This is a genomic window from Burkholderia sp. MSMB1072 (assembly GCF_001524725.1).
Taxonomy (GTDB): domain Bacteria; phylum Pseudomonadota; class Gammaproteobacteria; order Burkholderiales; family Burkholderiaceae; genus Burkholderia.
This window is the reverse complement of sequence record NZ_LOYC01000041.1, coordinates 1-94,781: the sequence shown is the minus strand read 5'-3', so window position 1 is coordinate 94,781 and position 94,781 is coordinate 1. Positions and strand designations below refer to the sequence as shown.

The following is a 94,781-nucleotide window of genomic DNA, read 5'->3' as shown; positions in this document are numbered from 1 at the left end:
TTGATCGTCTTCGCCTGCTCGTCGGTGAGCAGCGAAGCGTCGAACCTGTCCCACGGAATGTCCTTCTCCATGTCCCAACGGACGGCTTCGAGCGACCTGTAAAGTTCCGGATAAAGCATGGTGTTCATGATGGTCCCACCCCTGTTCTGCGCAATGCGACTTCTCTAAACGTGACTGTTGCCGCGCAAGCGCGCCACGCGCTTTTTGCAGCCAAGACTGTAATTTTACGCGGGAAACCGGCCCGCCGGACGCCGATTCCTTGTCCGGCGGCCAGGCGGCCGCGTTGCCGCCATGGAGCATGCCGCCACCCCGCTCAATTCGGACGGGGCCGGACGCGCATGCCTGAGTGGGGGCCGGCGCTGGCCGGCTCGATGGCGCACCCCGTCCCCTGCCCCACGCGGGTTCCCCGAAAGGTCCCGTGCGGATGCCGAATCGGCGGGCTGCTCGATATGGTATATACGGCGGCGGCCATGATAGCACGCGTGCATGACGGTTCCGAGACGCCGGCCCGGTCGCGTGCCGCCAGCCGCGGTGCGGCGATCGGTCGCGGCCCACCGTCGCGAAAACACAACCTTACAGTGCGCCTGCGCGTGTCAGACCCGCATTTCGCCGGTCGCGAGGCCGTCTTCCGGCGGCGTGCCGGCCGCCGGCGCGCTGCTGCCGTCCGCGTGCGCGATCCAGTCGGCGAGCGTCTCCCGCTGCGCCCGGCCATCGCGGTAGCCGAGCTCGATCAGCTCGCGCGTGAACGCCTCCTCGAACAGCAGGTAGCTGGCGAACGACGCGCCGGCCGGCTGGCTGCCGCCGATCGCGCCGAGCAGCCCGCGCATCGTCGCCGGCATCTGCTTCAGGTGCTTCGCGGCAATCAGCTCGATGCGCTCGGACGGCGCGATCGCGAGCACGTCGACGTGCCGCCAGCCGCTGTCGACTTCGACCTGGTGCGGCAGGTGCTCGATCATCCGGTTGATGTGCTCGATCCGTTCGATGTCCGAGCCGATCGAGTCGAGGAACACGCTCGCGAGCACCTGCTGGCCGATCTGCGCGAGCGTCGGGTAGCCGCGTGCCCGGCCCGCGCCGTTCGCGGCCGGAATCTCGGGCCGCGGATCGGCCGCGCCGATGACGACGATCCGGTGCGCGCCGAAGTGGATCGCCGGCGACAGCGGCGCGATCTGCCGGATCGAGCCGTCGCCGAAGTACTCGATCTGCCCGTCGAGCACGAGCGGCACGGCCGGGAACACGAACGGAATGGCCGACGACGCGAGCAGGTGCGACGCCGACAGGTCGACGAGCCGCGCGGTGCGTTGCGCGCGCCGCCACGCCTGGATCGGCTCGGCGGCCTGGTAGAACGTGAGGTGCCGGCCGCTCGAATAGCTGAGCGCGGTGATCGCGAGCGCGTGCAGCAGGCGCGCCTCGAGCATCTGCTCGATCCGGTGAAAGCTCAGCTCGCGCTGCAGCAGGTGCGCGAGCGGCGTGTTGTCGAGCAGCCCGCGCGGCGAGCGGCGAGCCGCCCAGCCGAACGTCATCGTCGCGAGCCAGCGCGCGCCGGCGGCCGCGATGCCGAGCCAGTCGGTGCGGTACACGTATTCGGCGCGCAGCGGCTCCCAGAATTCGAGCAGGCGCCGCACGCCATGGGAAAAGTCGTCCGCGTGGCTGGCGATCGACGTCGCGTTGATCGCGCCGGCCGACGAGCCGCACACGACCGCGAACGGCAGCGTGTGCCGCCGCGGATCGGCCTCGCGCGCGATCTCGGCCAGCGCCTTGAGCACGCCGACCTGGTATGCGGCGCGCGCGCCGCCTCCCATCAGAACGAGCGCGAGTCGCATGATCGCCCTGCTACCTGCGCCGCATCACGTCGAGCGCTTCGGCGGACGCGTTTCGGGCGACGAAGCGGCCGCCGCGCGGGCCGCGGCCGAACCGGACGGCTTCGCACGCTTCGCGGCGGGCTTGCGCGGCGCAGCCGCGGCCGGCTTCGCGGCCGGTTCCGGCGCGGCAGCGGCCTGCGGCGGCGCGGCGCCCGGCGCGGCAGGCTGCATGCCCGGCTGCGCCATCGCGAGGCTCGCGAGCTGGTTGAATTGCGTTTGCAGCAGATTCCACCAGCCGGCCGGGTCGAACGGCTGCTGCGCGGGGTCGCCCGCCGGCGCATCCGGGGCGGACGCTGCGGCGGCCGATGCTGCGGCGGCCGATGCCGCAGGGTCGGGCGCGGGCGCGGCCTCGCCCGCGGACGCGGTTTTCGCGGCCTGCGCGGCGGCCACAGCCGCTTCCTCGGCCGCCGACATCGAGCTTTGCGCGAACGCACCGAACGCGCGCAGCGTCGCGAGCGTCGCGCGCTGCACCTCGAGCGCCTGGATCGCCGACTGCAGCATCCCGAGATTGAGCTTGAGCCACTGCTCGACCGCACGCAGGTCGGTGATCCGCTTGTCGAGCTCCTCGACGTTCGTGAGCGGCGACATCATGTCGGACATGCTCGACAGCGACGGCGGCAGCCCGTGCGCGGCGCCCGGAAACGGCGCCATCCCGCCGAACGGCGACATCCGGATCATGTCCCACATCCGGTCCATCATGTCGGCGGGCTGGAACCCGGCAAAACCGGCGAAAGGGTTGGCGCCGGAGGCATCGGTCGTCATACGGGCATCCTGGTTGACTGGGGGAGCGAGGCGGCCGCCGTGCGTCGCGCAGCCGCGCGTGGTTCGATCATAGCGCGCACGTCAGAACGGCGCGTCGCCGGGAAACGCGGGCGGGCGCCGCTCGCGCAGCGAACGGATGCCTTCCTGCACGTCGGGCCCCGAAAAACCCATGAATTCGAGCGCGAGCGACGTATCGAAGGTCGGCCCGGCGGTGCGCAGCCAGTTGTTCAGCGCGTACTTGGTCCAGCGGATCGCCGACTGCGACCCGTGCGCGAGCCGCTCGGCCACTTCGTACGCCTTCGGCAGCAGGTCGGCCGGCTCGACCGCGAGCGAGACCAGCCCGATCCGCTCGGCCTCCTCGCCGCTCACGGGCTCGCACAGCATCAGGTAGTACTTCGCCTTCGCCATCCCGCACAGCAGCGGCCACACGATCGCCGCGTGGTCGCCGGCCGCGACGCCGAGCCGCGTGTGGCCGTCGATGATGCGCGCGTCCTTCGCGGCGATCGAGATGTCGGCCAGCAGCCCGGCGACGAGCCCCGCGCCGACGGCCGGGCCATGCATCGCCGACACGATCGGCTTGCTGCAGTTGATCACGTTGTAGACGAGGTCGCGCGCCTCGCGCCATACGCGGGCGCGCACGTCGAAATCGTTCGCCATGTCCTCGACGAGCGCGAGATCGCCGCCCGCCGAAAAGCCCTTGCCTTCGCCGCGGATCACCGCGACGCGCGTGTCGGGATCGCGATCGACGTCGCGCCAGATGTCGGCGAGCTCGCGATGCATGCGTGCGTTCGCGGTCGCGAGGCCGCTGCGGTTCGCGCCCTCGCCGCTCATCACGATGTCGAGCACGCCATGGTCGCGGCGCGTCACCTTCAGTGCTTCGTAACCGCCGTACGCGGCAAGATCGGCCATCTGCTGCTCCTTGTTCGACGTGCTCGAACGCTTGAATCGAGTGTAGCCAAGCCCGCGCGGTCAAACATCGGGCGAAACCCGGCGCGCGGGCCAAAGCCGGGTTTCGCCGCTGCGTGGCGTGCGCCGCGCGGCTTATGCCGCGCCGTCGGGCGGGGCGACCGACTGCTCGATCGCGCCGAAGATCGACTTGCCGGCCGCGTCGAACATCTCGATGCGCACGGTATCGCCGTAGCGCATGAATTCGGTCTGCGGCGCGCCGTGCTCGATCGTCTCGAGGCAGCGCTTCTCGGCGATGCAGCAGTAGCCGCGCTTCGCGTCCTTGTTCGATACCGTCCCGGAGCCGACGATCGAGCCGGCACGCAGGTTGCGCGTTTTCGCCGCGTGCGCGATCAGCTGGCCGAAGTGGAACACCATGTCGGTGCCGGCGTCGGGCTGGCCGACCTTCTTGCCGTTCCAGTGGACGATCATCGGGCGGTGCACGCGGCCGGCGCGCCACTCGTCGCCGAGCTCGTCGGGCGTGACGGCGACCGGCGCGAACGCGGTGGCCGGCTTGCTCTGGAAGAAGCCGAAGCCCTTCGCGAGTTCGGCCGGAATCAGGTTGCGCAGCGACACGTCGTTTGCGAGCGTGACGAGCCGCACGGCTTTCAGCGCGTCGTCGGGCGACGCGCTCATCGGCACGTCGCCGGTGATCACCGCGACTTCCGCCTCGAAATCGATGCCCCATTCCTCGGACGGGCACACGACGTCGTCGCGCGGCCCCAGGAAATCGTCGCTGCCGCCCTGGTACATCAGCGGATCGGTCCAGAACTCGGGCGGCATCTCGGCACCGCGCGCGCGGCGCACCAGCTCGACGTGGTTCACGTACGCGGAGCCGTCGGCCCACTGGAACGCGCGCGGCAGCGGCGCCATGCAGTTGGCCGGATCGAACGCGAACGCATTGCGCGCGCGGCCGTGGTTCAGCGCGTCGTACAGGTCGCGCAGTTGCGGCGCATAGAACGCCCAGTCGTCGAGGACGCGCTGCAGCGTCGGCGCGATCGCATCGGCAATCGCCGCGGTGTGCAGGTCGCGCGACACGACGATCAGCTGGCCGTCGCGCGTGCCGTCCTTCAGCGAAGCAAGTTTCATAGGGGATTGGCCGTTTTAGTGACGATGGAGGGAATCTATTTTACGATGGTGAATCCATGCGGCGCGCCATGATGGCGCACGCCGTTTTCGCCCCGTTTCCTGTCGCATTTTCGCGCACCCGTTGCCCATGCCCGCCAGCCCACTTCCCGACGACGATCTCGCCGACTCCGATACCGACGATGCCACCTCCGGCGAACACGGCGAGAAGGTCCGTTCCGGCATCCAGTCGATCGAGGTCGGCTTCCGCCTGCTCGACGTGCTGACGAGCGAGCCGCGCGCGATGATGCTGCGCGATCTCGCGCAGCGCGCGGGCATGAGCCCGGCGAAGGCGCACCGCTATCTGGTCAGCTTCTCGCGGCTCGGCGTCGTGTCGCAGGATCCCGTCTCGGGCCGCTACGAGCTGGGCGGCTTCGCGTTGCAGATGGGCCTCGCGCGGCTCGCGCGCGTCGACGGCGTGAAGCTCGCGCGGATCGCGCTGACCGAATTCCGCGACCGTCTCGACCAGACGGTCGGCATCGCGGTATGGGGCAACCAGGGGCCGACGATCGTGCACTGGATGGAATCGAGCCATCCGGCGAAGGCGTCGCTGAAGCTCGGCGACGTGATGCCGCTGCTCGGCTCCGCGACGGGGCTGCTGTTCGCCGCGTACCTGCCGCGCAGCAAGACCGCCGCGATGCTCGAGCGCGAACTCGCCGATACGCGCCGCTCGCCGCACCACGGCGGCCCGCGCACGCTCGACGAAGTCGATGCGGTGCTCGCCGACGTGCGCGCGCACCAGGCCGCGCGCGTCGAAGGGATGCTGCTGCCGACGATCCACGCGTTCTGCATGCCGGTGTTCGACGCGGTCGGCGAACTCGCGCTCGCAATCGTCGCGCTCGGCCAGGAAGGCTCGTTCGACATCGCGTGGGGCGGCGAGATCGACACCGCGCTGCGCGCCTGCGCACGGAAACTGTCTTACGAACTCGGCTATAGTCCCGACGCACGCGACGCCTGACGCATCGGTTCACGCCACGTCACGCATCGCGAACGCGCGGCGCATCCGACGGTCCGATTCCTGTGGCGCGCGCCGCGCGCCCGACGTCAAGCAAGCGCCCCGATCCCGTTCCGATGCCCATGCAGCCTGCCGACCTTCGCCCGAGTCACGCCCTGCCCCGCCGCTGGCCGCGCGTGGCCGTCGCGCTCGTCGCCGTGCTGGCGCTGCATGCGCTCGCCGGGTTCTGGCTGATGCGCAACCGCGAATCGTTCACGCCGCCGCCGCCCGCCGACATCCCCGTGCAGATCGAATTGCTGAAACCGCAGCCGATCGAGCGCCGGCCGGAGCCGCCGGAGCCGAAGCCGGTCGAACGCCCGGCCGCGCCCAAGGCCGCCGCGCCGCAGGCGGCCCCGCCGAAACCCGCGCCGTCGCAGGAGCCGGTCCTCACGTCGACGCAGACGGCCGAGCACGGCGAACCGCCGGCTGCCGCCGCATCCGCCGCGAGCGGCGCATCGGGGCCCCCGGGCGCGTCGAGCACACACGCCGCCTCGTCCGCCAGCGCCAGCGCCGGCGCCGCGACACCGGGCCCCGCGACGAGCGGCGTGAAGTTCGCCGTGCCGCCGTCCGGCGACCTGCAGTACGACACGTTCTACAACGGCATGCAGAACATGATCGGCACGATCCACTGGCGCACCGACGGGCACACCTACGATCTGTCGGTATCGATGCCCGTGCCGTTCGTCGGCCCGTTCGCCTATCGCAGCGAAGGCCGCATCGACGCATTCGGCGTCGCGCCCGACCGTTACGTCGAGAAGCGCGGCAAGCGGCCGGAAGACATCGCGATCTTCAACCGCGAGATCCGGCAGGTCGTGTTCACGCGCACGCCGAACAACGCGCCGCTGCCCGACGGCGTGCAGGACCGCTTCAGCATGCTGATGCAGTTGTCGGGACTCGTGCGCGGCAATCCCGCCGCCTACAAACCGGGCGTCACGCAGCAATTCTTCGTGATCGACAACAACAGCGGCGAGACCTGGCCGATCACCGTGATCGGCGACGAACAGGTGCAGACACAGGCCGGCATCATCGCCGCGCGGCACTTCATGCGCTTGCCGCGCCGCGCCGGCGACACGCGCCGCATCGACATGTGGCTCGCGCCGTCGCTCGGCTGGCTGCCCGCGCGGCTCGTGCAGAGCGAGCCGAACGGTGCGCAGATCGAACTGCTGTGGCACGGCCGCCTCGCCGCACCGAACGTGCCTGCCGATACCGCACCGCCAGGCGGCGCAACGAACGCGCCCGCCGCCGCACCGGCCGCCGATGCATCGGCCGCGCCGCCCGCGCAAACTGCACCGCCCGCGACGATGCAACCGCCTGCCTCATCGGCTGTCACACAGTGAACGCGCACGAATCGGCAATTTCGACCGACTACAGATTTCCGGAAAATGGCCGATGACACTCTTTAACAACTATTTCAGTCCACCGGCTCACAATGAGAAACGTTTGATAGACATCGGCTTCTAACCGATACACCCCACGCAAACGGGAGAACGGGGTGTGCAGCGCAAGCCCCTTGAAACCGGCAAGGCTCGCCCCACCTAGGGGACAACAAGGCCAGATGCCACTGCGAAGAGGAGTGCCGCCATGCAAATGATCTACAACAGCCCCAACTACTGCGTCGTCGAATTTGCGCCGCAGGCCGGCCATCACCTGATGAATGCCGGCGGATACGAAATCGTCGACAAGAACGCGCAGCGCGAAATCTTCATCGACGGCGAACTTGCCGAGCGATTCCGCGCGCACGTGAAGCAGCTGATCGAGGATGAACCGTCGCTCGACGAAGTCGACGAATTCCTCGGACAATTCGACAGCCTGATGATGATGCCCGTCGTGCTGCACTGACGACTCGCGGCCCGGCGCGTCACGCGGCCGGGCCATTCGCCGCGCACCCGCGCGGCGCCGCGTGCACTCCGATCCTGCCCCCGTCCGGTTCGCCGGCGGGGGCTTTCATTTGACGGGCCGTCCGGCCGGCGCGGCAAGGGTCGGCACCCCCTTGACGCACCGGCTACAATGACGGTTTTCCGTCTTCGCCGGTCTTCCGCCCATGTCTGCGACTCCTCTCGCCGCTTCCGTCCCGCTCGACGCGCCCTATACGCGCGGCGCCGCCCTGCCCGCGCTGCTGAAATCGCGCATCCTGATCCTCGACGGCGCGATGGGCACGATGATCCAGCGCTACAAGCTCGACGAGGCCGCGTATCGCGGCGAGCGCTTCAAGGATTTCCCCCGCGACATCAAGGGCAACAACGAGCTGCTGTCGCTCACGCAGCCGCAGATCATCCGCGAGATCCACGACCAGTACTTCGCAGCCGGCGCCGACATCGTCGAAACCAACACGTTCGGCGCGACGACCGTCGCGCAGGCCGACTACGGGATGGAAGAGCTCGTCGTCGAGATGAACGTCGAATCCGCGAAGCTCGCACGCGAATCGGCCGCGAAATACGCGACGCCGGACAAGCCGCGCTTCGTCGCCGGCGCGATCGGGCCGACGCCGAAGACGGCCAGCATCTCGCCGGACGTCAACGATCCGGGCGCGCGCAACGTCACGTTCGACGAACTGCGCACGTCGTACTACCAGCAGGCGAAGGCGCTGCTCGACGGCGGCGTCGACCTGTTCCTCGTCGAGACGATCTTCGACACGCTGAACGCCAAGGCCGCGCTGTTCGCGCTCGACGAGCTGTTCGAAGACACCGGCGAGCGCCTGCCGATCATGATCTCGGGTACCGTCACCGATGCGTCCGGCCGAATCCTGTCGGGCCAGACGGTAGAAGCGTTCTGGAATTCGCTGCGTCACGCGAAGCCGCTCACGTTCGGCCTGAACTGCGCGCTCGGCGCGGCGCTGATGCGCCCGTACATCGCCGAGCTCGCGAAGCTGTGCGACACCTACGTGTCGTGCTACCCGAACGCGGGCCTGCCGAACCCGATGAGCGACACCGGTTTCGACGAAACCCCCGACGTCACGTCGGGCCTGCTGAAGGAATTCGCGCAGGCCGGGCTCGTGAACCTCGCGGGCGGCTGCTGCGGCACGACGCCCGAGCACATCGCCGAGATCGCGAAGGCGCTCGCCGGCGTGAAGCCGCGCCGCTGGCCGAACCAGTACAGCGACAACGCCTGACCCGACCGCCCCACGTCCTTCATCACCAGAATCCGCACCGCCATGACCGATCACATGATGCGCCTTGCCGGCCTCGAGCCGTTCAACGTCACGCCCGGGACGCTCTTCATCAACGTCGGCGAACGCACCAACGTCACCGGCTCGAAGGCGTTCGCACGGATGATCCTCAACGGCCAGTTCGACGAGGCGCTCGCCGTCGCGCGCCAGCAGGTCGAGAACGGCGCGCAGGTGATCGACGTCAACATGGACGAGGCGATGCTCGATTCGAAGGCGGCGATGGTGCGCTTCCTGAACCTGATCGCGTCGGAGCCCGACATCGCGCGCGTGCCGATCATGATCGACTCGTCGAAGTGGGACGTGATCGAAGCCGGCCTCAAGTGCGTGCAGGGCAAGGCGATCGTGAACTCGATCTCGCTGAAGGAGGGCGAGGATGCGTTCCGCCACCACGCGAACCTGATCCGCCGCTACGGCGCGGCCGCGGTCGTGATGGCATTCGACGAAACCGGCCAGGCCGACACCTACGAACGCAAGACCGAGATCTGCAAGCGCTCGTACGACTTCCTCGTGAACGAAGTCGGCTTCCCGCCGGAAGACATCATCTTCGACCCGAACATCTTCGCGGTCGCGACCGGCATCGACGAGCACAACAACTACGCGGTCGACTTCATCGAGGCGACCCGCTGGATCAAGCAGAACCTGCCGTACGCGAAGGTGAGCGGCGGCGTGTCGAACGTGTCGTTCTCGTTCCGCGGCAACGACCCGGTGCGCGAGGCGATCCACACCGTGTTCCTGTATCACGCGATCCAGGCCGGGATGGACATGGGGATCGTGAACGCGGGCCAGCTCGGCGTGTACGCGGATCTCGATCCCGAACTGCGCGAGCGCGTCGAGGACGTGATCCTGAACCGCCGGCCGGATTCGACCGACCGCCTGCTCGAGATCGCCGACAAGTTCAAGACCGGCGCCGCGAAGAAGGAAGAAAACCTCGAATGGCGCAACCAGCCGGTCGAGAAGCGGCTCGCGCATGCGCTCGTGCACGGGATCACGAACTTCATCGTCGAGGACACCGAAGAAGCGCGCGCGAAGATCGCCGCCGCCGGCGGTCGCCCGATCAACGTGATCGAAGGGCCGCTGATGGACGGGATGAACGTCGTCGGCGACCTGTTCGGCCAGGGCAAGATGTTCCTGCCGCAGGTCGTGAAGTCGGCGCGCGTGATGAAGCAGGCGGTCGCGCACCTGATCCCGTTCATCGAGGAAGAAAAGCGCCTGCTCGCGGAAGCCGGCGGCGACGTGCGCGCGAAGGGCAAGATCGTCATCGCGACCGTGAAGGGCGACGTGCACGACATCGGCAAGAACATCGTGTCGGTCGTGCTCCAGTGCAACAACTTCGAAGTGGTCAACATGGGCGTGATGGTCCCGTGCAACGAGATCCTCGCGAAGGCGAAGGTCGAAGGCGCGGACATCATCGGGCTGTCGGGCCTCATCACGCCGAGCCTCGAGGAAATGGCGTACGTCGCGTCCGAAATGCAGCGCGACGACTACTTCCGCGTGAAGAAGATCCCGCTCCTGATCGGCGGCGCCACGACGTCGCGCGTGCACACGGCCGTGAAGATCGCGCCGCACTACGAAGGCCCGGTCGTCTACGTGCCGGATGCGTCGCGCTCGGTGTCGGTCGCGTCGAACCTGCTGTCCGACGAAGGCGCCGCGAAATACCTCGACGAGCTGAAGTCCGACTACGAACGCATCCGCGACCAGCACGCGAATCGCAAGGCGCAGCCGATGGTCACGCTCGAGCAGGCGCGCGCGAACAAGACCAAGGTCGACTGGGCCGGCTACCAGCCGGTGAAGCCGAAGTTCATCGGCCGCCGCGTGTTCAGGAATTACGACCTGAACGAGCTCGCGAACTACATCGACTGGGGCCCGTTCTTCCAGACCTGGGACCTCGCGGGGCCGTACCCGGCGATCCTGAACGACGAAATCGTCGGCGAATCGGCCCGGCGCGTGTTTTCGGACGCGAAGTCGATGCTCGCGCGCCTGATCCAGGGCCGCTGGCTGACCGCGAACGGCGTGATCGCGCTGTTGCCGGCGAACACGGTGAACGACGACGACATCGAGATCTACAGCGACGAGTCGCGCTCGGAAGTGCTGCTCACGTGGCGCAACCTGCGCCAGCAGAGCGTGCGCCCGGTGGTCGACGGCGTGATGCGGCCGAACCGCTCGCTCGCCGATTTCATCGCGCCGAAGGAATCGGGCGTCGCCGACTACATCGGGATGTTCGCGGTGACGGCCGGCCTCGGCGTCGACGCGAAGGAAAAGCAGTTCGAAGCCGACCACGACGATTACAGCGCGATCATGCTGAAGGCGCTCGCCGACCGTTTCGCGGAAGCGTTCGCCGAAGCGATGCACGCACGCGTGCGGCGCGAGCTGTGGGGTTACGCAAGCGGCGAGACGCTCGACAACGACGCGCTGATCGCCGAGAAGTACGCGGGCATCCGCCCCGCGCCCGGCTACCCGGCCTGCCCCGATCACCTCGTGAAACGCGACATGTTCGACGTGCTGCACGCGGACGAGATCGGCATGAGCGTGACGGATTCGCTGGCGATGCTGCCGGCGGCGAGCGTGTCGGGCTTCTACCTCGCGCATCCGGACAGCCGCTATTTCTCGGTCGGCAAAATCGGGCAGGATCAGCTCGAGGACTACGCGCAGCGCATGGCGCTGTCGCTCGACGACGCGCGCCGCGCGCTCGCGCCGCAGCTCTGATCGATGCAAACGGGAGGCTCGGCCTCCCTTTGATCAGACAAAAGAAAAAGCCCGCTCGAAAGCGGGCTTTTTCGTGTCTGGCGAACCTGTCGACCCGCCAAGCAAGGAAGCTCAGAAGCCCCAGTGCACGTCGGCCTCGCCGGCCTTCGCCTCGCGCAGCATCGCCAGGAACGGCGCGACGCGCTGGGCCAGGCTCGGCGGCACTTCGTGGTGCGCGTGGTCGGCTTCGTCCTCGTGGAAATGGCCGGCGTGCTCGGCACGCTCCTGCTTCGCCTGCGCGACCGCGCCTTCCAGCTTGGCGATCGCGTGGTCCAGTTCGTCGTGCGTGATCACACCGCGCTCGCCCAGCTGCTTGCCGACGAGACCCAGCACATACACGGCGAAATCCTTCAGCACGTCGAGATCCTGTGCCGCCTTGCTCTTGAACGTAATCATGACAATTCCCTTTTCATCTTGTTGTGCCTGCGCGGCGCGGTTGGGGAACGCCGCCAGACCGGCGTCCGGCCTCGCGGACGCGGGCCGCCTGAGCGGCATATTAGCACCTGTTAAAATTCTGCGATCCCTGAAACGCGCGCTTAAAAAGCGCGCCGGCGGCCCGGCGTTTCCGGCCGCCACCAACGAAGCCTTCTACCAGCATGCTGCCAGCACACAAACAGACCCTCGAAGCCCTGCTCGCGGATAGCGTCAAGCAGGTCGCACACGCGCTGAAAGGCGCCGACGCGGCATTCGTCGCCCCGGCCATCACGCTGGAGCGCCCGAAGGTCGCCGCGCACGGCGACGTCGCGTGCAACGTCGCGATGCAGCTCGCGAAGCCGCTCGGCACGAACCCGCGCCAGCTCGCCGAACAGATCGTCGCCGCACTCACCGCGCAGCCGGCCGCGCAAGGCCTCGTCGAAGCCGCCGAGATCGCCGGCCCCGGCTTCATCAACCTGCGCCTGTCGGCCGCCGCGAAGCAGGCGGTGATCGCCGCCGTGTTCGACCAGGGCCGCGCGTTCGGCACGTCGGATCGCGAGAAAGGCAAGCAGGTGCTGCTCGAATTCGTGTCGGCCAACCCGACCGGCCCGCTGCACGTCGGCCACGGCCGCCAGGCCGCGCTCGGCGACGTGCTCGCGAACGTGATCGCGAGCCAGGGCTACGCGGTGCACCGCGAGTTCTACTACAACGACGCGGGCGTGCAGATCGGCAACCTGGCGATCTCGACGCAGGCGCGTGCCCGCGGCCTGAAGCCGGGTGATGCGGGCTGGCCGGAAGCCGCGTACAACGGCGAATACATCGCCGACATCGCGCGCGACTACCTGAACGGCGAAACGGTCGCCGCATCGGACGGCGAGCCGGTCAAGGGCGCGGGCGACGTCGAGGATCTCGACGCGATCCGCAAGTTCGCGGTCACGTACCTGCGTCGCGAGCAGGACATGGACCTGCAGGCGTTCGGCGTGAAGTTCGACCAGTACTACCTCGAATCGTCGCTGTACAGCGAAGGCCGCGTCGAGAAGACGGTCGACGCGTTGATCAAGGCCGGCATGACCTACGAGCAGGACGGCGCGCTGTGGCTGCGCACGACCGACGAAGGCGACGACAAGGATCGCGTGATGCGCAAGTCGGACGGCACGTACACGTACTTCGTGCCGGACGTCGCGTATCACGTGACGAAGTGGGAGCGCGGCTTCACGAAGGTGATCAACATCCAGGGTTCGGACCACCACGGCACGATCGCGCGCGTGCGCGCCGGCCTGCAGGGGCTGCACATCGGGATCCCGAAGGGCTATCCCGACTACGTGCTGCACAAGATGGTCACCGTGATGCGCGACGGCCAGGAAGTGAAGATCTCGAAGCGCGCGGGTAGCTACGTGACGGTGCGCGACCTGATCGAATGGTCGGGCGGCGCGGCGGCGGGCCAGGAAGCGGCGCCCGACCTGATCGACGAGGCGACCATCACGCGCGGCCGCGACGCGGTGCGTTTCTTCCTGATCTCGCGCAAGGCCGATACCGAGTTCGTGTTCGACATCGACCTCGCGCTGAAACAGAACGACGAGAACCCGGTCTATTACGTCCAGTACGCGCACGCGCGGATCTGCTCGGTGCTCAACGAACTGAAGTCGCGCTACAACGTCGACGTCGCGCAACTGCCGGGCGCCGACCTGTCGCAGCTGACCAGCGCGCAAGCAGCATCGCTGATGCAGAAGCTGGCCGAGTACCCGGACATGCTCACGCATGCGGCGAACGAGCTCGCGCCGCACGCGGTCGCGTTCTACCTGCGCGATCTCGCTGGCGAATTCCACTCGTTCTACAATGCGGAGCGCGTGCTGGTCGACGACGAAGCGCCGCGCAACGCGCGCGCCGCGCTGCTTGCTGCGACCCGGCAGGTGCTCGAGAACGGCCTGGCGGTGCTCGGCGTATCCGCGCCCGTCAAGATGTAAGGATGTCAGCGCGGCCCCGAACCGGGCCGCGAATGGCCGCGGCAGCGCCCGTCGCCGGATGCCCGTCGCCGGATGCCCGTCGCAGCCTTTTCACGATTCTTTTTGCAGGTGACTCAAGCAATGGCACAACCACGCCGCACTTCGAAACAATCGAAACAAGCCGGAGGAACATTTCTTGGAATCGTGCTGGGCCTGATCGTCGGCCTCGCGATCGCCGTGGTGGTGGCACTCTACATCACGCGTTCGCCGTCGCCGTTCGTGTCGAAGGTCGCGCCGCCGCCGGCCGACAACGGCGCGAGCCAGCCGCAGCAGTTCGACCCGAACCGCGCGCTGCAGGGCAAGACGCCCGGCCAGCCGGTGCCGCAGGCCGCGCAGCCCGCACCGCCGAACACCGCGCCCGGCCAGGCCGCGAACCAGACCCAGGGCGGCCTGCTGCCCGAGCCGCAGATCGTCGAAGTGCCGCCGTCGGGTAACACGAACGGCGCCACCGGCTCGAGCAACACCACCGCATCGAACACGCCGTCGTCGGGCAACGGCGTCGCCGTCGCACCGAAGCCGGCCGACACCACGCCGCCGCCGAAGAAGGCGCAGCAACAGCAGCAAGGCGGCGAGGACGACCTCGCACGCTTCGCCGCGCAGAAGCAGGCGCAGCAAGCCGCCGCGCAAAAGCAGCAGCAACAGCAGCAGGCCGCGAACACGCCGAAGCCGACGTCGTCGGCCACGGCCGCGGCGGCAGCGAAGCCGCCGACCGCGAACGACGCGAACACCGGCTACTTCCTGCAGGTCGGTGCGTACAAGACGGAAGGCGATGCCGAGCAGCAGCGTGCGCGCCTCGGCTTCCAGGGTTTCGAATCGAAGGTGTCGAAGCGCGACGTCAGCGGCGTGACCTATTTCCGCGTGCGCGTCGGCCCGTTCTCGAAGTTCGAGGATATGAACTCGGCCCGTCAGCGCCTGTCCGATGCAGGTGTCGATACGGCGGTGATCCGCTTCACGAAGCAGTAAGCAGCCGGCCGCACCCACGCAGAACCCGTTACGTTTCGTAACCCGAGCAACCGATTCGACGTCCACAACATGAAAAAACTGCTTAGCACGCTCCTTCTGTCCCTCGGCCTGGCTGCCGGCCTGGCCCATGCGACGCCCGCCGCCCCGGTGTCCGGCAAGGACTTCGAGGTGATGAAGTCGCCGCAGCCGGTGTCCGCGCCGGCCGGCAAGGTCGAGGTGATCGAGTTCTTCTGGTACGGCTGCCCGCACTGCTACGAATTCGAGCCGACGATCGAGGCCTGGGTGAAGAAACAGGGCAACAACATCGACTTCAAGCGCGTGCCGGTCGCGTTCCGTGACGATTTCCTCCCGCACTCGAAGCTGTTCTATGCGGTGTCCGCACTCGGCATCTCCGAGAAGGTCACGCCGGCGATCTTCAACGCGATCCACAAGCAGAAGAACTACCTGCTGACGCCGCAGGCGCAGGCCGACTTCCTGGCCACGCAGGGCGTCGACAAGAAGAAGTTCATGGACGCGTACAACTCGTTCAGCGTGCAGGGCGAGGTGAACCAGTCGGCCAAGCTGCTGAAGGACTACGCGATCGACGGCGTGCCGACGGTCGTCGTGCAGGGCAAGTACAAGACGGGCCCCGCTTACACGAACAGCATCCCGGGTACCGCGCAGGTGCTCGACTTCCTCGTGAAGCAGGTCCAGGACAAGAAGCTCTGATCCCCGCCCGCGCGCCGGCATGACTACTCCGCTGAAGGTCTTCATCACCGGCGCGTCGAGCGGCCTCGGCCTCGCGATGGCCGAGGAATACGCCCGCCAGAGCGCCACGCTCGCGCTCGTCGCGCGACGCACCGATGCACTCGATGCGTTCGCGCGGCGTTTCCCGAAGCTGTCCGTCTCCGTCTATTCCGCCGACGTGCGCGACGCCGATGCGCTCGCAACGGCCGCCGCGTCGTTCATCGCCGCGCACGGCTGCCCCGACGTCGTGATCGCGAATGCGGGCATCAGCCAGGGCGCCGTCACCGGCCAGGGCGATCTCGCGGCGTTCCGCGACGTGATGGACATCAACTACTACGGGATGGTCGCGACGTTCGAGCCGTTCGTCGGCCCGATGACGGCCGCGCGCCACGGCACGCTGGTCGGCGTCGCGAGCGTCGCCGGCGTGCGCGGACTGCCCGGCTCCGGCGCGTACAGCGCGTCGAAATCGGCCGCGATCAAGTATCTCGAGGCATTGCGCGTCGAGCTGCGCCCGGCCGGCGTAGGCGTCGTGACGATCGCGCCCGGCTACATTCGCACGCCGATGACCGCGCACAACCCGTACCGGATGCCGTTCCTGATGGACGCCGACCGCTTCGCCGCGCGCGCCGCACGCGCGATCGCCCGGCAGCACGCATTCCGCGTGATTCCGTGGCAGATGGGTGTCGTCGCGAAGGTGCTGCACGTGCTGCCGCGCTGGCTGTACGATCGCCTGTTCGAAAAGGCGCCGCGCAAGCCGAAGGCCGGCGCGCACTGACGATCCGCCGAAGCGGCGTGCGACGTACGCCGGGCCGTCTCGCCGCGCCGACGCGTCGACGCGCCGGTTTGCGACACCTTCCACGGCATCTTCACCGCGTTCGCCGCATGCTTCGGCGCGCCGGCCCGCCTCTGCGTCGCCCCGCTCTCCCGCCCCGTCCGCCGCCTCGCCCCGCCCGCCGCTTCCGCCGCACCTTTCGCTGCATCGACACCCGTTCCGTCGCGAACGCAGCCGTTTTTCGGTCAATTCGCCGCGTTCCGGCGCCTTTTTTCACGCGTCGCGCGCTTTGACGGTATGCTATTCGCCAGCCGCGCCGGCCCTGCCTGCTTTCGGGCCGCGCCCGCCTCCGTCATCCAGCGAAAAACACGAGCCACGTGGGAGATCCTATGCACGTCAAGCTGTTCGCCGCGGCCGCCGTCGCCGCCGCCCTTGCCGCCCCCGGCCTCGCCGCCGCCAAGCCGCTCACCGTCTGCACGGAATCGAGCCCGGACGGCTTCGACGTCGTGCAGTACAACTCGCTCGTCACGACCAACGCATCGGCCGACGTGATCTTCAACACGCTCGTGTCCTACGACGAAGCCGTGAAGAAGGTGGTGCCCGCGCTCGCCGACAAATGGGAAGCCAGCGCCGACGGCCTCACGTACACGTTCCACCTGCGCCCGAACGTGGCGTTCCAGACCACCGACTATTTCAAGCCGGGCCGCCCACTGAACGCGGACGACGTCGTGTTCACATTCAGCCGGATGCTCGACGATGCGAACCCGTGGCACAAGGTGGCCGGCGCGAGCGGCTTCCCGCACGCGCAGTCGATGGGCCTCGTGAAGCTCGTGAAGTCGGTCGCGAAGGTCGACGACAGCACGGTGAAGTTCGTGCTGAACGAACCGAACGCGACGTTCGTGCCGATCCTGACGATGGGCTTCGCGTCGATCTACTCGGCCGAATACGCCGACCAGTTGCTGAAGGCCGGCAAGCAGGCCGACCTGAACGCGAAGCCGGTCGGCACCGGCCCGTTCGTGCTGAAGAGCTACACGAAGGACGCGCTGATCCGCTACGACGCGAATCCGACGTACTGGGGCACGAAGCCGAAGGTCGACCGGCTGATCTACGCGATCACGCCCGACCCGTCGGTGCGCCTGCAGAAGGTGAAGGCCGGCGAATGCCAGATCGCGCTGTCGCCGAAGCCGCAGGACGTGCTCGCCGCGAAGGGCGAAAGCGCGCTGAAGGTCGTGCAGACGCCCGCGTTCATGACCGCGTTCGTCGCGCTGAACACGCAGAAGAAGCCGCTCGACAACGACAAGGTGCGCGAGGCGCTGAATCTCGCGTTCGACCGCGCGAACTACCTGAAGGTCGTGTTCGACAATACCGCGACGGCCGCGAACAACCCGTATCCGCCGAACACGTGGAGCTACGCGAAGGACGTCGCGCCGTATGCGTACGATCCCGCGAAGGCGAAACAGTTGCTCGCGCAGGCCGGCTTCCCGAACGGTTTCTCGACGACCATCTGGACGCGCCCGACCGGCAGCGTGCTGAACCCGAACCCGAAGGTCGGCGCGGAACTGCTGCAGGCCGACCTCGCGAAGATCGGCGTGAAGGCCGAGGTCAAGGTGATCGAATGGGGCGAGCTGATCAAGCAGGCGAAGCTCGGCCAGCATGACATGCTGTTCATGGGCTGGGCCGGCGACAACGGCGATCCGGACAACTATCTGTCGCCGCTGTTCAGTTGCAACGCGGTGAAGTCGGGCATCAACTTCGCGCGCTTCTGCGATGCGCAGCTCGACAAGCTGATCGCCGACGGCAAGTCGACCGCCGACCAGGCCAAGCGCGCGAAGCTGTACGAAAGCGCGCAGAAGATCATCCACGACCAGGCGCTGTGGATCCCTCTCGGCTACCCGACCGCGGCCGCGCTCACGCGCACGAACGTGAGCGGCTATCGCGTGAGTCCGTTCGGGCGGCAGAACTTCACGACGGTCGCCGTGCAGTAACCGCGCGTGGCGCGCAGGCGACGGCGCGTGCGCCGCTCGCTTGCGGCCCGCGCGCCGCGCTTGCTACACTGCGCGCCTGTTCCTCCTGCCGGACGCCAGCCAAAGTGAACAATTAAGCCTTCCCGAAATGTTTTCGGCGCCCGTGCCACGCACGCCGCGCGCGAAGGTCTTCACGCATTTTTGGAGGTGCTGATGGCTGCAGCCACGCCCACCGGCGCGCTCGTCGCGCTTCATCACGTTTCCTTCCGCTTCGACGACGGCGTCACGCTGTTCGATTCGCTCGACCTTTCCATCGACCGCACGCCGACCGGCATCGTCGGCCGCAACGGCGTCGGCAAGAGCCTGCTCGCGCAACTGATCGCGGGCCGCCGCGCGCCGAGCGCGGGTGCCGTCGAACGGCATACGCAGGTTGCCTACGTCGCGCAGCAGCACGACCACGACGACACGGCGGCCGCCCCGCGCACCGTCGCGCAGATCGCCGCGCTCGATGCGCCGCTCGGTGCGCTCGCGCGTCTCGCCAACGGCCATGCGGCGCCGCACGACTTCGACCTGATCGGCGATCGCTGGGATCTCGCGGCGCGGCTGCGCACCGCGCTCGACGCGGCCGGCCTGCACGGCGTCCACGCCGACACGCCTGCGCATACGCTGAGCGGCGGCCAGCTCGCACGCGTCGCGCTGATCGGCGCGCTGCTGTCGGACGCGGGCCTGCTCGTGCTCGACGAACCGACCAACCATCTCGACGCACCGGGACGCGCGTGGCTGCGCGCGGCGCTCGACGGCTGGCGCGGCGGGGTCGTCGTCGTGAGCCACGACCGCGCGCTGCTCGCCGGCGTGCAACGCATCGTCGAGCTGACGCCGCACGGCGCGCGCTCGTACGGCGGCAACTACGTGCTCTACCGCGCGCAGCGCGATGCGGAACAGGAAGCCGCGCAAGCGGCGCTCGACCATGCGTGCACCGAGCGCGATCGCGTGCGGCGCAGGCTCGAACAGGAACACGACACGATCCAGCGTCACGCGGCCGCGTCGCTGCGCGGCGCGAAGACGGCCAACCTGTCGTCGATGGCGAAACAGCGCCGCAAGGGTGCGGCGCGCAGCATCATGGGACAGGTCCGGCGCCAACAGGACGATTTCAAGGCAACGCTCGACGAACGCGTGCAGCAGGCGGCCGCGCGGGTCGACGCCGCCGCGCCCGTGCTGGTGTCGCTGCCGGGCACCGAGGTCAGCGCACGCCGCCAGCTGTTCACGCTCGAACGCGCGCAACTGCCGTGGCGCGTCGCGGGCGACGCCGGCGAGATCACGTGGTCGGCGAGCGGCGCGGTGCGCATCGCACTGACTGGCCCGAACGGCTGCGGCAAGTCGACGTTGCTGAGGATGCTCGCGGGCGAGCTCGCGCCGCGCGCCGGCACCTGCACGACGCACGTGAGCGCCGCGTATCTCGATCAGCGGCTCGCGCTGCTGGACCTGGAGCGCTCGATCGTCGAACAGTTGAGCCTGCTCGATACGCCGCTTGCCGAAGGCGACCTGCGCAGCCGCCTCGCGCTGCTGCAACTCGACGCGACGCGGGCGACGCAACCGGCGTGGCAACTGAGCGGCGGCGAACGGCTGAAGGCCGCGCTCGCATGCGCGTTGTGGCGCGGCACGCCCGCGCAACTGCTGCTGCTCGACGAGCCGACCAATCACCTCGATCTCGAATCGGTGCGCGCGATCGAAGCGGCGCTGGCCGGCTTCCCGGGTGCGATCGTGGTCGCGTCGCACGACGCCGCGTTTCTCGCGGCGCTCGAACCGACGCACACGATGCAGTGGCAGCGTGACGGGTGGCGCTACGAACCCGTCGCGTAAGGACAACGAAGCAGTCTCAGCCGGCGGTGCGGAACCGCAGCACCCCGTCGTCGCCCTGTTCGCGCACGAGTTCGCCCGCGAGCCACAGCAGGTTCAGGTGTGCGAGCGCCTCGCCGAGCGCGAACGTCATCTGGTGGATGTCGAGCTCGCGGCGGCGGAACATGATCGGCACGATGTCGGCCGCGCTGCGCGGCTGCTCCGCGCATGCGACGCGCACTTCGGCCAGGCGCGCATCGTGATGTTCGCGCAGTTGCGCGATGCGCGTGCGCACGCCGCGAAACGGCTTGCCGTGCGACGGCAGCACGAGCGTGTTGGGCGCCATCGTCTCGTAGCGGCCGAGCGACTCGAGATACAACGCGAGCGGGTTCGCTTCCGGCTCGAGATCGAACACCGACACGTTCGTCGAGATGCGCGGCAGCACCATGTCGCCGGAAATCAGCACGCCGTCCGCTTCGCAGTGGAGCGCGCAATGTTCAGGCGAATGGCCGAAGCCGGTGACGACGCGCCACGTACGCGCGCCGATCGCGACCGCGTCGCCTTCGCGCAGGCGCCGGTAGCGTGGCGGCACGGCCGGCACGAGATCCGCGTAATAGCTGCGGCGGTTGCGCAACTTGTCGAGCGCGGCCGGATCGGTCAACCCGTGGCGCGCGAAGTGATCGGCGGCGGCCGCGCCGCCCGCGTTCGAGCCGTTACCGGCCGCCATCAGGCAGCCGAACATGTATTCGCCGAGCGTCATCCACAGCCGCACGTTCCAGCGGCCCTTGTCGCCGCCTTCGCACAGCCAGTTCGCGAGGCCGAAGTGATCGGGGTGGCAGTGCGTGACGAGTACGCGCAGCACCGGCAGGCCGTCGAGATGCGTGTCGAAGATCTGCTCCCAGTGCGTGCGGATCGCGTCCGACGCGATCCCGCAATCGACGATCGTCCAGCCGGCCTGCCCGTCGATCTCGTCGCGCAGCAGCCAGAGATTGATGTGATCGAGCGAGAACGGCAGCGGCATGCGCAGCCAGCGCACTCCCGGCGCGACCTCGAACGTGTCGCCCGGGGCGGGCAGCGTATCGGCGAAGGGGTAGTCGAGTTGGTGTTCCAGGGCGTTCATCGGTGGGGCGTCTCGTCGTTATCGGTGCGAATGCGTGCCGGCGGCAGGGCGCGGCGGGCGGTGCGTCGATTCTATCGCCGTCGCGCGAAACAGGTGCCCGACGAGCGCCGGCCCGCCGGAAAAAAGTTCGTGTCAGAATCGGTTCCGTACCCGTATCTTTACGCGAAGATGCATCGAACGGCGCTCAACGGCGATCAACACGCCGATTGACGGCCATTCGCGCGTCACCGCGAAAGTCATTGAAACGCCGACTTGGGCGCTAAAATGGCGAGTGCTTACAGCCCCTTGAACGAGCCTGCACGCGATGAATCACTTCCCCAAACTGCTGTCGTCGCAGATCGGTTTCGACGTCGCGCAGACGATGCTCGAATACTTCGATCGCCATTACCGGATCTTCCGCGAAGCGGCGGTCGATGCGAAGACGCTGTTCGAGCGCGGCGACTGGCACGGGCTGCAGCGGCTCGCGCGCGAGCGGATCACGTCGTACGACGATCGCGTGAAGGAATGCGTCGAGGTGCTGGAAGACGAGTACGACGCGGAGAACATCGACGACGAAGTGTGGCAGCAGATCAAGCTGCACTACATCGGGCTGCTCACGTCGCATCGCCAGCCCGAGTGCGCGGAAACCTTCTTCAATTCGGTGTGCTGCAAGATCCTGCACCGCTCGTATTTCAACAACGATTTCATCTTCGTGCGCCCGGCGATCTCGACCGAGTACCTGGAGAACGACGAGCCGGCCGCGAAGCCGACCTACCGCGCGTACTACCCGGGCACCGACGGGCTTGCGATCACGCTCGAGCGCATCGTCACGAACTTCCAGCTCGAGCCGGCGTTCGAGGATCTCGCGCGCGACATCGGCTGCGTGATGCAGGCGATCGACGACGAATTCGGCCACTTCGACGAAGCGCCGAATTTCCAGATCCACGTGCTGTCGTCGCTGTTCTTCCGCAACAAGAGCGCGTACATCGTCGGCCGCATCATCAACGCCGACCGCGTACTGCCGTTCGCCGTGCCGATCCGCCACGTGCGCCCGGGCCTGCTCGCGCTCGACACCGTGCTGCTGCGCCGCGACCTGCTGCAGATCATCTTCAGCTTCTCGCATTCGTACTTCCTCGTCGACATGGGCGTGCCGTCCGCGTACGTGGATTTCCTCTGCACGATCATGCCGGGCAAGCCGAAGGCCGAGATCTACACGTCGGTCGGGCTGCAGAAGCAGGGCAAGAACCTGTTCTACCGCGACCTGCTGCACCACCTGTCGCATTCGAGCGACCGCTTCATCGTCGCGCCCGGGATCAAGGGCCTCGTGATGCTCGTGTTCACGCTGCCGTCGTTCCCGTACGTGTTCAAGATCATCAAGGATCACTTCCCGCCGCCGAAGGACACGACGCGCGCGCAGATCATGGAGAAGTACCAGCTCGTGAAGCGCCACGATCGCCTCGGGCGGATGGCCGACACGCTCGAGTATTCGAGCGTCGCGCTGCCGCTCGCGCGGCTCGATCACGCTCTCGTGCGCGAACTCGAGAAGGAAGTGCCGTCGCTGCTCGAATACGAGGACGACAAGCTCGTGATCAAGCACCTGTACATCGAGCGCCGGATGACGCCGCTCAACCTGTACCTGCAGAACGGCACCGACGCGGACGTCGAGCATGGCGTGAAGGAATACGGCAACGCGGTGAAGGAGCTGATGAAGGCCAACATCTTTCCGGGCGACATGCTGTACAAGAACTTCGGCGTCACGCGCCACGGCCGCGTCGTGTTCTACGACTACGACGAGATCGAGTACCTGACCGACTGCAACGTGCGGCGCGTGCCGCCGCCGCGCAACGAGGAAGACGAGCTGTCCGGCGAACCGTGGTATACCGTCGGCCCGCACGACATCTTTCCGGAGACCTACGGGCCGTTCCTGCTCGGCGACCCGCGCGTGCGCGGCGTCTTCATGAAGCATCACGCGGACTTTTTCGATCCCGCGCTGTGGCAGGCGAGCAAGGACAAGCTGATGCAGGGCGAGTTGCCCGATTTTTATCCGTACGACGCGGCGCTGCGCTTTTGCGTGCGCTACCCCGCGCGCTTCGGCGCGACGGACCGGAACGACGGCGAAGGCAACGCGCAGCGCGCCGCCTGATGCCGGCAACACCGCAATCATTATCGACCCGATTTCCGCCAACGGAATCCACACCGATGACTACCCAAGACAATCCGCTTTCACATCTGTTCGACAACAACGATGCCTGGGTCAAGCGCCAGCTCGCCGACGATCCCGATTTCTTCGCACGGCTCGCCGACCAGCAGGCGCCGGAATATCTGTGGATCGGCTGCTCGGATTCGCGCGTGCCGGCCAACCAGATCATCGGCCTGCCGCCGGGCGAAGTGTTCGTCCACCGCAACATCGCGAACGTCGTCGTGCACAGCGACCTGAACTGCCTGTCGGTGATCCAGTTCGCGGTCGACATCCTGCGCGTGAAGCACATCATGGTCGTCGGCCACTACGGCTGCTCGGGCGTGAACGCGGCGCTGCACAACCGCCGTGTCGGCCTCGCGGACAACTGGCTGCACCACGTGCAGGACGTGCGCGAGCGCCATGCGGCGCTGCTCGACGAATGGCCGGTCGGCGAAGCGCGGTACCGCCGCCTGATCGAGCTGAATTCGATCGAACAGGTCGTCAACGTGTGCCGCACGACGATCGTCAACGACGCATGGGCGCGGGGCCAGTCGCTGACCGTGCACGGGCTCGTGTACGGCGTGCACGACGGCCGGATGCGCAACCTCGGGATGTCCGTGTCGAACTTCGATGCGCTCGACGAAACCTACCGGCGCTGCGTGGCGGCGCTGACCGCACGCGGCCAGCATGCGCCCGACAACGACATGGTCGCGGCGGACGCCGCGCAGCTCGACGGCGTCGCGCAGGCAGTCGCCGCCACGCTCAAGCCGTGCGACGACGCGCAGTAACGCGCAACGACGGGCCGGCCGTCTGGCGGCGGCTACCGCGCGGGCGCGGCACGCGTCGAACGGATCTGACACCGGCGCTGCCACGGCGGCGCCAACCCAAGGAGCGACGGGCATGAAAACCGTATTGATCGTCGGTGCATCGCGCGGCCTCGGCCGCGAATTCGTCCGGCAATACCGGCGCGACGGCTGGAACGTGATCGCCACCGCGCGCGACGCGGCGTCGCTCGACGCGTTGCGCGCGCTCGGCGCGCAGCCGCATGCGCTCGACATCGCGCAGCCCGAGCAGATCGCGGCGCTCGGCTGGAAGCTCGATGGCGAGCGGCTCGATGCGGCCGTGCTCGTGTCGGGCGTGTACGGGCCGCGCACCGAAGGCGTCGAGACGATCACCGCCGAGGATTTCGACGCGGTGATGCATACGAACGTGCGCGGGCCGATGCAGTTGCTGCCGATCCTGCTGCCGCTCGTCGAGGACGCGCGCGGCGTGCTGGCCGTCGTGTCGAGCCGGATGGGTAGCATCGCGGAGGCGACCGGCACGACGGGCTGGCTGTACCGCGCGAGCAAGGCCGCGCTGAACGACGCGCTGCGCATCGCGTCGCTGCAGACGCGCCATGCCGCGTGCATTTCGCTGCATCCCGGCTGGGTGCGCACCGACATGGGCGGTGCGCAAGCCGCGATCGACCCGGAAACGAGCGTGACCGGCATGCGTCGCGTCATCGCCGAATCCGCTTCGGACCTGTCTCAGGCGAACGGCCGGTTCTTCCAGTACGACGGCATCGAGCTCAGTTGGTGAGCGGCGCCGGCAACCGGGCGTTGTCAACCGAGCGTTGTTAATTCACATTCCGCATGATTTTGAACCGACCTGATGCATGCCCGTGCGGCGGCGCGTCGCCCGCGCACGCCGGCAAAGCGCCGGCGCCCCGCTATGCGGCCTGCTGCGGCCGCTTCATCGATGGCGGCGAAGCCGCCCCGACCGCTCTCGAATTGATGCGTTCGCGGTACAGCGCGTACGTGCTGAGGGCGACCGCTTATCTGCGCGCGACATGGGCCGCGCGCACCTGCCCGCCCGATCTCGACACCGACCCGGACGCACCGGACGCGCCGCGCTGGCTGGGCCTCGCGGTCAAACGCCACGTGCCGCTCGACGACCGGCATGCGGAGGTCGAATTCGTGGCCCGCTACAAGGTCGGCGGACGCGCGTACCGGCTCCACGAGACGAGCCGCTTCGAGCGCGACGAGCAGGGATTCTGGCGCTATGTCGACGGCGAAGTAAGTGAACGCTGACAAATAGTTGCCCTGTCAGACGCCGGGTAATTCCCGCATTGCACAACCCGATTTTGTCGGGCTACGATGGCCTCGAATTGGTCATGTTGCATGGCAGGGCTTACGGATGGCGTTCAGCAAGGTATTGGTGGGATGGATGGCGGCCTGTGCGCTGTCGGCCGCTCAGGCCGGTACGCTGCCGAGCGCCAATACGGGTGCAGGCGCCAGCGGGTCGCTCGCCCACGCGGAGCACTTCGACTACGCCGACTCGAACCTGCCGCAGGTCGCTGCCGACCTCAACGAACAGATCCTCCGCATTCCGGCCGACGCGTCGGGCGCCGTCACGCTCGAGGCGACGCTTTTCAAGCCGAACGGCCCCGGCCCGTTCCCGCTCGTCGTCTTCAACCACGGTAAAAATACCGGCGATCTCCATCTGCAGCCGCGCAGCCGGCCGCTCGCGTTCGCGCGCGAATTCGTGCGCCGCGGCTATGCGGTGATCGCGCCGAATCGCCAGGGCTTCGCCGGTTCGGACGGCACGTATCGGCAGGAAGGCTGCAACGTCGGCAAGAATGGCCTCGCGCAGGCCGCCGACGTCGATGCGACGGTGCGCTACATGTCGCGCCAGCCGTACGTCGATGCGTCGCGCATCGTCGTCGCCGGCACGTCGCACGGCGGCCTCGTGTCGATCGCATACGGCACCGAAGCCGCAGCGGGCGTGCGCGGCATCATCAACTTCTCCGGCGGGCTGCGCCAGGACCTGTGCGATGGCTGGCAGCGCAACCTCGTCGACGCGTTCGACCAGTACGGCGCGCATACCGCCGTGCGGTCGCTGTGGCTGTACGGCGACAACGATTCGGTGTGGACGCCCGCGCTCGTCGCGCAAATGCACGACGCATACGTGTCGCACGGCACGCAGGCCCAGTTCATCGATTTCGGCCGCTACAAGGACGACGCGCACCGGCTGATCGTCGATCGCGACGGCGTGCCCGTGTGGTGGCCGGCCGTGCACGCGTTCCTCGCCGAACTGAACCTGCCGACCGCGGTGCGCTATGCCGTCGCGGATCCGCACGAACCGAAGGCCACCGGCTATGCGTCGATCGATGCGGTCAACGCGGTGCCCTACGTCGACGAAGCGGGCCGCGAAGGCTATCGCCGCTTCCTGAACCAGCATCCGAGCCGCGCGTTCGCGGTGTCGTCGGAAGGCGCGTGGTCATGGGCCGAAGGCGGCGACGATCCGATGGCGCTGGCGCTCGACAACTGCGCGAAGCAAGGGGCAGGCGCGTGCCGGCTGTATGCGGTCAACGACCGCGTCGTGTGGAGCGACAACGCGACGCAGACGGCCGACAACGGCGACGATCACACCCGCGACGTCGATACGCGCGCACTGGCTTCGCGCTGACGCGCGGCTGCCGTCCTCCCTTCGCGTTCCGCCCATCAAGGTCGTCGCGGCGCGCCACCACCGGCTCGTTCACACACTGCGTCACGCTCGTTTTTACGAGCGATCGACGTGAATTCGCCCCGGATTTTTCGTCCCGTCGTCAGCCCTTGCGCCGCCCCGTCGATCAGGCAAATCCGCGAAACGAGATCGCCCCTTGACGCCTCCCACGCGTCCCACGCCGCACCATCATCGTTCCCCTTATTTCACCGCTACGCCGCCCCCCGCCCTGCGATTTTTTTTCGTCGGGGGGTGTCACTCGAACGTCGTCATCTGCGCGCATTTCGCCCGATCCGCCGCGTTCCGTCCCGAGCCCCGCCGAACTGCGCCGAACTCCCGCCCCGCAAGGCTTTGCGGCGTTTGTAACCGCTAGTGCAACGTCCGGCGGAACACGCTAATCTCTGCGCGTTTCGTGTTCCGCCGCGCGACATCCCGTCGATGCCGCGCGGCCGTTTTACCCCCCGGAGTCGCCTTGAGTACGCCAGCCACCGACGACTGGGTCGCGCGCAGCCTGCGCGCGGTCTGGCATCCCTGCACCCAGATGAAGCATCACGAGCGCCTGCCGCTCGTCCCCGTCGCGCGCGGCGCGGGCGTGTGGCTGTACGACCGCGACGGCCGCCGCTACTTCGACGCGATCAGCTCGTGGTGGGTCAACCTGTTCGGCCATGCGAACCCGGACATCAACGCGGCGCTGAAGGACCAGCTCGACACGCTCGAGCACGCGATGCTCGCCGGCTGCACGCACGAACCGGCGATCGAACTCGCCGAACGGCTGCATGCGCTCACCGCGCGCACGCTCGGCCATGCGTTCTTCGCGTCGGACGGCGCGTCGGCCGTCGAAATCGCGCTGAAGATGAGCTTCCACGCGTGGCGCAACCGCGGCCGCGCGAACAAGCAGGAATTCGTCTGCGTCGCGAACAGCTATCACGGCGAGACGATCGGCGCGCTCGGCGTGACCGACGTCGCGCTGTTCAAGGATGCGTACGATCCGCTGATCCGCCACGCGCACGTCGTCGCGTCGCCCGATGCGCGCGGCGCGCTGCCGGGCGAGACGGCCGCCGACGTCGCGGGCCGCGCGCTCGCGGACGTGCGGCGGCTGTTCGTCGAACGCGGCGACCGGATCGCCGCGCTGATCGTCGAGCCGCTCGTGCAGTGCGCGGCCGGCATGGCGATGCACGATCCGTCGTACGTGCGCGGGCTGCGCGCGCTGTGCGACGAATTCGGCGTGCACCTGATCGCCGACGAGATCGCGGTCGGCTGCGGCCGCACGGGCACCTTCTTCGCGTGCGAGCAGGCCGGCGTCTGGCCCGATTTCATGTGCCTGTCGAAAGGCATCAGCGGCGGCTACCTGCCGCTGTCGCTCGTGCTCACGCGCGACGACGTGTTCGCGGCGTTCTACGACGACGACACGACGCGCGGCTTCCTGCACTCGCATTCGTACACGGGCAACCCGCTCGCGTGCCGCGCGGCCGTTGCAACGCTCGATCTGTTCGCGCGCGACGACGTGCTCGCGAGCAACGCCCGCAAATCGGCGACGCTGCGCGCGGCGCTCACGCCGCTCGACGCGCATCCGCACGTGCGCCACCTGCGCGAGCGCGGCACGCTGTTCGCGTTCGACGTCGCGCTCGACGGCGATGCGGCACGCAGCTTCTCGCGACGCTTCTTCGAACAGGCGCTCGCGCACGAACTGCTGCTGCGCCCGATCGGCACGACCGTGTACCTGATGCCGCCGTACGTGATGAGCGACGACGACATCGCGTGGCTCGCGCAACACACGCGCGACACGCTCGACGCCACGCTGGAGGACCTCGGCCGATGAGCCTGCTCGACACCCTGCAACGCGGCCTCGCCGATCTCGACGCCCAAGGGCTACGCCGCGTGCGCCGCATCGCCGATACCGCGTGCGACGCGCGCATGACCGTGAACGGCCGCGAGATCGTCGGCTTCGCGAGCAACGACTACCTCGGCCTCGCCGCGCATCCGGCGCTCGTCGCCGCGTTCGCGCAAGGCGCGCAGCGCTACGGCTCCGGCAGCGGCGGCTCGCACCTGCTCGGCGGGCATTCGCGCGCGCATGCCCGGCTCGAGGACGAACTCGCCGGTTTCGCGGGCGGCTTCTCCGATGCGCCGCGCGCGCTGTACTTCAGCACCGGCTACATGGCGAATCTCGCCGCGATGACGGCGCTCGCCGGCAAGGGTGCGACGATCTTTTCCGACGCACTGAACCACGCATCGCTGATCGACGGCATGCGGCTGTCGCGCGCGAACGTGCAGGTCTATCCGCACGCCGATACGGCCGCGCTCGCCGCGCTGCTCGACGCGCCGGACGCCGAAACGAAGCTGATCGTCAGCGATACCGTGTTCAGCATGGACGGCGACGTCGCGCCGCTCGCCGAACTCGTCGCGCTGGCCGAACGCCACCGCGCGTGGCTCGTCGTCGACGACGCGCACGGCTTCGGCGTGCTCGGCCCGCAGGGTCGCGGCGCGCTCGCGGCCGCCGCGCTGCGTTCGCCGCATCTCGTGTACGTCGGCACGCTCGGCAAGGCGGCCGGCGTCGCCGGCGCGTTCGTGATCGCGCATGAAACCGTGATCGAATGGCTGATCCAGCGCGCACGCAGCTACATCTTCACGACCGCCGCGCCGCCGGCCGTCGCGCATGCGGTCTCGGCGAGCCTGAAGCTGATCGCGGGCGACGAAGGCGACGCGCGCCGCGCGCACCTCGCCGCGCTGATCGAACGCGCGCGCGCACTGCTGCGCAACACGCGCTGGCAGCCGGTCGATTCGCACACGGCCGTGCAGCCGCTCGTGATCGGCAGCAACGACGCGACGCTCGCCGCGATGCGCGCGCTCGACGCGCACGGCCTGTGGGTGCCTGCGATCCGGCCGCCGACGGTGCCGGCCGGCACGTCGCGGCTGCGCGTGTCGCTGTCGGCCGCGCATTCGTTCGACGATCTCGCGCGGCTCGAAGCCGCGTTGATCGAAGCCAGCGAGGCAGCCGCATGACCGCCGCCCCGCTTTCCGTCTTCGTCACCGGCACCGACACCGAAATCGGCAAGACCTTCGTGTCCGCCGCGATGCTGCACGGCTTCGCGCGGCACGGCCTGCGCGCGGCCGCGCTGAAGCCGGTCGCGGCCGGCGCGTACGAACGCGACGGCGTGTGGCGCAACGAGGATGCCGATCAGCTCGACGCCGCCGCGAACGTCGCGCTGCCGCCCGAGCTGCGCACGCCGTTTCTGCTGAAGGCGCCCGCCGCGCCGCACATCGTCGCCGCGCAGGAAGGCGTGACGCTCGACCTCGACACGATCGTCGCGTGCCATCGCGAAGCGCTGACGCGCGCGGACGTCGTCGTCGTCGAAGGCGTCGGCGGCTTTCGCGTGCCGCTGAACGACACGCAGGACACCGCCGATCTCGCGGTCGCGCTCGGCCTGCCCGTCGTGCTCGTCGTCGGCGTCCGGCTCGGCTGCATCAGCCATGCGCTGCTGACGGCCGACGCGATTCGCGCACGCGGCCTCACGCTCGCGGGCTGGGTCGCGAACCACGTCGACCCGGCCATGTCGTTCGCCGACGAGAACGTCGCGACGATCCGCGACTGGCTAGCACGCGAGCACCGCGCGCCGCTCGTCGGCCGCATCGCGCACATGACGCCGGCCGCCCCCGAATCCGCCGCGGCGATGCTCGACATCGCCGCGCTCGTCGAGTCGCTGCGCGCCGCGCGGCATTGACCCGACCGATCCCCCCATCCCGCCCAGGACAGGAAAACGAAATGACCCAAGCCCAGACCGCCGCCGTGCAACCAGACTCGATTCCCGTCGCTGCACCGGCCCCGCAACGCTGGCGCGTCGCCGACGTCGTCGCGCTGTTCGAGTTGCCGTTCAACGACCTGATGTTCCGCGCGCAGCAGGTGCATCGCGAGCACTTCGACGCGAACGCGGTGCAGTTGTCGACGCTGCTGTCGATCAAGACGGGCGGCTGCGAGGAAGATTGCGGCTACTGCTCGCAGTCGTCGCATCACGATACGGGCCTGAAGGCCGAGAAGCTGATGGACGTCGACGCGGTGCTCGACGCCGCGCGCGCGGCGAAGGCAAACGGCGCGAGCCGCTTCTGCATGGGCGCCGCATGGCGCAACCCGAAGGAGCGCCACATGCCGGCGCTGACCGAAATGGTGCGCGGCGTGAAGGAACTCGGCCTCGAAACCTGCATGACGCTCGGCATGCTCGAGGACGAGCAGGCGCAGCAGCTCGCCGACGCGGGCCTCGACTACTACAACCACAACCTCGACACGTCGCCGGAGTTCTACGGTCAGGTGATCTCGACGCGCACCTACCAGGATCGTCTCGACACGCTCGATCGCGTGCGCGACGCGGGCATCAACGTGTGCTGCGGCGGCATCATCGGGATGGGCGAATCGCGCCGCGAGCGCGCGGGCCTGATCTCGCAGCTCGCGAACCTGAACCCGTATCCGGAATCGGTGCCGATCAACAACCTCGTCGCGATCGAAGGCACGCCGCTCGAAGGCACCGCGCCGCTCGATCCGTTCGAGTTCGTGCGCACGATTGCGGTCGCGCGCATCACGATGCCGAAGGCGGTCGTGCGCCTGTCGGCCGGCCGCGAGCAGCTCGACGACGCGATGCAGGCGATGTGCTTCCTCGCCGGTGCGAACTCGATGTTCTACGGCGACCAGCTGCTGACGACGAGCAACCCGCAGACGCAGCGCGATCGCGCGCTGTTCGAGCGCCTCGGGATTCGCGCGAGCCAGGCCGATGCGCTGGCGGAAAACGCGTAAGCGGCAGTTTCATTGCTGCGACGAAAGCCGGGACGTGTCCCGGCTTTTTTTGTCAACGAACGTCACGGGCTGTGTGCATCGCCATCGCCTCCGCACTAATATTTCCCCCGTTCGCCGTAGCGATCGCGCGCGGGGCGACACACGGCCCGTCGGGCCGACATCCAATCACACTCGGGGGAAACAGGAATGAACAAAATCGCCGTCGCCGTGCTCGGCTTCGTCGCGGCTACCGCGCACGCCGCAGAACCGAAATGTTCAACGCAGACGCTGAACGGACACACCAGCGAGCTGTGCGTGACGAGCGTACCGTTCCAGCACGACTACTACACGCTGAAGGTCGATCGCGCACTGATCTTCACGTTGCCGGACGATTACGTCGAAGACGTCGCGCTGACGCACACGATTCCACAGGACGCGGCGATCGAGTTCCCGCTGTCGCGGCAAGGCACGCCGACGGTGAAGATCTCGGGCGGCTGCGCGCCGGTCAGCGAGACGCGCGACGGCACGGCGCTCGAGGTCGGCCGCCGCTGTTCGTTCAAATGGGGAAGCGTCGACATTCTGAAGGATCTGACGATCCGCTACGACTGACGAGCACGCACGCGTGTTGTCAACGCGGCACGCGCGCCACGTCGTCGAGCGCTGCGCGCGCCCTCGCGACGAGCCGCTCGTCGACCGGTGCCAGCACCTCGCCGCGCGGCCGCACGCCCGAGCCGAAGTGCACCGCGCGCACGCCCGTCGTACGGACGAAATCGCCGACCGCATCGACGGTCAGCCCCGAGCCGGCCAGCACCGTGCACGTCGAGCCTTCCGCGTGCCGCACCATCCGCGCGATCGTCGCGGCCGCATCGAGCACCGACGGATGACCGCCCGACGTCAGCACCGACGTGACGGCCGGCACGCGCAGCAGCGCGTCGAATGCGGCGTTCAGGTCGCGCGCGACGTCGAATGCGCGGTGGAACGTCAGGTCGCGGCCGTCCGCGGCGGCCGCGATGCGCGCGAGCGCGTCGAGATCGATGTCGCCGCGCGCATCGAGCGCGCCGAACACGATGCCGTTCGCGCCGGCAGCGACAGCTGCGCGTACGTCGCGCTCGATCACGCGCAGATCGTCGGCGTCGTAGACGAACGAACGGCTGTGCGGCCGCACGATCACGTTCACCGGAATCGGCACGGCGGCCACGACGGCTTCGATCAGGCCGACGCTCGGCGTCAGCCCGCCTTCGCCGATCGCGGTCACGAGTTCGAGCCGGTCGGCACCCGCGCGGGCGGCGGTCTTCGCATCGCCGACGGTCGTGGCGATCACTTCGAGGAGCACGGAAGAAGCAGCGGTTCGGATCATCGGCGGCTCGCGTATCGTCAGGACAATGCGCGCATCGTAGCGGAGCGGCGCGACCCGCGCCAGCGGGCAGGCCGCCGCCCGCGTCAGCCGCGCCGCACGAGCCAGGCGCCAGCCAGGCCGGACAACGCCGTCACCGCGAAACCGGGCATGAACCGGAACATCCGCACGCTGACGTGCAGCCCCTGCTGCCGCATCACGTCGACGAACTCAGGCGACATCAGCATCGCCACCCAACCGATCATCCCGAGCGCGGTGGTCGCGGTCGCGACGAGCAACGCGATGCCCACGCCGCGCGCACGCGGCCGAAATGCGCCGGCGAACGCGCCCACGGCAAGGAGCACGGCCGACACCGCGAACAGCACGGCGCCGAATACGATCATGAAGCCCGGATGGCCGATCCTGATGAACGCCATCGTCTGCGCGCAGAGCACGCACATGCCAGCGATCGCGAACAGTGCGATCGCCAGTGCGTTACGCAGAACCTTCATGCGAGCGCCTGCCGGAAATACGCGGTCGCCGGGCGCCGGAACAGCAGGTAGACGAACAGCGCGAACAGCAGCACGCCGGGAATCATCGCGACGAACATCGTCGACGGCATGTTGACGAGCGAGAACGCGAAGCCGAACCCGGACGTCGCCAAGTACGCGTTGCGCGACCACTCGCGGCCCTTGAGGATCGCGACGCCGATCGCGACGTTCGCCGCTTCGACGATCACGCTGACGCCGAGCGTCGCCCAGACGGGCAGCAGATAGTGCGACATCAGCGCCTGCGCAGCCGGCGCGCGGATCGAGAACGGCGTATAGATGCACGCGATCGCATTGGTCACGATCAGGATCCACGCGAGGATCGTCAGCGAAATCGGTCTTTTCATTTGTTTTCCTGTTGTTATCCGCCGTCATGGTGCCCCCGGGACGGCGCGATCGCGGCCACGGCGGCCGCGATCGCGCCATTGTCGAGGAAGCACGCGTCGAGCGCAACGATGGTGCGGCGCCGGCGCGTCCGGATCGTGACAATCGCCGCATGCGCGGCGCTCGGCGCTAACCGGCCGGCGCCTCCTCGTCGCTCCAGTCGATATCGCCGCACAGCACACGCTGCGCATCGCCGACGCGCACGGCCACCGACAGCGTCACGCACGGCTGCGCCTCGTTGATCGACAGGTACGGCCGCGTGACCTGCACGCGCCCCGGTTCGGCGATCGCCGAGCGGAAATACGGCCGGCGCAGCCAGTTCGCGCCCTGCGCGTCCGCCAGCGGCGAAAAGCGCGCCTCGGCCAGCGCGCGATCGGCGCGCAGCACGACGTTGCGGCCCGACTGCCGGCCCTGCGCGTCGAGCAGGAAACAGCGCGCGGCCGCGTCGAGCGCGAGGAAGTTCCAGCACACCTCGTCGAGCGGCTCGCCGGCCTCGAGGCGTTCGGCCGCCCGTTCGAACGCACGCAGGTACGGGGCGAGCCGCTGCGTGTCGCGCCGCTCGCGCGCTTCGGTCTGCTGACGAAAGCGCTCGGTCAGCTCGCCGATGCAGCCGGTCGCGGCCGCGCTGTCGGGCAGCCCCGGCGCGGGCCGGCCGAAGTAGTAGCCCTGCACGAAATCGGCCTCGCACGACAGCGCGATCTGCGCTTCGTGCTCGGTCTCGATCCCTTCGACGAGCACCAGCTTGCCGGCCTCGTGCAACAGCGTCACGAGCCCGTGCAGGATCGCGGTAAGCCCCGTCCGGTGCGCCGCGTGCGACAGCATGATCCGGTCGAGCTTCACGATGTCCGGGTTCAGTTGCCAGATCCGCTCGAGGTTCGAGTGGCCTGCGCCGAAATCGTCGAGCGCGATCAGGAAGCCGTGCGTGCGGAATTCGCGCACGGCCTCCGCGAGCCGCTCGATGTCGTCCGCGCGCTGTTCGAGCACTTCGAGCACGACGCGTCGCGGCGGCATGCCGAGCCGCTTCAGGTTCGCGAGCAGCGCGGCCGCCTGGAACGGATCCGTGAGCACGCCCGGGTGGACGTTGAGAAACAGCCACTCGCGCTCCGCGCCGAGCAGCGCGAAGTTCTCCAGATGCAGCGCCTGCGCGAGCCGGTCGAGCTGCAGCAGTTCGCCGCGGCGCGCGGCTTCGCCGAACACGTCGAGCGGCGACACGGCGCGGTCGAGCGCATCGTGCGCGCGCAGCAACGCCTCGTAGCCGACCGCACGCTGGTGCGACAGGCTGAATATCGGCTGGAATACGGTCGTGAGCGTCAGGTCGCGGTGCTGCGTCGCGAGCCGTTCGAAGCCGGAGCTCATCTCCCGCTCGAACCGGTACGGCGACGCGGTGGCCGGACGCTCCTGTTGCACGATCGTCATGCCCTTCTCCTGGTGATGCAGTCGAACGCGGCGTCCGGCGAAACGGACGACGAACGGGACGGCGCGCGCAATGTCATGGTTGGACCCTCGGTTGCCCGGCTCGGGCCGGGCGGCTGCCTACCTTCAAGCAAGCTCCGTGCAAGGTGCGCGAACCCCATGCGCCGCACGGCCGCGCGGGGCCGCCGCACCATCGTGGCGCACCGCCGACGCACCATTTCCGTGCGCACGCACCGGCCGCTCGAGCGCATCCGTCACGTCGGCACGCTACACTCCGTACGACCGTTTCATTCTGCCTATCCGCCGTATCGATGGAAATCGTCTTCACAGTCCTCATCCTGCTGCTGACCGTCGCGCTGTCCGGCGCCGTCACGCGCCTCCTGCCGTTGCAACTGCCGCTGCCGCTGATGCAGATCGCGTTCGGCGCGATGCTCGCGTGGCCGAAGCTGAACCTGCACGTCACGTTCGACCCCGAAATCTTCATGCTGCTGTTCATTCCGCCGCTGCTGTTCGCGGACGGCTGGCGAATTCCCAAGCGCGAGCTTTACCTGCAGCGCCGCGCGATCCTGATGCTCGCGTTCGGGCTCGTGTTCATGACGGTACTCGCAGTCGGCTACTTCGCGCATTGGCTGATTCCCGAGTTGCCGCTGCCGATCGCGTTCGCGCTCGCGGCGGTGCTGTCGCCGACCGATGCGGTCGCGCTGTCCGGCATCGCAGGCAAGGGGCGCATTCCGCCGCAACTGATGCACATCCTCGAAGGCGAGGCGTTGATGAACGACGCGTCGGGCCTCGTCGCGCTGAAGTTCGCGATCGCGGCCGCGCTGACCGGCGTGTTCTCGCTGCGCGCCGCATCGGTCACGTTCGTGATCGTCGCGGCCGGCGGGCTCGCGACGGGTGCGATCGTGTCGTGGGTGTTCAGCGCGCTGTCGACGCGCTTCCTGAATGCCGAGCAGGAAGGCGACCCGGCCCCCGGCATCGTGATGACGCTGCTGGTGCCGTTCGCGGCCTACCTGTTCGCCGAGCACCTCGACCTGTCGGGCGTGCTCGCGGCCGTGTCGGCCGGGATGATGATGAACTACACGAGCTTTTCGCGCAAAAGCACCGTCGCGTCGCGCGTGCGCGCCGAAAGCACGTGGGCAATGATCGAGTTCGTGTTCAACGGCATGGTGTTCATCATGCTCGGGCTGCAGTTGCCGCACATCATCGGCCGCGCACTCGTCGATGCGCACCATACGAGCGACGCGCTGGTCGGCCGCATGATCTTCAACGTATGCGCGATGATGCTCGCGCTGTACGCGATCCGCTTCCTGTGGGTGTGGCTGCTGCGCTGGTTCGCGAGCCGCCGCGCCGCGCGCCATGGCCTCGCCGGCACGATGGCCGGCGTGCGCACGATCGCGGTGATGACGGTCGGCGGCGTGCGCGGCGCGGTCACGCTCGCCGGTGTGCTGTCGATCCCGGTCGCGCTGTCCGACGGCGTGCCGCTGCCGGGCCGCGACACCGCGGTCTTCATCGCGTCGGCCGTGATCCTGGGCTCGCTGATCGTCGCGGTGATCGGCCTGCCGCTGCTGCTGCGCGGCGTGCGCTCGACGCGCAACCCGCTCGGCGACGAGGAGCGCATTGCACGCTCGGCCGCTGCGCAGGCCGCGATCCGCGCGGTCGATTCGTCGCACGACGCGATCTCGGCCGATCTCGACGAATCGGGCGCGGCACGCTGCGCGGACATCTCCGCACGCGTGATGGACCAGTACCGCCGCCGGCTGGCCGCGCTGGCCGAGGACGGCCCCACGCCGCGCGCGCAAGCGCAGCAGGCCGAAACGATGGAGCTGCAGATGCGGATCGCGGCCGTGCGTGCGGAACGCTCGGCGCTGTATCGGCTGCGCAGCGACAGCAAGATTTCCGACGAGACGCTGACGAAGCTGCTTCGCGAGATCGACCTGTCCGAAACCGCGCTGTCGACGCGCAAGAAAGGCATTCTTTGAGCGACCGGCCCCGGCCTGCGCGCCGCCGCCCGCGGGCATGAAAAAACGGCGACGCATCGGCGTCGCCGTTCTCACCTCCGCTCGCGATCGCGTTACTTCGCGACGACGACCGGGATCCCCTTCAGCATCCCCGCGCCTTTCATCTCGTCGAGCGCGTGCTGCACGGCCGCGCTCGTCGCTGCGTCGATGCCGAGCTGCAATGCGAGCTCGCGTTCCGCGCGCTTCACGCCGGCGAGGTTGCGCACCTTCACGTGGCCGAAGCCGCGCACGCGGGCGTGCAGGTCGGCCAGTTGCACGACCTGCGCCGCATTGCCGGCCGTCATCGCGGCGAACGCACGCGCGAGCGTGGTTTCGTAGTCGTCGGCCAGCGCGTGCTCCATCCTGCGCTCGACCGTGCGGCCGAACGGATCGAGCCACGTGCCGCGCAGGCTGCGCACGCGCGCCAGCATGCCGAGCACCGGCCACATCCACTGGCCGAACACGCGCTTCCTCGGCGCGGCGCCGTCGCTGCCGGCCTTCGCGACCGTCGGCGGCGCCAGGTTGAACTTCACGCGGTACGCGTGGCCCGGCACGCCTTCGAACTGCGCTTCGAGCGCCGTGCGGAACGCGTCGTCCGTGTACAGCCGCGCGACTTCGTATTCGTCCTTCACCGCGAGCAGCCGGTAGAACGTCGTCGCGACCGCGCGCGTGAGCGCGTCGTCGCCCTTCGCGCGCGCCGCGTTCACCAGCGCACGGTAACGCTCGACGTAGCGCGCGCCGCCGTATGCGTCGAGGCGCGCTTCGCGATCGGCGATCAGCTCCGCGAGCGTCTCCGGCGCGGCGTGGGCGACCACCGCATGCCGCGCGTTCCACAACGCGTCGAGGCCCGCCGCGTCGCCGGCCGCCATCCGGCCGATCGAGAACGCGAGCTTGTTCATCGGCACCGCGACGTTGTTCAGCTCGATCGCGCGCATCATCGCGGCGAGCGACACCGGCACGAGGCCGAGCTGCCATGCGAAGCCGAGCATCAGGATGTTCGCGCCGATCGAGTCGCCGAGGAACTTCGCGGCGAGCGCCTGCGCGTCGCAGCTCGACAGGTAGCCGTCGCCGGCAGCGTGGCGCATCTTCTCGAGCAGCGCATCCGCGTGCAGGTTCGCGTCGGGATTCTGCACGAACGACGCATTCGGGATCCGGTGCGTGTTGACGACGATCCGCGAACGCGCGTGACGCACCGTCTGCAGCGCTTCGGCGCTCGCGCCGACGACCATGTCGCATGCGAGCAGCACGTCGGCCTGCTGCGTGTCGATGCGCACCTGGTTCAGCCACCGGTCGCTCGATGCGATCCGCACGAACGACAGCACCGAGCCGCCCTTCTGCGCGAAGCCCATGAAGTCGAGCACCGAGGCGCTCTTGCCTTCGAGGTGCGCGGCCATGCTGATCAGCGCGCCGACCGTCACGACGCCCGTGCCGCCGACGCCCGTCACGAGCATGTCGAACGGCGCCGCGTCGAGATGCGTCGCCGGCACCGGCAGCGCGTCGACGCGCGCGGCGAGCGCCGCTTCGTCGAATGCGGCGCCGGCCGCCTTCTTCAGCGCCGCGCCTTCGACCGTCACGAAGCTCGGGCAGAAGCCGTTCACGCACGAATAGTCCTTGTTGCACGACGACTGGTCGATGCGGCGCTTGCGGCCGAGCGGCGTTTCGAGCGGCTCGACCGACAGGCAGTTCGACTGCACGCCGCAATCGCCGCAGCCTTCGCACACCGCGTCGTTGATGAACAGGCGCTTGTCCGGGTCGGGGAATTCGCCTTTCTTGCGGCGGCGGCGCTTCTCGGCCGCGCAGGTCTGGTCGTAGATCAGCACGGTGACGCCCGGCGTCTCGCGCAATTCGCGCTGCACCGCGTCGAGTTCGCTGCGGTGATGGAACGTCGTGCCGGCCGGGAACTGCCCGTGATGGCCGTCGTACTTCTCCGGTTCGTCGGACACCACGACGAAGCGCGACACGCCTTCGGCCTCGACCTGCCGCGCGATCTGCGGCACCGAGATGCTGCCGTCGACCGGCTGGCCGCCCGTCATCGCGACCGCGTCGTTGTAGAGGATCTTGTACGTGATGTTCGCTTTCGCGGCGACCGCCTGGCGGATCGCGAGAATGCCCGAGTGAAAGTAGGTGCCGTCGCCGAGGTTCTGGAACACGTGCTTCGTGTTGGTGAACATCGCGTGCGCGGCCCAGTCGACGCCCTCGCCGCCCATCTGGATCAGCCCCGTGGTGTCGCGCTCCATCCACGACGCCATGAAGTGGCAGCCGATGCCGGCCTGCGCGATCGAGCCTTCCGGCACCTTCGTCGACGTGTTGTGCGGGCAGCCCGAGCAGAAGTACGGCGTGCGCTTCACCGCATCGGCCTCGTTCGACAGGATCTGCGGCGCGACGAGATCGACGACCCGTTCGCGGCGGTCGAGTGCCGGCTTGTGCCGTGCGAGCCAGTCGGCGAACACCGGCAGGATGCGCGACGGACGCAGCTCGCCGAGCTCGGAGAGCAGGCACGCGCCGGCCGCGTCATGCTTGCCGAGCACGCGCGGGCGCGCGCCTTCGGTGCGGTTGTACAGGTAGTCCTTGATCTGCTGCTCGACGACCGGCCCCTTCTCCTCGATCACCAGCACTTCGGCGAGCCCGTCGACGAAGGTCTCGACGCGCGTCATCTCGAGCGGATACGACAGGCCGACCTTGTAGATCCGCACGCCGGCCGCGTCGAGATCGGCGATCGTCAGGTCGAGGCGGCGCAGCGCTTCCATCAGGTCGAGGTGCGCCTTGCCGCAGGTGACGATCCCGACGTTCGCGTGCGCGCTCGGCGCGATCCACTTGTCGATGCTGTTGGCGCGCGCGAAATGGCGAACCGCGTCGAGCTTCGCCGCGAGGCGCGCCTCGATCGTGAGGCTCGGCAGGTCGGGCCAGCGGTTGTGCAGGCCGCCCGCGGGCGGCGTGAACCCTGCCGGTGCCGGCCAGCGCGTCTGCAACGCATCGAGGTCGACGGTCGAGCCCGACTCGACCGTTTCCGAGATCGCCTTGAAGCCGACCCACGCGCCCGAGTAGCGCGACAGCGCCCAGCCGTACAGGCCGAATTCGAGCATGTCGGCGATGTTCGACGGGTTCACGACCGGCATGTGCCACGCCATCATCGCGAAGTCGCTCTGGTGCGGCATCGACGACGACACGCAGCCATGGTCGTCGCCCGCGACGACCAGCACGCCGCCGTGCGGCGACGAACCGTACGCGTTGCCGTGCTTCAGCGCGTCGCCCGCGCGATCGACACCCGGGCCCTTGCCGTACCACATCGCATACACGCCCTCGACCGTGCGCTCCGGGTCGGCCTCGACCCGCTGCGTGCCGAGCACCGCCGTGCCGCCGAGTTCCTCGTTGATCGCGGGCAGGAAGCGCACGCCGCTCGCGTCGAGCAGTTTCTTCGCCTTCCACAGCTGCTGGTCGACCATGCCGAGCGGCGAGCCGCGGTAGCCGCTGACGAAGCCGGCCGTGTTCAGGCCCTGCTCGACGTCGGCCGCGCGCTGCATCAGCAGCAGGCGAATCAGCGCCTGCGTGCCGGTCAGGAAGATCCGGCCGCGCGTCGCGGTCAGGTTGTCGGTCAGGCGGTAGTCGGACAGGGCAGGCGTGCCGTCGACGGGCAGGCGGGCGGTCATGGGGGGAGTCTCCGGATTGTGCTGTTCTGGGCCGTGCGCGGCGGGGCGTCGGATGACGCGGGGCGCCGGCAGCGAATGGCTCTATTTTTTCGCGCGCAGCCGAGAATGTTTTTCCTCATCTTGCTCGGAGCGGCGTGCGGCGAGAAAAACTGCGCAGCTTTCTGCCGATATTTGAGAGAGTTTTCGCGCGGGCAGCGGGAGCGCGGTGGGTGATGCGTCGGGGGCGGTCGACGCTCGGGCGGAAAAGCCGGCGCAGGTCGCAAGGGTCGCCGCCCGACCGGCGATCGGCGCTCGAACCTCGACCGGCAAGGGTTTCGGCGGCATCGGCCGTCATCCTCACCATTGAAATGCACAGCGTTCCGAGTGGCCGGAAGCGACGGATGTCCACACCGCCGCCCCTTCGGCCGATCGGGCTCGCGCGCTCACCGTTCGATTGCACAGCATTTCGAGTGGCATCGGGGCCGGGATGTCCACATCCGGAATCGACATGCGGGACGCCCGGGCAGCGGCGCTCACCGTTGAAATTCACAGCTTGGCGAGTGGGTCGCGGCGATGGATATCCACATCGGAAATCGCGGGGTTTCGTCGGTCCTCTGCTTGCGCTCACCGCTCGAATACACAGCGTCGAGAGTGGGTTTGGAGGGCGAATATCCTCGCCGGAACCCGCATGCCGCGCGATTGCCGGCTCGCACTCACCTTTGAAATACACAGGGGTTCGACTGGCTGCAGTGGCAGTTGTCCACGTCCAGGTCTACGTTGCCTCCTGGCCATCCGGGCACCCTCACCGTTGAAAACCACAGCGCTTCGAGTGATTGACCGGGCCTGATGCCCTCGCTTGAACACGCAGGCCGTGCGATTGCCGGCTCATTCTCACCATTGATATACACAGGGGCTCGACTGGCTGCCGTAGCAGTTGTCCACGTGCGGATCTGCGTTGCCTGCTGGCCATCCGGGCACTCTCACCGTTGAAAACCACAGCGCTTCGAGTGATTGACCGGGCCCGATGTCCTCGCCTGAACACGCAGGCCATACGATTGCCGACTCACTCTCACCATTGATATACACAGGGGCTCAACTGGCTGCGGTGGCGGTTGTCCACGTCCGGATCTGCGTTGCCTCCTGGCCATCCGGACACCCTCATCGTTGAAAACCACAGCGCTTCGAGTGATTGACCGGGCCTGATGCCCTCGCCTGAACACGCAGGCCATACGATTGCCGACTCACTCTCACCATTGATATACACAGGGGCTCAACTGGCTGCGGTGGCGGTTGTCCACGTGTGGATCTGCGTTGCCTCCTGGCCATCCGGGCACTCTCACCGTTGAAAACCACAGCGCTTCGAGTGATTGACCGGACCGGATGCCCTCGCCTGAACACGCAGGCCATACGATTGCCGACTCACTCTCACCATTGATATACACAGGGGCTCAACTGGCTGCGGTGGTGGTTGTCCACGTGTGGATCTGCGTTGCCTCCTGGCCATCCGGGCACCCTCACCGTTGAAAACCACAGTGCTTCGAGTGATGGAGTGGGCCGGATATCCACATGGATGAGCGTTCTCCGATCGATAACCGCCGCGCGTCTCGAAGGACGCCGACGAGCGGCGGTCCATACTGGAAGCGACTCATCACGCGATCAGGCACCGATGCTCACCGTCGAGATACACAGTGCCGCGAGTCGTTCCGGCGGACGGATATCCACACGGAAATGCGCGTAGCCGTTGCTCGCGATCTGGCGCCTCGGCCTGACGGGAACATCGCTTCGCGTGGCGTCGTCGGTCGAACAGCCGCATCCTGAAGGGCGGCGCGCCGGTCGCGAACTCACGCTCACCATTGAATTGCACAGCGCGCAGAGTCGTTGAAGAAGGCGGACAAGCGCGTCGAAATCCGCGCGTTGCGAACCACGCACCGGCGCTCACCGTTAGAATGCACAGCCGTTCGATTGGGGGCCGGAGCCGGATATCGACGTCGCCCTGCCCGCATGCTTGGGGGCGCGCACGCGCGCCATCGGCTAGAATGCGCGTCGCCCTGCACCGCGACAATGGCCCGAAACCCGCACCGGTGCGGGCGCGCAGCCGGATCGGTCGCGGCGCTCACCATTAAATTTCACAGCATTTCGCTTCGTCAGGACGCGAGTTGTCCACAACCCGCTTCATGTCTCACGCAGCATCCGGTCATCCTCACCTGTGAAAACCACAGGGCGTCGAGTCGTTTCGACGCGCGGATATCCACAACCGCGGGCGCGACCGGATCTTCATCTGCCGATCGACGGACGCCTTGGCGCACGAAATCCCGGAAAAGCCGAAAAGGCTTGTCCGGACGGCCTCCGCGGCACACTCACCGTTCGATTGCACAGCGTTTCGAGTGGCTTTGGCGGCGTGTTGTCCACATCCCGCCGACGATGCTTCGTCGCGCCGGCACGCCCGGGCGACGTTATTCCGCGATCGACCGGATGACCTTCGCCGGATTGCCGCCGACCAGCGTATTCGGCGGCACGTCCCGGGTGACGACGGCCGCGGCTGCGACGACCGCGTTTTCGCCGATCGTCACGCCGCCGATGACCGTCGCACCCGCGCCGATCCACACGTTCCGCCCGATCACGATCGGCTTCGCGACCACGCAGTCGCGTCGCCGCGACGGCTCGACCGGATGACCGGACGTGATGAGGTTGACGTTCGGGCCGATCATCACGTCGTCGCCGATCTCGAGTCCGCCCAGGTCGTAGAACGTGCAGTTCTGGTTGACGAACACGTTGCGCCCGAGCTTCATGCCCGCGCCGCCCGTCGCATGGAACGGCGGGATCAGCACGAAATCGTCGTCCACCTGCGTGCCGATCAGTTCGCCGAACAATGCGCGCACGTCCGCCGCATCGTCGAACGTCAGGCGGTTGAGCCGCGCGGTGATCGCCATCGCCCGTTTGATCTCGGCCACCATGGCCGCCGATTCGGGTGTCCTGCGCGGAATGATGGTGGTGCGATCGTCGTTTGCCATGCGTGACGGGTCTCCAGTAGGTGCGGGGTTGCGCGATGCGTTGACGATCGCGGACGAACGGCCGATTGCGTTGCCGCGTGCGCGGAGGCTGCGGGCGGGCCCGGCACATTGTAGTGATGCCGCTTTTTCGCCGGGGTTTTCTGGGTCTTCTGTAAATAACTAGTTTTTTTATAACCAGTTATTTACAGAACCCCTGTCACATAAGGGTTTCATCGCGTCTTCCGCCGGCTTCACCGCATGCAGCCGACCCGCGCGCCCCTGTCCCAACCACCCGGGCTCGGGTACGCTTGAGGCTCCCCCGGCTCGACACCTGCACCCAAACGCGGAGGCGCGATGAAGCTCTACTACTGGCCGAAGACCCGGGCATTCCGGGCGCTGTGGATGCTCGAGGAAATCGGTGTGGTGTACGAACTCGTGCCGGTCGATCTGCGCTCGCACGAACAGGGCAGCGATGCGTTCGTGCAGGTCAACCCGATGGCCAAGCTGCCCGCGCTCGACGACGGCAGCGCCCCGTTCGCCGAATCGGGCGCCGTGCTGCTCTATCTCGCCGATCGCTGCCCGGGCGCCGGGCTCGGCATCGCCCCCGACGATCCGCTGCGCGGCCGTTTCCTCCAGTGGATGTTCTTCACGCCGACCTGCCTCGAACCGGCGATGGCCGAGAAATTCACCGGCGCGTCGGGCAATCCGGTTGCGTTCGGCTGGGGCAACATCACCCGCGTGCAGCGCGCCCTCGCACAAGCGCTCGCCCACAGTCGCTGGCTCGTCGGCGAGCGCTTCACCGCGGCCGACCTGCTGCTCGCCAGCACGCTGAAGATCGCGTTCGACGCGCATCTGCTGCCGCACGAAGGCGTGCTCGGCGACTACGTCGCGCGCGCCGAGGACCGCGACGCGTTCCGCCGCGCGGTCGAGATCGAACGGCGCGAAGCGGCGCGTCTGCTGCACGGGTGAGGCGCAACGGGGGCGGCCCCCGTCGCCCTCGATCACGTCTGCGCGGCCGGCCCCGGCGCCGACGCGTCCGCGTCGATCACCACGCCCGGCGAACCGCGCTCGTCGGTATCGACGTCGATCGGCACGACGTCGTGAAAATGCGTGTAATCGATGTGCGTGATGCCGTCCTCGTCGTGCATCAGGTCGACATAGCGGTGGCGCCAGCGGATCTCGCCATGCGCCCATGCATGACGCGCCTGCATGACCTGCGCGGTGGTCTCGTCCGAGCCCTCGATCGTGATCAGCAATTGCGCGTCGCGCGCGGCGAGCGATTCGGGCGTCTCGCCGAACAGCGCGCTCGACTCGTCGATCACGTGCATCAGGTTCCAGCCGAGCAGGAAGATCGGATGCTCGTTGCGCACGAGCGGCAGGTCGTGAATCTTGCGCAGCGAATAGCCCTCGTGCGTGCCTTCGACGCGCATCAGCCGCAGTTTCGCCTGCGCCTCGGCAATCACGTTCTGGCGGGCATTCGCTGCGCGCACCATCAGCGTCATCCGGCCGTTCAGCGGCCGCACGATCGCGTAGCGCGCGAACAGGATCTTCGCCTGCGGCCGCGAAAACCGCGCGAACACGAGCCCCGTGGCCAGCGCGATGCCCGACATCCCGACGAAGATCTCGAACGTCGCGACGAGGTGCGCATAAACCGTCTGCGGATGCATGTCGCCGTAGCCGACGGTCGCGAGCGTCTCGACGCTGAAGAAGAACGCGCCGCCGAAGCCGGCCGGCGACTGGTTCGCGATCGGCGCATGGCCCAGCAGGTAGAGCGCCGCGAAACCGCCGTTGAGCAGCAGGAACAGCACCGCGAGCGACAGGAAGAACACGGGCCAGCTCACCGTCAGCGCGCGGTGATAGAAATCGCGCCAGCCGAGCGGCGGCATCCCGTACGCGATCACCGGGCGGGTGCCCGACCAGATCTTGCGGCCACGGCCGCGGGAGGCTGGGGAGGACGAATCGACGTTCATCGCGCGGCGCAGGTTGCAGGGAGGCGATGAGCGTAGCACGCGCGGCAGCGGCGGGGAATGCGGGGCGGTTCGGAACGGCAAACCGCCCCGCAGCCGCAAAAAAAGCCGGCCGCGCGAGCGGCCGGCTGCATCGTCATGCGGGCTCGCGCGTGGCGCCCGCCGCAATCACTTCCGGTCGACGATCACCTGGTCGAACGTGCCGCCGTCGGCGAAATGGGTCTTCTGCGCGTTCGCCCAGCTGCCGAAGACCTGCTCGACGCTGAATGTCTTCAGCGGCTTGAACTCGGCCGCATGCTTCTTCAGCACGGCCGCGTCGCGCGGGCGCAGATGGTGCTGCGCGATGATCTCCTGCGCTTGCGGCGTGTACAGGTAGTCGAGATACGCCTGCGCGACCTTGCGCGTGCCTTTCTTGTCGACCACCTTGTCGACGACGGCGACGGGCGGCTCCGCGAGGATGCTCGCCGACGGATACACCGCGTCGAACTGCCCGCCCGACGCGCCCGTGTCCATCAGCGCGACCTCGTTCTCGAACGTGACGAGCACGTCGCCGATGCCGCGCTGCGTGAACGTCGTCGTCGCGCCGCGACCGCCCGAATCGAGCACCGGCACGTTGCGGAAGATCGCCTTCTCGAAGTCGAGCGCCTGCTGGTCGGTCGCACCCTTCTGCTTCTGGAAGCCCCAGGCGGCGAGATACGCATAGCGGCCGTTGCCCGACGTCTTCGGGTTCGCGATGATCACCTGGACGCCCGGCTTCGCGAGATCGCCCCAGTCCTTGATCGCCTTCGGGTTGCCCTTGCGCACGAGGAACACCATCGTCGTCGAATACGGCGAGCTGTTGTCCGGGAAGCGCGCGCGCCAGTCCTTCGGCAGCAGTTGGCCGCGCTCGGCGAGCAGGTCGATGTCGTTCGGCTGGTTCATCGTCACGACGTCGGCCTGCAGCCCCTGCAGCACCGACAGCGCCTGCGCGCTCGACGCGCCGTGCGACTGCTTGATCGTGACCGTCTCGCCGGTCTTCTGCTTGTAGGCGGCGGCAAAGCTCGCGTTGATGTCCTTGTACAGCTCGCGCGTCACGTCGTACGACACGTTCAGGATCGACGTGTCCGCATGCGCGGCCGCCGCCGCCACGACCAGCGCCGCCGCCGCGCCCGTGTGCAGCCAGCGGCCGATCCCCTTGATGCTTGCCATCGTGATATGCCCCGTTTCCAGTGGTGGTGAATGTGCGTGACCGCACGCGTACGCGCCGTCATCGAAACGTAAGCGGGCATTCTAGCGGCCGGGCGCAGCGCGCCTTCCAATCAGTCGTGGAAAGCAAATCTCGAATCCTGCTAAACGACGGCCGGGGCTCGCGCACCCTGCCGCCGCGGTGTTAAGATCGCCGCTCAGCCCACTCACGGTTCATCCATGTCCGCTACCCTGCGCTCGCCCTCGATCCTCGCCGCCGTCGCGGCAGGCGCGCGCGCGGCCGGGCTGAAACTGAAAAAACGACTCCTCGACTGACGGGGACGTCGCGTCCCGTCAGGCGAATGCCGGACGGGATGCCCGCAGGTCGTTTCATTCTCCTTGCACGCACGCCTCGCTCCGGCCCCCGCCGGCGGAACGGTTCCTTCCCACTCCGTTTCCACCATGAGGCTTTGCATGAACACACGTTTCGAAGGTATCTGGCTGCCGATCGTCACGCCGTTCCACCACGACGAGGTCGATCACGCGGCGCTCGCGCGGCTCGCACGCCGTTATGCGGCCGCCGGCATCGCGGGCTTCGTCGCGGGCGCGACGACCGGCGAAGGCGTGCTGCTCGACGCGCGCGAACAGGACGCGGTATTCGCGACGCTGCGCGACGCGGCGCCCGCGCTGCCGATCGTCGTCGGGCTGACCGCGAGCGCGACGCATTTCGCGACCGCCCGCGCGCGGGAGCTCGCGGCGCTGCGCCCCGACGGGCTGCTCGTCACGCCGCCCGTCTACGTGCGGCCGACGCAGGACGGCATCCGCCGCCATGTCGAGGCGATCGTCGACGCGGCCGACCTGCCCGTGCTCGTCTACAACATCCCGTACCGCACCGGCGTGAACGTCGAACTGGACACGCTGCAGGCGCTCGCGCGCGATCCGCGCGTCGCGGGCATCAAGGAATGCGGCGGCACGCTCGACCGGATGAGCCGGCTCGTGCACGACACGCCGCTCGCGATCCTGTCCGGCGACGACAACCAGAACTTCGCGGCGATGTGCGCGGGGGCGCACGGCGCGATCGCGAGCAGCGCGCACGTGCTGCCCGAATGGCATGTGCGGATTCATGCGTGGCTGCGCGACGGGCGGCTCGCCGACGCGCGGCGCCTGTCGGTCGCGCTGCAGCCGCTCGTCGCGGCGCTGTTCGCGGAACCGAACCCGGCGCCGGTGAAGGCCGTGCTCGCCGCGCAAGGGTGGTGCGAGGACGGGTTGCGGCTGCCGTTCGTGCCGGCGAGCGACGGGTTGCGGGAGAGGCTGGGCAGGCTCCGTGCGGAACTCGAGGAAATCGGACCGCACGCTGCGGCTGTATGAACGGCCCGTCATGCATCGGGGGCCGGCGACCGCCGGCTTCCCGCCTGCCAGATTGTTTCAGACTGTCAGAACCACAGACATGCCGTACCGGGCGAGATGCCCATCGGCAGTGACGAGCTGCAGGGGTTCATGCTGGGCCTGCGCAACGAGCAGCCGATCGAACGGGGCGCGATGATGGCTCGGCAAGCTGCGTACGGCTGCCCCGTGTACGGCCCGGACCGGCAGTTCGCGGAACCCGCTCGCCCGAAGCACGCGAACTAGCCGATCCACGTCGACATCGAGCTTCCCCAAGCCGGCCTTGATCGCGGCTTCCCAGATACTCGCGCTGCTGACGAACCGCTCGTCGGCATCCGCGATCAGCCTGCGTGCTCGGGCGCTGAGCTTCGGGTCATCGGTCACGCTCCACAAGAAGATGTGCGTATCGAGCAGCAACCGCATCAGCGCCCTTCAAAAGCTGCCAGCAAGTCGTCGGGCAGCGGTGCGTCGAAGTCGTCCGCAATCCGAACCTGACCTTGCAGGAGACCGAACCGAACGGGCCGCTTGACGGATACGGACCGATCCCCGGATGCTGGCGGGTTCGAGATCGCGGTTTCCTCGCCGGAAATCGGAACGTCGACTTGTTGCGATGGATTGGCCGTGGTGCCGGGGATATTTGCGCGTTGCATGATGACCTCCGCTTTGGATGCCACCACTGTAGTCAAGTCCGTCCGAACGATCCATTCAGCCGGATGGGGGATGCCTGCCGGATCTCGGCGGCTCGTCACGCCGCGAGCGCTACGCCGCCCTCCTCCGTCGCCCCCCGCACCGCCTGCGTCACGATCCGCGCGAGCCGGTCGACCGTCGGGGTCGCCGACGACGTGCGCCGCAGCAGGATCAGCGGCAAGCTCGGCAGCGCCGGCAACCCGCACGACGCGGCATCGAGCACGCGCACCGACGCCGGCAGCCCGTAATGCGAGCGCACCGTCAGCCCGAGCCCCGCCGCCGCGGCCGCCCATAGCCCGGCCAGGCTCGGCGTCGTGAACGCGACGCGCCACGGCACGCCGGCACGATCGAGCGCATCGGTCGCCGCGCCGAAGAAGCGGCACGGCCGGTCGAACACGACGAGCGGCAACGGCTCGCCCGTCGCCCGCACGGCGCGGCCGCCGGGCTCGCCGGCGCCGCCCGCACCACCCGCGCCCCCATCGCCATTCGGCACACCGAAACCACCGCCCGCCGCCGCGCCGATCCATTGCATCGGCACCTGCGCGATCGCTTCGCTGTCGATCCCCGCCCGCGACACGAGCGCCGCCGACGCCGGATCGCCCCACACGAGCGCCAGATCGAGCTGGTTCGCATCGAGCCGGTCGAGCAGATCGGCGTTGCGCGCCACGCGCGCCTCGATCTTCACCTTCGGATGCGCACGCGCGAACCGCCCGAGCACGTCCGGCAGGATCGCCTCGCCGAAATCCTCCTGCAGCCCGACCCGTACCCAACCGTCGAGATTCACGCCGCGCACGGCCGCGGCCGCCTCGTCGTTCAGCTCGATCATCCGCCGCGCGTAGCGCAGCATCGCGTCGCCGGCATCGGTCAGCGCGAGCCCGCGCCCGGCTTTCACGAACAGCGGCGTGCCGGCCTGCTCCTCGAGCTTGCGGATCTGCGCGCTCACCGCCGACGACGAGCGCGCGACGCGATCCGCCGCCTTCGCGAAACTGCCGAGATCCACGCCTGCGACGAGGCTGCGCAGCGCCGCGACGTCGAAGTTGGGCCGCGCCAGCGCGGCATCGGCCGCCGCGAGCGGCTCGCCGCCGTCGCGCGGAATGTCTTGTCCGGGCATCTCGATCATCCTGTTTTATCGAACGATTCATCAAAAACTTTCCGATTTTCAGGATGAATGTAGGCGGCCAAACTGTGCACGTCAACCTCGAACCGGGCCTGCCGTCATGGATACCTCGTGCATCGCTTCTCCTTCTTCGCCTGCCCGCGACGTGCGCGGGCCGGCCCATCGCTGGCGCGTGCTGGCCGCCGGCGTCGCCGCCAACATGAGCTTTTCGGCCGCCGCGGCCGGCATTCCGACCACGGCCGTGTGGATGCGCGCCGCCTACCATCTCGACAACGGCGCACTCGGCCTCGTGCTCGGTGCGCTCGGCTTCGGCGTCGCGCTGTCCGAGCTGCCGTGGGGGATCGCCGCCGACCGCTTCGGCGACCGCCGCGTGCTGCTGGCCGGGCTCGTCGCGACGGCCGCGATGCTCGCGCTGATGATGTGCACGATCGTCCCGACCGCGCAAGCGGCGCCGCCGCTGATGCGCGTCGTCGCGGCCATGGGCTGCGTCGGCCTGCTCGGCGGCAGCGTGAACGGTTCGAGCGGGCGCGCGGTGATGCGCTGGTTCGGCGAGCGGGAGCGCGGGCTCGCGATGAGCATCCGCCAGACGGCCGTGCCGCTCGGCGGCGGCCTCGGCGCGGCGCTGCTGCCGTCGCTTGCATCGCACGCCGGCTTCGCCGCGGTGTTCGGCGCGCTGATGCTGCTGTGCGCGGGATCGGCCGCGCTCACGTGGCGCTGGCTGCACGAGCCGCCCGCCGAGCCGGCCGCGGCGTACCTCGCCACGCATCGCGCCGCCCGACGGCCGCAGGTCGCCGGCCACGCGCGCAACCCGCTCGCGAGCGGCCCCGTGTGGCGCATCGTGCTCGGCATCGGCCTGCTGTGCGCGCCGCAATTTGCGGTGCTCACGTTCGCGACGGTGTTCCTGCACGACTTCGGCCGGCTCGGCCTTGCCGGCATCAGCACGGCGATGGTCGCGCTGCAGCTTGGCGCGATGGCGATGCGCGTCTGGAGCGGCCGCCATACCGACCGGCACGGCAATCGGCGCGCGTACCTGCGCGGTTCCGTGCTCGTCGCGGCCGGGTCGTTCGCGCTGCTCGCGGCGGCGACGGCCGGCAGCCCGCATGTGCCGCTCGCCGCGATCGTCGCGATTCTCGTGTTCGCCGGCATCTGCGTGTCGGCATGGCACGGCGTCGCGTACACGGAGCTGGCGACGCTCGCGGGCGCGAACCATGCGGGCACCGCGCTCGGGATGGCGAACACGATCGTCTATCTCGGGCTGTTCGCGACGCCGCTCGCGATTCCGCCGCTGCTCGCCGCGAGTTCGTGGAGCATGGTGTGGCTCGCGGCGGCGTTGATCGCGGGCGCGACCTATCCGCTGTTTGCGCGATGACGGGCGCGCGCGGCGCCCGACCGGGCGGAGCGCGGGCCGCCGTCGCACGGCGCGGTCAGAACTTGTACACGGCCGACAGCATCGCCGAACGGCCGTCGCCGAGCTCGACCGCCGACGACCGCGATTCGCTGCCCGACACCTGCCGCACGCGTTCGACGTAAGCACGATCGAACAGATTGTCGACGTTCAGCTGGAGGCGCAGCCGGCGGCTCACGTCGTAACTCGCCATCAGGTTGTGCACCCAGTACGCGCCGAGCTTGCCGTCGCCCTGCGACGTCACGTTGCGCCGGCCGACGAAGTGCGAGCCGTAGCCGAGCGTCCAGCCCGCCGGCAGCCGATAGGTCGTCCATACGTTGAACGCGTGCCGCGGCGTGTTGCCGAGCGCCTGCCCGTCGCGCCGCGGCGACGACGGCGAGCTGAGCGTCACGCTCGCCAGGTACGTGTAGTTCGCGAACACGTCCCAGCGCGGCGTCACCTTGCCGGCGGCGCCGAGTTCGACGCCGCGCACGCGTTGCCGGCCCGCGAGCGCATAGCTGCCGTCGGCCATTCGTTCGCGCGCGTTCTTCTTTTCGGTCTGGAACAACGCGCCGTTCAGCGCGATGCCCGCGAGCCCTTCCCATTTCGCGCCGAGTTCGACGCTCTCGTTTTTCTCGGGCGCGAGCGCGCCGGTCGCCGCGCTCACGCCGGAGCCGGTGGTCACGAGGAATTCGGCGGACGGGTTGAACGACGTGCCGTACGCGAAATACGCACGACCGTTGTCGGTCGGCTTGAACACGAGCCCCGCGCGCGTGCTCAGATGCCGATCGGCGGTATCCGCGCGCTCGGTGGGCTTGCCGGCCGCGGTGCCTTCCGACCAGCCATCGATCCAGTCGTGCCGCAGCCCGACGTCGATGTCCCAATAGCGGCCGACCGAGATCGTGTCGAACGCGTACAGCGCCTTCACGACCAGCGCGGTGTCGTTGCGCGCACTGTCCTGGCGCCGCGCCGGGCCACGCCACACGCCGGGCGGCGCGGCGAGCGCGAAGCCGTCGGCCGGGTAGAAGCGGTTGAGCCCGTACGAATAGGTCGTGCGGCCGTACGTCTCGCGCGAGATCTCGAAGCCCGTGACCAGCGTATGCCCGATGCCGAACGTCGAGAACGCGCTGGTGACGTTCGTCTGGTTCGCCCACATCGCGGTCGACGCATCGCGGCCATAGCCTTGCGGCCCGGCCGGCTTGTAGCGCCCCGGCGGCAGGCCCTGCAGGTTCACGTGCGACGCCGAAATCACCGTGTCGCGATTCAGGTGCGCATAGCGGCTCAGGTTCTGCACCTTCAGGCCGGACGACACGTCGTGTTCGGCCTTCACGGTGAACGTATCCGACGCGATGCGTTCGCGGTCGAGATTGCGCCAGCCGAAATAGCGCTCGCGCGACACGCCGGCCAGCACCTGGCCGTCGTGCGCAGGCAGCCCGTAGTCGGGCAGGTTGTTGTCGTACTGGTGGAAATAGCCGAGCGTGACGCGCGTCGGCGTGCCGAGACCGAACGCGAGCGACGGCGCGATGCCCCAGCGCCGCTTGCGGATGTCGTCGCGGCCGGGCACGTCGTTGACGTGCGCCATCGCATTCAGGCGGAACGCCGCGCGGCCGTCGGCGCCGGGCAGCGGCCGGTTCGCATCGAGCGTCACGCGGCGGTAGTCGGACGTGCCGAGCATCGTGCCGGCCTCGGTGAACGTGCCGGCCTTCGGTGTCTTGCTGACCAGATTCACCGAGCCGCCCGTCGTGCCGGCGCCGCCGAATACCGAATTCGGCCCCTTGATCACCTCGACCGCCTCGACGTTGAACAGGTCGCTGCGATTGTTCTGCGCGCTGTCGCGCAGCCCGTCGAGCTGCATGTTCGCGTTCGCGCCGAAACCGCGGATATTGAACATGTCGCCCGACCCGCCGCCGCCCTCGCCCGCGTTGAACGTGATGCCGGCGACGTTCGACAGCGCTTCGCGCAAGCTCAGCGCCTGCTGTTCGTCGAGCACCGCGCGCGGCACCACGGTGATCGTCTGCGGCACGTCGAGCAGCGGCGTCGCATACTTGGCGGAACCCGATCGGTCGACGCGCGAACCGGCGTCGCGCGCGCCGTGCACGACGATCGGGTCCAGTTGCGGCGCGTGGCGCGGCTCGCCTTCCTCCGCGCATGCCGGCGCGACCGCACAGGTCATCATCGCGAACGCGACGGATGCGGTCGCGCGCCGCGGCGGCGTCGCGCTCGACTGGATGCAACGGCTCATGTTCACTCCACTTTATTGATGAGAATGATTCTCATTCAATAGAATTGGATGCGACATGGCAATTGGACACGTCCGAACTTCGTCGTCCGAACGAACTGCCGAACGAAACGGCCGGGCCACCGGCCGGCCGCGCACCGCCGAGTCAAATCGCCTCGCGCGCCAGCGCACGCCGCGCGGCCGGCCGTTCGGCCTCGCGCTGCGCATGGGCGGTCCATGCGGGATGCCGCGTCATGTCGAGCCCGATCGCGATGCCCCAGCGATACAGCACGAGCAGGAACGGATCGACGATCGAATGGCCGCCTGGCTCGGCCCACGTGCGCCCGTCGGCCAGCGCCGCTTCGATCGATACGTTCGCCGCGTCGATCGTGCTGCGCCCGTGCGCGCTGACCGCGCCGTGCAGCGCCGGATCGCCGATGAAACGCCCCGGCCGCCACAACGCGCCGTACCCGACGCCGTGCACCCAGCCGACCAGCCACGCGAGCCATTCGTGGCACCGCGCTTCGCGCAGCGGATCGTCGAGCGGCAGCAGGCGTGCGTTCGGATGCGCACGCGCCAGATACGTGAGGATCGCCGGCGTTTCGGTCAGCACGCGCGGCTCGCCCGGAATCGCGAGCACGGGCACGCGCGCCTTCGGATTGATCGCGAGATAGTCCGCGGTCAGGTTCTGCTGCTCGCGGACCGACACGATCTCGACGTCGAACGGCGCGCCGGTTTCTTCCAGCGCGATGTGGGCGGCGAGCGAGCAGGCGCCCGGCGAAAGATAAAGACGATATGCGTTCATGGTGGCGTTGCCCGTCGGGCCTGTGGAAGACGCAACGAGTGTAGGAACGCGCGGGCCGCCGCCGCAAACGATGAATTGTCGTGCTCGGGCATTAGTGATACTAATGCGCGATGCGACGCATCCACCTCCCTCCGCTACAGACGCTGCGCGCGTTCGAAGCCGCCGTGCGGCTGCAGAGCTTCACGCGCGCGGCCGACGAACTCGCGCTCACGCAGGGCGCGGTCAGCCAGCACATCCGCACGCTCGAAGCGCAGCTCGGCTATCCGCTTTTCACGCGTGAGCGCAACGGCGCGACGCCGACGCACGCCGCGCATGCCCTCGCGCTGCAGGTGCGCCAGGGCCTGAGCGTGCTCGAACGCGCGTTCGAGCCGACGCTGGCGGTGCGCCGCCGCCCGCGCACCTGCGACGTGACGCTGAACGTGAGCGTGCTGCCGAGCGTCGCCGAGCGCTGGCTCGCGCCGCGCCTGCCGCGCTTCGCGGCCGCGCATCCGCACATCTCGATCTCGCTGCATCCGGACGTGGCGCTCGCGCCGCTGCGCAAGCGCGACCGCATCGACGTCGCGCTGCGCTACGGGCCCGGCACGTGGCCCGGCGTCGTCGCCGAGAAGCTGATGAACGAGACGATCTTTCCGGTCGCGAGCCCGGCGTATCGCAATCGCGACGGCGTCGTGCCGCGCACGCCGGCCGACCTCGTGCGCGCGACGCTGCTGCGCCATCCCGCGCAGCCGTGGGAACCGTGGTTCCAGGCCGCGCGGCTCGACCTCACCGAATCCGCGCGCGCGCCGCGCTTCACCGATGCGAACGCGCTGATCGATGCGGCGCGGCAAGGCCGCGGCGTCGCGCTCGCGCGGCGCTCGCTGATCGAGCCCGAACTCGCGGACGGCACGCTCGTGCGCGTGTCGACGGTGCGCATCACCGACGTGTACGCGCACTACGTCGTGTGGCGCCCCGGCCATCCTCGCGAAGCGGCGATCCGCACCTGGCTCGACTGGCTGCGCAGCGAAGTGCGGCGCAGGACGCCGCGGCGCTGACGCCGCCTGCCGGCACGCTCATGCGCGCGTCGGCGGCACGACCTTGTCGAGCGTGATCGGCAGATCCCGCACCCGCACGCCGGTCGCGTGATAGACCGCGTTGGCGATCGCGGCCGGCACGCCGGTGATGCCGATCTCGCCGATGCCGCGAATGCCGAGCGGATTGAAGTGCGTGTCGCTTTCGTCGACGAAACTCACGTCGAGCTCGCCGATGTCCGCGTTCACGGGGACGTGATATTCGGCGAGATTCGCGTTCGTGAAGCGGCCGTGCCGCACGTCGAGATGCGAGCCCTCCTCGAGCGCGGTGCCGAACCCCCACACCATTCCGCCGATCAACTGGCTGCGCGCCGTCTTCGCGTTGAGCACGCCGCCGACGCTGTAGACGCCGACGATGCGCGGTACGCGAAGCGTGCCGAGCGCGGCATCGACGTGCACTTCGGCAAACACCGCGCCGAACGAATGGGACGCATAGCGCGACTTCTCGTCGCCCGGCTTCGTCGTCGCCTGCGCGTCGATCGGCCGGCCGCCGGCGCGCGCGATCACCGCCGCCGCCGGATCGCGCCGCGCCGGGTCGCCGCGCTGCACGACCCAGCCGTCGTCGACCGTCACGTCGTCGGCCGCGGCGCCGTGCAGCGGCGACCCGGGATCGGCGATCGCCAGCGCAATCAGCTTGGCGCGCGCCTGCAACGCGGCCTCGCGCACGGCCGGCGCCACGCTCGCCGCCGACTGCGAGCCGCCCGACACCGGCGCGCGCGGCAGGCTGGAATCGCCGAGCACGAAGCGCACGCTCTGCGGCGCGAAGCCGAGCGCGTCGGCCGCGACCTGCGTCATCACCGTGTAGGTGCCGGTGCCGATGTCCTGCGTGCCCGACGCGACTTCGGCCGTGCCGTCCGGCAAGATGCGCGCGCTCGCCGACGCCTCGCTGCGGTTGGCCGGATACGTGGCGGCCGCCATCCCGAGGCCGATCAGCGTGTGGCCGTCTCGCATCGTGCGCGGCGCGCCGGTGCGGCGCGACCAGCCGAAGCGCCGCGCGCCGACCTCGTAGCACTCGCGCAGCTTGTTGCTCGACCACGGCTTGCCGTCCTGCGGATCGACCTGCGCGTAATTCGCGAGCCGCAGCGCGACCGGGTCCATGCCGAGCCGCCACGCGAGCTCGTCCATCGCCGATTCCAGCGCGAACGAGCCGGACGCCTCGCCGGGCGCGCGCATGAACGTCGGCGTGCCGACGTTCAGCGACACGATCCGGTGCGTGGTCGCCTGGTTCGGCACCGCGTACATGATCCGCGCAGGCATCCCGCACATTTCCGTCCAGTCCTCGAACGTCGACGTCGTGACGATCGAGTCGTGACGCATCGCCGTCAACGTTCCGTCCCGGCGTGCGGCCAGCACGACGCGCTGCTCGGTGAACGGCCGTCCGCCGACCGGGCCGAACATCTGCGGCCGCGTGAGCGCAAGGCGAACCGGGCGCCCCACCTGCTTCGCGGCCATCGCGCACAACGACACGTGCGACCACGACGAACCCTTGCAGCCGAAGCCGCCGCCGAGGAACGGCGAAATCACGCGCACCTGTTCCGGCGCAATGCCGAACACGGCGGCCACCGCCGTGCTCGCGCCCGACACGCCCTGCGTCGCATCGTGCAGCGTGAGCGTCGGGCCGTCCCAGTGCGCCATCGTCGCGTGCGGCTCGATCGGGTTGTGGTGCTGCATCGGCGTCGTATAGGTTGCGTCGATGCGCACCGCGCCTTCGCGCAGGCCGGCATCGACGTCGCCGCGCTGCGTGTCCATCGGGCGCCCCTGCTGCTTCGGCGGCACGCGTGCGCCGCGCTTCGCATGCGCGAAATCGAGCGCGGCATCGGTCGCGCGATAGTGCACCCGCACGGCATTCGCGGCGTCGGTCGCCTGCTCGAGCGTTTCGGCGACGACGACCGCCACGGGTTCGTTGCTGTAGCGCACCGTGTCGTCCTGCAGCAACGTGAGCCGGCGCCCGGCGGGCGGCGACAGCGGCGGCCGGCCGCCGTTGGGCAGCCGCATCGCGTTCTCGTGCGTGATCACGAGCAGCACGCCCGGCATCGCGCGGGCGCGGGCCGTGTCGATCGACTCGATCCGCCCGGATGCGATCGTGCTCGTCACGAGCACCGCGTGCGCGAGCCGCGCATCGGGGAATTCGGCCGCGTAATGCGCGCCGCCCGTCACCTTGAGCACGCCGTCGACACGGTCGAGCGGCTGTCCGGTCAGCGTGTTCATGCCACACCTCCCGTCGTTCCGGCCGCGGTGGTCACCGCGCGCACGATCGCGCGCTGCGCGAGCGCGACCTTGAAGCCGTTGCCGTCGAGCGGCCGTGCGTCGCGCAGGGCGAGCGCGGCCGCTTCATTCAGCGCGGCATCGGTCAACGCATGGCCAGCGAGACGCTGCTCCGCTTGCGTCGCACGCAGCGGCTTGTGCGCGACGCCGCCGAGCGCGATCCGCGCATCGACGACGCGCGGGCCGTCCATCCGCAGGGCCGCCGCGACCGACACCAGCGCGAACGCGTAGCTCGCGCGGTCGCGCACCTTCAGATAGTGCGCATGGTCGGCAAAGCGCGGCGGCGGCAAGTCCACCGCGGTGATCAGCTCGCCCGGTTCGAGCGTCGTGTCGAGATCGGGACGATCGCCCGGCAACCGGTGAAACGACGTGAACGGAATCTGCCGTTCGCCACGCGGGCCGCTCACCTGCACGATGGCGTCGAGCGCGGCGAGCGCGACGCTCATGTCCGACGGGTTCACCGCCACGCACTGCGGGCTCGCGCCGAGGATCGCGTGCATCCGGTTATGGCCGCCAATCGCCGCGCAGCCGCTGCCCGGCTCGCGCTTGTTGCACTGCGCGAACGCGGGATCGTAGAAATACGGGCAGCGCGTGCGCTGCATCAGGTTGCCGCCGACGGTCGCCATGTTGCGCAATTGCACGGACGCGCCGGCGAGCAGCGCCTGCGACAGCAGCGGATAGTCGGCGCGGATGCGCGGATGATCGGCCGCATCGCTGTTGCGCACGAGCGCACCGATGCGCACCCCGCCGCCGGGCAGCGCATCGACCGTGTCGAGGCCCGCGATGCGCGTAATGTCGATGAGCGCGACGGGCCGCGCGACGCCGCCCTTCATCAGGTCCAGCAGGTTCGTGCCGCCGCCGATGAACGTCGCGCCGGGCCGTTGCGCCGCGCGCACGGCGCCGGCGACGTCGGTCGCGCGTTCGTAGGAGATCGCTTCCATTGCGCTGCCCTCCGTCGGCTAGCCGTGCGCCGCATGCGCGGCGCGCACGGCGGCGACGATGTTCGGGTACGCGCCGCAGCGGCACAGGTTGCCGCTCATGCGCTCGCGGATCTCGTCGTCCGACAGGCGCGCGGGCGGGCGCCGCACGTCGTCGGTGGCGGCGCTGCCGGCGCCCGCCGCGAACTCGTCGAGCAGCGCGGTCGCCGAGCAGAGCTGGCCGGACGTGCAGTAGCCGCACTGGAACGCATCGTATTCGACGAACGCGCGCTGCACCGGGCTCAGCACGCCGTCGCGCGCCAGCCCTTCGACGGTCGTGATCCGCTCGCCTTCGTGCATCACCGCGAGCGTCAGGCATGCGTTGATCCGCCGCCCGTCGACGAGCACCGTGCACGCACCGCACTGCCCGCGATCGCAGCCCTTTTTCGTGCCCGTGAGCCCGGCGTATTCGCGCAGTGCGTCGAGCAGCGTGACGCGCGGTTCGAGCTGCAGCGTGTACGCCCGCCCGTTGATGTCGAGATGTACGGGCTGCGCGGGCACCGTATCGCGGCGGGGCGCAGCCGGTGCGGATGCCGCGCGCGGCGGCTGCGAGTGAACGTGCGAGGCGGCGCCGACGGTCGCTGCCGCCGCCGCGGATTGCAGGAAGCGCCGTCGTGCGGCGCTGGAAGGCGTATCGTGCGGCAACGGCGGCACCGCCGAATGACCGGGCCCGAGCGGCGACGGGGCCGCATCGCGCGCCGGTTCGGCAGGCGGAGAATCGGATCGATCGCTGGACATGGCTTCTGCTCGCTCCATGGTTGACGGACGCAGACGTGCCGCCCGTGCCCGGATGGCAGCGCGGTCGGCATGCGCATCGGCAAAGAGCAATTCCGGTGCCGCGAACCCGCGGAGCGCCGCGCCGATGCACGGCGCCGGCGCCGGTCCGCGGCGCGCACGCACGACGGCCGCGCCGTGTCGCGGATGAGCGCGCTTTCATGACGCCACGCTGGCGCGCGGCTGGCCGTTCGCTGACGAAGCGGCAATAACGCCCGGTTTTTTGGGCGTGAGCGGCCGCACGTCGCTCGCAAGTTGCCGGGAGCATGCGCGATGCCATGCATGACGCCCGCGTCGCCGTGGCCGGGTCGCGGCAACGCGCACCGTGTAAATGCGCGCAGCATCCGCCGCTGCTGGAAAATTCCGCCACGCGTGCCGGCGGATCGCAGCGAAGGCATTCGGTCAGCCTGACGAAAACATCTCGCGTTCGCGCCCGACCGCAAACGATTCACCGAAACGTCGCATCGCGGCGGCATACTCGAAAACGTTTCCCGATCAGTCTGCCAGGAGAGAAGTCATGCGTCGCGTTTCCGTCGCCGTCGTTCTGTGTGCCGCCGTTTTCGTCGCCGCGTGCAGCGACGACGCAGCGCACGACGCCAACGCGACCGACGCCGCGCCGCCGGCCGGTGCATCGAGCGGCGCTGCCAGCGCGTTCAACAGCGACGCGCCCGCGAACGCCGCCGCATCCGACGCCGCGCCGCTCGCGCCGCCCGTCGTGCACTATCCGCCCGATGACGACGACGATGCGAAGTCCGCCACGAACGCGGCCGCGTCGGGCGCCGCCGCGTCGTCGCCGGGTTGATCCCGCCATCGCGCGATATGAGTCGGTACCGCTCAGGGAGAGCCGCTGGCCCGCGCGGCGAGCCGCCATCGGCGTGACGTCACGGTGGGCGACGGCGCGAACGGCACGCGCACTGCACGTTGTCGCGCCGCTTCGCGGGCCCGTCGGGCACGGCCGGCCGAGCGCTTCGAAGCCGGCCGCCGTCGGCCGCGTCCGCGCGTCGTCGCAAGCACAACGGCACGGCGTGCGCCGCGCCACCCGCCCGTCAGACCGCGTGCACGAGCGCGCGCTCGACGAGCGCGGCCTCGAAGCCGTCGTCCGCGTCGCGAAAGCGCAGCGGCGCCGCGCAATGCACCAGCGTGTCGACGAAGTATTTCGCACGCGGCCACGGCCCGAAGCCGGCCGCCGTGTTGATGTGCCCGGCATCGCCGAGGTTCACGAACGCGCTGCCCAGGCGCTGCGCGAGCGCGCGCGCGTCGGCGAGCGGCATCCACGGGTCGGTCTCGCTGCCGATCACGATCGACGGCACGGCGAGCCGGCGCGCGTCGAACGGCCCGGCAAACGTGAATTTCTTCGGGCTGGCCGGCGCGACGAACAGCACGCCTGCCACATCGCCCACATGCGGCCACTGCGCGAGCGCATGCGCGGCCGCGAGGCAGCCGAAGCTGTGCGCGGCGAGCACGAACGGGCCGCGCTCGCGATCGAGCAGCGCGCGCACAGATTGCGCCCAGCCCGCGAGATCGGGCGCATCCCAGTCGTGCTGCTCGACGCGCAACGAGCGCGGGAACTGCCGCTCGAGCCACGTCTGCCAGTGAGCGCCTTCACTGCCGTGCAGGCCCGGAACGGTGACGAGCCGCGGCGGCCACGCCGATTTGCTGCATGCGCGCATGATTGCCCTCGCTTGCTTGAAGACGAGGTTCGATTGTGGCGTCGGGTGCGCGTCGGCCGAACCAATATTTTGTGCTTTGCTTTTGCGCGCGGCGGCGACCGGCGGCGGCCCGGCGACGGCGTGACCGGCGCAGGTCCCGCACGACGGCGCAATGTGCCGCGAAACCGTAGAATGTGGGCTTCCCGTCAGCTTCACATGGAACCGGCCTGGGCGCGCGACGCGCCGGCCGTCGTCAGGAGACACCCGATGTCCGCTACGTCCGCCGGCGCGCCGCGCCCGGCTTCGCTCGCCATTCCCGTGACGCGCCTCGCCGGCGTGCGCGCGCTCGCGCAATGAAGATCCTGTTCCATTCGCCGCATCAGGATGCGGGCGCATGGCGCGACGAGATCGCGCGTGCGCTGCCCGAAGCCGAACTGCGCGCCTGGCAGCCGGGCGATACGGCCGCCGCCGACTACGCGCTCGTGTGGCGTGCGCCGCGCGAGTTCTTCGCGCCGCGCGACGGCCTGCGCGCGATCTTCAACCTCGGCGCGGGCGTCGATGCGCTGCTCGCGCTCGACCGCGCGCATCCGGGCACGCTGCCAGCGCACGTGCCGTTGGTGCGGCTCGAAGACTCGGGCATGGCGCAGCAGATGGTCGAATACGTGACGCACGCGGTGCTGCGCTACCTTCGCCGTTTCGACGAATACGACCTGCAGCAGCGCGAACGCCGCTGGCAGCCGCTCGAACCGCATGCGCGCGCGAGCTTCACCGTCGCGGTCCTCGGCCTCGGCGTGCTCGGCGCCGAGGTCGCCCGCGCGCTCGCCGCGCTCGGCTTGCCGGTGCGCGGCTACAGCCGCAGCGCGAAGCAGCTCGACGGCGTCACGACCTTCGCCGGCGACGGCGCGTTCGACGCGTGCATCGGCGGTGCGAAGGTGCTCGTGAACCTGTTGCCGAGCACGCGCGACACCGACGGCATCCTGTCGGCGCGCGCGTTCGCGCGGCTCGCGCGCGGCGCGTACGTCGTCAATGTCGCACGCGGCGCGCATCTCGTCGAAGCCGACCTGCTCGACGCGCTCGCGAGCGGCCAGGTCGCCGCGGCCACGCTCGACGTGTTCCAGCACGAACCGCTGCCGGCCGACCATCCGTTCTGGCACGCGCCGCGCATCACGATCACGCCGCACAGCTCGGCCGAGACGCTGCGCGCGGAAGCGGTCGAGCAGATCGCCCGCAAGATCCGCGCGTTCGAGCGCGGCGCGCCCGTGAGCGGCATCGTCGACTACGCGCGCGGCTATTGAATTCCGCACAAAGAGCAACCAGGAGACAACCATGACGCTCCCCACCGCCGTCAAGATCGTCGAAGTCGGCCCGCGCGACGGGCTGCAGAACGAGAAGACCTTCGTGCCGACCGACGTGAAGATCGCGCTCGTCGACCGGCTGTCGCGCGCCGGCTTCCGCAACGTCGAGGCCGCGTCGTTCGTGTCGCCGAAATGGGTGCCGCAGATGGCCGACGGCGCCGACGTGATGGCCGGCATCGAGCGCCGCGCGGGCACCGTGTACTCGGTGCTCACGCCGAACCTGAAGGGCTTCGAGAACGCGCTCGCCGCACGCGCGGACGAAGTCGTGATCTTCGGCGCGGCGAGCGAGGCGTTCTCGCAGCGGAACATCAACTGCAGCATCGCCGAGAGCATCGCGCGCTTCGAGCCCGTCGCGAAGGCCGCGAAGGACGCGGGCCTGCGGCTGCGCGGCAGCGTGTCGTGCGCGCTCGGCTGCCCGTACCAGGGCGAGGTGCCGATCGCGTCGGTCGTCGACGTCGTCGAGCGCTTCGCGGCGCTCGGCTGCGACGAGATCGACATCGCCGACACGATCGGCGTCGGCACGCCGAAGCGCACGCGCGAAGTGCTCGCGGCGGTCACGCGCGTGTTCCCGCGCGAACGCCTGTCGGGCCACTTCCACGACACCTACGGCCAGGCGCTCGCGAACATCTACGCGGCGCTGTTCGAAGGGATCGAGATCTTCCACGCGTCGGTCGCGGGCCTCGGCGGCTGCCCGTACGCGAAGGGCGCGACCGGCAACGTCGCGACCGAGGACGTGCTGTACCTGATGCAGGGCCTCGGCATCGATACCGGCATCGATCTCGCGCAGGTCGTCGCGGCCGGCGATTTCATCTCGAACGCGATCGGCCGCGCGAACGTGTCGCGCGCCGGTCGTGCATTGCTCGCCAAGGCGCAGAGCGCGGCCGACGCCGCGAACTGCGTCTGATCACCTCGTTCCACGGATTCCTCGACATGACGACACCCGCTTCATTCGATTCCCTCCCCGATTCCGCGCGACGCGTCGCGCTGCTGCTGCGCGAGCGCGGCCACGCGAAAGGCATCGTGATGCTCGCCGAAACCGGCAAGACGTCGGCCGAGGCCGCGGCCGGGCTCGGCTGCTCGGTCGCGCAGATCGCGAAGTCGATCCTGTTTCGCCGGCAGGCCGACGGCGCGCCCGTGCTGGTCGTCGCGAGCGGCGTCAACCGCGTGGACGAAAGGAAGGTCGCCGCGCAGGTCGGGCCGGTCGGCCGTGCGGACGCGAAGTTCGTGCGCGACAACACCGGCTATGCGATCGGCGGCGTGTGCCCGATCGGCCATCTGGTCGAACCCGTCACGCTGATCGACGCCGACCTGCTCGCGCTCGACAGCCTGTGGGCCGCCGCCGGCCATCCGCACGCGGTGTTCAACCTGTCGCCGCACGAACTCGTGTCGCTGACGGGCGCGCCGGTCGCGGACGTCGCGTTGCGGGAGCCCGCATGAGCGACGCGACGATGCCGGCCGCCACGGTCGCGTCGCCGTGCACCGACGTCTGCCGGATCGATCCGCGCACCGACTGGTGCGCGGGCTGCCTGCGCACGCGCGGCGAGATCAAGGAATGGCGTACGTCGGACGACGATGCGAGGCGCGCGCTGCTCGCGCGGCTGGACGCGCGACGGCGCCTGATCGCGGGCAGCGAGACATAAAAAAAAAGCCGTTCAGCCTCACGGGCGAACGGCATCGAGATCGGAATCCTGTGAACGTGATCAACGTCACAGCCCGCATCATACGAGCGACGCGACCGCATCGCATCGGGTGTTTCCCTACAACTTCTTACAGCGTTTTTCGCGGCCGCGCGCGACGCTCGCGTGACGCCATTCGCGCGCAATCTCCGTTCCCGACACGTGCGTTCGACCGAACGCGGCGCGGGCGCGCAACCGCGCCGAATCGTATGACCGTTTCAGTTGCCGACCGCCGCGCGACGCGTGGGCACGATGCGCCAGCCGAGGTTCACACCGGCCGCCGCGAGCAGGATCAGCAGCGCGCCGAACACCTGTGTCCACGCGAGCGTCTGTCCGAACGCGACGCGATCGACGGCGATCGCGACGACCGGATAGACGAACGACAGCGCGCCCGTCATCGCGGTCGGCAGCTTCTGGACCGCGCCGTACAGCAGCACGTATATCAGCCCCGTGTTGACGATGCCCAGCACGATCAGGTCGGCCCATTGCCCGGCCGTCGCCGGCAAGGTGTCGAAGTGCGCGAACGGCGCGAGCAGCAGGATGCCGAGGCCGACCTGCAGCAGCGCGAGGAGATGCGGCGGCGTGCCCTTCAGGTGCTTCGTGATGATCGACGAGATCGCATACAGGAACGCGGCGCCGAGCGACAGCGCGACGCCTGCCAGATACTCGCCGGGCACCGCGAGCACGGCCGGTTCGACGCGCACCACGAACACGAGCCCGGCGAACGCAAGCGTGAGCCATGCGACCGTCGACGCGGTGATCCGCTCGCGGAACACGATGGCACCGAGTGCGACGAGCATGAACGGTTGGGTGTTGTAGACGGCCGTCGCCATCGAGATCGACGCGCGCGAATAGGCGGCGAACAGCAGCAGCCAGTTCGCGACGATCGCGAGGCTGCCGAGCGTCGTGAGCACGAGCATCCGCGGCGAGAACAGCGAGCGGCGCAGGAAGCCGAACGCCGCGCAGACGATCGCGAGCGTCGCGGCGCCGAACACGCAGCGGAAGAACACGACATTGGTCAGCGGCTGCTGCGACGACATCACGAGCCAGCCGATCGTGCCAGACATCAGCATCGCGACGATCATCTCGGCGGCGCCGCGGCGAATTTCATTCGAGGCCATCAGGAACTCCGTTGAAGAGCGGGGATGAGTTCGATTCTAGAAACTTGCTTTCGCCGCGACCATGGCTAAACTGAAGTGAATCAGCCGATTCACCTTCGAAAGCAAAGCGATCATGCCAAAACGCCTTTCCCCGCCCGTCGTCGCGGCGCTCGACGCGACCGACCGCGCGATCCTCGCCGCGCTGGCCGACGACGCACGCATCGCGACCAGCGAACTCGCGCGGCAGATCGGGCTGTCGGCGCCCGCGACCGCCGACCGCGTGCGGCGGCTCGAGGCGCAGGGCGTGATCGCCGCGTTCACCGTCGAGCTCGACCCGCGCGCGCTCGGCTACACGCTGCAGGCGATCGTCCGCGTGAAGCCGCTGCCGGGCCAGTTGCACCTGGTCGAGGAGTTGCTGCGGCGGATTCCCGAATTCGTCGAATGCGACAAGGTCACCGGCGACGATTGCTTCATCTGCCGGCTCTACCTGCGCACGATCGAGCACCTCGACGACATCCTGTCGAAGGTGACGGAACGCGCGGAGACGAGCACCGCGATCGTGAAATCGACACCCGTGCCGCGACGCCTGCCGCCGCTCGTCGAAGACGACCACGCGCATCGCTGAGCCGCAGGCGCCCCGTCCCGTCAGCCGCAGGCGACCCACCTCGCCAACCGCAGGCGGCGCAGTCAACCATCCTCGGACGGCACACGCCGCCGCCCGCACCGTCACGCGGCCGGCTCGCGCGCATCGAAGAACGCGAGCAGTTCGTCGATCAGCGCGCCAGGCGCTTCTTCAGGAATGTAGTGCCCGCAGTCGAGCGCGCGGCCGCTGACGTCGCGCGCGACGCGCCGCCACTCGTCGAGCGGATCGAAGCAGCGGCCGACGACGCCGTGCTCGCCCCACAGCACGCGCAGCGGACACGCGACCTTGTTGCCGCGTTCGAGATCCGCACGGTCGTGCTCGAGATCGATCGTCGCCGACGCGCGGTAGTCCTCGCACATCGCATGCACGGCGCCGGGCTGCGCGAGCGCCGCCCGGTACGCGTCGAGCGCCTCCGGTGCGAACGGCGCGAGCCCGGCCGACCGGTTGCCCATCACGCGCTCGATATACGCATCGGTGTGCGCGCCGATCAGCGTCTCGGGCAGCGGCTCGGGCTGGATCAGGAAGAACCAGTGGAAATATGCGGTCGCGAACGCGCGATCGGTTTTCTCGTACATCGCGAGCGTCGGCGCGATGTCGAGCAGCATCATCCGCTCGACGGCATCCGCATGATCGAGCGCGAGCCGGTGCGCGACCCGTGCGCCGCGATCGTGCGCGCACACGTGGAAATGCGCGAAGCCGAAATGCCGCATCACGGCGACCTGGTCTGCCGCCATCGCCCGTTTCGAATACGGCGCGTGCCGCGCGTCGCTCGGCGGCCGGCCCGATGCGCCGTAGCCGCGCAGGTCGGTGGCGATCACCGTGAAGTGATTCGCGAGCGTCGCGGCAACGCGATGCCAGATCATGTGGGTCTGCGGATGTCCGTGCAGCAACAGCAGCGGCGGACCCGCGCCTCCTTTGACACCGAAAATGTCGGTGTCCTGCACCGTCACGCGAAACGGTGCAAACGCCTCAAACGACATGGTTTGTTTCTCGTTGGTTTGTTATGGCGGCTATTTTAGAAGCGCCGGCGCGTCTTCACAGCGGCGTCGCCATCCGAAACCGTAGAAAGAGAACACTCACTCGATTGCCCGCACACTGCGGCATTTGGTAAGCTCGCGTAGAATCGCACGACCGTTCGTATTAATATGAACTTCCGGTCGCGCAACTACACTCGAATACCGTTCGACCGCAACGCCCCCGGAGACTGGAGACATCACATGGCATTGCCCACCGTCCTGCAGAACCTGACGCTGCCCGTCATCGCGTCGCCGATGTTCATCGTCAGCTACCCCGAACTCGTGCTCGCGCAATGCAAGGCGGGCATCGTCGGTTCGTTCCCCGCGCTCAATGCGCGTCCGGCCGAACTGCTCGACGAGTGGCTCACGCAGATCCAGTCGGAACTCGCCGACCACAAGGCGAAGCACCCCGATGCGGTGATCGGCCCGATCGCGGTCAACCAGATCGTCCACCAGTCGAACGCGCGGCTCGAGCACGACGTGCGCGTATGCGTCGAGCACAAGGTGCCGATCTTCATCACGAGCCTGCGCGCGCCGGCGCGCGAGATTGTCGACGCGGTGCACGGCTACGGCGGCATCGTGCTGCACGACGTGATCAACCTGCGCCACGCGCAGAAGGCGCTCGAAGCCGGCGTCGACGGGCTGATCCTCGTTGCGGCCGGCGCGGGCGGCCACGCGGGCACGACGTCGCCGTTCGCGCTGGTCGGCGAAGTGCGCAAGATCTTCGACGGCCCGATCGTGCTGTCGGGCTCGATCGCGAACGGCGGCTCGATCCTCGCCGCGCAGGCGATGGGCGCCGACCTCGCATACATGGGCACGCGTTTCATCGCGACGCAGGAAGCGCACGCGATCGACGACTACAAGCACGCGATCCTGAACGCGAAATCGTCGGACATCATCTACACGAACCTCTTCACGGGCGTGCACGGCAACTACATTCGCGAGAGCATCGAGAAGGCCGGCCTCGATCCGGACGCGCTGCCGGAATCCGACAAGACCAAGATGAATTTCGGCAGCGACAAGACGAAGGCGTGGAAGGACATCTGGGGCGCCGGCCAGGGTGTCGGCCTGATGGACGATCTGCCGAGCGTGGGCGCGCTCGTCGAGCGGCTCAAGCGCGAGTACGACGACGCGAAGGCGCGGCTCGGCATCCCGCGCTGACGGATGCGGCGGCCGTCTCGGCCGCCGTCGGCGCGAGCGCGTCGAACCAAGCAAAAAGCGCGAACCGCAACGGTTCGCGCTTTTTTCATTGTCCCGCTGCGGCGGACGATGCGGCTCAGACCGCGCGCTTCATCCGCGTGATCGGCAGCACGCGCAGGCTCGATTCGATCGACGGGCACAGCGACTGCCCTTCGAAGCGCGCGGCCAGGAAATCGACGAACGAGCGCACTTTCGCGGAGACGTGACGACGGCTCGCGTACACCGCATAGATCGGCGCCTCGTGCGGCGGCACCGAATCGAGCAGCACCGGCACGAGCCGGCCCGCTTCGATGTCGTCGCCGACCACTTCGGTGCCGAGCAGCGCGATGCCCGCGCCGGCGAGCACGGCCGCGCGCAGCCCTTCGAGATGGTTCACGATCAGGTTGCCGTTCAGGCTCACGCGCGACGCGGCGGCCGCGTCGATCATCAGCGAATCGAGCATCGTCGAATTCGAATCGCGCCGCAGGTAGTTGTGGTTCGCGAGATCGGCGATCGTCTGCGGCGTGCCGCGCTTGTCGAGATAGTCGGGCGACGCGACCAGCAGGATGTGCGCGGTCGCGATCTGCCGCGCGACCAGCGACGACGATTTCAATCCGTTCGGCGCCGCGCGCACCGCGACGTCGTAGCCTTCCTCGATCAGGTCGACCACGCGATCGGACAGCGTCATGTCGACGGTCACGTCCGGGAAGCGCCCCGCGTAATCGGTGACGGCCTGCATCACGTGCCGCAGCCCGAACGCGGACAGCGACGTCACGCGCAGCCTGCCCTGCGGCACCACGCTCGCGGCGCCGACGGCCTGGCCGGCTTCGTCGAGTTCGGACAGCGCCTGCACGAGGCGCTCGTAGTATTCGCGCCCCGCCTCGGTCGGCGCGACGCGTCGTGTCGTGCGATGCAGCAGCCGCGCGCCGAGCTGCTGCTCGAGGTGCATCACGTGCTTGCTCGCCATCGCCGCCGACATCTGCATGCGCTCCGCCGCGCCGACGAAGCTGCCCACTTCGACGACGTAGCGAAACACATTCATGCTGACGAGGGTATCCATCGAACTAGCTCGCAATCCCGGAGGAATCAACCAATTACGAGATAGGGTAACAAAGGCGAGGAAACAGAAAGGTCAAGAAAGGCAAAACGGCGCCGCGGGTGGCGGCGCCGTTTCGGGCGGGAAAACATGCATCCGGCACGCGCGTTCGACGCGCGCGGCCGGCGCACCGATCGCGCGGGTGCGTCAGAACTTCGCGCGGATGCCGGCGCCGAACGTGTTGCCGGTCGACAGGCCGCTGATGTGGTCGTTCATGTACGCCGCGTAGACGTCGGTGCGCTTGGACAGCGGATAGTCGTAGCCGACGGCCCAGGTCTGGCGCGTCTGGTCGAGGCCGCCGGCGTCGCGCGAGTACGCATACGACGCCATCGCGTTGCCCACGCCGATCGGCACCGACACGCCGCCCTGCGCGGTGTTCACGTGCCAGCTGCCCGCGACCTGATCGTTCTTCGTATACATGTACTGGCCGAACAGCTTCACGAGCTTCAGGTCGTAGGTCGCGCCGACCAGCGCGATACCCTGGCTCTTCATGCCGGTCACGAGCGCGCTCAGATCCTGCGGGCCGTTGTTGAAGTTCACGTACTGATACATCGCGGTCGCCGCGAACGGGCCGTTCGCGTAGTTGAACTGCGCGCTCCACTTCTTCGAACGGTTGTCGCCGGCCTGGTTGCCGAGCGCGTACATCGCGCCGAAATTCAGGCCACCGAACGAAGGCGACGTATAACCCACCGCGTTGTTCCAGCCCGAATCGCCGACCGCACCCTGGTCGCTCGGATAGGTCGGGAACGTGCCGAGGCCGAGGAACACGTGGTACACCATCGGCGAGAAGGTGTACGAGTCGTAGAACGGGTTGAACAGGATCGTCGAGAGGAACAGGTGCGTCGTCAGGCGGCCTGCCGTCACCGTGCCGTACGGCGAGCTGATGCCGACGTACGCGTTGCGCGCGAAGAACGTGTCGCCCTGGAAGCGGCCGTACTGGCCGTTCTGCGCCCGGAAGAAGCTCTCCAGCGTGAAGATCGCCTTGTAGCCGCTGCCCAGATCCTCGGCGCCGTGCAGGCCCCAGTACGAGGTCGACATCCCGCCGCCCGACACGTTCCATGCGCGATCGCCGCCCGGAAACTTGGTGGCGCCGACCCACTCGTCGACCTGGCCGTAGAGCGAGACGCTCGACTGCGCATGGACGGGTGCGGCGGCCGCCACGCAGGCGGCTGCGGCGATCAGCTTGACGGACGTGCGCGATGCACGGCGGGCGAATGCTTTCATGGGATCTCCAGGGTTTTGTCGAATAGTCGATGAGTGGCGCGAGCGTTGTTGTTTGGAGCCGAGTGCTTGCGTCGTATGGGGCGCAGCCATCTTTACGGATCATTCGTCCGGCCAAAATTGCGCACACTTATTGCGGGTATAGCGCCAGCATTAACTTCGCGGAATGTGTCCATGGCCGGAGGCACGCGGCGGCCCGGCGCGAACGCGGCCGCACGGGCGGGCGGCCGCGTGGCGTGCGCGTACCGGGCGCGAAAGATAGCGCAATGCGGCGGGAAAATCAGCGGAAATGTGCGCGCGACTGTGGCGAATTCGCATCAGCCGGCAACGGGACGAGCGCCGGAGCGCTCAGTTTCGGTAGAACGAAGAGAAAGAAGGCGAGTGCGCGGACTCTTCCTGCGAGCGGGGCGGCGGCATCGGGCGGCCACCGCGCTCCTCGTTGTAGCGGGCGACGTCGGCGCGGATCGAGCCGGCCCGCAGCGGGACGTTGCCGCCGCCCGGCGGGCGCGGCATCTGGCGGACTTCGGCGCTGATCGGCCGATACGGGCTTTGCGCGGCGTAATGGCCGTACGACGGCGTCGGGCGCAGCCCCCAGCGGGAACCGGACGCGCTCACACCGCCGGGACGCACGCCGGCAGGCGCAGGCACGCGACGCCAGACCGGGTCGCCGCCGGCGCCGCGGGCCGGTTGACCGTACGCACGCATGTCACCGCCGCCGAAACCGTGGCCGCCGAACCCGTGACCGCCGTGGGGCGGCTGGGCCAGCGCGAGCGGCATCAGCAGTGCGCCGAGCACGCCTGCCACCCATCGTCCGATCTTCCGTTTCACCCGTTCCGTCATCGTTCCGTGCCCATCGACGCCCGCCGTCGGCTCCTTTCGGCCGACCCAAGGCTTTCAGCAGTAATTTATGAGCGGGCGGAAAGTGTGTCGAGCCAAAAAGTGTTATGTCGCCGGCATCGGTGTAACACCATGTTACTGCTAGGTTTTTTCGCTTCGGCGCACGATCGCGACAGCACATTCTTCTGCGGTTTCAGGCTCGATCGGGCAGATGCGACGGCCGCCATCTCATGCGGACGATTCATCAATCGATTCGCACAATGAATTTGTGTAGTGAATCGCCAGCCGCGACAATGACGCCATCCGCGCGCGCGACGCGCGCCTTCGCCATTTCCGAATCGAGTTTCCCGATGGCCCGTCCCCGTTTTCTTCCCGACAACTTCACGCTCGCGCTCGTGGGCACCGTCGTGCTCGCGAGCCTGCTGCCCTGCCGCGGCCCGGCCGCCCATGCGTTCAACTGGGCGACCAACGTCGCCGTCGGCCTGCTGTTTTTCCTGCACGGCGCGAAACTGTCGCGCGAAGCCGTCGTCGCGGGCGCGACGCACTGGCGGCTGCACGCGCTCGTGCTGCTCAGCACGTTCGCGCTGTTCCCGCTGCTCGGCCTCGCGCTGAAACCCGTGCTGCAGCCGCTCGTCACGCCAACGCTGTATGCGGGCGTGCTGTTCCTGTGCACGCTGCCGTCGACGGTCCAGTCGTCGATCGCATTCACGTCGATCGCGAAGGGCAACGTGCCGGCCGCCGTGTGCGCGGCATCGGCGTCGAGCCTGCTCGGGATCTTCGTCACGCCGGCGCTCGTCGGGCTGATGATCACGTCGCAGTCGGCCGCGGCCGCGTCGCCGTGGAGCACCGTCGGCAGCATCGTGATGCAGTTGCTCGTGCCGTTCATCGCCGGCCAGTTGCTGCGGCCCGTGATCGGCGGCTGGATCGACCGCAATCGCGGCGTGCTGCGCTTCGTCGACCAGGGCTCGATCCTGCTGGTCGTCTACGTCGCGTTCAGCGAGGCGGTCAACGAGGGGCTGTGGCACCAGATTCCGCCGCGCGCGCTCGGCGGCCTCGTCGTCGTCAACCTCGTGCTGCTCGCGATCGCACTGCTGCTGACCGCGTTCGTCAGCAAGCGGCTCGGCTTCAACCGCGCCGACCAGATCACGATCATTTTCTGCGGATCGAAGAAGAGCCTCGCGGCCGGCGTGCCGATGGCGAAGGTGATCTTCTCGGCGAACGCGGTCGGCGCGATCGTGCTGCCGCTGATGCTGTTCCACCAGATCCAGCTGATGGCGTGCGCGGCGCTCGCGCAGCGCTGGGGCGCCCGCGACACGCGCGGCGAGGACGAGGGCGACGCGACAGCCGCGTCCGGCGCGCTGAGCACGAGCAAACGCTGACGCGTCCGGGGGGCGCGATGGCCGCTGCTGGCAGCTTTCCGCCTCTCGCCTCTCGCCTCTCGCCTCTCGCCTCTCGCCTCTCGCCTCTCGCCTCTCGCCTCTCTCCTCTCGCTTCCCGCTTCCCGCTTCCCGCTTCCCGCTTCCCGCTTCCCGCTTTCCGCTTTCCGCTTCCCGCTTTCCGCCCCAACCAGCCCCGGCCGGGCGCGATGCACCGGCAACGCCCATCGCGTCACGAAATCTTCATTCAATTCTCCGCAAGCGCTGCCGTTAAGCTGGGCGTCCCGTCGATTCGGCTGCCCTCGCCCATGCCCGCGCTCCACTCCGATCCCGCTGTCGCCCGCACCACGCGCCTGATCGCGGATCGCGCGCTCGCCGCCGTTTTCCAGCCGATCGTCGATCTCGGCTCGGGGACGGTCGTCGGTTACGAAGGGCTGATCCGCGGGCCCCGTGGCACCGACCTCGAGCCGCCCGCCGCCCTGTTCGCGCAGGCCGCGCGCGAAGGCGAAACCATCGCGCTCGAACGGGCCGCCGCGCTCACCTGCCTCGACGCGTTCGCGGCGCTCGGCTGCGACGGCAAGCTGTTCCTCAATTTCAGCGCGGGCACGATTCTCACGCTCGCCAGCGAACGCGAGCGCGCACGCCAGTTCCTCGGTCGCGCACGGGTCGGCGCCGAGCGCATCGTGATCGAGCTCACCGAGCAGAACGCGATTCCCGACGTCGCGCACATCGGGCCGGCCGTCGCTTCGCTGCGCGACGCCGGCATCCAGTTCGCGCTCGACGACTACGGCACCGCGAACGCGAGCATGAACCTGTGGCTGCGCCTGCACCCGGACGTCGTGAAGATCGACCGCTTCTTCATCCACGACATCGCGCGCGACCCGCTCAAGTTCGAAGCCGTGAAGGCGATGCAGCACTTCGCGCACGCGAGCGGCGCGAAGCTGATCGCGGAAGGCATCGAGAACGAATGCGACCTGATCGTCGTGCGCGACATGGGCATCTGCTGCGTGCAGGGCTTCCTGCTCGGCCGGCCGGACGCGCAGCCGTCGCGGGTGGTCGCGCCGGCCGCGCGCGATGCGATCCGCGCGCCGCACATCGCGGTGTTTCCCGGCGTGACGCGCGCGGTGCGGCCGGCCGGCACGATCGCCGGGAAAATGCTCGTGCCCGCCCCGGCGCTGCCGCGCGACGCGACCAGCAACGACGTGCTCGACCTGTTCAACCGGATGCCCGACCTGCACGCGGTCGCGCTCGTCGAGCGCGGGCGGCCCGTCGCGCTCGTGAATCGCCGCGGCTTCATCGACCGTTTCGCACTGCCGTATCACCGCGAGGTATTCGGGAAGAAGCCGTGCCTGCAGTTCGCGAACGATACGCCGCTGATGATCGACAACGCGACCACGTTCGAGCAACTCGCGATGCTGCTCGCGAGCCACGACCAGCGCTATCTCGCCGACGGCTTCGTGATCACCGAACACGGCCGCTATGTCGGGCTCGGCACCGGCGAAAGCCTCGTGCGCGCCGTGACCGAGATGCGCATCGAGGCCGCTCGCTACGCAAATCCGCTGACGTTCCTGCCCGGCAACATCCCGATCAGCGCGCACATCGACCGGCTGCTCCAGCGCGACGCCGGCTTTCACGCATGCTACGTCGATCTGAACCAGTTCAAGCCGTTCAACGACCAGTACGGCTACTGGCAGGGCGACGAAGTGCTGAAGTTCGCCGCGACGGTGCTGGCCGGCGTGTGCGATCCGCAGCGCGATTTTCTCGGCCACGTCGGCGGCGACGATTTCCTCGTGCTGTTTCAGCGCGACGACTGGCGCGAGCGCGCCGCCGACGCGATCGCGCGCTTCAACGACGGTGCGCAGCTCTTCTACACGCAGGCCGACCGGCTAGCGGGCGGGCTGCGCGGCGAGGACCGCCACGGCAACCCGGCGTTCTTCGGCTTCGTGACGATGGCGATCGGCGCGGTCGGCGTGCCGGCCGGCGCGCACGGCGCGAAACGTTACGGCAGCGACGAGATCGCGTCGGTCGCAGCGCTCGCGAAGCGGCGGGCCAAGCAACAGCCGGACGGGCTCGCGGTCGTCGACCTCGATGCCGGCCGCGCGGCGTTGCGCCATCGCGGCGAACCGCCGGCCATGGCGATGGCGACGGGCTGAACGGCGAACGGTCGACGGGTACGCACTGGTTGCGCACGGAAAGCGCCCGCGCACCAGGCGACCCGCCCGATGCCCGTCCCGCGCAAGGTCGGGCTGTGGCGCCACGGCTTGCCGCCGTCGCACGCGACGGCCGCGGCACGCCGCACCCTCACGCCGGTCCGCGGCACGCGCCCGCGGCCGCGGCCGCCGCTTTTTCCTGCACTCGGGCTGCACCGCCCGACACCCACACGCCCACCTTGCCTTTTTCTCGTTTTGTTTAGTATTTTTAGTAACGGCGTTTTCGCAGATTAGTGCCTAAACAGCCGTTATTCGCGGGTATTCCCCGGTTATCCGGCCCGAATTCCGCGATAATTTTTACTATACAATCGCTTCCACCCTAAACAAACCAGACCCCGAACGATGGGTACGACCATTCGCGATGTGGCGCGGGCGGCAGAGGTTTCGATCGGCACCGTCTCGCGCGCGCTGAAAAACCAGCCCGGCCTGTCCGAAGCCACGCGTGCACGCATCGTCGAGATCGCGCGGCAGCTCGGCTACGATTCCGCGCAGTTGCGGCCGCGCATCCGCCGGCTCACCTTCCTGCTGCACCGCCAGCACAACCGCTTTCCCGCGAGCCCGTTCTTCTCGCACGTGCTGCACGGCGTCGAGGACGCCTGCCGCGAGCGCGGCATCGTGCCGACGCTGCTCACGGTCGGCCCGAACGACGACGTGCTGCGCCAGATGCGCCCGCACGCACCCGACGCGATCGCGGTCGCCGGCTTCATCGAGCCCGAGACGATCGAGGCGCTCGCCGCCACCGGCCGGCCGCTCGTGCTGATCGACCTGTGGGCGCCCGGGTTGCGCTCGGTCAATATCGACAACGCGACGGGCGCGGCGCTCGCGATGCGCCACCTGCTCGCCACCGGCCGCTCGCGGATCGCCTTCATCGGCGGCTCGGCCGCGCACTACAGCATCGCGCAACGCGCGATCGGCTATCGGCGCGCGTTCTTCGAAGCCGGGCGACTGTTCGACCCCGCCTACGAAGTGACGATCGACGCGGGGCTCGACCCCGACACGGGCGCCGCGCGTGCGATGGAGCAACTGCTCGACGCGCCCCGCCCGCGCCCGGAAGCCGTGTTCGCGTACAACGACGCGGCGGCGCTGGCCGCGCAGCGCGTGTGCCTCGCGCGCGGCCTGCGGATTCCGGACGACATCGCGATCGTCGGCTTCGACGACATCCCGGCCGCCGCACACGCGAGCCCGCCGCTCACGACGCTCGCGGTCGACAAGGAAGCGCTCGGCCGCCGCGGCGTCGAACTGCTGCTCGCCGAAGCGCCCGAGCGCACCGAGATTTCCCTGCCCGTCGAGCTGATCGTGCGGGCCAGCAGCCAGCCCGCCGGCTCCCCGGCACTCGATACCGCCACGGTCCAAGAATCATGAACATGCCCCCGGTCCAATCCCGCGCCGCCGCGCCGGTCAGCCACGCGCAAGCGGCACCGTTCGTCGCGAGCTTCCGCGACCCGTCGTTCCTGCTGTCGCACGTCGAGGACACGCTGCGCTTCTACGCGGCCCACGCATTCGACCCGACGGGCGGCTTCCACCATTACTTCCGCGACGACGGCAGCGTCTACAACCGCACGTCGCGCCACCTCGTCAGCAGTTGCCGGTTCGTCTTCAACTACGCGATGGCGTATCGCCATTTCGGCGACCCGCGCCACCTCGACTACGCGCGCCACGGGCTGCGCTTCCTGCGCGACGCGCACTGGGACGACGCGCTGCAGGGTTACGACTGGGAGCTCGACTGGCGCGACGGCGCGAAGCACGCGACGCTCGACGGCACGCGCCACTGCTACGGGCTCGCGTTCGTGCTGCTCGCGGCCGCGCACGCGACGATGGCCGGCATCGACGAAGCGCGAGCGCTGATCGCCGCAACCTACGAACTCGCCGAGCACCGCTTCTGGGATGCGGCCGCGGGCCTGTATGCGGACGACGCGACGCCGAACTGGCACGTGTCGTCGTATCGCGGCCAGAACGCGAACATGCACATGACGGAAGCGCTGCTCGCCGCCTACGAGGCGACCGGCCACCTCACGTACCTCGATCGCGCGGAAAAGCTCGCCTCCCACATCACGCAACGCCAGGCCGCGCTGTCGGGCGGGCTCGTGTGGGAGCACTACCATGCGGACTGGTCGATCGACTGGGACTACAACAAGGAAGACAGCTCGAACATCTTCCGTCCGTGGGGCTTCCAGCCCGGGCATCAGACCGAATGGGCGAAACTGCTGCTGATCCTCGAGCGGCACCGCCCGCTCGACTGGCTCGCGCCGCGCGCGGCCGAACTGTTCGATGCGGCGCTCACGCACGCGTGGGATGCCGATCACGGCGGCCTCTGCTACGGCTTCGGCCCGGACTTCACGATCTGCGACCACAACAAGTATTTCTGGGTGCAGGCGGAAACCTTCGCGGCGGCGGCGATGCTCGGCGCGCGCACCGGCAGCGAGCGCTTCTGGGACTGGTACGACGAGATCTGGCGCTACAGCTGGGCGCATTTCGTCGATCACCGCTACGGTGCGTGGTACCGGATCCTCACCTGCGACAACCGCAAGTACAGCGACGAGAAGAGTCCGGCCGGCAAGACCGACTATCACACGATGGGCGCATGCTACGACGTGCTCGCGACCCTCGCGCGCATGCAACGCAGCGAGCCGACGCAATGAGCGGCGGCACGTTTCCGGCTTTCGTGTCGGCGGGCGACATCCTGACCGACATGGTGCGCGCAGGCGACGCGCAGTGGACGTCGGTGCCGGGCGGCGCCGGCTGGAACGTCGCGCGCGCGGTCGCCCGGCTCGGCGTGCCGAGCGCGCTCGCCGGCTCGATCGGCGAGGACTGCTTCTCCGACGTGCTGTGGCGCACGAGCGAAGCGGCCGGGCTCGACCTGCGCTTCCTGCAGCGCGTCGCGCGGCCGCCGCTGCTCGCGATCGTCCACGAGACGCGCCCACCCGCGTACTTCTTCATCGGCGAAGCGAGCGCCGACCTCGCGTTCGATCCCGCCCGGCTGCCGGCCGGCTGGACCGATCACGTGAAATGGGCGCATTTCGGTTGCATCAGCCTCGTGCGCGAGCCGCTCGCGGGCACGCTGGCCGCGCTCGCGGCCGACCTGCATGCGCGCGGCGTGAAAATCAGCTTCGATCCGAACGTGCGCAACCTGATGACGGCCGCATACCGGCCGACCCTGGAGAAGATGGCTGCGCTTGCCGACCTGATCAAGGTGTCCGACGAAGACCTGCGTCACCTGTTCGGCGGCGACGGCCCCGACGCGATCGCGGCGGTGCGCGCGCTGAACCCGCGGGCGGCCGTGCTCGTCACGCGCGGCGCGCAGGCGGCGACGCTCCATGCGGACGGCGACGTGTACGAGGCCAGCCCGCCGCGCGTCGAGGTGGCCGACACCGTCGGCGCCGGCGACGCGTCGATCGGCGGCCTGCTGTTCAGCCTGATGGCCGCGCCGCAGCGCAGCTGGCGCGAGCATCTCGCGTTCGCACTGGCGGCCGGCGCCGCCGCGTGCCGGCACACGGGCGCGCATGCGCCGACGCTCGACGAGGTCGTCGCGCTGCTGGAACGGTGACGGGCAGGGGCGGTGCGGTGATCGGTCGCCGATAAGCGGCGCTGTACATGCTGCGCCGCAGTGCTACGATGAAGTGTCCTATTGCGGGAGAGGCACGATGGACACGAACACGTTCACCAAAGGCATCTACACGGCCAAGGCGCATACGCACCGCGCCGACAACGGCCAGTTCCAGGGCTACGTGATCCTCGCGCGGGACGACGGCGACGAGACGGAGAACATGCGCTACGACGTCCACACGACGAGTTCGAGCGAGGAAGAAGCGTTCGAGGAGGCGAAGGCGCTCGCGCACCGGATCCTCGGCGAAATTGAACTGTAATGCGCGAACTGTAACGCGCGAACCGCAATGCGCGCCGTCACGCGCGCGCCGTCATCGATCGTTCCTCGTGCGCGCGTCGCGGCCCGGCCGCGACGCGCCGCCGCCTTCGGCTCAGAGCAGCCGCGCCACCATCGACACCAGCATCGTCAGCACCAGCGTCGACATGAACGGGAACGGATAGCGCCGCCCGCCGAGCGTCAGCGTGACGTCGCCCGGCATCCGCCCGATGCCGAGCTTGCCGAGCCACGGCCAGCAGCGCGTCAGGATCATCACCGCCACGAACGACGCCATCAGCCAGCGCAGCATCTGCGGCTCCGGTCAGAGCGCGTGCGAGCGGTCGCCGCGCGCGAACGCGTCGAGCGTGCCGTCGATCCCGCGTGAAAACGCGATCACCTTGAACAGCTCGCCCATCTCGGCCTCCGAGATCAGTTTCTGCACCGCGTTCGCGGCCGGCAGGAACGCGCGGACATCGGACGGGTCGATCGCGGCCAGCGCGTCGGTGATGCCTGCGTTCAACAGGAAGCGCGCCTGCGACGTGTAGCCGAGCAGATCGGCGCCGGTCGCGACGCCCGCGTCGTAGATGCCGGTGAATTCGACGTGCGCGGTAATGTCCTGCAGGCCCGGGTACGCGAACGGGTCGTCGTGCGCGTGGTGGCGGTAGTGGCACATCAGCGTGCCGCGGTCGCGCTGCGGGTGGTAGTACTCGTGCGCGGGAAAACCGTAGTCGAGCAGCAGCACCGCGCCGCGCGCGAGCATCGTGCAGACGGTGCGCGTGAACGCGAGCGCCGCCTCATGCGTTTCGGTCACGTAGCCATCGCCGACGTCGAGCGCCGCGAGCGCCGCCGGCAGGCCGGCTGCGCCGACCGGCCGGTCGTCGAACACGAACGCCTGCCGCGCGTCGAGCGCGACGCCGCGCTCGCGCCATGCGCCGTCCGCCTTCGCGAACAGCCGCACCGGCATCGCGTCGAGCACTTCGTTGCCGACCACGACGCCGTCGAACCGCTCGGGCAGCGCGTCGAGCCAGCGCACCTTCGCGGCCAGCGCCGGCACCGCGGCTTCGATCGTCTCGCGCTGCCGTTCGCGCAACTCGCCGGACAGGTCGACGATCAGATATTCGTCGAGTTCGACGCCCGGCGCGTCGAGCGCCGCGAGCAGCCCGGCCGCGAGCTTGCCGGTGCCGGCGCCGAATTCCATCACGCGGCGCGTGCCGCTCGCCGCGAGCGCCTCGGCCACCGGTTGCGCGAGCGTCTGCGCGAACAGCGGCGACAACTCGGGGGCGGTGACGAAATCGCTGCCGTCGTCGGCGCGGCGCCCGAACTTGCGCGCGCCGCCGCTGTAATAGCCGAGCCCCGGCGCATACAGCGCACGCTCCATGAAGCGGTCGAACGGCAGCCAGCCGCCGGCCGCCGCGATCTCGTCGCGCAGTTGCGCGGCAAGGGTTTCGGACTGCGCGAGCGCGTCGGGGCCGGGAGCAGGTAAACTAGCGGGTTCGTGAGCTTTCGGGTTCATCCCGGCATTGTAAATGACCGTTTCAGCCGATACGTCGACCCCACGCGTGGTGCTCGTCACGGGCGCCCTGGGCAGCACGGCCGACGCCGCGTCGATCGGCCGCGCGCTCGCGACGGGTTTCGCACGCCGCGGCTGGGACGTCGCGCTGCAGCGCAGCCACGGCGCGCCGCGCGCGGCCGCCGACGCGCTCGTCGCCGAAGTCGCGGCGCTGGGCCGCCGCGCGGCCGTGCTCGACGCCGATCCGGCCCTGGAAGCCGATGCCGCGGCCCTCGTCGCCGCATGCGGCGACGCGCTCGGCCGGCCCGCGTGCGCGGTGTTCGTCAGCGCCAGCGCAGGCGCCGACGACGCGCACACGGTCGACGCCGCGTCGCTCGCCGCCGCGCTCGCGCGCAACGTGACGGCGCCGCTCGCGCTGGCCCGCGCGCTCGCCGATGCGACGCCCGACGCCGCGCGCGAGCACGAAGCGCTGCGCGCGTGCGCGATCCACGTACTGGATCAGGCCCTGTTTCACCCGGCACCGGCGCAGTTGTCGCACGCGCTGATGCAGGCCGCCTTGAACCGCGCGACGTCGGCGCTCGCGCTGGCGCTCGCGCCGAAGGTGCGGGTCGCGGCGCTCGTGCGCAGCCACGCGCCGCACGCGGACGACATCGCGGCGGCCGCCTGCTATCTCGCGAGTGCGCCCGGCGTGACGGGCGCGACGCTGACCGTCGACGGCGGCGAGCACCTGGTGCCGCCCGCCGCCGGCCCGAATGAATGAACCGCGCGGGCGCGGCGTGACCGCCGCCGCCCGCGCCGCTTTGCGTGCGCGCACGCCAATTTGACTGGGACGACCATGTTTTCCGCTCTCCTGCACCCCCGCCTCGCGGATTGCCGCAGGCTCTACCTGCGCGACTACGAGGTGCACATCAACATCGGGGCCTTCGAACACGAGAAGCGCGGCGAGCAGCGCGTCGTCATCAACGTCGACCTGTTCGTGCCGCTCGCGCAGTCGACGCCCGTCGACGACCGGCTGCACGAAGTCGTCGACTACGATCTGATGAAGCAGAGCGTCGCGCAATGCCTCGCGCGCGGCCACATCCACCTGCAGGAAACGCTGTGCGACTCGATCGCCGCGCACCTGCTGGCGCACGATGCCGTGCGCGCGGTACGCGTCCGTACCGAGAAACCGGACGCCTATCCGGACTGCGACGCCGTCGGCGTCGAAGTCTTTCGCATCAAGGACGAGGAGCGCGCATGAACGCCCCCCACATGAACGACACGGCGGCCGACGCCGCCACGCTGGACGAAGCCGCCGCCCCGGCCGGCCGCCAGGCGCTGACGCGCCGCGAGCAGAAGGAAGCGTACGAGAACAACAAGCTGTTCAAGCGGATCGTGCGCCAGGTCGGCCAGGCGATCGGCGACTACAACATGATCGAGCCGGGCGACAAGGTGATGGTGTGCCTGTCGGGCGGCAAGGACAGCTACGCGATGCTCGACGTGCTGCTGCGCCTGCGCGAGCGCGCACCGATCGACTTCGACATCGTCGCGGTGAACCTCGACCAGAAGCAGCCGGGCTTCCCCGAGCACGTGCTGCCCGAATACCTGAAACAGGTCGGCGTGCCGTTCCACATCGAGAACCAGGACACCTACAGCATCGTCAAGCGGCTCGTGCCGGAAGGCAAGACGACCTGCTCGCTGTGCTCGCGGCTGCGCCGCGGCATCCTGTACCGCGTGGCCGGCGAGCTCGGCGCGACCAAGATCGCGCTCGGCCATCACCGCGACGACATCGTGCAGACGCTCCTGCTCAACATGTTCTACGGCGGCAAGCTGAAGGGGATGCCGCCGAAGCTGCAGTCGGACGACGGCAAGAACATCGTGATCCGCCCGCTCGCGTACGTGAAGGAAACCGATCTCGAGAAATACGCGGAGCTGCGCGAATTCCCGATCATCCCGTGCAACCTGTGCGGCAGCCAGCCGAACCTGAAGCGCGCGGAAATGAAGGCGCTGATCCGCGAATGGGACAAGCGCTTCCCGGGGCGCGTCGACAACATGTTCAACGCGCTCGCGAAGGTCGTGCCGTCGCACCTGATGGACACGACGCTGTACCCGTTCCAGTCGCTGCGCGCGACGGGCGAAGCCGACCCGCAAGGCGACATCGCGTTCGACGAGGAGCCGTGCGCGTCGGGCGACGACTCGGCCGCGCCGGGCGCCGCGCAACCGATCTCGATCGTCCAGTTCGACGACCTGTAAGCAGGGCCCGAACACCCGCCGGAAGCGGGCGCCGAGCGCCCTTTCCGGCGTGGCGCGCCCGCTGCGGCAGGCCCGGAACGGCGGGGGCCGCATGCTAAAATGGACGGCTTCGAACTCCCTGACCAAGCGCGCGCCATGAATATCGTGATTTTGGCGGCAGGCACCGGCAAGCGCATGCGTTCCGCGCTGCCGAAAGTGCTTCACCCCCTGGCCGGCAGGCCGCTCCTCTCCCACGTCATCGACACCGCGCGCACGCTGCAGCCGTCCCGGCTCGTCGTCGTCGTCGGCCACGGCGCCGAGCAGGTCCAGGCCGCCGTCGCCGCACCCGACGTCCAGTTCGCGGTGCAGGCCGAGCAGCTCGGCACCGGCCATGCGGTCCGTCAGGCGCTGCCGCTGCTCGATCCCGCCCAGCCGACGCTCGTGCTGTACGGCGACGTGCCGCTCACGCGCGCGTCGACGCTGCGGCGCCTCGTCGATGCCGCGCGCGAAGGCCGCTACGGGATCCTGACCGTCACGCTCGACGATCCGACCGGCTACGGCCGCATCGTGCGCGACGCGGCCGGCTTCGTCACGCGCATCGTCGAGCAGAAGGATGCATCGCCGGACGAGCTGAAGATCGCCGAGATCAACACCGGCATCATCGTCACGCCGACGGCCCAGCTGTCGATGTGGCTCGGCGCGCTGAAGAACGAAAACGCGCAGGGCGAGTACTACCTGACCGACGTCGTCGAACTCGCGATCGAGGCCGGCTTCGAGGTCGTCACGTCGCAGCCCGACGACGAATGGGAAACGCTCGGCGTAAACAGCAAGGCGCAGCTCGCGGAGCTCGAGCGCATTCACCAGCGTAACGTCGCCGATGCACTGCTCGCCGACGGCGTCACGCTCGCCGATCCGGCGCGCGTCGACGTGCGCGGCACGCTGCGCTGCGGCCGCGACGTATCGATCGACGTGAACTGCGTGTTCGAAGGCAACGTGACGCTCGCCGACAACGTAACCGTCGGACCGAACTGCGTGATCCGCAACGCGTCGATCGGCGCGGGCACGCGCATCGACGCGTTCACGCACATCGACGGCGCCGAGCTCGGCGCGCACACCGTGATCGGCCCGTACGCGCGGCTGCGCCCCGGCGCGCAGCTCGCGGACGAAGCGCACGTCGGCAACTTCGTCGAGGTGAAGAACGCGGTGATCGGCCACGGCTCGAAGGCGAATCACCTCACGTACATCGGCGACGCCGACATCGGCGCACGCGTGAACATCGGCGCGGGCACGATCACCTGCAACTACGACGGCGCGAACAAGTTCCGCACCGTGATCGAGGACGACGTGTTCGTCGGCTCCGACACGCAGCTCGTCGCGCCCGTGCGCGTCGGCCGCGGCGTGACGATCGCCGCCGGCACGACGATCTGGAAGGACGTCGCCGAAGGCGTCCTCGCATTGAACGAGAAGACGCAGACCGCGAAGAGCGGCTACGTCCGCCCGGTCAAGAAGAAGAGCTGAACCTTTTGCGGGCGCCCGCGCGGCGCCCGCGTCGACTGACAGGATTGACCATACATGTGCGGCATTGTCGGCGCAGTTGCGCAACGTAATATCGTCCCGGTGCTGATCGAAGGATTGCGGCGCCTCGAATACCGCGGCTACGACTCGTGCGGCGTCGCCGTGCTCGAACCGGGCGCGCCGAAGCGCGCGCGCAGCGTCGCGCGCGTCGCCGATCTCGACGCGCAGGTGCGCGAGACACACCTCGAAGGCACGACCGGCGTCGCCCACACGCGCTGGGCCACGCACGGCGCGCCCGTCACGCACAACGCGCACCCGATCTTCTCGTCGAACGCGCTCGCGCTCGTGCACAACGGCATCATCGAGAACTTCGAGCCGCTGCGCGAAGCGCTGCGCGCGAAGGGCTACGAATTCGTGTCGCAGACCGACACCGAAGTGATCGCGCACCTCGTGCACAGCCTGTACCGCGGCAACCTGTTCGACGCGGTGCGCGAAGCCGTGCACCAGCTGCACGGCGCGTATGCGATCGCCGTGATTCACAAGGACCAGCCGCACACCGTCGTCGGCGCGCGCCAGGGTTCGCCGCTCGTCGTCGGCCACGGCGACGGCGAGAACTTCCTCGCGTCCGATGCGCTCGCGCTCGCAGGCAGCACCGACCGCTTCACGTTCCTCGAGGAAGGCGACGTGTGCGAGCTGTCGCTCGACGGCGTGACGATCGTCGATCGCCACGGCGCCACCGTGCAGCGCGAAATCCGCGTCGTCAGCGCCTACGGCGGCGCGGTCGAGCTCGGGCCCTATCGCCACTTCATGCAGAAGGAAATCTTCGAGCAGCCGCGCGCGATCGGCGACACCGTGCCGCAGACGGACGCCTTCGACGCGACGCTGTTCGGCGACGCCGCGCCCGCCGCGTTCGCGCAGATCGACAGCCTGCTGATCCTCGCGTGCGGCACGAGCTACTACTCGGGCCTCACCGCGAAGTACTGGCTCGAATCGATCGCGAAGATCCCGACCCAGGTCGAGATCGCGAGCGAATACCGCTACCGCGAGTCGGTGCCGAACCCGCGCCAGCTCGTGCTCGTGATCTCGCAGTCGGGCGAGACGGCCGACACGCTCGCGGCGCTCAAGCACGCGCAGTCGCTCGGCCACACGCATACGCTCGCCGTGTGCAACGTCGCGACGAGCGCGATGGTGCGCCTGACCGACATGCAGTTCCTGACGCACGCAGGCACCGAGATCGGCGTCGCGTCGACGAAGGCGTTCACGACGCAGCTCGTCGCGCTGTTCGTGCTGGCCGCGACGCTCGGCAAGCTGCGCGGTCACGTCGACGCCGCGCAGGAAGCGCAATTCCTGAAGGAGCTGCGCCACCTGCCGGCCGCGCTGAACAGCGTGCTCGCGCTCGAGCCGCAGATCATCGCGTGGTCGGAGGAATTCGCGCGCAAGGAAAACGCGCTGTTCCTCGGCCGCGGGCTGCACTACCCGATCGCGCTCGAAGGGGCGCTCAAGCTGAAGGAAATCTCGTACATCCATGCCGAGGCCTATCCGGCCGGCGAGCTGAAGCACGGGCCGCTCGCGCTCGTCACGGAAGCGATGCCGGTCGTCACGGTCGCGCCGAACGACACGCTGCTCGAGAAGCTGAAGTCGAACATGCAGGAAGTGCGCGCGCGCGGCGGCGAGCTGTACGTGTTCGCCGATGCCGATACGCAGATCGTCAACGACGACGGCCTGCACGTGATCCGGATGCCGGAACACTACGGGCAACTGTCGCCGATCCTGCACGTCGTGCCGCTGCAATTGCTCGCGTATCACACCGCGTGTGCGCGCGGCACCGACGTCGACAAGCCGCGCAACCTCGCGAAATCGGTGACGGTGGAGTAAGGCTGCCTGGCCGGACGGGCCGTCGCCGGTCCGTCCGGGCGTCGCATCGGCGTGCGGCAGGCCATCCGGCCAGGTCGAAATAGGTACCACTTAGTGGCATATAATCCAGTGCCACGCCCGGCCGGCTCGACAGGCCCGCTTCCGTACGACGCGTCTGCATGTGGAGATTTGCAGTGGCTAAAACGCGATTCAAGCGCGACGCGACGGAGGCGATCCACAGCGCCGCGTCGGGGCTTTATCGCGCCAACCTGATCGACAAGAAGACGATGCGGGAATACGACGATCTCTGCATCGAAGCCGCGCCGCAATTCGATCCGGAAGCGATCGCCCGCATCCGCAAGTCGGTCAACGTCAGCCAGAGCGTGTTCGCGCTCTACCTGAACACGACGACGTCGACGATCCGCCAATGGGAACAGGGCGACAAGCGGCCGAGCGGCATCGCCGCGCGCATGCTCCAGATCGTCGAGAAACACGGGCTCGAGGTGTTCTCCTGAGCCGGCATTCCCCGAATGCACAGGGTCGGCCCCGGCAGGGCGCGCCGCAACGAATATGACGGAGAGACAATGGTAAGACTGTTTGGATGCGGATTGCTGGCGCTGACGTTCGCGTCGACGGGCTGGGCCGCCGAGCACTACGTCGAGGTCTGGAACCCGCCGGAGGCGCGGCAGCCCGCGGCTCGGGCGCCGGATGCCCGCACACCGGCCGCCCGCCCGGGCGCCGACGCGCGCACCGGCAAGAGCGCGGAGAAGCACGCGAGCGCCACGCCGAAGGCCGCCGCTAAACCGCACAAGCGCCGCGTCGCGCAGGCCATGAAGGCCGGCTCGCACCGCCCGGCCGCCACCGCGACCGACACTCCGGCCGCCCCGCGCCCCGTTGCGCAACCCGCGCCCGGGCGTCTCACGGTGATGCAGCCCGCCGCGCCGGACACGACGCGCGCGCTCACCTTCTCCGACATCCCGCGTCAATACACGCCGGACGGCAACGTGCTGCAAGTCGGCACGCAAGGCCGCTCCGCGAAGGTGACCCGATAATGGAAGCGCAGACCTACCGCGGCTACCAGATCTGGGGTCATGCGATCCTGCAGCAGGAGGAGATCATGCAGCCCGAGCGCTTCGCGGCGAGCGGCACGATCACGCAGAACAACCGGCTCGTCGAGGCCTCGGGCGTGCTCGGCGTGTTCGACACCGAGGACGACGCGCGCGAGGCGGGACTCGAATGGGCGCGCGCGTGGATCGACAACCACGCCTGACCGACACCGCCGCATGCATCCCGAATGAAAGAAGGGGCGTCGATGACGCCCCTTCTTTCATTCGAACCGGGAAGCCCGGAGACACTCACGCCGCGGCGCGCGGCGGCCTCACCGTCTGCCGCGGCCGGCCGACGAGACGTGCCAGCACGACGATCGCCGCGAGCGTCGCGACGTACGCGGCGATCTGGATGCCCGCCGGACGCGCGGTATAGCCGATCAGCGTATGCAGCGCCTTGCCGACGATGCTCGACTCCTTGAGCAGCCACGACGTGTCCCAGACCGCATCGCCCCACGACGGCACGAGGCCGGCGGCCAGCAGGAAGCCGACGCACTGGCTCGCCATGCCCGCGGCGAGCAGCACGATCAGCCCGTTGGTGACGGAGAACAGGCGCTTCAACGGAATCTGCAGCAGGCCCGCATACATCGCGTAGCCGAGCCCGGCGCCGCCGAGCACGCCGAGCAGCCCGCCGGCGATCATCTGCGGCGTCTGGCCCGGGTCGCCCGCCGCGATCCCGTACAGGAACAGCACGGCCTCGGACCCCTCGCGCAGCACCGCGACGCCGACCACGATCGCGAGACCCGTCAGCGGCCGGCTGCCTTCGGCGACGGCCCGCCCGACCTGACCCATGTGCAGCGCCATTTCGCGGCCGTGCCGGCTCATCCAGATGCAGTGCCACGCGAGCATCAGCGTCGCGACGAACATCACGCCCGCGTTGAAGACTTCCTGGCCCATGCCGGACGCCCATTGCGAGATCGCGTCGGCGAACGCCGCGATCAGGCCGGCGCCGACCACGCCGCCGACCAGCCCGCCGCCTACCCACCAGCCGCGCCGCGGCACGCCCTTCGTGGCGGCCATCACGATCGAGACCACCAGCGCGGCTTCGAGCACTTCACGAAAGACGATCAGGGCAGTAGACAGCATGTCGGTATCGGCTTACTTGACGGTCAGATGCGTCTTCGACTGCGCTTCGTGATACTCGTCGTGGAACTCGTAGGTCCCGGCCTTCAGCGGCCCGACCAGAATCTCGACCGACTTGCCGGCCGGCACGACCTTCTCCGCCTTGAAGTCGTCGCTTTCGAATTCAGCGGGCGTCGCATCGAGGTTCTTCACGACGAACTTCACCTTCTTGCCGGCGGGGATCGTCACGCCCTCGGGCGAAAACTTGTGGTCCTTCAACGTCAGGTTGACGACATCGTCGGCAGCGAAGGCGGACGCGGCCGAGGCGCCCAGCAGGGCCAGTGCGAAACCGATAGCGAAACGGGTCATGTGCGTAATGAACGGAAATATTGAAGGGAATCGATACTAAGATCGATTCGCATTTTCACCTCGGAGTACCCTCACTTGGATCATGGAAATCGTACGCCGTCGATCCCAAGCACGCTTTGTCGCGCAAGGCTCCGCGAGAATTGGCCGACAATGTGCAGTCGTCAATCGGGAAAAATTCGGACTGACCCGCGCGCGCAAATGACCATTCGTCAGACCTCAGCATTACAAATCGCCGATGCGATGCCATCAACCGCATGCGACGCTTGACCTTCCCACCGTGGCAAGCTTCATGCTGAACGTACTCGTCAATCACTCACCGGAGAGAACACGATGGAATTCGAAGTCCAGGACATGACCTGCGGCGGCTGCGCCAACGCCATCACACGTGCGGTGACCGCCGCCGACCCCGCCGCGAAGCTCGACATCGACGTCGCGGCGAAGATCGTCAAGGTCGACTCGGCGCAAGGCGTCGAGCGCGTGCGGTCGATCATCGAAGCCGCCGGCTTCCATCCCGCACTGCGCACCGCGTAACGCGCGCCCAGGGCCGCGGAGGTCATTGCGGGCGCAGCGCCGGACGGCGACGCGCCCGCATCCGGCGGCCTGTCAACGCAGCCGGATCAGCGTCGACTTCAGTTCGGTGTACTTCTCGAGCGCATGCAGCGACTTGTCGCGGCCGTTGCCCGACTGCTTGTAGCCACCGAACGGAAAGTTCATGTCGCCGCCCTCGTCATAGCAGTTCACCCACACGGTACCTGCACGCAGCCGGCGCGACACGTCGTGCGCGGTCGTCAGGTCCGACGTCCACACGGCCGCGGCCAGCCCGTATTCGGTATCGTTCGCGATCCTGACGGCCTCGTCGACGTCGTCGAACACGATCACCGACAACACCGGCCCGAAGATTTCCTCGCGCGCGATCTTCGCATCGGGCTTCACCTCGAACACCGTCGGCTCCACGTAGAAGCCGCCCGTTTCCGCGTTCACGCGCGCACCGCCGGTGACGAGCCGGCCTTCGCTGCGCCCCGCCTCGATATAACCGAGCACGCGTTCGAGCTGGACGCCGTCGACGATCGCGCCCATCGATACCGACGGATCGAGCGGATTGCCCGGCACGTACGCGCGGGCGGCCGCGACGAGCTTCTCGATGAATGCGTCCTTGATGTCGCGATGCACGAGCAGCCGCGAGCCGGCCGTGCACATCTCGCCCATGTTGTAGAAGATCGCGCCGGCCGCCGTTTGCGCCGCGCGGTCGAGATCGGGGCAGTCGGGCAACACGATGTTCGGCGACTTGCCGCCGAGCTCGAGCCACGCGCGCTTCAGGTTCGACTGCGCCGCGTACTGCATGATCAGCTTGCCGACCGCCGTCGAGCCGGTGAACGCGATGCAGTCGACGTCGCGATGCAGCGCGAGCAGCTTGCCCGGTTCGCCCGCGCCCGGCACGACGTTGAACACGCCGGCCGGCATGCCGGCCTCGAAGGCGAGCTGCGCGACGCGGATCGCGGTCAGCGGCGATTTCTCCGACGGCTTCAGCACGACGCTGTTGCCGGCCGCGAGCGCGGGACCGAATTTCCATGCGGCCATCAGGATCGGGAAGTTCCACGGCACGACGGCGGCCACCACGCCGACCGGTTCGCGCGTGACGAGGCCGACGAGATGATGATCGGCCGGCGCGACCTCGCCGCCGACCTTGTCGATCGCCTCGGCGAACCATTCGACGCAGTATGCGGCGCCCGGCACGTCGACCGTCGTCGTGTCGCCGATCGGCTTGCCCGCGTCGAGCGTTTCGAGCAGCGACAGTTCGTCGAGATGCTCGCGCATCAGCGTGGCCCAGCGCAGCAGCACGGCCTTGCGCGCACGCGGGTTCAGGCCGGCCCACACCCCTGCGTCGAACGCGCGGCGGGCCGCCGCGACGGCGGCGTTCACGTCCGCTTCGCCGCAGTCGGCGACCTTCGCCAGCACGCGGCCGTCGATCGGGCTCACGCAGTCGAACGTCCTGCCGTCGTGCGCGTCGCGCGATGCGCCATCGATGAATGCGCGCCCTTCGATCGCGAGCGACGCCGCCTTGTTTTGCCAGTCAGCCAAAGTCAACTTGTTCATCAGGATGCCTCAATGGTTTGGCATTCGCGATGCGGTGCGCCGCGCGCCTGGCGCGCAGCCGGCCGGCGGCGAATGCGGTGACGCGCGGTCAGAAGGTCGCCGGCGAATTGGCCGACACGATCTCGCAGAGCAGTTCCGCGCTGGGATTGCGAAAACGATGCGGCAAGCGGCTTTCGAAGTAGTAGCCGTCTCCGGGGTCGAGCAGCCACGTCGCGCCGTCGACGGTCAGCTCGAGCCGGCCGGACACGACGACGCCGCCCTCGTGCCCCGCATGCACGAGCATCTCGGGCCCCGTGTCGGCCAGCGGCTGGTAAATCTCGCGCAGGATGCACATGTTGCGATCCTTCACGTTCGCGCCGACCAGGTGAAACGCGAGCGAATCGTTGCCGAGGTTCGGCATCTCGTCGCGACGCGACACGACCGCGCGCGATTCGACGAGCTCGAACGTAAAGAACTCCGCGAGACTCATCGGGATGCATTCGAGCAGTTTCTTCAGCGACCCGACCGACGGGCTCACGCGGCCCTGTTCGATCAGCGAGATCGTGCCGTTGGTGACGCCGGCGCGTTTCGCGAGTTCGCGCTGCGACAGGCCATGCTTGTTGCGCACGAAACGCAGGCGCTCGGCGACTTCGGTGGACATCGATTCGGTTTCGGACACGATAAGTGCGATGACAAAGTGAAACGACGCATGGGACAGCCGTTGAATATTCTAATCACTTTATGCCGCACATCAGCGGGGAAAACCCTGAAAGGCGTTCGAAATAATGAACGGCGCGCCGACCATTCCTTTTGCGAATCTTTTGTTCGCACTGCTCGGGAAAGCCCTGATGCAGGACCATTAAAAAACATTTGACGCCGTTATTGGCTCGTATATGCTGGCTCTCAGGTCAGCGTCATCAGGCTTTCACAGGCCTCGAAAAGCGTTATCGCAACGCAGCAGTCGATGCCCGTCAATGCACATGACGCCGGGCCGGCACCTTGATTATTTTAAACGCCCCGCGCGTCGAAACGATCAGGTGTTCAATACTTTCAACAAACCAGTCGAGTGTAATCGTGAGAGTCCGTGGCCCTCTGGTGAGGTGGGATCGAGGCGATGTGCGAAGTTTGCGCAGCGCCGTTCCCGCTTCCGACGGCAGTTGCGGCTGGCATAGTCCTCGCCTGCTTCACCTGTCGATCTACACCATCCTGTCCCGTCGTTCCGTTCGGCGCCACAACGCCGTTTCCGCACGCGCATTCGTCGCCGTCGATACCGACGAAGTGGCGTCGCTGCTGCCGTAGCGCCTCTCCTTTCTTCACGTCGTTCGTTTCGTCCGTCGATTCGCCAACCGCATCGTCCGTGCGGTGACGGAACGCGTTCGCGCATTCGTTGCGGCGTCGCGTATCGCGATGAAACGAACGACGGCCTGACCGTCGCGCGCAGCGCGGATCGCCACGCCATCCCGTTGCGCCCATTCACCAGCGGCCGTGCGCCCGACGCCCGGCTGCGGGGTCGTGTCGCGCCCGCGTTTTGCCGCATTCGGGCCGACGTGCGTCACGTCCCTACGGATTACTGATTGACGTCATGGAAAGGAAACCTCTCGTCGGCATCACCGCCGACTTCACCCAAATCGGCGCGCACGCGTCGCATACGGTCGGCGACAAATACGTCGCCGCGATCGTCGACGGCGCGCAAGCGCTCGCGATGGTGCTGCCGGCGCTCGGCGAACGGCAGTCGACTGCTGACGTGCTCGACGCAGTCGACGGGCTGTTGTTTACCGGCAGCTACTCGAACGTCGAGCCGCATCGGTACGGCGGCGAGCCGAGCGAGCCCGGCACGAAGCACGACCCCGCCCGCGACGCGACGACGCTGCCGCTCTTGCGTGCGGCCATCGTCGCGGGCGTGCCCGTGCTCGCCGTGTGCCGCGGCTTCCAGGAGCTGAACGTCGTTTGCGGCGGCACGCTGCACCAGCGCGTACATGAAGTGCCCGGCTTCGCCGATCACCGCGAGGACGACGACGCGCCGATGGATACGCAATACGGCCCCGCGCACGTCGTGCGCCTGACGCCGGGCGGCCAGCTGCATGCGCTCGCCGGCGGCCGCGACGAAGTGCACGTGAACTCGCTGCACAAGCAGGGCATCGCGCAGCTCGGCTCCGGCCTCGCCGTCGAGGCCGTCGCGCCGGATGGCCTGATCGAGGCCGTGAGCGTCGTCGACGCACCGGCGTTCGCGCTGGCCGTGCAGTGGCATCCGGAATGGCGACACGCGCAGGACCCGCTGTCGAGCGCGATCTTCCGCGCGTTCGGCGATGCGTGCCGCGCCCGCCGCGCCGAACGCACGCGCGCCATGGCCGCCGCCGCGCTCGCATGAGCGCGCCAACCAGACAACGAGAACAGACATGCAAGACATCGAAGGCTTTCTGAAGCAGCACCGGATTACCGAGATCGAAGCGATCATTCCCGACATGGCCGGCATCGCGCGCGGCAAGATCACGCCGCGCAACAAGTTCACGTCCGGCGAATCGATGCGGCTGCCGCAGGCCGTGATGGTGCAGACCGTCACCGGCGACTATCCGGAAGACGGCTCGCTGACCGGTGTGACCGACCCCGACATGGTGTGCGTGCCCGACACGTCGACCATCCGCCTGATCCCGTGGGCCGTCGACCCGACCGCGCAGGTGATCCACGATTGCGTGCATTTCGACGGCTCGCCGGTCGAGATCTCGCCGCGCTACGTGCTGCGCCGCGTGCTCGACCTGTACAAGGCAAAGGGCTGGAAGCCGGTCGTCGCGCCCGAGCTCGAGTTCTATCTGGTCGACATGAACAAGGACCCCGACCTGCCGCTGCGCCCGCCGGTCGGCCGCACGGGCCGCCCCGAAACGGGCCGCCAGTCCTATTCGATCGAGGCCGTCAACGAATTCGATCCGCTGTTCGAGGACATCTACGAGTACTGCGAATCGCAGAACCTCGACATCGATACGCTGATCCACGAAGTCGGCGCCGCGCAGATGGAGATCAACTTCATGCACGGCGACGCGCTGTCGCTGGCCGACCAGGTGTTCCTGTTCAAGCGCACGGTGCGCGAGGCCGCGCTGCGCCACAACATGTACGCGACGTTCATGGCCAAGCCGATGGAAGACGAACCGGGCTCGGCGATGCACGTGCACCAGAGCATCGTCGACGAGGAAACGGGCCAGAACCTGTTCACGTCGCCGGAAACCGGCGGCGCGACGTCGATGTTCTACAACTATCTCGCGGGGCTGCAGAAGTACACGCCGGCGCTGATGCCGATCTTCGCGCCGTACATCAATTCGTATCGCCGCCTGTCGCGCTTCATGGCCGCGCCGATCAACGTGCAATGGGGCTACGACAACCGCACGGTGGGGTTCCGCATCCCGCATTCGGGCCCGGCCGCACGCCGCATCGAAAACCGCATCCCGGGCGTCGACTGCAACCCGTACCTCGCGCTCGCGGCGACGCTCGCGGCTGGCTATCTGGGCATGACGCAGCGCCTGGAGCCGACCGAGCCGCTCGTCAGCGACGGCTACAGCCTGCCGTACCAACTGCCGCGCAACCTCGAGGAAGGGCTGACGCTGATGGCCGCGTGCGAGCCGCTCGGCGAGATCCTCGGGCACAAGTTCCTGAAAGCGTATTTCGCGCTGAAGGAAACCGAATACGAAGCGTTCTTCCGCGTGATCAGCTCGTGGGAACGCCGCCATCTGCTGCTGCACGTGTAAGCGTGCCAACCGCATACGGAATCACGGAGGAAACATGACTTACCGCAATGAATCGGCCTGGATCCAGCCGGCCGCGCCGACCGCCACGGCCGCCGCGCCGCGCGCGACGCAGGCACGCTCGACCGCCGAATACCGCGCGCTCGACGCCGCGCACCACATCCATCCGTTCTCGGACATGGGCGCGCTCAATCGCGCGGGCAGCCGCGTGATCGTGAAGGCCGACGGCGTCTACCTGTGGGA

At 68.7% G+C, this 94,781-nt stretch carries 85 protein-coding genes and 2 pseudogenes; 52 read left to right on the top strand and 35 right to left on the bottom strand.

The window, feature by feature from the left end:
* From WS89_RS33935 to WS89_RS22420, 5 genes and pseudogenes are all read right to left on the bottom strand, one after another.
* Positions 1-128: pseudogene (locus tag WS89_RS33935) on the bottom strand (ferritin-like domain-containing protein); the annotation flags it as partial.
* Positions 129-593: 465 nt separating this feature from the next.
* Positions 594-1,820, bottom strand: a complete 1,227-nt coding sequence (locus WS89_RS22435; RefSeq protein ID WP_059793570.1) for a patatin-like phospholipase family protein — start codon at positions 1,818-1,820, stop codon at positions 594-596.
* Between the two features lie 24 nt (positions 1,821-1,844).
* Complete coding sequence (locus WS89_RS22430) at positions 1,845-2,621, bottom strand: PhaM family polyhydroxyalkanoate granule multifunctional regulatory protein (RefSeq protein ID WP_059793568.1); 777 nt, start codon at positions 2,619-2,621, stop codon at positions 1,845-1,847.
* Positions 2,622-2,702: 81 nt separating this feature from the next.
* On the bottom strand, positions 2,703-3,530 hold the full coding sequence (locus WS89_RS22425; RefSeq protein ID WP_006495425.1) for an enoyl-CoA hydratase/isomerase family protein: 828 nt from the start codon (positions 3,528-3,530) through the stop codon (positions 2,703-2,705).
* A 132-nt stretch (positions 3,531-3,662) separates the two neighbouring features.
* A complete protein-coding gene (locus WS89_RS22420) occupies positions 3,663-4,655 on the bottom strand; it encodes a fumarylacetoacetate hydrolase family protein (RefSeq protein WP_059506352.1) in 993 nt (330 codons plus the stop codon).
* Positions 4,656-4,782: 127 nt separating this feature from the next.
* Between WS89_RS22420 and WS89_RS22415 the strand changes: the two genes are divergently transcribed.
* From WS89_RS22415 to metH, 5 genes are all read left to right on the top strand, one after another.
* On the top strand, positions 4,783-5,649 hold the full coding sequence (locus WS89_RS22415; protein ID WP_059793565.1) for an IclR family transcriptional regulator: 867 nt from the start codon (positions 4,783-4,785) through the stop codon (positions 5,647-5,649).
* Positions 5,650-5,762: 113 nt separating this feature from the next.
* Positions 5,763-7,022 carry a DUF3108 domain-containing protein gene (locus tag WS89_RS22410; protein ID WP_059793578.1) on the top strand — a complete coding sequence of 420 codons (1,260 nt, stop codon included), beginning with the start codon at positions 5,763-5,765 and terminating at the stop codon, positions 7,020-7,022.
* A gap of 244 nt (positions 7,023-7,266) precedes the next feature.
* The gene (locus WS89_RS22405; RefSeq protein ID WP_006477667.1) at positions 7,267-7,524 is read left to right on the top strand and encodes a BTH_I0359 family protein; all 258 of its coding nucleotides are present in this window, start codon (positions 7,267-7,269) and stop codon (positions 7,522-7,524) included.
* A 202-nt stretch (positions 7,525-7,726) separates the two neighbouring features.
* Complete coding sequence (locus WS89_RS22400; RefSeq protein ID WP_059793563.1) at positions 7,727-8,794, top strand: homocysteine S-methyltransferase family protein; 1,068 nt, start codon at positions 7,727-7,729, stop codon at positions 8,792-8,794.
* A 42-nt stretch (positions 8,795-8,836) separates the two neighbouring features.
* Entirely contained in the window at positions 8,837-11,554 is a 2,718-nt protein-coding gene (metH, locus tag WS89_RS22395) for a methionine synthase (RefSeq protein WP_059506358.1), read from the top strand.
* A gap of 111 nt (positions 11,555-11,665) precedes the next feature.
* Here metH and WS89_RS22390 read toward each other — a convergent pair whose 3' ends face one another.
* Positions 11,666-11,989, bottom strand: a complete 324-nt coding sequence (locus WS89_RS22390; protein WP_059506360.1) for a DUF1840 domain-containing protein — start codon at positions 11,987-11,989, stop codon at positions 11,666-11,668.
* A gap of 200 nt (positions 11,990-12,189) precedes the next feature.
* Here WS89_RS22390 and argS point away from each other — a divergent pair, with 200 nt between their 5' ends.
* From argS to WS89_RS22360, 6 genes are all read left to right on the top strand, one after another.
* Positions 12,190-13,971: an arginine--tRNA ligase gene (argS, locus tag WS89_RS22385; RefSeq protein WP_059506362.1), complete on the top strand. Its 1,782-nt coding sequence runs from the start codon at positions 12,190-12,192 to the stop codon at positions 13,969-13,971.
* Positions 13,972-14,091: 120 nt separating this feature from the next.
* Entirely contained in the window at positions 14,092-14,973 is an 882-nt protein-coding gene (locus WS89_RS22380; RefSeq protein ID WP_059793561.1) for an SPOR domain-containing protein, read from the top strand.
* Positions 14,974-15,042: 69 nt separating this feature from the next.
* Positions 15,043-15,681, top strand: coding sequence for a thiol:disulfide interchange protein DsbA/DsbL (locus WS89_RS22375; RefSeq protein WP_059793559.1), 639 nt, complete (start codon positions 15,043-15,045; stop codon positions 15,679-15,681).
* A gap of 19 nt (positions 15,682-15,700) precedes the next feature.
* On the top strand, positions 15,701-16,474 hold the full coding sequence (locus tag WS89_RS22370) for an SDR family oxidoreductase (RefSeq protein ID WP_059793557.1): 774 nt from the start codon (positions 15,701-15,703) through the stop codon (positions 16,472-16,474).
* A 386-nt stretch (positions 16,475-16,860) separates the two neighbouring features.
* Positions 16,861-18,456 carry an ABC transporter substrate-binding protein gene (locus WS89_RS22365; protein ID WP_059793555.1) on the top strand — a complete coding sequence of 532 codons (1,596 nt, stop codon included), beginning with the start codon at positions 16,861-16,863 and terminating at the stop codon, positions 18,454-18,456.
* Positions 18,457-18,648: 192 nt separating this feature from the next.
* Entirely contained in the window at positions 18,649-20,295 is a 1,647-nt protein-coding gene (locus WS89_RS22360) for an ABC-F family ATP-binding cassette domain-containing protein (protein WP_059793576.1), read from the top strand.
* A 16-nt stretch (positions 20,296-20,311) separates the two neighbouring features.
* On the opposite strand, the gene WS89_RS22355 is transcribed toward WS89_RS22360, so the two are convergent.
* Entirely contained in the window at positions 20,312-21,391 is a 1,080-nt protein-coding gene (locus WS89_RS22355) for an MBL fold metallo-hydrolase (RefSeq protein ID WP_059793553.1), read from the bottom strand.
* A 304-nt stretch (positions 21,392-21,695) separates the two neighbouring features.
* Here WS89_RS22355 and aceK point away from each other — a divergent pair, with 304 nt between their 5' ends.
* The 10 genes from aceK to WS89_RS22300 all read left to right on the top strand — a co-directional run bounded on the left by aceK (position 21,696) and on the right by WS89_RS22300 (position 32,400).
* Positions 21,696-23,513 (top strand): bifunctional isocitrate dehydrogenase kinase/phosphatase, encoded by a 1,818-nt coding sequence (gene aceK, locus WS89_RS22345; RefSeq protein WP_059793548.1) that lies wholly within the window; start codon positions 21,696-21,698, stop codon positions 23,511-23,513.
* Between the two features lie 56 nt (positions 23,514-23,569).
* On the top strand, positions 23,570-24,337 hold the full coding sequence (gene can / locus WS89_RS22340) for a carbonate dehydratase (RefSeq protein WP_059506375.1): 768 nt from the start codon (positions 23,570-23,572) through the stop codon (positions 24,335-24,337).
* Between the two features lie 112 nt (positions 24,338-24,449).
* Positions 24,450-25,127 carry an SDR family oxidoreductase gene (locus WS89_RS22335; protein WP_059506377.1) on the top strand — a complete coding sequence of 226 codons (678 nt, stop codon included), beginning with the start codon at positions 24,450-24,452 and terminating at the stop codon, positions 25,125-25,127.
* A gap of 53 nt (positions 25,128-25,180) precedes the next feature.
* Positions 25,181-25,618 carry a YchJ family protein gene (locus tag WS89_RS22330; protein WP_059793546.1) on the top strand — a complete coding sequence of 146 codons (438 nt, stop codon included), beginning with the start codon at positions 25,181-25,183 and terminating at the stop codon, positions 25,616-25,618.
* A 106-nt stretch (positions 25,619-25,724) separates the two neighbouring features.
* A complete protein-coding gene (locus WS89_RS22325; RefSeq protein WP_059506382.1) occupies positions 25,725-26,996 on the top strand; it encodes a dienelactone hydrolase family protein in 1,272 nt (423 codons plus the stop codon).
* Positions 26,997-27,504: 508 nt separating this feature from the next.
* The gene (gene bioA / locus WS89_RS22320; protein WP_059793543.1) at positions 27,505-28,851 is read left to right on the top strand and encodes an adenosylmethionine--8-amino-7-oxononanoate transaminase; all 1,347 of its coding nucleotides are present in this window, start codon (positions 27,505-27,507) and stop codon (positions 28,849-28,851) included.
* A complete protein-coding gene (gene bioF, locus WS89_RS22315; protein WP_059793542.1) occupies positions 28,848-30,032 on the top strand; it encodes an 8-amino-7-oxononanoate synthase in 1,185 nt (394 codons plus the stop codon). Before bioA ends, bioF begins: the two co-directional genes overlap by 4 nt.
* Complete coding sequence (gene bioD, locus WS89_RS22310) at positions 30,029-30,751, top strand: dethiobiotin synthase (protein ID WP_059506388.1); 723 nt, start codon at positions 30,029-30,031, stop codon at positions 30,749-30,751. The genes bioF and bioD overlap by 4 nt, the downstream gene beginning before the upstream one ends.
* Positions 30,752-30,792: 41 nt before the next feature.
* Positions 30,793-31,812 (top strand): biotin synthase BioB, encoded by a 1,020-nt coding sequence (gene bioB, locus WS89_RS22305; RefSeq protein WP_059793540.1) that lies wholly within the window; start codon positions 30,793-30,795, stop codon positions 31,810-31,812.
* 186 nt (positions 31,813-31,998) lie between these two features.
* On the top strand, positions 31,999-32,400 hold the full coding sequence (locus WS89_RS22300; protein ID WP_059506392.1) for a hypothetical protein: 402 nt from the start codon (positions 31,999-32,001) through the stop codon (positions 32,398-32,400).
* A gap of 19 nt (positions 32,401-32,419) precedes the next feature.
* Here the strand turns inward: WS89_RS22300 and WS89_RS22295 are convergent, their stop codons facing one another.
* The 4 genes from WS89_RS22295 to WS89_RS22280 form a co-directional block, all read right to left on the bottom strand.
* Positions 32,420-33,148: a copper homeostasis protein CutC gene (locus tag WS89_RS22295; protein ID WP_059506394.1), complete on the bottom strand. Its 729-nt coding sequence runs from the start codon at positions 33,146-33,148 to the stop codon at positions 32,420-32,422.
* Between the two features lie 83 nt (positions 33,149-33,231).
* Positions 33,232-33,636 (bottom strand): hypothetical protein, encoded by a 405-nt coding sequence (locus WS89_RS22290; RefSeq protein WP_059506396.1) that lies wholly within the window; start codon positions 33,634-33,636, stop codon positions 33,232-33,234.
* A complete protein-coding gene (locus WS89_RS22285) occupies positions 33,633-34,019 on the bottom strand; it encodes a hypothetical protein (protein WP_059506398.1) in 387 nt (128 codons plus the stop codon). Before WS89_RS22285 ends, WS89_RS22290 begins: the two co-directional genes overlap by 4 nt.
* 166 nt (positions 34,020-34,185) lie before the next feature.
* On the bottom strand, positions 34,186-35,472 hold the full coding sequence (locus WS89_RS22280) for a sensor domain-containing phosphodiesterase (protein ID WP_059506401.1): 1,287 nt from the start codon (positions 35,470-35,472) through the stop codon (positions 34,186-34,188).
* 308 nt (positions 35,473-35,780) lie between these two features.
* On the opposite strand from WS89_RS22280, the gene WS89_RS22275 reads away from it, so the two are divergent.
* Positions 35,781-37,448 (top strand): Na+/H+ antiporter, encoded by a 1,668-nt coding sequence (locus WS89_RS22275; RefSeq protein ID WP_059506402.1) that lies wholly within the window; start codon positions 35,781-35,783, stop codon positions 37,446-37,448.
* 92 nt (positions 37,449-37,540) lie between these two features.
* Here WS89_RS22275 and WS89_RS22270 read toward each other — a convergent pair whose 3' ends face one another.
* Together WS89_RS22270 and WS89_RS22265 are read right to left on the bottom strand one after the other, a co-directional pair.
* On the bottom strand, positions 37,541-41,113 hold the full coding sequence (locus WS89_RS22270) for an indolepyruvate ferredoxin oxidoreductase family protein (RefSeq protein WP_059793537.1): 3,573 nt from the start codon (positions 41,111-41,113) through the stop codon (positions 37,541-37,543).
* 2,432 nt (positions 41,114-43,545) lie between these two features.
* Positions 43,546-44,103, bottom strand: coding sequence for a DapH/DapD/GlmU-related protein (locus tag WS89_RS22265; protein WP_059793535.1), 558 nt, complete (start codon positions 44,101-44,103; stop codon positions 43,546-43,548).
* 333 nt (positions 44,104-44,436) lie between these two features.
* Between WS89_RS22265 and WS89_RS22260 the strand changes: the two genes are divergently transcribed.
* Positions 44,437-45,051, top strand: coding sequence for a glutathione S-transferase family protein (locus WS89_RS22260; RefSeq protein ID WP_059506407.1), 615 nt, complete (start codon positions 44,437-44,439; stop codon positions 45,049-45,051).
* A 32-nt stretch (positions 45,052-45,083) separates the two neighbouring features.
* Here the strand turns inward: WS89_RS22260 and WS89_RS22255 are convergent, their stop codons facing one another.
* Positions 45,084-46,052, bottom strand: a complete 969-nt coding sequence (locus WS89_RS22255) for an ion channel (RefSeq protein WP_059793533.1) — start codon at positions 46,050-46,052, stop codon at positions 45,084-45,086.
* A gap of 165 nt (positions 46,053-46,217) precedes the next feature.
* A complete protein-coding gene (locus WS89_RS22250; protein WP_059793530.1) occupies positions 46,218-47,237 on the bottom strand; it encodes a sulfate ABC transporter substrate-binding protein in 1,020 nt (339 codons plus the stop codon).
* Positions 47,238-47,687: 450 nt separating this feature from the next.
* Between WS89_RS22250 and dapA the strand changes: the two genes are divergently transcribed.
* Positions 47,688-48,581, top strand: a complete 894-nt coding sequence (gene dapA, locus WS89_RS22245) for a 4-hydroxy-tetrahydrodipicolinate synthase (protein WP_059793527.1) — start codon at positions 47,688-47,690, stop codon at positions 48,579-48,581.
* Positions 48,582-48,638: 57 nt separating this feature from the next.
* Here the strand turns inward: dapA and WS89_RS22240 are convergent, their stop codons facing one another.
* The 3 genes from WS89_RS22240 to WS89_RS22235 all read right to left on the bottom strand — a co-directional run bounded on the left by WS89_RS22240 (position 48,639) and on the right by WS89_RS22235 (position 50,394).
* Positions 48,639-49,019 (bottom strand): type II toxin-antitoxin system VapC family toxin, encoded by a 381-nt coding sequence (locus tag WS89_RS22240; RefSeq protein WP_059793525.1) that lies wholly within the window; start codon positions 49,017-49,019, stop codon positions 48,639-48,641.
* A complete protein-coding gene (locus WS89_RS32945; RefSeq protein ID WP_082741934.1) occupies positions 49,019-49,246 on the bottom strand; it encodes a hypothetical protein in 228 nt (75 codons plus the stop codon). Before WS89_RS32945 ends, WS89_RS22240 begins: the two co-directional genes overlap by 1 nt.
* Before the next feature lie 95 nt (positions 49,247-49,341).
* On the bottom strand, positions 49,342-50,394 hold the full coding sequence (locus WS89_RS22235) for a LysR substrate-binding domain-containing protein (protein WP_059506417.1): 1,053 nt from the start codon (positions 50,392-50,394) through the stop codon (positions 49,342-49,344).
* 106 nt (positions 50,395-50,500) lie between these two features.
* Between WS89_RS22235 and WS89_RS22230 the strand changes: the two genes are divergently transcribed.
* Positions 50,501-51,769: an MFS transporter gene (locus tag WS89_RS22230; RefSeq protein ID WP_059793523.1), complete on the top strand. Its 1,269-nt coding sequence runs from the start codon at positions 50,501-50,503 to the stop codon at positions 51,767-51,769.
* Between the two features lie 55 nt (positions 51,770-51,824).
* On the opposite strand, the gene WS89_RS22225 is transcribed toward WS89_RS22230, so the two are convergent.
* Both WS89_RS22225 and WS89_RS22220 read right to left on the bottom strand, forming a co-directional pair.
* On the bottom strand, positions 51,825-54,026 hold the full coding sequence (locus WS89_RS22225) for a TonB-dependent receptor (protein ID WP_059793521.1): 2,202 nt from the start codon (positions 54,024-54,026) through the stop codon (positions 51,825-51,827).
* Positions 54,027-54,168: 142 nt separating this feature from the next.
* The gene (locus tag WS89_RS22220; RefSeq protein ID WP_059793519.1) at positions 54,169-54,807 is read right to left on the bottom strand and encodes a glutathione S-transferase family protein; all 639 of its coding nucleotides are present in this window, start codon (positions 54,805-54,807) and stop codon (positions 54,169-54,171) included.
* 110 nt (positions 54,808-54,917) lie between these two features.
* Between WS89_RS22220 and WS89_RS22215 the strand changes: the two genes are divergently transcribed.
* Positions 54,918-55,838 (top strand): LysR substrate-binding domain-containing protein, encoded by a 921-nt coding sequence (locus WS89_RS22215; RefSeq protein WP_059506426.1) that lies wholly within the window; start codon positions 54,918-54,920, stop codon positions 55,836-55,838.
* Positions 55,839-55,856: 18 nt separating this feature from the next.
* Here the strand turns inward: WS89_RS22215 and WS89_RS22210 are convergent, their stop codons facing one another.
* Genes WS89_RS22210 through WS89_RS22200 form a run of 3 tightly spaced genes read right to left on the bottom strand, consistent with a single transcriptional unit; the run spans position 55,857 to position 59,854 of the window.
* The gene (locus WS89_RS22210) at positions 55,857-58,082 is read right to left on the bottom strand and encodes a xanthine dehydrogenase family protein molybdopterin-binding subunit (RefSeq protein WP_059793518.1); all 2,226 of its coding nucleotides are present in this window, start codon (positions 58,080-58,082) and stop codon (positions 55,857-55,859) included.
* Positions 58,079-59,080 (bottom strand): FAD binding domain-containing protein, encoded by a 1,002-nt coding sequence (locus WS89_RS22205; protein ID WP_059793516.1) that lies wholly within the window; start codon positions 59,078-59,080, stop codon positions 58,079-58,081. Before WS89_RS22205 ends, WS89_RS22210 begins: the two co-directional genes overlap by 4 nt.
* A gap of 18 nt (positions 59,081-59,098) precedes the next feature.
* A complete protein-coding gene (locus tag WS89_RS22200; protein WP_059506432.1) occupies positions 59,099-59,854 on the bottom strand; it encodes a (2Fe-2S)-binding protein in 756 nt (251 codons plus the stop codon).
* Between the two features lie 553 nt (positions 59,855-60,407).
* Here WS89_RS22200 and WS89_RS22195 point away from each other — a divergent pair.
* Positions 60,408-60,692, top strand: coding sequence for a hypothetical protein (locus WS89_RS22195; protein WP_059793514.1), 285 nt, complete (start codon positions 60,408-60,410; stop codon positions 60,690-60,692).
* Between the two features lie 244 nt (positions 60,693-60,936).
* Here WS89_RS22195 and WS89_RS22190 read toward each other — a convergent pair whose 3' ends face one another.
* Positions 60,937-61,560 carry an RBBP9/YdeN family alpha/beta hydrolase gene (locus tag WS89_RS22190; RefSeq protein WP_059506436.1) on the bottom strand — a complete coding sequence of 208 codons (624 nt, stop codon included), beginning with the start codon at positions 61,558-61,560 and terminating at the stop codon, positions 60,937-60,939.
* Between the two features lie 332 nt (positions 61,561-61,892).
* On the opposite strand from WS89_RS22190, the gene WS89_RS22185 reads away from it, so the two are divergent.
* Genes WS89_RS22185 through WS89_RS22170 form a run of 4 tightly spaced genes read left to right on the top strand, consistent with a single transcriptional unit; the run spans position 61,893 to position 64,534 of the window.
* On the top strand, positions 61,893-62,834 hold the full coding sequence (locus WS89_RS22185) for a 2-hydroxyacid dehydrogenase (protein ID WP_059793512.1): 942 nt from the start codon (positions 61,893-61,895) through the stop codon (positions 62,832-62,834).
* A 31-nt stretch (positions 62,835-62,865) separates the two neighbouring features.
* On the top strand, positions 62,866-63,798 hold the full coding sequence (locus tag WS89_RS22180; RefSeq protein ID WP_059506440.1) for a hydroxymethylglutaryl-CoA lyase: 933 nt from the start codon (positions 62,866-62,868) through the stop codon (positions 63,796-63,798).
* Between the two features lie 26 nt (positions 63,799-63,824).
* Positions 63,825-64,331, top strand: coding sequence for a YbaK/EbsC family protein (locus tag WS89_RS22175; protein WP_034208550.1), 507 nt, complete (start codon positions 63,825-63,827; stop codon positions 64,329-64,331).
* On the top strand, positions 64,328-64,534 hold the full coding sequence (locus WS89_RS22170; RefSeq protein WP_059793510.1) for a DUF1289 domain-containing protein: 207 nt from the start codon (positions 64,328-64,330) through the stop codon (positions 64,532-64,534). The genes WS89_RS22175 and WS89_RS22170 overlap by 4 nt, the downstream gene beginning before the upstream one ends.
* Before the next feature lie 254 nt (positions 64,535-64,788).
* Here WS89_RS22170 and WS89_RS22165 read toward each other — a convergent pair whose 3' ends face one another.
* Positions 64,789-65,691 (bottom strand): DMT family transporter, encoded by a 903-nt coding sequence (locus WS89_RS22165; protein ID WP_059793509.1) that lies wholly within the window; start codon positions 65,689-65,691, stop codon positions 64,789-64,791.
* 112 nt (positions 65,692-65,803) lie between these two features.
* Between WS89_RS22165 and WS89_RS22160 the strand changes: the two genes are divergently transcribed.
* Complete coding sequence (locus WS89_RS22160) at positions 65,804-66,295, top strand: Lrp/AsnC family transcriptional regulator (RefSeq protein ID WP_059506445.1); 492 nt, start codon at positions 65,804-65,806, stop codon at positions 66,293-66,295.
* A gap of 101 nt (positions 66,296-66,396) precedes the next feature.
* Here the strand turns inward: WS89_RS22160 and WS89_RS22155 are convergent, their stop codons facing one another.
* Positions 66,397-67,293: an alpha/beta fold hydrolase gene (locus WS89_RS22155; protein ID WP_059506447.1), complete on the bottom strand. Its 897-nt coding sequence runs from the start codon at positions 67,291-67,293 to the stop codon at positions 66,397-66,399.
* A 237-nt stretch (positions 67,294-67,530) separates the two neighbouring features.
* On the opposite strand from WS89_RS22155, the gene WS89_RS22150 reads away from it, so the two are divergent.
* Positions 67,531-68,490, top strand: a complete 960-nt coding sequence (locus WS89_RS22150) for an NAD(P)H-dependent flavin oxidoreductase (RefSeq protein WP_059506448.1) — start codon at positions 67,531-67,533, stop codon at positions 68,488-68,490.
* Positions 68,491-68,605: 115 nt separating this feature from the next.
* On the opposite strand, the gene WS89_RS22145 is transcribed toward WS89_RS22150, so the two are convergent.
* From WS89_RS22145 to WS89_RS22135, 3 genes are all read right to left on the bottom strand, one after another.
* On the bottom strand, positions 68,606-69,568 hold the full coding sequence (locus tag WS89_RS22145) for a LysR family transcriptional regulator (protein WP_059793508.1): 963 nt from the start codon (positions 69,566-69,568) through the stop codon (positions 68,606-68,608).
* Between the two features lie 183 nt (positions 69,569-69,751).
* Positions 69,752-70,828, bottom strand: a complete 1,077-nt coding sequence (locus WS89_RS22140) for a porin (protein WP_034208557.1) — start codon at positions 70,826-70,828, stop codon at positions 69,752-69,754.
* 345 nt (positions 70,829-71,173) lie between these two features.
* Positions 71,174-71,665 carry a hypothetical protein gene (locus WS89_RS22135; RefSeq protein ID WP_059506452.1) on the bottom strand — a complete coding sequence of 164 codons (492 nt, stop codon included), beginning with the start codon at positions 71,663-71,665 and terminating at the stop codon, positions 71,174-71,176.
* Positions 71,666-72,012: 347 nt separating this feature from the next.
* Here WS89_RS22135 and WS89_RS22130 point away from each other — a divergent pair, with 347 nt between their 5' ends.
* The 6 genes from WS89_RS22130 to WS89_RS22105 all read left to right on the top strand — a co-directional run bounded on the left by WS89_RS22130 (position 72,013) and on the right by WS89_RS22105 (position 79,111).
* On the top strand, positions 72,013-73,041 hold the full coding sequence (locus WS89_RS22130; RefSeq protein WP_059793574.1) for a bile acid:sodium symporter family protein: 1,029 nt from the start codon (positions 72,013-72,015) through the stop codon (positions 73,039-73,041).
* A 305-nt stretch (positions 73,042-73,346) separates the two neighbouring features.
* The gene (locus tag WS89_RS22125) at positions 73,347-75,191 is read left to right on the top strand and encodes an EAL domain-containing protein (RefSeq protein ID WP_059506456.1); all 1,845 of its coding nucleotides are present in this window, start codon (positions 73,347-73,349) and stop codon (positions 75,189-75,191) included.
* Positions 75,192-75,590: 399 nt separating this feature from the next.
* On the top strand, positions 75,591-76,610 hold the full coding sequence (locus WS89_RS22120; RefSeq protein ID WP_059793507.1) for a LacI family DNA-binding transcriptional regulator: 1,020 nt from the start codon (positions 75,591-75,593) through the stop codon (positions 76,608-76,610).
* Complete coding sequence (locus WS89_RS22115) at positions 76,607-77,887, top strand: AGE family epimerase/isomerase (RefSeq protein WP_059506460.1); 1,281 nt, start codon at positions 76,607-76,609, stop codon at positions 77,885-77,887. Before WS89_RS22120 ends, WS89_RS22115 begins: the two co-directional genes overlap by 4 nt.
* Positions 77,884-78,792, top strand: coding sequence for a carbohydrate kinase family protein (locus WS89_RS22110; RefSeq protein ID WP_059793505.1), 909 nt, complete (start codon positions 77,884-77,886; stop codon positions 78,790-78,792). The genes WS89_RS22115 and WS89_RS22110 overlap by 4 nt, the downstream gene beginning before the upstream one ends.
* 97 nt (positions 78,793-78,889) lie before the next feature.
* Positions 78,890-79,111, top strand: a complete 222-nt coding sequence (locus WS89_RS22105) for a hypothetical protein (protein WP_034208564.1) — start codon at positions 78,890-78,892, stop codon at positions 79,109-79,111.
* Between the two features lie 111 nt (positions 79,112-79,222).
* Here the strand turns inward: WS89_RS22105 and WS89_RS22100 are convergent, their stop codons facing one another.
* Both WS89_RS22100 and WS89_RS22095 read right to left on the bottom strand, forming a co-directional pair.
* Entirely contained in the window at positions 79,223-79,417 is a 195-nt protein-coding gene (locus WS89_RS22100; RefSeq protein WP_006484654.1) for a DUF2905 domain-containing protein, read from the bottom strand.
* A 12-nt stretch (positions 79,418-79,429) separates the two neighbouring features.
* Positions 79,430-80,620, bottom strand: coding sequence for a class I SAM-dependent methyltransferase (locus tag WS89_RS22095; protein WP_059506464.1), 1,191 nt, complete (start codon positions 80,618-80,620; stop codon positions 79,430-79,432).
* 13 nt (positions 80,621-80,633) lie between these two features.
* Here WS89_RS22095 and WS89_RS22090 point away from each other — a divergent pair, with 13 nt between their 5' ends.
* The 8 genes from WS89_RS22090 (at position 80,634) to WS89_RS22055 (ending at position 87,467) form a co-directional block, all read left to right on the top strand.
* Positions 80,634-81,377 (top strand): SDR family oxidoreductase, encoded by a 744-nt coding sequence (locus WS89_RS22090; protein ID WP_059793503.1) that lies wholly within the window; start codon positions 80,634-80,636, stop codon positions 81,375-81,377.
* 75 nt (positions 81,378-81,452) lie between these two features.
* Positions 81,453-81,857, top strand: a complete 405-nt coding sequence (locus WS89_RS22085) for a dihydroneopterin aldolase (RefSeq protein ID WP_027785625.1) — start codon at positions 81,453-81,455, stop codon at positions 81,855-81,857.
* Entirely contained in the window at positions 81,854-82,849 is a 996-nt protein-coding gene (gene ttcA, locus WS89_RS22080) for a tRNA 2-thiocytidine(32) synthetase TtcA (protein ID WP_059793501.1), read from the top strand. Before WS89_RS22085 ends, ttcA begins: the two co-directional genes overlap by 4 nt.
* A gap of 135 nt (positions 82,850-82,984) precedes the next feature.
* Positions 82,985-84,346, top strand: coding sequence for a bifunctional UDP-N-acetylglucosamine diphosphorylase/glucosamine-1-phosphate N-acetyltransferase GlmU (gene glmU, locus WS89_RS22075; RefSeq protein ID WP_059793499.1), 1,362 nt, complete (start codon positions 82,985-82,987; stop codon positions 84,344-84,346).
* A 54-nt stretch (positions 84,347-84,400) separates the two neighbouring features.
* Positions 84,401-86,218: a glutamine--fructose-6-phosphate transaminase (isomerizing) gene (gene glmS, locus WS89_RS22070; protein ID WP_059793497.1), complete on the top strand. Its 1,818-nt coding sequence runs from the start codon at positions 84,401-84,403 to the stop codon at positions 86,216-86,218.
* 173 nt (positions 86,219-86,391) lie between these two features.
* Positions 86,392-86,712: a helix-turn-helix domain-containing protein gene (locus WS89_RS22065; RefSeq protein ID WP_059793495.1), complete on the top strand. Its 321-nt coding sequence runs from the start codon at positions 86,392-86,394 to the stop codon at positions 86,710-86,712.
* A 69-nt stretch (positions 86,713-86,781) separates the two neighbouring features.
* Entirely contained in the window at positions 86,782-87,249 is a 468-nt protein-coding gene (locus WS89_RS22060; protein WP_059793493.1) for a hypothetical protein, read from the top strand.
* Positions 87,249-87,467, top strand: coding sequence for a hypothetical protein (locus tag WS89_RS22055; protein WP_059506475.1), 219 nt, complete (start codon positions 87,249-87,251; stop codon positions 87,465-87,467). Before WS89_RS22060 ends, WS89_RS22055 begins: the two co-directional genes overlap by 1 nt.
* A gap of 85 nt (positions 87,468-87,552) precedes the next feature.
* Here the strand turns inward: WS89_RS22055 and WS89_RS22050 are convergent, their stop codons facing one another.
* Positions 87,553-88,389 carry an FTR1 family iron permease gene (locus tag WS89_RS22050; RefSeq protein ID WP_059506477.1) on the bottom strand — a complete coding sequence of 279 codons (837 nt, stop codon included), beginning with the start codon at positions 88,387-88,389 and terminating at the stop codon, positions 87,553-87,555.
* Positions 88,390-88,401: 12 nt separating this feature from the next.
* Entirely contained in the window at positions 88,402-88,734 is a 333-nt protein-coding gene (locus WS89_RS22045) for a cupredoxin domain-containing protein (protein ID WP_059506479.1), read from the bottom strand.
* A gap of 330 nt (positions 88,735-89,064) precedes the next feature.
* Between WS89_RS22045 and WS89_RS22040 the strand changes: the two genes are divergently transcribed.
* Positions 89,065-89,265: a heavy-metal-associated domain-containing protein gene (locus WS89_RS22040; RefSeq protein ID WP_059793491.1), complete on the top strand. Its 201-nt coding sequence runs from the start codon at positions 89,065-89,067 to the stop codon at positions 89,263-89,265.
* A gap of 72 nt (positions 89,266-89,337) precedes the next feature.
* Here WS89_RS22040 and WS89_RS22035 read toward each other — a convergent pair whose 3' ends face one another.
* Positions 89,338-90,828: an aldehyde dehydrogenase gene (locus WS89_RS22035; RefSeq protein WP_059793489.1), complete on the bottom strand. Its 1,491-nt coding sequence runs from the start codon at positions 90,826-90,828 to the stop codon at positions 89,338-89,340.
* An 88-nt stretch (positions 90,829-90,916) separates the two neighbouring features.
* Positions 90,917-91,468: a cupin domain-containing protein gene (locus WS89_RS22030; protein ID WP_059793572.1), complete on the bottom strand. Its 552-nt coding sequence runs from the start codon at positions 91,466-91,468 to the stop codon at positions 90,917-90,919.
* 455 nt (positions 91,469-91,923) lie between these two features.
* On the opposite strand from WS89_RS22030, the gene WS89_RS34700 reads away from it, so the two are divergent.
* The 4 genes and pseudogenes from WS89_RS34700 to WS89_RS22005 all read left to right on the top strand — a co-directional run.
* Positions 91,924-92,106 (top strand): hypothetical protein, encoded by a 183-nt coding sequence (locus tag WS89_RS34700; RefSeq protein ID WP_006488040.1) that lies wholly within the window; start codon positions 91,924-91,926, stop codon positions 92,104-92,106.
* Positions 92,107-92,389: 283 nt separating this feature from the next.
* On the top strand, positions 92,390-93,175 hold the full coding sequence (locus tag WS89_RS22015; protein ID WP_059793485.1) for a gamma-glutamyl-gamma-aminobutyrate hydrolase family protein: 786 nt from the start codon (positions 92,390-92,392) through the stop codon (positions 93,173-93,175).
* A gap of 28 nt (positions 93,176-93,203) precedes the next feature.
* Complete coding sequence (locus WS89_RS22010; protein WP_034208577.1) at positions 93,204-94,541, top strand: glutamine synthetase family protein; 1,338 nt, start codon at positions 93,204-93,206, stop codon at positions 94,539-94,541.
* Between the two features lie 34 nt (positions 94,542-94,575).
* Positions 94,576-94,781: pseudogene (locus WS89_RS22005) on the top strand (aspartate aminotransferase family protein); the annotation flags it as partial.

What these genes read in the sequence shown, in the direction of transcription:
- bioB (WP_059793540.1), top strand. Translation starts at nt 30,793, where the DNA reads ATGACCCAAGCCCAGACCGCCGCCGTGCAACCAGACTCGATTCCCGTC.
- WS89_RS22190 (WP_059506436.1), bottom strand. Translation starts at nt 61,560, where the DNA reads ATGCGCGCATGCAGCAAATCGGCGTGGCCGCCGCGGCTCGTCACCGTT.
- WS89_RS22155 (WP_059506447.1), bottom strand. Translation starts at nt 67,293, where the DNA reads ATGTCGTTTGAGGCGTTTGCACCGTTTCGCGTGACGGTGCAGGACACC.
- WS89_RS22045 (WP_059506479.1), bottom strand. Translation starts at nt 88,734, where the DNA reads ATGACCCGTTTCGCTATCGGTTTCGCACTGGCCCTGCTGGGCGCCTCG.
- WS89_RS22220 (WP_059793519.1), bottom strand. Translation starts at nt 54,807, where the DNA reads ATGAACGCATATCGTCTTTATCTTTCGCCGGGCGCCTGCTCGCTCGCC.
- WS89_RS22040 (WP_059793491.1), top strand. Translation starts at nt 89,065, where the DNA reads ATGGAATTCGAAGTCCAGGACATGACCTGCGGCGGCTGCGCCAACGCC.
- WS89_RS22390 (WP_059506360.1), bottom strand. Translation starts at nt 11,989, where the DNA reads ATGATTACGTTCAAGAGCAAGGCGGCACAGGATCTCGACGTGCTGAAG.
- WS89_RS22055 (WP_059506475.1), top strand. Translation starts at nt 87,249, where the DNA reads ATGGAAGCGCAGACCTACCGCGGCTACCAGATCTGGGGTCATGCGATC.
- WS89_RS22325 (WP_059506382.1), top strand. Translation starts at nt 25,725, where the DNA reads ATGGCGTTCAGCAAGGTATTGGTGGGATGGATGGCGGCCTGTGCGCTG.
- WS89_RS22115 (WP_059506460.1), top strand. Translation starts at nt 76,607, where the DNA reads ATGAACATGCCCCCGGTCCAATCCCGCGCCGCCGCGCCGGTCAGCCAC.
- WS89_RS22015 (WP_059793485.1), top strand. Translation starts at nt 92,390, where the DNA reads ATGGAAAGGAAACCTCTCGTCGGCATCACCGCCGACTTCACCCAAATC.
- WS89_RS22095 (WP_059506464.1), bottom strand. Translation starts at nt 80,620, where the DNA reads ATGAACCCGAAAGCTCACGAACCCGCTAGTTTACCTGCTCCCGGCCCC.
- WS89_RS22150 (WP_059506448.1), top strand. Translation starts at nt 67,531, where the DNA reads ATGGCATTGCCCACCGTCCTGCAGAACCTGACGCTGCCCGTCATCGCG.
- WS89_RS22425 (WP_006495425.1), bottom strand. Translation starts at nt 3,530, where the DNA reads ATGGCCGATCTTGCCGCGTACGGCGGTTACGAAGCACTGAAGGTGACG.
- WS89_RS22050 (WP_059506477.1), bottom strand. Translation starts at nt 88,389, where the DNA reads ATGCTGTCTACTGCCCTGATCGTCTTTCGTGAAGTGCTCGAAGCCGCG.
- WS89_RS22180 (WP_059506440.1), top strand. Translation starts at nt 62,866, where the DNA reads ATGACGCTCCCCACCGCCGTCAAGATCGTCGAAGTCGGCCCGCGCGAC.
- WS89_RS32945 (WP_082741934.1), bottom strand. Translation starts at nt 49,246, where the DNA reads ATGCAACGCGCAAATATCCCCGGCACCACGGCCAATCCATCGCAACAA.
- WS89_RS22405 (WP_006477667.1), top strand. Translation starts at nt 7,267, where the DNA reads ATGCAAATGATCTACAACAGCCCCAACTACTGCGTCGTCGAATTTGCG.
- WS89_RS22165 (WP_059793509.1), bottom strand. Translation starts at nt 65,691, where the DNA reads ATGGCCTCGAATGAAATTCGCCGCGGCGCCGCCGAGATGATCGTCGCG.
- WS89_RS22200 (WP_059506432.1), bottom strand. Translation starts at nt 59,854, where the DNA reads ATGTCCAGCGATCGATCCGATTCTCCGCCTGCCGAACCGGCGCGCGAT.
- WS89_RS22335 (WP_059506377.1), top strand. Translation starts at nt 24,450, where the DNA reads ATGAAAACCGTATTGATCGTCGGTGCATCGCGCGGCCTCGGCCGCGAA.
- glmS (WP_059793497.1), top strand. Translation starts at nt 84,401, where the DNA reads ATGTGCGGCATTGTCGGCGCAGTTGCGCAACGTAATATCGTCCCGGTG.
- WS89_RS22240 (WP_059793525.1), bottom strand. Translation starts at nt 49,019, where the DNA reads ATGCGGTTGCTGCTCGATACGCACATCTTCTTGTGGAGCGTGACCGAT.
- WS89_RS22235 (WP_059506417.1), bottom strand. Translation starts at nt 50,394, where the DNA reads ATGCCCGGACAAGACATTCCGCGCGACGGCGGCGAGCCGCTCGCGGCG.
- WS89_RS22430 (WP_059793568.1), bottom strand. Translation starts at nt 2,621, where the DNA reads ATGACGACCGATGCCTCCGGCGCCAACCCTTTCGCCGGTTTTGCCGGG.
- WS89_RS22355 (WP_059793553.1), bottom strand. Translation starts at nt 21,391, where the DNA reads ATGAACGCCCTGGAACACCAACTCGACTACCCCTTCGCCGATACGCTG.
- argS (WP_059506362.1), top strand. Translation starts at nt 12,190, where the DNA reads ATGCTGCCAGCACACAAACAGACCCTCGAAGCCCTGCTCGCGGATAGC.
- WS89_RS22295 (WP_059506394.1), bottom strand. Translation starts at nt 33,148, where the DNA reads ATGATCCGAACCGCTGCTTCTTCCGTGCTCCTCGAAGTGATCGCCACG.
- WS89_RS22380 (WP_059793561.1), top strand. Translation starts at nt 14,092, where the DNA reads ATGGCACAACCACGCCGCACTTCGAAACAATCGAAACAAGCCGGAGGA.
- WS89_RS22210 (WP_059793518.1), bottom strand. Translation starts at nt 58,082, where the DNA reads ATGAACACGCTGACCGGACAGCCGCTCGACCGTGTCGACGGCGTGCTC.
- WS89_RS22435 (WP_059793570.1), bottom strand. Translation starts at nt 1,820, where the DNA reads ATGCGACTCGCGCTCGTTCTGATGGGAGGCGGCGCGCGCGCCGCATAC.
- WS89_RS22290 (WP_059506396.1), bottom strand. Translation starts at nt 33,636, where the DNA reads ATGAAGGTTCTGCGTAACGCACTGGCGATCGCACTGTTCGCGATCGCT.
- WS89_RS22195 (WP_059793514.1), top strand. Translation starts at nt 60,408, where the DNA reads ATGCGTCGCGTTTCCGTCGCCGTCGTTCTGTGTGCCGCCGTTTTCGTC.
- WS89_RS22285 (WP_059506398.1), bottom strand. Translation starts at nt 34,019, where the DNA reads ATGAAAAGACCGATTTCGCTGACGATCCTCGCGTGGATCCTGATCGTG.
- WS89_RS22375 (WP_059793559.1), top strand. Translation starts at nt 15,043, where the DNA reads ATGAAAAAACTGCTTAGCACGCTCCTTCTGTCCCTCGGCCTGGCTGCC.
- WS89_RS22230 (WP_059793523.1), top strand. Translation starts at nt 50,501, where the DNA reads ATGGATACCTCGTGCATCGCTTCTCCTTCTTCGCCTGCCCGCGACGTG.
- WS89_RS22280 (WP_059506401.1), bottom strand. Translation starts at nt 35,472, where the DNA reads ATGACGATCGTGCAACAGGAGCGTCCGGCCACCGCGTCGCCGTACCGG.
- WS89_RS22030 (WP_059793572.1), bottom strand. Translation starts at nt 91,468, where the DNA reads ATGTCCACCGAAGTCGCCGAGCGCCTGCGTTTCGTGCGCAACAAGCAT.
- WS89_RS22120 (WP_059793507.1), top strand. Translation starts at nt 75,591, where the DNA reads ATGGGTACGACCATTCGCGATGTGGCGCGGGCGGCAGAGGTTTCGATC.
- WS89_RS22185 (WP_059793512.1), top strand. Translation starts at nt 61,893, where the DNA reads ATGAAGATCCTGTTCCATTCGCCGCATCAGGATGCGGGCGCATGGCGC.
- aceK (WP_059793548.1), top strand. Translation starts at nt 21,696, where the DNA reads ATGAATCACTTCCCCAAACTGCTGTCGTCGCAGATCGGTTTCGACGTC.
- WS89_RS22365 (WP_059793555.1), top strand. Translation starts at nt 16,861, where the DNA reads ATGCACGTCAAGCTGTTCGCCGCGGCCGCCGTCGCCGCCGCCCTTGCC.
- can (WP_059506375.1), top strand. Translation starts at nt 23,570, where the DNA reads ATGACTACCCAAGACAATCCGCTTTCACATCTGTTCGACAACAACGAT.
- WS89_RS22205 (WP_059793516.1), bottom strand. Translation starts at nt 59,080, where the DNA reads ATGGAAGCGATCTCCTACGAACGCGCGACCGACGTCGCCGGCGCCGTG.
- WS89_RS22125 (WP_059506456.1), top strand. Translation starts at nt 73,347, where the DNA reads ATGCCCGCGCTCCACTCCGATCCCGCTGTCGCCCGCACCACGCGCCTG.
- glmU (WP_059793499.1), top strand. Translation starts at nt 82,985, where the DNA reads ATGAATATCGTGATTTTGGCGGCAGGCACCGGCAAGCGCATGCGTTCC.
- WS89_RS22410 (WP_059793578.1), top strand. Translation starts at nt 5,763, where the DNA reads ATGCCCATGCAGCCTGCCGACCTTCGCCCGAGTCACGCCCTGCCCCGC.
- WS89_RS22035 (WP_059793489.1), bottom strand. Translation starts at nt 90,828, where the DNA reads ATGAACAAGTTGACTTTGGCTGACTGGCAAAACAAGGCGGCGTCGCTC.
- WS89_RS22415 (WP_059793565.1), top strand. Translation starts at nt 4,783, where the DNA reads ATGCCCGCCAGCCCACTTCCCGACGACGATCTCGCCGACTCCGATACC.
- WS89_RS22090 (WP_059793503.1), top strand. Translation starts at nt 80,634, where the DNA reads ATGACCGTTTCAGCCGATACGTCGACCCCACGCGTGGTGCTCGTCACG.
- WS89_RS22275 (WP_059506402.1), top strand. Translation starts at nt 35,781, where the DNA reads ATGGAAATCGTCTTCACAGTCCTCATCCTGCTGCTGACCGTCGCGCTG.
- dapA (WP_059793527.1), top strand. Translation starts at nt 47,688, where the DNA reads ATGAACACACGTTTCGAAGGTATCTGGCTGCCGATCGTCACGCCGTTC.
- WS89_RS22215 (WP_059506426.1), top strand. Translation starts at nt 54,918, where the DNA reads ATGCGACGCATCCACCTCCCTCCGCTACAGACGCTGCGCGCGTTCGAA.
- WS89_RS22010 (WP_034208577.1), top strand. Translation starts at nt 93,204, where the DNA reads ATGCAAGACATCGAAGGCTTTCTGAAGCAGCACCGGATTACCGAGATC.
- WS89_RS22300 (WP_059506392.1), top strand. Translation starts at nt 31,999, where the DNA reads ATGAACAAAATCGCCGTCGCCGTGCTCGGCTTCGTCGCGGCTACCGCG.
- WS89_RS22100 (WP_006484654.1), bottom strand. Translation starts at nt 79,417, where the DNA reads ATGCTGCGCTGGCTGATGGCGTCGTTCGTGGCGGTGATGATCCTGACG.
- WS89_RS22170 (WP_059793510.1), top strand. Translation starts at nt 64,328, where the DNA reads ATGAGCGACGCGACGATGCCGGCCGCCACGGTCGCGTCGCCGTGCACC.
- WS89_RS22105 (WP_034208564.1), top strand. Translation starts at nt 78,890, where the DNA reads ATGGACACGAACACGTTCACCAAAGGCATCTACACGGCCAAGGCGCAT.
- WS89_RS22360 (WP_059793576.1), top strand. Translation starts at nt 18,649, where the DNA reads ATGGCTGCAGCCACGCCCACCGGCGCGCTCGTCGCGCTTCATCACGTT.
- WS89_RS22060 (WP_059793493.1), top strand. Translation starts at nt 86,782, where the DNA reads ATGGTAAGACTGTTTGGATGCGGATTGCTGGCGCTGACGTTCGCGTCG.
- metH (WP_059506358.1), top strand. Translation starts at nt 8,837, where the DNA reads ATGACCGATCACATGATGCGCCTTGCCGGCCTCGAGCCGTTCAACGTC.
- WS89_RS22145 (WP_059793508.1), bottom strand. Translation starts at nt 69,568, where the DNA reads ATGGATACCCTCGTCAGCATGAATGTGTTTCGCTACGTCGTCGAAGTG.
- WS89_RS22420 (WP_059506352.1), bottom strand. Translation starts at nt 4,655, where the DNA reads ATGAAACTTGCTTCGCTGAAGGACGGCACGCGCGACGGCCAGCTGATC.
- WS89_RS22400 (WP_059793563.1), top strand. Translation starts at nt 7,727, where the DNA reads ATGTCTGCGACTCCTCTCGCCGCTTCCGTCCCGCTCGACGCGCCCTAT.
- WS89_RS22160 (WP_059506445.1), top strand. Translation starts at nt 65,804, where the DNA reads ATGCCAAAACGCCTTTCCCCGCCCGTCGTCGCGGCGCTCGACGCGACC.
- WS89_RS22265 (WP_059793535.1), bottom strand. Translation starts at nt 44,103, where the DNA reads ATGGCAAACGACGATCGCACCACCATCATTCCGCGCAGGACACCCGAA.
- WS89_RS22085 (WP_027785625.1), top strand. Translation starts at nt 81,453, where the DNA reads ATGTTTTCCGCTCTCCTGCACCCCCGCCTCGCGGATTGCCGCAGGCTC.
- WS89_RS22270 (WP_059793537.1), bottom strand. Translation starts at nt 41,113, where the DNA reads ATGACCGCCCGCCTGCCCGTCGACGGCACGCCTGCCCTGTCCGACTAC.
- WS89_RS22260 (WP_059506407.1), top strand. Translation starts at nt 44,437, where the DNA reads ATGAAGCTCTACTACTGGCCGAAGACCCGGGCATTCCGGGCGCTGTGG.
- bioF (WP_059793542.1), top strand. Translation starts at nt 28,848, where the DNA reads ATGAGCCTGCTCGACACCCTGCAACGCGGCCTCGCCGATCTCGACGCC.
- WS89_RS22250 (WP_059793530.1), bottom strand. Translation starts at nt 47,237, where the DNA reads ATGGCAAGCATCAAGGGGATCGGCCGCTGGCTGCACACGGGCGCGGCG.
- WS89_RS22135 (WP_059506452.1), bottom strand. Translation starts at nt 71,665, where the DNA reads ATGACGGAACGGGTGAAACGGAAGATCGGACGATGGGTGGCAGGCGTG.
- ttcA (WP_059793501.1), top strand. Translation starts at nt 81,854, where the DNA reads ATGAACGCCCCCCACATGAACGACACGGCGGCCGACGCCGCCACGCTG.
- WS89_RS22130 (WP_059793574.1), top strand. Translation starts at nt 72,013, where the DNA reads ATGGCCCGTCCCCGTTTTCTTCCCGACAACTTCACGCTCGCGCTCGTG.
- WS89_RS22175 (WP_034208550.1), top strand. Translation starts at nt 63,825, where the DNA reads ATGACGACACCCGCTTCATTCGATTCCCTCCCCGATTCCGCGCGACGC.
- WS89_RS22370 (WP_059793557.1), top strand. Translation starts at nt 15,701, where the DNA reads ATGACTACTCCGCTGAAGGTCTTCATCACCGGCGCGTCGAGCGGCCTC.
- WS89_RS22225 (WP_059793521.1), bottom strand. Translation starts at nt 54,026, where the DNA reads ATGAGCCGTTGCATCCAGTCGAGCGCGACGCCGCCGCGGCGCGCGACC.
- WS89_RS22330 (WP_059793546.1), top strand. Translation starts at nt 25,181, where the DNA reads ATGATTTTGAACCGACCTGATGCATGCCCGTGCGGCGGCGCGTCGCCC.
- WS89_RS22140 (WP_034208557.1), bottom strand. Translation starts at nt 70,828, where the DNA reads ATGAAAGCATTCGCCCGCCGTGCATCGCGCACGTCCGTCAAGCTGATC.
- WS89_RS22110 (WP_059793505.1), top strand. Translation starts at nt 77,884, where the DNA reads ATGAGCGGCGGCACGTTTCCGGCTTTCGTGTCGGCGGGCGACATCCTG.
- bioD (WP_059506388.1), top strand. Translation starts at nt 30,029, where the DNA reads ATGACCGCCGCCCCGCTTTCCGTCTTCGTCACCGGCACCGACACCGAA.
- WS89_RS22255 (WP_059793533.1), bottom strand. Translation starts at nt 46,052, where the DNA reads ATGAACGTCGATTCGTCCTCCCCAGCCTCCCGCGGCCGTGGCCGCAAG.